This window comes from Paenibacillus sp. FSL M8-0212, assembly GCF_038004645.1.
Taxonomy (GTDB): Bacteria; Bacillota; Bacilli; order Paenibacillales; family Paenibacillaceae; genus Paenibacillus.
This window is the reverse complement of record NZ_JBBORP010000001.1, coordinates 1,960,447-2,075,789: the sequence shown is the minus strand read 5'-3', so window position 1 is coordinate 2,075,789 and position 115,343 is coordinate 1,960,447. Positions and strand designations below refer to the sequence as shown.

Genomic DNA, 115,343 nt, shown 5'->3' with positions numbered 1-115,343 from the left:
CACTCATTCCGTTGATGTTCCATGATGGTCGTGAACAGGCGGTGATTACCCACACGGATCATAGTGTGCGAACGGAGTATCGCGGGGCATATGTAGAATCTACAGCGCTGGATCAGGGAGCCATTATACATCTGGAGGAGCAGGCCGTGGCTTCACGTAATGGGTTGCTGAAGGAAGCACGGATTGAATTGGGCGGAGCACAAAGTCTGTCATTTACGATCCGATTGGGCGAGGTTACACATGAAGGTGTTCAGGTTGAGGATGAGCTGGAGCATCAAGCATAGATGTCTGGTATTGAATCGAGGAGGGATATGTTCATGAACACATCAACATCGGTAAAATGGCTCGAGGAAGCGTGGCAACAGGGTGCTGCCAAAACGATTCGGAACGCAAAGCGGATCAAGGATACATTTCCACACATTGCCCCTCAGGGGATGTATGATCGAAATGATCCGGAATGGTGGACAGCAGGTTTCTGGCCTGGATTGTTATGGCTGGTCTATGGGGATGCGCCGGAAAGTGAAGCGGTGGCTCCGCTACATCGCATTGCCGAAAGCTGTGAGCGGCAACTGGAAGGTTGTCTGCGTGATCCCGAATCGGTGGATCACGATCTGGGGTTCATCTGGCTGCTTAGTGGCGTAGCCAACTATCGCCAGACGGGCAGCATGGATGGACGGCGGCGCGGCATGCTTGCCGCCAACCTGCTCGCTGCCCGGTTCCACGTGCGCGGTGAGTTCATCCGCGCCTGGAACTTCAGCTCGTCAGCAATGGATACGCGCGGCGTAGCCATCATTGACAGCATGATGAACCTGCCGCTGCTCTACTGGGCATCTGAGCAGAGCGGCGACCCTCGCTTCCGCTGGCTGGCGGAAGCACATGCCGACACCGTGGCGCGCGAATTCATCCGCGCTGACGGGTCCATCTGCCACGTGGTGGAGTTTGATCCACACACGGGGCAGAAGTTGCGTGAGCATGGCGGACAGGGCCATGCTCCAGGTTCCGCCTGGGCGCGGGGGACCGCCTGGGCGTTGCACGGGTTTGCGCTGTCTTTCCGGTATACGGGCGAAGCCCGATATCTGGAGACAGCGGAGCGTGCGGCCGATTTCTTCCTCGCCATGCTTGGCGAAGAGATCGTGCCGGTGTGGGATTTCCGCGCACCTGCGGAGCATCAGGTGGCGTGGGACTCGTCCGCTTCGGCGATTGCCGCGAGCGGGTTGCTCGAGCTGGCGAAGCTGTCGCCACGCGGGGAAACCTATGCCGCCGCGGGAGAGCGTATCGTCCGCGGCTTGCATGAGCACTATAGCTCTGGCGACTCGGCAGCGGAAGAAGGTCTGATCATGCAGGGAACGGTGCATTACCCGGAAGGGCGAGGGCTGAATGTGCCGATTATATACGGCGATTATTTCTATATGGAAGCGCTGGCGAAGCTGCGTGGATATGCGGGGTTATTTTAAAAAAGAATTGAGTGCTATGAACAAGAGGAACTGAAGGTGAGAACGGATCAGTAGGGTTGTGTTCGTGTTATAAGCCTTCGAGTTATTTCATTAGATTCAACCAGTTAACCAGTTATATATTCAGTATGTAATTGTCAGTAGCATCATTAGCAAACCATCATCACCTGTCCGCGTGCGGTTGTCTCTAGGATTAGGAACGATATCCCTTCTATTGGAGACGGAGTATACCTAAGTTTGAGCTTTGAATAGAAAATCAAGGTGAGCGGACAGGCGGATGGCCCTACTGAAAGAATCGATTTTCACTTCGAAGGCGTACGTCTCAGGATGACAAAGTCGGCAGAAGATTGATCTGGATAACGCTGCGGAATAATCTCATGAACTTTGAAATCAGGGTAGTCGAAGAGATATTCGAACAGATTACGGTCCTGGATTGTATCAATCCCCGGGTTGCCGTTTTCTTTCAAACGGGTGTAAAGCACCACCCATGCTGTTGAGGAGTGCAGAATATCATAGAGGGTATTGCGAAAATCTGTTTCATCCGTGATGTGATATAACACATCCAGACAGACCGTCAGATCGGCTTGCAGGAAACCTCGGTTAATCCATAGGCCTGGTGTATACAGCATGAAACTCTTGGAAGAATCCTTGGCAAATTGGGAAGCACAACGCTTTACTGAAGAAGCCGCTACATCCATGCCCAGGTAGTCCTCATAATTCATGTATTGCAACTGGTTGCCATCCCCACATCCAAACTCAATGACACGATGAATACCTTCACGTTGAATCAGTCCATTCACGACCTCGGCCTTGAATTCAGCCAAAACCCCGTATGAACCCCTCCCAGAAGTTTCACCCGAACGATATGTTTCCTCCCAATACCCGATGTAATCAAAAGGCTGACGCATTATGTTTCCTCCAATCCTGTTAAAAGAAGTTTAAGACAGTCAATATACATAGGTATGCGTAATATACGCAGGTATGATCAGTTGAAACAGGAATAGAAGATAAATTAATTTCCATAGAATTCCCTGAAAATTTCCTGAAAGTCTAAACATCTGGAAAGGACTTGCCGACATAAAACATAAGGAAAAAAATGATGATAATCGGGGGGAAATGATGTTAAAGCCAAGATTGACCAAGTACATGGTGATGATGCTGGTGTTGATGCTGAGTATTTCCAACGTAGGCTTGGCCGCTGCGGCAGATAAAGAACTGTCCAAAATTGTGGTTTCCAAGAATGAGATGTCGCTCGAAGTTGGTGATTCCAGTTCCGTTACGGTGACAGGTGTATATTCTGATAATACGTCGGCAAACGTAACGATCAGTTCATCCTGGAGTACCAGTGATGCTTCGATAGCAACTGTATATAATGGCGCAATTACAGCCAAAAAAGAAGGTACAGCGACGATTACCGCAGCTTACCAGGGTCAGAGTCAGACCGTTCAAGTGAAAGTGACGAAGAAAGTCAAAGCCCTTTCGAAAAACGTGCAAAGTCTGGATTTGCGCACGGGAGATACAAAAGAAATTATTTTGACAGCAACGTATAGTGATAATGAAACAAATAATGCAGCAGCAAGTACCGCAGAATGGTCTACCAGTGATGAGAAGGTTGCTACCGTTGTGAATGGTAAAGTAACTGGACAAAGCGCAGGTACGGCAGTTATTACTGCGAAAGTTGGCAGCCAGAGCGTGACGGTGGATGTTAACGTTGAAGTGGTTAAACGTGTAGATGTAGATAAACAGCAGGTTAACCTGTTGTTGAACAAAAGTGAAAGTGTGAAAGTGACGGCTACGTATCCAGATGGCACAACCAAAGATGTAACGGATCTGGCGGAGTGGACATCCAGCAATGAGAAGGTCGCAGACGTTCTCAAAGGCGAAATTACAGGATACTCGGCAGGTTCTGCCAAGATCACAGCCAAATACGGTACGAAATCCGTTTCCGTTGACGTGGATGTAGATCTGACCAGCAAGCTGAGTGTGGAGAAACAAAGTATTTTCTTCCGTTTGAGTGAGACAACCAAAACGGCTAATGTCGTTGTAACGGCTTCTTATCCAAACAGTAGCGATGTGAATGTAACGGATCAGGCAACATGGACATCCAGCAACGAGAAAGTTGCAACGGTGTTCAAGGGACAGATCACAGCCATTAGTGCAGGTTCAACAACGATCAAAGCAACCTATAGTGGCAAAACTGTAGAAATTGCTGTGGATGTAGATACGGCAAGATATTTGGATATCAAAGATGTAAATGACAAACTCGCTATGAGTGTTACGGGTGATAACAAGTCCAAAACATTGGTAGCCAATGCAGAGTATATTGATGGAAGCACAGAAGTTGTAACTTCCAAAGCAACGTGGACTTCAAGCAATGCAGATGTTGTATATGTATCCAACGGTGATCTGATCGCATACAAATCCGGTACGGCTACGATCTCTGTAACTTATGGCGGTAAAACAGCTAAGTTTACCGTAAATGTTGACGTTCCGGACAAGTATGAAATGGATAAGAAAAAAGCATCCGTAGCTGTTGGTGGAACGACTTCTGCCAAAGTACTGGCGTTGTATGGTGAAACATCCAAAGATGTATCCGAAGATGCAACATGGAGCAGCAGCAGCGACAAAATCGCTGAGGTAGATAGCAAAGGGGTTATCACAGGTGTTGCTACAGGTAAGGTAACCATTACTGCGAAAATTGAAGGCAAAACGCTGACTCTGCCTGTTGAAGTAGGTATGGCTAGTGGACTGGAAGCAGATGTGAACTTCGTTGTTCTGTCTGCCAAAGAAACTCAGACGATCCTTCTAACAGGTACGGATGAGGACGGCAACACGTTGGATGTTACATCCGAAGCAACCTGGAAATCCAGCAATGCACGTGTAGCGGATGTGAAAAAAGGCGTGATCACGGGTAACAGCAGTGGTAAAGCCAACATCACAGCAGAATACGGCTCCAAAAAAGTGACGATCCAAGTTGAAGTGGATGTCATCTCACGTATTGAAGCTTCCGAGCCGGCTCTGTCCCTGAAATCAGGCGATACAGCTGATCTGACAGTAACTGCTATCTTGAGCGATGGTAGCGAGCGTGATGTTACGGACAAAGCTGAGTGGAAAACGAACAGTTACAAAGTAGCTCAAGTGACCAAAGGTAAAGTCAAAGCTACAGGTTCAGGTAAAGCCAAAATCACGGCCAAATACGGCAGCAAGTCTGTCACGATCGCTGTAGATGTGGATACACTGAAATATTTGCAGACGGATAAAGTAACGTTGACCATGAAACCTGGTGAAAAGGTAACTGTGGCGGCAACTGCAACGTATGCCGATGGCAGTGAAGCCAATGTATCCAAACCGGCTCTCTGGAAATCTTCCCGTATTGCAACAGCATCGGTGAAAGATGGAGTTATTCAGGCGAACGGCAAAGGTAAAGCAACGATTACGGTGACATTTGCAGGTATGAAAACCAAAGTCACGGTAGTGGTTGAAGCGAAGTAATTGCTTTTCCAAATGTGAGCGTGAAACACACAAATAAAAACGGTGATGCCAGCTAATAGCTGGTATCACCGTTTTTGGTCTATAAACTAGAACGTGTCTTCAAGCGCTAACGAATCTGAAACGTCTTATTCAGGGATCGTTCCCTGTATGTTCTATAACTACATCGTGTGAGACAGTACCAGCGCACCATAGGCAAAAGCGATCACGATTAGAATGGCTGGATGCAGCTTGGTCTTGGTCATGACCCAGAGCGAGATGCCTGCAATGATCAACGTCTGCCAGATGCCGATGGAATCGGTGGATAGCTGGCCGAATTCCCATGTGAGCAGAATCATGAGTACAGCGATAACCGGCTGCACGAGTAGGGTCATACCTTTGACTTTTGGTGACGTGCGATGTTTGTTCAACAGACGAAGTAATAAAATTAATGCCGTTGCGGAAGGTACGATCGTGGCAAAACTTGCGATAAATGCCCCAAACCAGCCTGCCACGTGATACCCGACAAATGCAGCGATTTTGGTTGCAATGGGGCCGGGAAGGGCATTACCAATCGCCAGTACATCCCCGAATTGCTCTGTGGTCATCCATTGGTAATGGTTCACAATCTCTTCCTGCATTAGTGGAATGGAAGCTGGACCGCCCCCATATCCCAAGATGTTCGCTACGAAAAATCCCCAAAATAATTCCCACCATGTCTGGAGCATCCTTAGGACACCCCCTTATCGGACTTGCCTTTGGATTTGAAGCGCTGGACTAGCTCCAGATGGAAGACACCATATCCAAGGAAAACAGCGATCACAATCCCCGGATGGATATCCAGAAGCTGCAACAATACAAAGGCAATCACGCCGAATAGGGCGGCAAAAACTTTACCGAGTCCCTTCCAGGCTTTCATGGCAAATTCATAAGCCATCATGCCCAGCATGACAAAAATGACCGGCCGCACGGCGGCTACCATGCCTGCTACCACTTTTGACTCGCGCAGCGCGTACATGGAACCGAGCAGAGCAATAATGGCAATGCTTGTCGGCAAAATATGAGCGAGTACGGACACAATCGCGCCCAGCACACCTTTGGTTTTATAACCGAGATATGCGGCCATCTTGGTTGCGATGGGACCCGGCAAGGCGTTGGCGATAGCCAAAATCTCGCCGAACTCCTCATCACTAACCCATTTATAACGCGTAACGGCTTCATAACGGATTAACGGAATAACCGAAGGGCCACCGCCATATCCGAGAATTCCGGTCCGTACCATTCCGATGACGAGACCGTTGTAATCTTTCCAACCCATGCTGATTTCCTCCTAGAGTCTCATGCCCATCCGGCTTTTATAACGTTTCAACAATAGCTGTGATTCCACTTTGACGATACCTGGCATCTTATAGAGCTTCTCCAGCAAGAACTGCTCCATCTCTTCCATATCCGCAAAAATACCGTGCATGTGCAGGGTACTCGGGCCTGTCATATGATAAAGGCTGGTGACGGCTGGCTCTTCGTCCAGTTTCTCAGCGACTTCATCCAGGAAGGGCGGTTCGACATCGACATTAAAAAAGGCGGAGACCTGAAGCCCAACCTTGCCAGGGTTGATCACCACGGTGAAACGTTCGATGATTCCTTTTTCGGATAACGCATTAATGCGCGCCTGAACAGCTACACGCGACAACCCAATCTGTGTACCCAGGTCCGTGTAGGATATCCGGCTGTTCTTGTGAAGCGCGGCGATGATTTTGCGATCCATCTCGTCGAGATTGTACATTTGTGGAATTTCTCCTCCTTTGGAGGAGCGTTTCTCTGACATGTTGACCATCCTTTTCTCTCGCTATATGAAATGAACAATGAAATTTTACTAAACATACAATGTGTATGTGGCATTCATAGTTTAATGACGAATCGTAACTGGAGTCAATCTATTTATCTTGATTATTGAATTTAACCGATTTTGAGCCTTCATTTTGTCATTTTGACCAATCGGAAATAAAAAAGACCACTCGCACAGTCCAATAGCGAGCAGCCGGTTAATAGGTAGCTAAAGTGAAGCGAAGAGCACGATACGAAGCATGTCCGCTTATACTTGGGCTGTCTTGGGCAGTAAAAGGGTAACTGTCGTGCCTTCGCCAGGCTCGGAAATAACTCTCAACGTTCCTCCTGCACCACGGGCACGCTCTTCCATACTGAACAATCCAACGCCATTGCCAGCAGTTGCTTCGCTGAATCCGGCACCCTGGTCTTCAATAATAACCATCGTCATGTCCTCAGCGTCTTCTATAGTAACACGTGCCTCGGCAACATCGGCATACTTCGCGACATTCGTTAAGGCTTCCTGAATAATTCGGTAGATGGCTATCTCCCGGTTCATCTCCAGTCGTTTGCGCAAATTACATTCCAGATCAACTTCGATCCCGTAGTGACGGGTGTAATTCTCGATATACGTACGAATCGCCGGAACAACACCCAGGTCATCCAGAACGGATGGTCTCAGCTCCCATGCCATACCGCGTACATCTTCCATAATACCCGTGACCTGTTTACGAAGTGCTTCAACCCCGGGGTGAGGCTGGTCTGCCAGCAGGCGATCCATCTGAATCACCAGAGAGAAGAGACTCTGTCCAATCCCGTCATGCAGTTCACGCGAGATTCGGCGTCGTTCCTCTTCCTGAATATTCATGACCTGGGACATCATCTTCTGCAATTCGGCTTCAACGGATTTCAGCTTGGTGACCTCACTACGTACAGCCAGGTATTGATATGGCTCGCCGTCGTTATCAAGGAAAGGCACGATGGTGGTGTTGACCCAATAATGACTGCCATCTCTGGCACGATTGCGAATTTCCCCGTTCCATACCTTACCTGAGGATATCGTGTCCCACAGGTTTTTCATAAAACTTTTGCCATGGTATCCGGAATTAATGATTCGATGATCCTTACCGATCAGTTCCTCACGCTCATACTGTGAGATTTCACAGAATTTATCATTAACATATTGGATTTTCCCTTTGCGGTCCGTGAGGGCAACAATGGAGGACTCATCCAGAGCAAACTTCAGATCACTCAGTTGATGCAGGGAACCCTTCAACCTGCTGCGAAATTCATTATCCGTAATGTGATTATCGATTTCGTTCAGCAGGAGGCGTACGGGCTGGTCTGCGAGTCCACTTAGTCTGTTCTTGCGTGCACTACTCAAAGTTCAGCAACCCCTTTTTCATGGCGAACTTCACCAGTTCCGGTCGTGTACGCAGGCCAAGTTTCTCCATCAGATTGCTTTTGTGGGATTCGACCGTTTTGACACTGATGATCAGATGTTCGGCGATTTCCTTGTTGGCGTAACCTTTGGCAATCCAGGACAAAATCTCTTTCTCCCGCTCGGATAACGTGTCATACGGTCCGGCGTTTTCCTGTTTGGCTTTGTCCAAGTATTCACTCATCAGCCGCTTGGTCGCACTGGGGTACAGATAGGCGCTACCCTCTGCTACGGAACGAATCGCAGCAAGCAATTCTTCATGCGGCGCACTTTTGAGTATGTATCCGGATGCTCCTGCATGGATGGCGCGGAACAGATATTCTTCATCGTCATGCATGGTCAGTATCAAAATGGATACATCTGGCATCAATTTCTTCAATTCAGCGGTAGCGGTCAGACCGTCTTTGCCTGGTGGCATGCTGAAATCCATCAAGACCACATCTGGCTTCAACTCTTGTGCCTTGGCAATGGCTTCATCGCCATCTGCGGCATCTCCAACGATATGTATATCATTCTTTCCTTCAAGTAAGGCGATCAGCCCGGAACGCACGACAACATGGTCGTCTACAACTAATAGTTGAATCACATGATTTCCCCCTGTCCGCTTCCTTAGTTCTATCTATATCATAACAAAAAAAGAAGCCATTCAGAGCTTTAATCTCCGAATAGCTTCTTTCTCTCAACTTGTGGGATAGAAACATTGAACCTTAATGTTCTGTTTGGCCGAAACGTTCCTGAATCATATTGGCAATCTCCTGGACCTGTGCCTCCACGGCAAGAGGATCATAAGGCCAGAACCGTTCCCCATCCAGCTTAAACACTCGATTGTTCTTCACAGCGTCCAGGGATGACCAGACGGGTGATGTTTCATCCAGCGAACCTCCATTGGATAAATCGAGGAAAATATAATCACCTGCATAATCCGCCAGTTTCTCCTCGGATACAGTTACAGTATCTTTATCCTGATCAATCAGTTCCTTTTGCACAATGTCTGGTGCTTTCAGTCCGAGCTGTTGGTAGATGGCTTGTCCACCGCGGTTGACACCATCTCCGTTGATGTACCAATCCTTACCAAAGAGACTGAAGTTGGAAAAGGTCGTACCTTCCTTGACCAGCCCTTGAATGGAGTCCTTGGCTGACTTCACTTTTACTTCGAATTGGGATAACCAGTCTGCAGCTTCCTTTTGTTTGTTTAGGATTTCCCCAAAGGCAGTGATTTCCTCATGCACATTGTCGTATGTACCATAAGGGATGATGAGGGTTGGTGCGATTTTGCGATATTGCTCATTCAGCTTCTCATCCCCACCTACAGTGACGATCAGGTCGGGCTCAAGCGAAAGAATTTTTTCGACTGAACCGCCGTCGATACGACCAATGTCTGCTACGCCTTCAATCAGATCAAGCACATAAGGGCTTTCCAGCTCATAATCCGGTGCGCCTACTGGCTTGACGCCAAGTGCGAGAAAATCAGCGAGGTAACCCTGCGTCACAATCCGCTGCGGGTTCGTGGGTATTTCAACGTCTCCATTAACGGTGGATATGATCTGCGTTTCTGCGGCGCTGTCTGCCGTTTGTTCTTCTGTAGTAACAGATGAGGAAGTTTTATTTTCTCTTGTATCATCCGCTTGGCTTGAGCAGCCAATAATTCCAATCACCAGTACCAGGAACATAAGCCCAGTCCACCATTTTGATTTAACCCCTGTCATTCTGCTTCTCCCCAATCAATAATGATTATCTTTCTCAATAAAACCTCCTTAGTATCGTAGCTTTTGGATACAAGTATCGTCCATCTCAAAATGTGACCTCTTGAGCATGGACAATGGTTACCTGTTCTTTTCACCATTCTCCCGAATCAGGATATCTACCATAAGCTGAAGCTGCTTTTCCAGAGCCAGCGCATCATTACACCAGAATTGTTCCAGCTTGAGCGGATATATCCGGCTATTTCCGTTATTCATAATCTTGTTCCAGTATGGTCGTTCCCTGAGTTTGACTTGTGCATCATGATACAGACCGCCTTCATGTGAGGGAAGCACGAGAAACATATGGTTTGCCGCATAATCCGTCAATTGATCTTCCTGGATAGACTGATGATTGTGGGATTCCAGAACGTCACGCAGGATATTGGGGGCAGGTGTAAGATTAAGTCCGTAGTATACGTTGTATGCCGCTCTGGCGGTTACATTCCAGATACAGATCGTGCCATCTTCCCAGAGTTCATATAACCCAACGGTTTCATCAGGCTGGATTGCAGCACCAAGTCGTTCAGCTTCACTGCTGACCAGTGCGGTGTAATGCTCTATCCAGTCTTCGGCAGCCTGCTCTCGACCTATAATTCGTCCGATGAGTTGAACGGTCTCCAGTCGATTTAACTGGTCCCATGGCAGGACCATAACCGGAGCAATCTGTTCCAGTTGTTCGAGCTTATGGGGCAAATAGTATAGATAATCTGGCGCAATGATCAGATCAGGTGGTTCAGTTCGGAGGATTTCTTCCACACCATGTTCATCCAAATCCAGCACATCATGCAACTCGTCTTGGATCAGCGGTGACATCGCCCAGGGTAGGAATGAGGCGGCAATGGGTTTAACGCCTAAGGCTAACAGATCTCCTGTGTACTGTACGGTAGCAATTCGTCTTGCGCGGGGCTGTAGTCGGTATTCACTTGGGCTAATCCCAGTAAACTGTTTGAATTTTCGACTTAAGTATAAACCATCGGAGTACCCCACAAGCAGCGCAATTTCATTCAAGGTGGCCTGCGTAGACAACAGATATTGCTTCGTCTTGTCCATACGAACTCGGGTCAAGTGAGCCTGGAAGCTGCGTCCAACCTGTTTTTGAAAGAACCTCGAGAAGTAACTCGCATTAAACCCGGTTAATCTGGCGAGTTCTTCACGGGTGAGATGGCTGTCATAGTGATGGTTAATATAGCGAAGTGCTTCACGAATTATACTGTCTACCATCTCTGTAGAAGGTTTAATCGCCAGCTTGAATAATTCGAGCAATTCACTCAGCAGATAATGGGATCTGGCTTCTTCGGTCTGGGCACTTCCTGTCCTCGTTTCGGAAAGCTCTTGGATGATTGCGAGCATTCGCAGAACCTGTGGACTTGCTCCGGTCTTCGAACCATGTGAGGGCAAGTTCATTGATGTAAGCTGATAAACACGCTTGTCAGGACTCTCTTCCGTTAATGCGTAATCCTGAAAACCGATATGATACAAGGTGAAGGCAGAAGGCGGGATATGTATAAGCTCCAGGGAGCACTGGGAATGTAGAAAAAGTAACTGCCCTTTATGTAAAACACCATGTTCATTACCATATCTATAGTTCACCGTCGCTGTGCAGGTAACCAACGAAGGCGTTTTTATGGAAATGGCACTGTTGTGCTGTGTGGATTCCCATGGAATAACACTGGCATTTGTCAGTACAAACATATCTGTGGCCTCCTTAGCTGTATATACTATCTATGAACATATGGATGTATGGACTCGATTATATCAATCTGTGTAAGAGACGTCGATGTATACAGATGAGTGAAGACAGGTGAACAGACTAAGGCTCGCTCCACTGTGAATAACTATAATAAAAAAAGTCTTGGTACTCCCCTAAGGAAATAACAAGACTTCTTCCATATTAAAGACAGATGTCGCTATCCATATACGTGCGGCTGAAGATGTAGAGCGACTTGCTCCGTCTGCCGGACCATGTCCGGTGAGAAGGTGCAAGGCAGTCTGCTGCCAACGAGCAGCACGGCGCCAGGCACGCTTCCTTCCTGGAACACAGGTACCGCTATGGCACTCACCAACCGCTCAGCAAGCATTAACGGGCAACGACCGGGTGTATGCTCCCCGGTGGATTGTGCATCAGATCGGGCTGTGCGTCCAGTCCGAAGGGCTGTGCCCACCAGATCTTGTCCGGGGCGCATTTCCATGCGTTTCACCCGTTCATTACTAGCCCCGGAGGTATACTTCCAGCGTAGCATCGTCCCGTTCAGACAGGCAAGTCCACAGAAGTCGCTGGATGTGTTCAGGCGCAGGCCGTCGATCATCTCCTGAATGCCGGATGGCAGTTCATCATGCATGAGAGGACACTTCCTTTTTCGGAATTATAACGTACGTAAACTGGAATCATTATCATTAACCTTTTAGGATCATCTTAAAGTAAGGGTATTACGATGTTAGTTCTATTGTAGACCCTTTCTCGTACATTGTAATTCAGGGAAAACCCCTATTTCCGTTCCATAATCTACTGAACCTGGGCAGTGAAGGACTCCTGAATCAGGTGCACCAAGGGATTGAAGAAATGCGAAGGATGAGGCATATAGGTGAAATGTGACTTTTCTCACAGCAAATTCAGGGAGTTTCTCGTCAAGGATCAGGTAATCCCCCGATAACCCTCGCGCTACTTTCGCGGTATGATGGATACATAAGGAAACACCGAGGGGGACGAAGGTTATGGGTACAGTATTTGTAGAAAGAACAACCCAAAGAGCAGAGCAGAAACAAGCGGAGGCGGGCAAAATGACACGGGAAACAGGCGGAATCCTTTCGTTCGTTACATCTGAGCAATGGGACCTGATTGAAGCAAAAATGCAACCCAAACGGGTGAAGTCGGGATATAGTCTCTTTCTCGAAGGCGATGAAGCCGGATATCTGTACTACATTCGTTCGGGACGAGTGAAAATGACCAAGTCGACGGAGGATGGCAAGGAAATTATTTTATCCATTCAACAAAGCGGCGATCTCATCGGTGAATTCGGCGGCATCGGCGGATTGAATCATAGCTACAGTGCAGAGATGGCGGAAAAAGGGGAACTGGCCATTATCTCGCTTAGCGATCTGGAAAGTATACTCAGCAAACATGGCGACCTTGCCTTGAAATTCTTGCAATGGATGGCACTGTCGCAGCGGATTACCCAGTCGAGATTCCGTGATTTGCTGCTCTATGGCAAGGCGGGTGCCCTCGCTTCGACACTGATCCGTGCCAGCAATTCGTATGGCAGGGTTACACCGGATGGTATTGTGCTGGACATGAAGCTGAACCATACCGATCTTGCCGAGATGATTGGAGCTACCCGGGAGAGCGTAACGCGGATGCTGGGGGCATGGAAGGAACAAGGTACGCTGGATATGATGGACGGCAAACTGATGATTCGGGATCTGGCAGCCTTGCGTTGTATGTGTGGATGTCCGACATTCCCGAGCTGTCCGGTAGAGCTGTGCCGACTGTAAATTAGTTTGTTCAGAGGCTTCACCTCCATTGGCGATTGGGGTCGTTACGGAGAAAAAGAAAAGAAAAGCTGGCGTCCCATATATGGGAGTCAGCTTTTTGAGTTTCCGTGAAATTGTTCATGTGCATATTCCTTTGCAAGAATCGAATATAGACACGAATCATGATATTCCCCTTTGTAAAACCAATGCTCTCGCATCAGACCTTCACGCTGCATACCGATCTTCTGCATAACGTTCTCTGAAGCCTCGTTGTTCGGGCGGCATTTCGCATAAATTCGGTGTACACCAAGTGTATTGAAGCCAAAGCCAAGCATGGCTCGGGCTGCTTCGGCAGCATACCCTTTTCCCTGATAAACGGGATTGAGCACATAACCGATCTCAGCGTTCGTGTTTTCGATGTGAAGGCCAACACCACCGATCAGTATGCCCTCCTTTTTCAAACATATCGCCAGTTCAAAGCCCGCTCGTGGTTGTGTTTGCTGCATGTCCAACACAAACTGCACGTATTCTCGAGTATCCTCTTCGGTATTTGGTCCCCATGCCGTGTGTTGAGTAACCTCTGTCATGGATGTGTAGTTATGTATACTTTTCCAGTCTGTCTCCAGAATATCCCTGATGATGAGTCGTTCAGTCTCCAATTGCATCGTTGTTCCCCTCCTTCACGTTTGAATAACTTTACTGTACATTGTACAACAAAAATAGCCCATAACAGATTCAACGAATGAATCGGTCATGAGCCATAATGTAGATCTATGATGTATGTGGAATGCTATTGTGGTTGTTTACATTGAACTGCGGGATAAGTATAAGCCAGCTTACGGATAATTTCCTTCTGCCATCTCGTATCACCCAGATTGGTTGCCAGGTTCAGAAGATCCAAATAATCGTCAAGCTGCAGATCAGCCTTTTGCAGAGTTGTATTCATTCGATGTTCGTTCCCCTTTATCTATAAAATCGTAAAATCATATGCAGTAGAAAGTTACAAAGAGACAAGTTCAAGAATGATAATCATTATCACATTTATATATTCATTATGCAATGAACGCTGGCAAAATGCAATCCCAAGTCCGCAACGAATTTAACTTTTTTCTGAAAATAGGCTCATCCACAGCACATAGGGAATGTATACACCGAGATATGCAGACGGATACAAGAACCAGCCATTCAGCAGGAAATGGTGAATCTCGGTGGTGAATGTGGTCATATGAGCATTCGTCGCATACACATCACCTGCGATGACCGTTGCCGCACTATAGAAGCAGAGCAGCGCAAGAATATGAAACAATCGTCTAACCATCCGGGAACGAAGAGCAACATAAGCCATAATCAGCGGAACAATCAACAAGATTATCAAAAATACCAATTTCATCATCGTTTTACTCCTTCGGTAAATGGAATTCTAATGATAATCAGTATGGGCCAATAGACTCAACTTCTAAACTTTTTCATAAACTTTACAAAAAGAAAGAGGAATTCAGCATATGAACAATTAAATTAAAGGAGGATAACCCATTATCAGGTAATTATGAGGAGGAGAAAGGGAATATGAAAAAGGCGTTATGGCAGCACTGGATCGGGGCATTCCTGGTCTTTATCATGATGGCAACCGCACTGCTGGGGCCGGGTTCGCAAAGTCCGGTACAAGCTGCAGCACCACTTACGGTATCTCAGGCCATCGCTGCCCAGAGCGGTGGAGGAACAGCGACGGTTGAAGGAATCATTGTTGGACATGCTACCGGGTCACTTACAGCCAAGTTTACATCTCCGTATGCCAATGATTTTAATGTTCTGATTGCCGATTCAGCGTCAGAGCGGACCAACGCCAGATTATTGGATGTGCAGATTCCCTCATCTTTCCGATCGCAATATGGATTGGCGTCCAACCCCAGTCTTGTAGGGAAAAAGATCATCGTAACCGGAACCCTCGGTGCCTACAACAGCTATGCAGGAGTCAAAAACCCAACGTCCATCGCGCTTTCCTCCGGAACAACCAATCCTGATCCAGAACCGAACCCGGGCACAACACTGCCGGATGGTACCGGTAAGAAAGTATTGTTCGATAATACCCACGCCCAGACAGCAGGTGCTGCCGACTGGATTATTGACGGGGCATTTTCGGATTTTGCCAATGGTTTGCGAAACGCAGGCTTTGCCGTGGATCAGCTGGAACGCAGCATCCCGTATACATTCGGTGAGCAAGCCATCACCTATAATAAATTGAAAGATTACGACGTCTTTGTCATTGGCGAAGCCAACGTACCGTTCAAAGCGACAGAGCAGGCTGCGCTTGTGCAGTACGTACAGAACGGAGGAAGTGTTTTCTTCATCTCCGATCACTATAATGCAGACCGCAACAAAAACCGCTGGGATTCTTCCGAAGTATTCAACGGCTATCGCCGCGGTGCCTTCCTGAATCCAGCCAAAGGCATGTCTTCGGCTGAAGCCGAATCACCAGCGATGCAGAGTGTGACGAGTTCAGACTGGCTCGCGACGAACTTTGGTGTCCGTTTCCGCTACAATGCTCTTGGAGATGTAAATGCATCGGATATCGTTGCACCTGCACAATCCTTCGGCATTACGGCTGGTGTTAATTCTGTAGCGATGCATGCGGGATCGACCATTGCGATTATAGACCCTAACAAGGCTAAAGGCTTGGTCTATGTACCAAGTGGTGTGTCCAAGTGGGGTAATGCCGTGGATCAGGGCGTATATAACGGTGGTGGACGAGCTGAAGGAGCCTATGCTGCCATTGCAAAGGTTGGTGCGGGCAAAGCCGCATTTATCGGTGACTCTTCACCTGTAGAAGACGCGACTCCGAAATATTTGCGTGAAGAGACCGGTGCTACCAAGAAGACCTATGATGGATTCAAAGAAGTGGATGATGCAACGTTCCTTGTGAATACTGTGAAATGGCTCGCGGTCAAAGAGAGCTACACCAGTCTGGCACAAGTGCCAGGACTGACATTGGATACGGCAACAAGCCTGCTTTCGATGGAAGCTCCAGCTGCATCAACCGAGCCGCAACTTGAGCCATGGGCTGCACCCGCGGCAGGGTACAAATGGTATGACCCAACTACATTTAAAGCAGGTTCATACGGAAAAGCACAATAAGTGAAGTAGACATCAACTCAACATGCGAATAGGGCCTGGCCGTGGAGTTTTGCGGACAGGCTCTTTTTTTGCTTGTTATATCAGTGGCATTCACGAACATGATTAGCTCATACCACCCTGCCATTGCATAAATATCTGCTACGGAGGGGAAGGTATGGGTACTAATGATGCGGCGTGAAGCCCAACCCAACCAGAGGAGGCGGCGAATGATGACTCACCAAGCAGACTGTGACAGTTCCTCGATGAGACAGAAGCTCAAGGCAGATCTGCATCGTGTGGCGGATCGAATGAACATGACGTTATCCCGTTTTGACAATGACAGTGTCTGTCTGTTGGGGCAGTTTGCAGAGATTCGAGCGGAAATTAAGCAGATTGAGGTGCTCGCCTCTTCGTTTTACCTGGATTGTTATCTGTCACCCTTTACCGAGAAGTTTGCCGAATTAACATCGAGCGTACAGCATCTATCTGACCGGAGATATGGGGCGTTGATTGTGATTGAACGGGAGATTCCGTTGGAGTCGATCATTCACTCAGGCGTGACTGTGGATGCAAGAGTGACACATGCGTTGCTGGAATCACTGTTTATCCCCGGTGCACCTCTGCATGATGGGGCTGTTCTGATTCGTGGCAATCAGATCGTATCCGCTGGTAATGTGCTGCCGTTGTCGCAAGCGGAAGTGCATGAACGAAAAATAGGCACTCGTCATCGGGCAGCACTGGGACTCAGTGAATTGACGGATGCGGTTGTATTGGTTGTTTCCGAAGAGACGGGGCAGGCTTCATTTGCTGTAGATGGCGATTTGCATCCAATCAATGTGGTTGAAACGCTTCCTTAATGTGAACGATCAAGTGGCCTAATTGGGGCGAATAGGTTGATGCAGTTGAGGGAATTGTACCTTTCTCCTGTAAGGGAGAGAGGTTTTTCTATGGATAGACGATAAAATTATAATCTGAAATTCGACCGCTTTGCTCTCGCCATATGAGAAACATCGATCGATGCTTCTCTGACATTGCGATGTAATTTTGCACAAACTGGGTATTCATGGGTACAATAGAGGATGGTCAATGAATAGAGAACAATGCGATTGGATCGCAAAAATGGTTGGAGGAGACGGTTAGCACATGAGTTGGTTTGAAGCAATGGAGCATCACGATTATGAGGAACTGGTTCTGTGCCAGGATCGAAATTCAGGGTTAAAAGCAATTATCGCCATACACGACACAACACTCGGCCCTGCGCTGGGAGGCACGCGGATGTGGACTTACGCTTCAGAAGAAGCAGCCATTGAAGACGCCCTGCGCCTTGCCCGTGGTATGACATATAAGAATGCGGTATCCGGCCTGAATCTGGGCGGCGGCAAAACCGTTATTATCGGAGATCCAAGGCGCGACAAAAACGAAGCGATGTTTCGGGCGTTTGGACGATATATTCAAGGGTTGAACGGACGTTATATCACAGCCGAAGATGTGGGAACAACGGAAGAGGACATGAACCTGATCTATCAGGAAACCGATTATGTGACAGGCATCTCGGCGAGCTATGGTTCATCCGGTAACCCATCACCTGCAACGGCTTGGGGTGTATATCGGGGGATCAAGGCAGCAGCGAAAGAAGCATTTGGTACCGACCTGCTGGAGGGTAAAACGATAGCGGTCCAAGGTGTCGGCAATGTGGCGATGCATCTGTGCAAATATCTGTATGAGGAAGGTGCACATCTGATCGTTACGGATATCCATAAGGACTCGGTGAAACAGGCTGTGGATCGCTTCGGCGCGACAGCTGTGGACCCCGCAGACATTACTAGTGTGGATTGCGATATCTATGCACCATGTGCACTGGGCGGCACGATTAATGACGATACGCTTAAGACACTTAAAGCGAAGGTTGTAGCGGGCTGTGCCAATAATCAGCTGCTGGAGACCCGTCATGGGGATCAACTGTATGATATGGGCATCGTTTACGCGCCTGACTATGTTATCAATGCAGGTGGTGTCATTAACATTGCGGATGAGCTGAACGGTTATAATGCGGATCGAGCGTGGAGCAAGATCGGAGAGATCTATTCCAATCTGGAGAAAATATTCGAAAGCTCACGTACCGAGGGCATCGCAACCTATGTTGCCGCAGATCGACTGGCTGAGCGACGGATCGAACAGATGAAGAATACGCGCAGTACATTCTTGCAGAATGGTCATCACGCATTGAGTTCCCGGAGATTGCGCAAGTAAACGTAATTGAATCATTACCAAATCTGTAATTGGTCTGTTAGATAACGGCAACATCCATTCCAAAGATGGATAGTCGATCTGACAGGCCATTTTTTTATGTTACTATCAGAAAAAAAGAAAACAGTGGCAATATCTCCCTAAATGATCAATTCTACTATAGATTTTTCCGATAATGTATGTACATCGTTCAGATGCATATGGTTCAGGGAAGTGGGGAGAAGTGGGAAATGGGGAAAAGAAAAGGGTTAGGGCATAGGATCAAAAATATGTCGCTTAAAATCAAACTGCCTTTCATGATCAGTGTATTGGTTGTTTTGGTTCTGCTTGGTGCAACGACCACAAGTTATATGATCTCATCTGATGTTGTGGTCAGGAAAAGCAAGGATGAAATTAATGTGATGGCTGACCGCCTTGGGGAAGGGCTTTGGACAGCGATGCAACTTCAGCAACAATTGAGTCATGCGATATCCGTACATAATACCTTCAAGGAACTCTTGGAGCTGCGTAATACAACTGACATGACGGATGAAGAATTTTTCTCGGATGAGAACCCGTATTTTAATAAGGCCAATACGATCTTGACCGACAGTATATCGGAAACGGAAGGAAGTAAGCCAGATCTGTTCGTGTTTGATAAGGAAGGAATCATGGTGGCGGGAACCATGCCGGAAGTGATTGGACAGTCACGGGGAGATCGGGAATATTTCCAGGAGTCCATACAGGGAAAATCCTTCATCAGTGATGCGATCGTTTCGAAGAATAGCAAGAAGCTCATTATTGCATTCTCGGAGCCCATCATCGATGAAGAGGGGAATATTCTGGGTGTGCTTGCTATGTCGGTGGACAGCAGCTTTTTCCTCGGCCAACTCGGGGACATCCAGATTAATGGTCAAGGCAGAGTTGAAGTGCTGAGCCGGAGCGGTATCATTATGTATGATTCATTGGATCCTTCCATTGTGGGACAAACGCTGGAAGAGGACAAGGAAGCCATGGAACTTATGGAGGCCAGAGCCACCGACAAAGTGAAAATCAATTCGATGGATCGAGATGATACCTACTATCGTATCAATCAGATTCCTGGTGCAGATCTCTCCGTGGTCATTATTGACGATTATGATGATATTAAGCGCCCGGTAGAGGATATACAGCGCCAGATGCTTATCGTGACCTTGATTGGAATTGCTCTGGCTATTGGCGTGGGATTGTTGATCTCTCGTAGTATAACGAGACCTATCATTCGTCTGATCGGGCTGTTCAAACAGCTTGCTCAAGGGGATCTGACCGTTAAGGCCAATGGCAGATATAACAGTGAATTCAAGGATCTGGCGGAGAGCTTCAATGTTATGGTGGAGCAGAACAGGAACCTTATTACCGATATGAATAATTCGATTCATGTTCTTCAGGCCAGCACTCAGGAATTGGAGGAGACATCCAGACAGACGGCAAGATCCATTGATGAGACCTCGGCGACGTCCATGGGGATTGCAAAGGCGATGGAGGCTCAATCGGAAGATACCGAGCAGATTGCAAGTAAATTCAACACCTTTGGCGATAAAGTGGCTGCCATGAACAGTAGTGCACAGGATGTGAAGGCAAGAGCGGATGAGATCGAAACGGTATTCCACAACGGGAATGAAGTCGTGAATGAACTGATGCGTATTAATGAAGTGAACGAACGGGAAGTGGAGAAAATCTCTGAGATTACCGTCAAACTTCAAACGAGTTCGGGCAGTATTAGTCAGATCACGGAAGCCATCAGCCAGATTGCGAAGCAGACCAACCTGCTTGCATTGAATGCTTCAATTGAAGCATCACGGGCGGGGGAGCATGGCAGAGGATTTGCAGTTGTAGCCGAGGAGATTCGCAATTTGGCAGAGCAGAGTTCCCGCCAGTCCAAGGAAATCTCCAGCATTATCGAGCAGAATCTGGCCGATGTCGCCGAGAACAACCAAAGTGTTGCAGAGATTCACACCATCTCGTCCAGACAGGATGAGCTTGTCTTGCAGACTCGTCAGGCGTTTGATGTGATTTTGGAGAAGGTATCGGTCATTAATCAACAGATCGCTACAATGGCAGGACAGATGCAAGAGATGTTGCAGAACAAGGATGTTGTATTGGAGTCAGCCCATAGTTTGTCCGCTTCAGGAGAGCAGGTATCCGCTTCGGTTGAAGAGGTAACAGCAACCATGATGGAGCAGTCTTCCACGGTGCAGCAGTTGGCAAACATGGTTGATACGATCGATCAATTGACGCAAAAGCTGGCCGAATCGGCTGCGCGATTCAAGGTGGAGTAAGCGTCTGTCTCAAAAGGAATTCCGCCTCGCTCCAAGCGCTAACGAACCTACCGCACCTTAAAAGGCGGATCATCAGAGCTTGCAAGATTTAAAGAATCTCAGTAACGCTATTTCGTCAAAAACGTTGTCAAAACCTAAAAAATCGAGCGAATCGACGAAATAACGTCTCTGTGATTCGTTAGATCTCAGATCGGGGCAAATGGGGGCGAATAGCGTGTCTCAGGTTCATTAAAACCAAATAACACAAACAAGGGATGTCCCCTGTCATATTCATGACTTATAGGACATCCCCTTCTTTTTTATGGTCCAGATCAATGTGCTCTAGTCCATTTAGTGATCAATGAGATGCAACAGCTCAGGGAGCGGGGTGCGAGGCTTGGGCAAAGGTTGATCTTCAGCGTTAAAATACCCCATGTGAAGTGTACCTACTATTTTTTCCTCTGATGTCACATCAATGGCTTCACAGAATAGAGGATTTTCGTTGAAAGGACTTGTCTTCCATACGACCCCGATGTGTTGTTCCCAGGCGAGCAACTGTATGTTCTGAATCAGTGCCGAGGTTGCAGCAAAAGCCTCTTCCCACGCTTTGGAGGGCAGGTTGGCTGTCATAACCACAACCAGATGCACAGGTGTCTGTTCACAATAGGCTGCTCTGATTTGTTGTCCGTACTTTGCTACAAATTCAGGATTGCGTGTACTCAATACAGCGCTCGCGAATTTCTCTCTGCCCTCATTCATAAACAGAATGAAGCGCCAAGGTTCCTTTTTGGAATGAAAAGGTGCCCATATCGCGGCCTCCAGAATCTCATGAATCGTTTCCAAGGGAATGGGTAGGCCATTAAATTCCTGAATCGTGCGTCGTTCGATCATGGTCTGCCTAAGGCTTGTTTTGGGTTTCATCATGTCCATCTATAACTCGAAGGAAGCAGCGATCTCATCAATAATTTTGCTAAGACCGATGGGACCGTATCCTGCAAACCACAGGTTGGCATCACCGATATATACATGATCGTTCTTGACTGCATTCAGATTGGACCAGATGGATGTATCCATGATGTTATTAAGCACAACCTTGTTTTCTTCCCCTGGACGAAGAATGATAAACAGTCGATCCGGGTTCAGCTCAGGCAGAATTTCCTCGGAGATTGCCACATTCCATGATCCCTGGAAGTCTACACTGTCTACTGAAGCAGGGGTTAATCCCAGAGCACCAAACAGAGTGAAGTTATCATCAGGTTTAATCAACTGAAGCTGTTTATCCTGTACGCGCATGTAGGCCACCGTTTCGTTTTTAGCTTTTACGGCAAGCTCATCATGGGTTGTGGTCACTTTGGCATCATAGGCATCTTTGACCGCTTGGGCTTCTTTTTCTTTGCCAAGAACGGTTGCCGTTTCCATGAATCGCTCCCAGTCTCCTTTTTCTTCATTATCAAAAAGGATCGTTGGAGCAATCTTGGAGAGTTGCTCATAGTTTGCTTCATTTAACGTTTTGGAGGCCAGAATGAGATCCGGCTCAGCCTGGAGCAATGCTTCAAAATTGGGAGGCTCGCCGGATCCTATGGCAGTGGTATCTTTCATCTGATCTGCCAGATATTCAGGGAATCCGAGATCGTTATACGTTACCATGGCTGTCGGTTCAATGCCGAGAGCGAGTAATTGGTCAGCAAAGACGTAGAGCATACCCGCAATTTTTTGGGGTTCAGCAGGAATTTCGATATCCCCTTTGATCGTGGAAATGGTACGTGTATTCTCACTTCCCTGTTCAGCCGTTGATGGTTCTGCCCCATTGGATTCGGGTGAAGCGGAGCTCCCGCTGTTCTGGGAAGTCCCACAGCCCGCAAGCATGCTGCATAGAAGAAGAACGGTTATAAGGAATCGTCCTGATTTGAAAAAGGTAGAGAAGCGTTGGTTGTTAGGTAAAGACACGTTGTACACACCCTTTAACTGATTTTGATTATCATTATCAAAATAATTATAGGTGCATTCCAAATCGTAATCCATGGATATTCCTGTTTAATGCATGGACGTTTGGCTCAGGAACAACTGACTAACCCGATTCAGAAACAGATTATGAGCCAAGGAAGTATAACAGGAGTAGGGGGAGGAATCGCCCAATTCATAGACTTGCTTCGTACGAACCGCCTTCCATTGCTGCCAGATTGAATTTTGCATAAGCAACGCTACAGTGTGCGCACGCTCGTCTGCTCGGCCACTTGTAAACAGAATGAAGTGTTCAATATCGGACTGGACCAGCTGTTCCAGTGACATTAAACGGGAATGGGATACGTGGTGTAGAGCTTGGGGTACGTATAACTGCAAATCATCATAGAGTACCGTCCCCAGATTGCGGTTGCCGTATACCCGGAACTGTCCATTTTCGTATTGCGCCACAGCCACAGGACGGTCATCCAGGGCATGTTGTATTCCGGATATGTTTCGGTTGACCGATAACTCATAACGTTCCAGCCATTCTTCACCAGCTGTTATTTTACCCACGGATTGTGCAATGGAGTACAACTGTTTACGCCAATCTCCTGCAAAAGGTATGGTACAAGTGGAGGCAATATGCCGAAATAATTCGGCTTTTTTGGGCTCTTCATAATCGGTTCCTTCATAACCAATGATTAGTTCCGGGTGTGCGTTCATTAATAGTTCCAGATCAGGCTGATCTCTGCCCACTTGAATCACATTTTTGAATTCATATGAGGTTCTATGGACTGGATTAATCAGTGCCGCATATGGCTCAATACCAAGGGCAAGCAGATGCCCCGTATATGGATGGGCAAGTGAAGCGATACGTGTTACGGAGCGATGCTTTTTAATATAGACCATGGGAGACAATCCGGTGGTTGCTTTGAATTTTCGGCTAAAATAGAATTCATCTTCATACCCGACCTGGCGTGCTGTTTGTTTGATCGTGTTGTCTGAGGCCAGTAGCAGATCACCGGCTTCCCGGATACGTACGGCGTTCAAATATTCGATGGGGCCTTGTCCAATCATTTTTTTGAACAATCTGGAATAACGGTTGACACTCAGTCCAGCCATTTCAGCCAGTTTTTCGCGTGTGAAGTTCTCCTGATAATGTGTATGGATATATTTTTGGCTCTGCCTTACCGCTTCAATTGCTGTATCTTCCTGGAATTTCTGCTTCTTCTGCTTCAATAGGACAAGACACAGTTCCTGAAAGAGGATCTGACGTGCCATTCCAGCCCATGGATCTTCCTTCTGCCCACCTTCATGGATTTGAATGGCGAGTACGGGAGCTGAGGGAACAACAGTGGCAATGCATTCAAGATGTGGATCAATAACTTGCTGCATGTTGCCATCCAGTTCTTCGTTGTAGACATTGTAGGTTAAGGTGACACATTCAAAATCAGGCTGTACCTCGGTAGCTGCGTTACAGGTGTGAGAAGGCGGGACGGAAAGGACTTGAGGAGAGCATAGGGAGATGACTTTGTCTTCGACTTTGACGGTTAAGTTCCCTTTGATCACAATAAGCAGCGTATGATGTGGACGGGATGGAAAGGACATTTGTTCAGCATTGTTGTCGACACGCCGGGCATCAATGAGCCTATATAAAAGATTCATGAGTTTCATCTGATCTTCTCCTGACTGCTGTGAATGTACATACTATACTGCTGCTTATAAAAGTTCTCTATATCAAAACGTAATGCACTTCTGGTTCAGCAGCTTCATGAATTGATCCAGCGCACTGCTGACATACCGATCCTCACCGCGGACAAAGGTTGTCGTGGTATGAGTAAAGCGATCTGCGAGATCAAATACGGAGAATTCATCCGGTTTCTTGTGAATAACGTTGCACGGCATAATGGTAAAAGCAATTCCAGACTCCACACAGCTAAGCAGGTTTTCCATCGTACTCACTTCGATAATATTGCGAGCGGACAACCCTTCTTCCTGCAAAAATTCTTCGGTCATTTCACGATACGGGCAGCCCTCGGGGAAAACAACCCACGATACTTGGCACAGGCTTTCGGGTGGTGTATCCATCCGCTTGGAGATGATATGAACCGTGTCCTGCATCTCATATTCCACCTTCAGACCCTCCTTCACACAAGCCCCGCTGATAAAAGCACCATCAATCTCATAGTTCTGTATTTTCTTGCGCAGTACTTTGGGTGAAGTGGCGTTAACAAGTGAAATGGACACCTTCGGGTAGGTTATTTGATATTCATTCAGAATCTCCATAAAGCGGCTGGATGCCGCCGTTTCTACAATGCCGATTTTCAGCGTACCGGAAGGTTCACCGGGATCGGTCATATCCTGCTTCAGATCGTGTAAAAGGTTGTGAATGCGTGTGGCGTACTCAACAAACTGCTCACCTTTGGAGGTCAGGACAACACCTTTGGGAAATCGGTTGAACAGCTGGATTTGATATTCCTGCTCCAGTTTTTTGATGCGTGTAGTGACATTGGATTGTGCGTAATTCAGTTCTTTGGCAGCCTGTGAGATTTTGCCTGAACGTGCCACCGCGAGAACAATATCGATATCGGAAAGTTCCATGCTGTATCCTCCTGAACGTGGATTAACTTACATTGCTTCCGCAGATGTTGATGTTAGGTATCTCTCTGAGAGATACAAGTATATATTTCAATCATTTTACGATATATCAGAGCCGCCGTACAATATCCCTAATGACAAAGAGAGTAGGGATATGAGATGGATAACATGAATACACGTTCAACACTATTAAGCCCGGTGACGATTCATCAGTGGCAATTAAGGAACCGAGTGGTGATGGCACCGTTGACCCGGGGATTTGCTGATGATCAGGAGGGGACCGTGACGGATGAGATGGTGGCATATTATGAGCAGCGTGCGCGGGATGGTGTGGGACTGATCATTACCGAGGGTATTAACCCGAATCTGGCAGGCAAAGGCACTTACGGCATCCCCGGCTTATATACAGATGAACAGACGACTTCTTGGAAAAGGGTAACGGATGCTGTTCACAGACATGGCGGCACCATTATTGCTCAACTGTGGCATGTCGGCAGGTTGTCCCATTCCGATCTGATCGGAACCGCTCCACTGGCACCCTCCAGCCTTGCAGCAGAAGGAAGAGTGCATAAGCTGCATAAGCCGTATCAGGTGCCCCAAGCGATGAGTACACAGGATATAGCGGATACGATTCAGCATTTTCAGACGGCCGCCCGCAATGCGGTGCTGGCAGGGTTCGACGGGATCGAGCTGCATGCTGCGCATGGGTATCTGATCGACCAGTTTATTAATGAGAAGACCAACCACAGAACAGATGAATATGGAGGAGACACTGAGGGTAGATTACGGTTCCTGCGGGATATTATTGTGGCTGTGAAAAAAGAGATCCCTGTAGATCGCATATCGGTACGATTTTCCGAGAAAAAGGATGATGATTCATCCTATGCATGGGCAGATAAAGCTGGAATGATCGATGCATATCTGAACTTGTTCCGCGAGACGGGAATTACGATCTTGCATCCCTCAACAGATCATTATGCGAAAGCGTGGGATGGTGAGCAGTCCTTTCACGAGCGGATTCGAAGTCAGTGGGATGGAATCATCATTGGTGTGGGGGATCTGGATGTTCATGCTGCAGAGCACGCTATTGGCAAGGGAAGTATAGATCTGGCTGCGTTCGGAAGACCGTTTATCGCAAACCCTGATCTGGTGCGTAAATTGAATGCGGGTGAGCAATTGGTCGAGTATGATGCGACTACGCATCTGCCCGTGTTGGTGTAAAAGAGAAAATCGAGTAAGAGAAGAAATCGAAAAAATCGAAAAAAGTAGAAAACACTACTGACATACTGTTGGCAAGAGCGGTCTTGTATGATCAAGATAACCTAAACAACCAACCCCATATATAAAGGAGATCATTACATTATGTCAGTAATTGGACCGGATTTCATTTCACTTCAAGTGAGCAATCTTGAAGGCTCTGCCGAATTTTATCAAAACTATCTTGGCCTGGTACGCTCACAGGCGGGACCACCTCATGCGGTGGTCTTTGACACCAAGCCGATTGCATTTGCTCTACGTGACCTATTGCCAGGAACAGAACTCGGTTCAAGTGCGCAGCCAGGACTTGGTGTTGCTCTGTGGCTTCATGCCCCGGATACGCAAGAAATTCACGACAAGCTTGTTGCAGCAGGCGTGAAAATTACATCTGCACCAATAGATGGACCATTCGGACGAACCTTTACATTTGCCGACCCAGACGGGTACCAAGTTACCCTTCACAGTAAAGCCTAATAAGTAGACGTATCCATCATAATAATAGTGATAACTTCCTGTCACAGGGAGACAAGTGATGATTACAACATGAAGGGCAGAACTGATCTTTAGGATCAGTCTGCCCTTTTTCCGCCGTTCGGATTGAACGATCTATTCATTTTATTCATTGCTGACAACTACCGCTTTCTTTTCCGTAAAGTAATACACCAAAGCGAGCAGCGGCATGATCAGGCCAATCAGCGTTGTGAGACTCCAGCCTCCGTGAGCATAAGACCAGCTTCCAAGAGATGAACCAATCGCACCGCCTACAAAAAAGATCGACATGAATATGCCATTCACACGCCCTCTCGCTTCACTTCCTAAGGAGTAGATGATGCGTTGACCCAGCACCAGATTTCCTGAGACAGCCATATCCAGTGTGATTGCCACGATAACAAGCAGGATCAATGCAAACGTGGAGTGGCTCTGGAGCACATAGGCAAGACCGAATGAAGCAGCAGCGATCACCATGGCAGCACCCGTCAGAATACGCGTTAGTCCTCTATCAGCCAGTCTTCCGGCAATGGGAGCGGCAATAGCACCTCCGACACCAGCCAGAGCGAACCAGGCAATACCTTGCTGTGACATGCCAAAATCGTTAGCCAGTCTCAGCGGAACCGTGGTCCAGAACAAGCTGAAAGCACCAAACAGACTGGCCTGATAGAACGCCCGGCGGCGCAGCAGCGGCATCGTTCTGAACAGTGTGCCCAAGGACACGATTAATTGCCCGTATTTCAAGGTGGGTTCAGGTTGGCGAGCAGGAAGAGCACGTGATAGGAGCAGCATGAGAAGTGTTATGACAATGGCGGAGAATACAAAGACTGTCTGCCATCCGAAGAGACTGGTGATAAAGCTTGCGACAGGACGAGCCAGCATAATGCCCAGCAGCAGACCACTCATTACATTGCCCACAACACGCCCGCGCTGCTCTTCGGAAGTAAGATATGTCGCATAGGGCACCAGAATCTGAGCGACAACAGAACCTATACCAATGAATAGAGAGGCAGTCAGAAATATAACAGCAGTGGGCGAGAAAGCCGCAGCAATCAGGGCAACAACCAGTACGATAAGGAAAAGAACGACCAGACGCCGATTCTCGGTAATGTCACTGAGCGGTACGATGAATAACAAACCAATAACATAACCAATCTGAGTCAATGTTACGATCAATCCGGCAGCGGCAGAAGACAGACCCGTTGTCATGCTGATCGGACCGATAACGGTCTGAGCGTAATACAGGTTTGCCACGATCAATCCACAAGCTGATGCCAGCAAAAAAATAATCCAGGTGGGCACAGGTGCCTTCTTCACTTGTTGTCTCATATCCATCATAATCATCCTCCACAATTCTAAATTGGTATTCCCAATAAACAGTTAATATTAAAATCGTTAATTACTAAACGTTGTGTTCACTAATTACAATATATAATAAACTAAACGTATAGTATTGTAAATAGGCTCGAAATATTTTAATGATAATATTAATTAGAATGAAAAGGTGAACCGAGGATGGAATTATTGTGTGTACTCATGGCATTTTAGTATAATGAACGTATCGTTTTTATGAATATTACTGATGATTAAATATACTTTATACATCCAGGAGGGCTCAAGATGACTGCCAAAAGAGGACGTCCACGTAACATGGAAACCCAGAATGCCATTCTTACAGCATCGTATGAGTTGTTGTTGGAGCACGGATTCGGAGCAGTTACAATCGAGAAGATTGCTGAACGTGCACAGGTGAGCAAAGCCACCATCTACAAATGGTGGCCGAACAAAGGTGCTGTCATCATGGACGGATATATGTCTGCGGCAACGGCAAGATTGCCAGTGCCAGATACAGGCTCGGTATTGGAGGATATACGCATACATGCGAGTAATCTGGTTCGTTTTTTGACCAGTCGGGAAGGAAAAGTGATTACGCAGATTATTGGGGAAGGGCAGTCGGATGAAGGGCTTGCCGAAGAATACCGCACAAGATATATCCAACCACGTCGGCGTGAAGCTCGGGGAATTCTGGAGAAGGGTGTGGAGCGTGGCGAATTGAAAAGTGGGATAGACATTGGACTGTACATTGATCTGATCTACGGGCCGGTGTTCTATCGCATGTTAGTGACGGGGGAAGCGATGGATGATGCGTTTGTAGATGTGATGCTCCGTTCCTTGTTTGAAGGGATTCAGGCCAAATAGGTACAGAGAGAGCGGAGATACAAGTGGGAGGAAGAGGGAAGAGGGCGATTCGTAGGAATCACCCTGGAAGGAACACGAGTGTATTGTCGGGGAGAACTAGACCTGGAATATAGGTGAGATGGCTGTGGGCCATGAATCTGTAGCATTAGAAGAAAGGAAGGATGAGTGCTGGGTTAACACCGGGGGTTCATTCCATACCGAACTTGGCAGTTCACGGCGTAAGACAGGGGCAACTTCCTTGGCAAAACGCTCCACTTGCTCCAACTGCTCGCTATGCGTCAGTCCATCTACGCTGATACTCAGCACCTGATGTCCGTAAGCGGCATGATAGTCCAGAATTTTCTCAATGACCTGCTCCGGACTGCCGATTAACGCAGGACCTCGTGCAATGTTATCCTCCAGATCGGTAAAGGGCGACTGATTATGCTGTGCGGCGGCGGTGGCATGGAACGCTTCATAATATGGCTTATAGCGGCGAATGGCTTCCTCACCTGTATCCGCCAGATAGAGACTGCCGGCACCAGAGCCAATTACGGCTTGCTGCGGATCATGACCATAATAATCGAGGCGCTCCCGATAATGATCAATTAACGCTTTGTATTTGGCCTGAGGGTGAAAAGAATTCGACGTAAAGAGCGGCTCGCCATATTTGGCAGCGAGTTCGGTCGAGATCGTGCTGGACGCGCTACCATGCCAGATCGGGATGGATTGCTGAAGCGGCCTTGGCCAGGTGGTTACTCCCTCAAGAGGAGGGCGATACGTTCCCTGCCAGGTTACATTTTCTTCAGACCACAGCCGTCTTAGCAAATGATAGCGTTCATCTAGTGAATCCCATTGCTCCTCTTCGCTTATGCCAAACAGCGGATAGTGCCGAGGGTCATTGCCTTTCCCGATGATCATCTCCAGCCGTCCGCCCGATAATTGATCCAACGTGGCATAATCCTCGGCAACCCGGACTGGATCAAGTATACTAAGAACAGTGACGGTGGTTAGTAACCGAATGCGTGTGGTTGCTGCGGCTATTGCGGTTAATACGACAGGTGGCGAGGAAGATAGAAAAGGCGCACCGTGTCGTTCACCGATTCCATAGGCATCGAATCCCAGTCGTTCAGCCAGCTTTGCTTGCTCTAATATATTGTGGAATTTCTGCTGAGTCGTCAGAGCTTCCCCGGTTACGGCATTAGGCAGATTCATCATGAGACTAAACAAGGCAAATTTCATCTGACCTTCTCCTCGAACTGAATTGATAATTCCTGTGTGGTATAATCCTATTGAAATACTAGGATATGTAAGTTGGATTAAATGTATCACGTTCTCACGGATTCTTCTAATGGATTTTTTCTATAAGCAGGAACAATCAGGCATAATTGCGTACATGTGAAGGAAATTGCCACGATTTTTATTGACCGCTGTAAAATTTAGGATTAAAATTGTGCTTATCATATAAATTCAAAATTATGGATTTTCATTGTGGAGGTGGGATACATGGAACCTACAACTACGATACGCTCATATATTGAGGACTACATCAGGAAACAGGGGTACACCCTGCAGTATTTTGCCGATATATCGGGAGTTAACGCTGGAACGCTTAGTGCAATTATTAAGGGGACTCGGCCCATCGCTATGGCGCAACTGGATCTGATTACCCAAGGCATGAAGCTGGAAGAGGGGTATTTCTACGAGATTTATGGGGCTGAATGTTTCGTGGAATCGGCACCTCATTGGAGGAGACTGGAACCATTCCTGCAACGCTGTGCTGAATTGGACAAGCTGGAATGTATTCATAAGGTTATCCAGGAAGTGACGGATGATCGCTCGTATATCTCGGAGTTATTCGAGATGGCGGAAGGCATGCTTGAACGTGGACAGACGAAGGCTGCACGGATGTTGTACGAATGTGTGGCGGAGTGTGAGAAATACCAACATTCGGAACGTCTGGCTTTGTGCCAGTATCGCATCTTCACGTTATCTCTAGGTCAGGACCAACATGAGAATCTGCGTGCGGCCGTCCATTTTGAACCATATATTAATCGGCTGGATGAGGAACGGCAACTGGATGCGATAAAAGACCTGGCGAATACGTATGCTTCACTTCGATATTGGGATAAGTCATTTTCCCTTGCTGATGATCTGGGACGGAAAGCTGAAATTATCCAATCATATACTAAGAAAAAAGTGGATAAAGAAGATAGGGTCACAGCTTATCCGTTATTTGTATATCAGGCATATTCAAACTTGCTTAAGGCTAATGCATGCGAAAGAATGGGGAAATACGAAGAGGCTTTAAGATACACTAAACAGTATAAAAGTATAGTTAATATAATAGATCCAAATGACGAAGAACTTTTGTTTATTAACAAGTTCAAAGGTTGGGGAGAAGTAAACACATATCTATATTACTTATTCATGGGCGACAAGAGTATGTTGTCAACATACGTTCAATATATAGAAAATAATCAGTCAGAGTTATTGCCAGCGTTGGTAAATATTATGGAGGCGGCTAACAAAAATAACATGAACGTGGATGAAATCCTTCACAAATTTGAACCTCAAATTAGTTCTGAGGAAAGCCTTATTCATGGTTATAGCAGGCAGATTAAACAAGATTTATTTACTACCCTTTTGCTAGAAATATCAATCTACTACCTTAATCGGGGCAGATATGAAAAAGGTTTGAAGAGACTTATGGAGTGTTTCTCATCTGCAGTAAGAACTAATAATCAGATGGATACTATTCATTGCATGACACTATTTGAGGAATACAGGAATTTGGCCAGTAAAGAAATTTATAATCAATATAAACTATTAGTAGCGGAGGTGCGTAGTTATTATGAAAAAGCAGAAAATACTTTATATAATCTTGCTTAGTATGATTGTTGTTAATGTTGTACAATTGAGCTCGTCTTATGACACCACTGTTATTTATTCGTTGTTGTCCTCACACGGGTTAGGAGACATATAATTCTATGTCTCTTATACAGTTACGTATGGAATAATTATATAATAGATTGCTTAGTACAAATGATATTGATATTTTGCATTACATGAGAGGTTTATTTCCGGATACGGAAGTAAGCTTTTTTTGTATTTTCATAGATTGACCAATGTAAAATACAGGATTAAAATAACATTTATTATATGTTATTGAATTATAAGTGTTTTTGGTGATGGAGGTGTGACAGTGGAATTGGTACCTAAAATAAGAGTACATATTGAGAAATATATGAGAGAGCAGAATCTCAAGTTGCAGCATTTTTCCGATATTACTGGAATTAATGTTGGAACTTTAAGTGCCATTCTTAAAGGTAACAGGCCAATGTCTATGAACCAACTGAATCAGATTACTTCTGTTATGGGATTAGAGAAAGGGTATTTTTATGAGAGTTATGGGGTTGAATCCTTCATAGAATCTTCGCCCCACTGGAGACGTTTGGAGCCATATCTATATGAGTGTGCTGAGCTTTGTAAGCTGGATTGTATACAACAAGTCATCACTCATGTAACGGACGATCGATCATATATAGAAGAATTATTTGATGTAGCTGAAAGCTTTTTTGCTAGAGGATTAAAAGAAGTAGCTCTTATTTTGTATGAATGTGTGGCAGACAGTGAAAAATATCAACACTCCGAGCGGTTGGCCTTATGCCAGTACCGTATTTTTCTGCTTCATAAAACACTGAATAAATTCAATAACTTAAATGCCGCAGTAAAATTTGAACCTTTTATCGAAAAATTGAATGAGGAAGTACAACTGGATGCGATTAAAGATTTAGCTAATTTGTATGGCGCGATAAATCTATGGGATAAGGTTTTTGAACTGGCTAATGAATTGATTCAAAGAACTGAATTCCAAGTTCAACTTCAATCTATGAGACGGAACAGAAAACCAAGAATAGCCTCTTATCCTCTATTTACTTATAAAGCTTATGCTAATCTGCTCATGGCAAATGTATCTGAAGAACGTAAGCAATATATGAAAGCTTTGGAGTACACAGATGTTTATGAGGATATTATGGATGGGATTAAAAATCCAACAGAGGAAGAGCAAGAATTGATAGATAGATTCAAGGGCTGGGCTGAGGGCAATCGATATTTGTACAAAATACTATCAGGTGACTTCGAAGGCTTAAACCGTTATTTAAATTACCTAGATGTTAATCATGCCGAAATTTTAACAGCACTCGCCTATATTATACAGGCGGCAAATCAGTACTCTTTTAATATTGACCATGCATTAAATAGATTCCAAAATCACATTGATCAAATTAAAGCGGCAAGACATGTAAAAGGAATATATAACGAACAGGCATCAAATTTTAGATATATACGCTTATTCTACGAACTAGCAAAATACAGATTGAATCAGAACCAAATTGAACAGGGAATAGAACATCTAATTACTAGTTTGGAACGTTCTTCTTCATGTAATGAAGATCTAATGTGTATCAAATGTATTGATTTATACGGAAAATATAGAGATCGCGCCAGTAAGACTCAGGAAGAGCAGTATACAAAACTAATAGATAAGTTAAGTGTACCGACTTTTCGATAGTAAAACATCTGGGGAAGGACGATGAAGACAATGTCCAATATACGTTCCTATATTGAAAGTCACTTGAAAAATAAGGGATATAAGCTACAGCAATTTTCAGAAATGGCTGACATTAATGTTGGTACATTAAGTGCGATCATCAAAGGAACCAGACTTATGTCAATGAATCAACTAGACCAAATCACATCAACAATGGGTTTAGAGCGGGGATACTTTTATGATATGTATGGTGTGGAATGTTTTATTGATTCTGCACCTCATTGGAGACGTTTAGAACCGTTTATATATCGTTGTGCTGAGCTTGGCAAGCTGGATATTATCGAACAAGTCATTACTCATGTGACAGATGATCAATCCTATATTGATGAGTTATTTGATGTGGCAGAGAGTCTCTATAGTAAAAGCATGAATGAAGCGGCACTCATTTTATATGAATGTGTGGCCGACAGTGAGAAGTATCAACACTCGGAGCGGTTGGCTCTTTGCCAGTACCGCATTTTCCTGCTTCAGAAAACACTGAGTAAATATGATAATCTCAATGCAGCAGTAAAGTTCGAATCGTATATTGATAAATTAAATGAAGAAGTGCAATTGGATGCAATTAAAGATTTGGCAAACGTATATAATACGATACATTTGTGGGACAAGGTTGATGCATGGGCAAGGGAACTGGAACGGAAAGCAGAATTCCAATTGAAAATTCAATCTCGTAGGCGAAAAAGTAATAAAAGAAGGCTAACAGCCTATCCTCTTTTTACATATGTAGCCTATGCAAACTTGTTATTATCAAGCGTCTATGATGCTCGTAAGGAATATGAAAATGTCCTAAAGTATATAGAAAAATACTTGGAAATAGTTGAGGTTGAGAATCCTACACAAGAGGATCAACAAATAATAGATTTGTTCCTAATATGGGGAGAAGGAAATCAATATGCTTCCCAATTAATGCTTGGTCAAGAAAATGTAATCAATTCTTATTTGGATTATATCGAAAACAACCCGTCAGAAATATTAGCTGGACTCATTAATATTTTGCAAGCAGCTAACCAGTATTCTTTTAACATTGACTATGCTTTAGACAGATTTAAAGATCAGATCAATTTGTTTAATACTGACATGTATATTAAAGGTAGTTATAACGATCAAATGTTAAACCACGCGTATCAAGATTTTTACTATGAATTGGCAAATTATCAAATGAAACAACGTAATTATTCACTTGGAATGGATGCCTTACTTATGTGTTTAGATCTCTCTTCTTCAAGTAAAGATGACCTGATGTGTATTAAATGTGTAGATTTGTACGGGGAGTATAGAAGCGAGGCCAATGAAACACAGATCAGAAATTACAAAAATGTAATAGAAAAGTTAAGTTTACCGACTTTTTGATAATGAAATATCTGCGAAGGGACGATGAAGAAGATGCACAATGTACGTTCCATATATGTTGTTTAATTATGAACTTGTAAAGTATAAATGCAGACTAAAAGTTTATCAAACCGGTATAGATACTTAATACACTTACCTCTTTCAACGTTTAACCATAACGATCATATGACAGTAAAATGTTTTGATTTTAAGGGGACTTATAAACAACACGCAAACTTGTCTCAGCAAAGACGTATTCTCAATTATCTAAGTCAATAAATATATAATAAAACAAACAGCCTAACTGATTCTGAGTTAGGCTGTTTTGTGTTTTAGAAAAGCACTAGGTCTTTTCTAAAGAAATTTTTTTACAAAATTATGCAAAATATATTATGTTTTTCAAAGTACTTGTCGTCATTAGCGAAACTAAATAGCCTACTCATATTAAATGTTTTTTAAGAATGTCCTAGAGGGGGTCTTGCCATGAGAGAACTGAGTAACTTAAAAGACCAAATCGAGCAAGGTCGGCAAGAGTTGAGTCGCTTGGTAGATCTATATGAAATCCCAAATATAAAAGTTATTGAACAGTCTATGGCACTGGATGAGCTAATTAATGAATATAATCGAGTTACTTTAGGAGTGAGCATAAAGAGGTGTAAAGTATTGTGAAATTAACTTGAAATCATAGTCATACTAAAAAAAGTGTTTTTATGATGATTATCAATATTAATAACAATAGGGCTATATTATGGATTATTATTCATAAAAAGTTTATTTAAGTTTCTTTTGAAAATGATTATATGATTAATCTGAGCACGTTCTTAATTACAAAGAAAGAAAAGAGGTGATTGCAACGTTAGGATATGGATAAAACTTGATTTAAGTCGATGAAGAGAGAATTCTAGATTCAAAGATAACACAGTCATATGATCTTAGTTTCTTTATTAAGTTAGTTAGGTTATTAACGTGACTATTTTAAAACTTATGAGGAGGTTCTATCTATGAAAAAAATTGGGAAAATTCTATTAACAGCAATTATGATTTCTTCTGTATTTTCAACGGTGGCATCTGCTTCATCTGAGGGACCAGTTATAAGTACGGATACGCCTGAAATAGTGAGTAATAATGATATTTCTCAGACAAGTGCAATAGGTATTTTTGATCCTAATTTTAAAGAAAAAGCTAGTTCACAAGGACTTGATCCTGAAACAATTATTGCAGGGTATTATGTTCCTTTTGATAAGACCCGTTCCAATCTATCAACCGATCAGGTGCTTCCTTCTGCGATAGGAGACTACTATCTGAAAAACATTGACATGACCCAAATTACTGGAAATGTTATTGAGCGTGCGATTGGAAAAGGTCCAGCGCCCTTGTCCTTGTCTGTTATTGATGGTGTAGCTACTACGTTCTCTGCTGAGGTTTCTTCGAAAGCTGGATGGGGAGGCGCAGAGATTGCTGCAAAGCTAGGCACGACTTATCAGGCAACTCGTAACTTTAACAAAACATACGGACCAATCCAAATTCCTGCAAATAAAACATATACCATTTACTGCGCACCAACATACAACTACTATTCGTTTCAGATATGGAAACAAGGTTTCTTTTCTGATTCTTATATTGGTACTTATGAGTATAAAGAACCGACGGGTTTATACTTTTACTGGCAAGATACTACTGGTTGGTAACTAGACATAATTTCACAATTTTGGTAATATGGTAGCGCATACAACAGCAATACTATATTATCAAAGGAGAATTTAAATTTGAAAAGTAAAATGATTTCCTTAGTAGCCCTTATCTGTTCACTTATATTATTTGTTATTGGATTTCAGTTTATTGCTCAGAGTACTGATTGGGGTATGGACAAAGCTATGTTGGTTCTTGCAGAATACCAAAATGTAAAGTCTGATACCTCTGATATCTTTGGTAGTTTTATAAACTCAGAGATTTGGTCGTATAAAATTGAAGGAATATTATTGATATTTGTAGGGATGTTAATGTTGTATTTAGCAAATTCATTACGAAGTAAATAAGAAAAAAGTATTCGGGTCCCGAATACTTTTTTCTTATTTACAATTTAATCTTTAGTTCAACATATAAGTATGAAAAAGGCTGAATTTCTTTGAAAACTTATGTAAATAAACATTTTATTCTGCAAAGGAATATAATATGAATTTTTTGGCAATCTATCCTAAAATGTTATACAAAGAGGGGGTGCATGCTATGAATGAACCGAGGCAGATCAAAGATAAAATCGAACGGAACAGGCAAGAGTTGAGTCGTTTGGCGGAGAATCATGGCATGCAGGACAACCAAGTCCTCCGACAGTCCATGGTACTGGACGAGCTTATTAATGAATATAATCGATTCAAATATAAAAGCCATCTCAGGAACAGACAACCGATTGCATAATGCAGTCGGTTTTTTGGTCTAATTAGTGTTCTATAGAAATAGCGTAGTCGACTGTAGCGATACAGTCGGCTTTTTGGCGTTCACCTGATACCTATGGCGGATAACTTGAAATTCCGTACCAATTCCAGGGTTGGCAGGATAGCGAATGATCCTTAAAACTGGATATGATGACCCCAGTTATATCCAGATTGATCTGTGAAGGGGGCTCATACAATGATCGGGAGAGGGAGGGATGAACGGAAATGATGGACAAGGTACGCATGCTTTTCGGAAAAAACGTAAACCTGCGCACCAAGTTGCTCCTGTTGTTCCTGGCGCTGACGTTGCTGCCGCTAAGTTTGCAGGGAGTGATGAACTACAAGCATTTCTCGCAGACGATGGATCGCAAGACCGAGCAGTTCACCATTGATATGGTTCGCCAGATTAACGCCAATCTGAATCGGCTGCTGAAGGACTTTGAGCGGTTGTCGCTCTTGCCGCTTTACGATCAGATGGTGCTTGGCATTCTAGGGAAATACAACGCTCCAATGGGGTCGGGTACATGGGCGAGGTCTGAGGATTATCTGAAAATGAAGCTCTACACATCTGGTCAAGCTTATGACCGGCCCGAGATTCGGGGGATTCACCTGATCAGCAACAGCGGTATTTTGTTCTCCAATCTCGATTCACTGGCGGTCAAGCCGGTATGGGACAGCAGACAGGATGACTGGTTTGCAGAACTTAACGACTCCGAAGGGACATGGCGCCTGCTTCCTCCGCATGACCCCGGCTATTACACGGGCGGTCAGCAAGAATCGTATATATCGGTGGGCAGAGTGCTTCGAGATCCGGGAACGCTCCAACGATTGGGTTACATTCTGATTGATATCCGTCTGGAGGCCTTCGGCCAACTGTTATCCAATCTGAATTATGAGCAAGATGCAAGCCTGATGATTGTAGACAGCAAGCAGCGTCTTCTGTTCGAGCGGACCTCAACCGGAGGAATGTCTGCATACGACCAGTTGCTATTGCATGGACAGCTTCAAAGCTATGCAGGAAACCAAAAAGTTGTTCTGGATGGGCAGTCCTATCTCTACGTACAACACCACTCCAGCTATTCTGGGCTTTCGGTGATCAGTCTTACACCTATTGCCGTGATTCAAAAGGAGTCGGGTGAGATGCTCACCTTCACAATATGGTTCGCAGTATTGTGTATGGCCGCCATAGCAATTCTGGCGGTTCTGTTATCCTATCGCATCACCCGGCCACTGATTCGACTGAAGCACCACATGATTCGGGTTGAGCAGGGAGATTTTAGCCAGCGTGTAGCACACTTCAGCAGTGATGAATTCGGACAGATGAGCCGGGGCTTTAACCGAATGATGGAAGAGATTCATCGACTGTTTAATGAGGTGTTTCTGCTGGGCATTCAAGAGCGGGAGGCAGAGTTGTCAGCGTTACAAAGCCAGATGAATCCCCATTTTATATACAACACGCTGGAGTCCATTAACATGATGGCCATTCGCCAGAAGCATGCTGAGGTGTCGGACATGGTGACGGCGCTTGGCAAGCTGCTGCGCTATACGATTGATAAGGTGGACCGGATGGTTCCACTTGGAGAAGAACTTGCTTTTGTACAATCCTATGTACGCATTCAGCAGGTACGTTACGACGGCAAGTTGGAGATTATCTATGACATCGAAGAAGGGATAACCGAGTATTTGATTCCTAAGCTGGTACTGCAACCGCTGGTGGAAAATGCCGTCTACCATGGCATTGAAGGGCAGGAAAATGGAGGATTAATCTGGGTATCTGCCTTAAAATTCGACCATGAATTGCTGATTAGTGTGCGAGACAACGGTAAGGGGATGGCTCAGACAAAGATTGACGAGTTAAACAAATCCATATCAAAACAGCCTTCCAATGAGGCATTACGTTGCCATGCCGGGGACAGTCTGGGGCTTAACAATATCGCTCAGAGGATTCGCCTCATGTATGGAGAAGGCGGCAGCCTAAGCATTGATGGAAGTCCCGGGCAGGGCCTGGTGGTCACGATATCCATTCAACTTCTACCGAAAGGGGATTGAAGCGCATGTATAAAGTATTGCTTGTAGAGGATGAGACGGTCATCCGTCAGGGACTAAGGGAGCTGATCGTACAAGTGTCTTCTCAGTTTCAGGTAACGGGCGAAGCGTCGAGCGGTATCGAGGCACTGGATTTTCTGAGATGTGAGGTGCCGGACGTGTTAATCACGGATATCCGCATGCGTGAAATGGACGGATTAACTTTGGTAAGCAAAGCCAGAGACATGTACCCTGAATTGTTAATGCTCATCATTAGCGGCTATGGCGAGTTTGAATATGCACGCAGAGCGATGGAGTTTGGGGTGTTGAACTACCTGTTGAAGCCAATCGATCGTTATGAATTGGCATTATGCATACAAAAGATTCAGTTGCTGCTGGATCGCAGATACGGTATAACAACTCTTTCTATCCCTGAGCCATCTGGGAAAACAGAACATGCTGGTGGAGATACACGGAAGATCATCCGAGATGTGAAGGAGCACATCAAGCAACATCCCGATGGAGATCTGCGACTTCAGACGATAGCAGATCTCGTTAACTTGAACCCTACTTATTTAAGCCAATTGTTCAAGAACGAAATAGGTATCAATTATTCCGAATACATCACTGAGGCACGTATGGAGCGGGCCAAGTGGTTGCTGATCAACACGGGTCTCAAAATCTATGATGTGGCACGGTTATCCGGGCATCAGAGCCCGAAACACTTCATGCTGGTGTTCAAGCAGCAGGTGGGATGGACCGCAGGAGAATATCGAGACCGATTCAGTATCTCTTGAAAAACCATACCATTTCTGTAGTTGACGTGATTTAAGGGGGAACGTTGCTTTCGTTATACTTTGGTTGCACCTGTATACCACGATGTCCATAAGGGGGATTTCCATGAAAAAAGCAGGACTGATACTGATGCTTGTACTTATGATGATGGCTTCAATCGCGTGCACAAGCTCCAATTCCGGCAGTGAACCTGGCAGTGCAGGCGGGGAGAATGGAGAGGTGGAGCTGAAGTTCATGATGTGGGGCAACCAGGCACATATGGATGTATACAATAAGCTGATCGCTGACTTCACGCAGGAAAATCCAGGCATCAAAGTAACGATGGAATCCGTACCTTTCGCAGAATACCAGCAAAAAATTTCGGTGCTTGCCGCCGGAGGCTCCCTTCCCGATCTCGCCTGGGTATCGGAGCGAATGGTGCCTCAATTCAAGTCCAATCACATTCTGGCCGATGTATCCGAGTTCAAGGATGATGCACAGTTTAAACTGGATGATTATATTCCAAGTACATTGGATTTGTTCCGTGATGGCGATCAGCTGCTGGGGCTACCTTTTTCTACACCTCCGGTGGTCATGTTTTACAATAAAACGCTGTTCGACAAGGCCGGCCTGACTGATCCAAACACACTTGCCACCCAAGGACAATGGACATGGGAACAGTTCGAAGAGTCCGCCAAAGTTATTGCCAGTAAGGATGCGACCAACCGAGTCTATGGTGCCAACTTTTTTCGCGACTGGAAGACCTGGGCGGTGCTTTCCTCCTACTCTTGGTCCAATGGAAGTGGTCCATTCGATGAAGGCATGACAACGTTCACCTGGAACGATGACTATGGCGTACAGACCTTTGAATTGCTGGAACGCATGATGTTCACCGATGAATCACACCCGAAGGCGGGCGAACAAGTTAGCTTCGATGCGGGCAATGTGGGCATGTTCTTTGATAATTACAGCTATGTTTCCAAAGCAAGAGAAATTACGGATTTTGAATGGAGCATCGCTCCTATGCCTTCCGGTTCACAAGGCAGTGTACCGATGCTGGGGCAGGCCGGATATGCCATGTTCAACGACAGCAAACATCCAGAGGAAACGAAGAAACTGTTGAAGTATTTTGCCAGTGAGCAGGGGATTCAGGCGACAGCCACCTACTTTGTGCCTCCGCGTACCTCTGTTCTGAACTCAGATGCATTCATTCTTCAGCCGAATAACCCAAGCAAAGATCATATCGTGCAGGCCGTCATTGATGAAATGCCCAAAGCGCGCTTAATTCCCGGTCATATCCGTTGGCAGGATATCGACAATGCGGTATTGCAGGGATTTGACCGACTATTTGCAAAAACAGCGACAGCTGAGGATAACCTGAAACAAATGCAGGAAGAGATCCAAAGTGTGTTGCAACCCTAAATCATTCGATCGAAACCGGAGGTGAGAACGATGGGCAAATTCAAAGAATTACTTGAACGGAAACCGCTGTCGCTGGTGGTCAGTCTGCCTGAGAATGATATTGGTTTGGCTCGGGCAGCCATGGAAGAGGGCGCTGATGCACTGAAGGTGCATTATAATGTCGGTCATCGCGCCAGCGGGAATCATTTTGGTCCATTAGACATGTATGCCGAGGTGTTTCGGGCGATCCGCAGTGAGTTTGGTGGTCCGCTTGGGGTCGTACCTTCTGGCAGTATTGATGGAGCACAAAGGGAGGATGTGGAGGGGCTTTCCGGGCTGGGTTTTGATTTCTATTCCATCTATGCACATCACTTGCCATCCTTCATGTTGAATGACTTGGGGCTGGACCCAACGTTTGCGATCAATGAAGAATATGATGCTTCCCTCGTAACATCGGCAGCGTACTTCGGCTTCACTGCTCTGGAGGCATCCATTGTACCTGGAAAAGAATATGGTACACCGCTCAGCTTCGCGGATGTGCTTAAGTATCGCCGTCTGGTCCTGCAAGCCCAGATACCGGTATTGGTTCCTTCCCAGCGAAGGCTGGTGCCGGAGGATGTTCGGGTACTGCGCGATACAGGGGTAAAGGCGATCATGCTTGGGGCGGTCGTGACTGGCAATACGGAGGAACAGTTGCGAAGGGCTGTGAATGAGTTACGCAATGCGGTGGATCGTCTGAACCGTCCGAATTAATCAGTTGAAAGTCACGTGAATCACGGGGGGCACCCCATGTTAGCATTCATTTGTTCTAACGAATCGAGGACATGTTATTCACGTCCATTTGTACGGATCTGAAATTTAAGGAATCAGAGAGACGTTATTTTGTCCATTTGGTCGATTTTAAAGGTTCTGGCGACATTTTATGGAGAAATAACATGACTGAGATTCGTTACCCGGTGCATTCTTTAAAAATCTGCCTTATAAGATGTGGTAGATTCGTCAGCGCTTGGAGCGAGGGAGATCAATCCTTTTGATACAGCACCTTATATAGAATCGTCGCAGAGTTCAGCTTCGGAGGAAATTTGATTAAAAGGGGGAGGCCTGATTGTGACCCATTCACGCAAGCGCAAAAGAGGGGGGCCGCTCGCCAGAGAGGCCCAGATCGCGGGTTGGCTGTTTGTATCGCCGATGGTGCTTGGGTTTACACTGCTGCTGTTATTTCCCATGGGTCTCGCGTTATACATGAGTCTAACCGATTGGCCGCTGCTGGGGGATCATCATTTTATTGGATTGGAGAATTACCGGAATATTATGACAGACGCGATGTTCTGGAAAGTGCTTGCCAATACGGTTTATTTCACAGCGGGGCTGGTACCGCTTAATATTGTGCTCGCCCTGCTGCTCGCATTGCTGCTATCCAGAAATCTGCGGGGCATCGGAATTTTTCGAACAGCGATCTTTGTTCCGGTCATGACTTCGCTGATCGTATGGGCCATCGTGTGGAAGCTGATGTATGCGACAGAGTCGGGATTGATTAATCAGCTTCTGTTGATGCTGGGCATCAAAGGTCCGGCCTGGCTATACAATCCGGATTTGGCAATGCCGGCGGTGATTGTGACAAGTGTGCTGAAAAATGTCGGTCTGAATATGGTGCTGTTCATTGCAGCGATTCAGCAGGTACCACGTTCACTGTACGAAGCAGCAACATTAGACGGGGCGGGCAAAAGGGGAACCTTTTTTCACGTCACGCTGCCCATGATCACGCCAACCGTGTTCTTGACCGTAGTCATGACCGTGATTGGTTCACTCAAAGTATTTGGGCAGATCTATGTGATGACACAGGGCGGGCCGAGCAACAGCACCAAGGTATTGGTTTATTATATCTGGGAAAAAGCATTCAAACTATTTCAGTTCGGCTATGCTTCTGCTCTTGCGTATGTACTGTTCTTTATCGTGCTAATTCTGACGCTGCTGCAATGGCAGCTCCGAAAGAGGTGGGTATTCAATGAAGGCGATGCCTAGTCCTTCGGGGCGGAAGATAGGAAGTACTCTGGGGACGTATTTGTTGCTGACTCTGACTTCCCTCATTATGATTGTGCCATTTATCTGGATGATATCGACATCATTCAAGGAACCCCAGAGCATATTCACCTATCCACCGCAGTGGATACCGGAAACATTCCGATTTCAGAACTATATCGATGTCTTTCAATTGATACCGTTTCACCGTTTTTATTGGAACAGTATCTACATTTCTGCGTTGGTTGTGCTGGGAACGGTATTTTTTGCTTCCCTCGCCGGTTACTCATTCGCCAAAATTCCGTTTAAAGGACGTAATGTGGTATTTCTCATCCTGCTAAGTGCGATGATGATTCCCCATGAGGTGACGGCGATTCCGATGTTTCTATTCATGCGACAACTGGGGTGGATTGATACCCATCTTCCGCTGATATTATTGCCGATCTTTGGTGCGGGGGGCGTATTTGGGATCTTTGTGATGCGGCAGTTCTTCATTACGGTGCCAACGGAGCTGGAGGAAGCGGCGATGATTGACGGCTGCAATCGCTTCCGAATATATGCACGAATTATGCTGCCGATTGCCAAGCCCGGTATGGCTACGCTGACGATCTTCACGTTTGTGACGATCTGGAATGAGTTTTTTGATCCGTTGATCTTCATTAACTCGCGTGATCTAATGACGCTGCCGCTTGGATTATCTCTGTTTACAGATGAAGTGGGTACAGCTTGGCAATATCTGATGAGCGCCACCGTCATGGCAACCTTGCCACTGTTAATTGTTTTTTTCCTGGCACAACGGCGCTTCATTGAGGGAGTTGCCATGACGGGACTGAAAGAGTGAGCTGTGCAACATGTGCAATAGAACGGAAGGAGGGACAACATTTGCGTGAACGGATGAGCATGAAAAAGGAAGAAGCAGATGTCGTTATTGTGGGAGGAGGCCCTGCGGGTATAGCGGCAGCCATTGCGGCTGGACGGCAGGGTATACGAACAGTGCTGGTGGAGCGATACGGATTCGTGGGCGGGATGTCAACTGCTGCTATGGTCTATCCGTGGATGACTTTCCATACGGAGCGTGGAGAGCAGGTTATTAAAGGCATTGCGCAGGAGATCGTTGAACGGTTGCAGAAGCTTGGCGGCTCCCCGGGGCATTTGCGTGATACGGTTGGATTCGTACATACCGTAACGCCGTACCATCCAGCCATCTTTCAGGTAGTTGCGGCAGAGATGTTACAGGAGGCCGGCGTCCGGCTATTATTGCACAGTTTTGTGGATGAAGTGGTCGTTGCAGATGATCGGGTGGAAGCGGTGCGAGTGACCAACAAGTCTGGACGAAAGGAGTTCCAGGCGAACGTATTCGTGGATGCCAGCGGTGATGCGGATCTGGCTTATCTTGCGGGTGCTTCTGTGGCAAAGGGACGAGACGGCGACCATCAGTCACAGCCGATGACCATGAAATTCCGCATGCGTGGTGTGGATCTTGGACGAGTGAAACAATATATGCTGGAGCACCCGGAGGATTTCTATGTGAAAACTCCCTTTGCTGAACTGGACAGCATTCCGTTAACCGGGGTGAGTGGATTCTATTCCCAATGGAAAAAAGCGGGTGTACCGATTAATCGCGATCAGGTGTTGTTTTTTACTGGACCGGCAGAGGATGAAGTGCTGATTAATTGTACCCGAGTGCAGGGACTCGATGCGACAGATGCCGAGGATCTGACCTCTGCGGAACAGGAAGGCCGGAAGCAGGTGCTGATGATTGCTGAGTTTTTGCAGCGTGATGTGCCTGGATTCGAACGGGCTTCGATTTCGGCAGTAGCGCCGCAGATTGGTATCCGTGAATCCAGGCGGATTATAGGTCATTACGCTTTGACCCAGGTGGATGTGGTTGCAGGACGGAAATTTGACGATGTGATTGCCAGAAGTGGTTATCCGATTGATATCCATGACCCTTCGGGTCAAGGTGTTGTGGCTGCCTTTATAGAGGGGGATGGGGCGTACGATATTCCATATCGCTGTCTGATCTCTCACAATATCCGCAATCTGCTGGCGGCAGGACGCTGCATCTCCACCACACATGAGGCGCATGCAACGACAAGGCTGACTCCAAGCTGCATGGCTACCGGGGAGGCCGCGGGGACAGCGGCTGCACTAACAGTGAAGATGAAGCTGGACCCGGTGGAACTGCCGATCGAGCTGTTACAGGCGGAATTACGTCGTAAGGGAGCGGCGATCTAGCGGATGAGCTGATTGTAGATGAATTGGGCGAATCGGGTGAATCATTAATAGTGGGAGTGGGTGTTTATTTAATTCGCGGTGGCGTACGTTTTAACGAACCTGAGACGTCTAATTCCGGGCTATAAGCTGAAATAAAAAATGTAACGAATCTCAGTGAAGTTATTTTACTCAAAACCTTGAAATAGGGGGTAAAAGCCGGGTGAATCGGAAGATTAGAGTGTCTACGATTCGTTAGATTAGGAAATGTCCGGAAAATGGCTAAATAAGCTTCCCTCAGTTCGTTAGAAATTGGTGGGAAGCTTGTGAATTGATGAGCGTAACTGTAGCCCCAAAGACTCCAAATCCACTACATAGGAGGGTTTAGAGTCTTTGGGGCGTTCTCATTCTTTTCATCTATTAGGTTCTTTCCTTCATCTCTATTCCTTCATATCTAATCAATCACGAGGTCTCGGTTCCTTGATGTTCCTTGATGTTCATTCATGCATCGTATTCTTTCATGCCTTATTCCTTCCGATTATCAATTCATCCGTGCCTCAAGTCGTCTTGCAACAATGGACAACGCGTAATTGATGACAAAATACAATACGGCTGCGAGCAGCAGGGCCGGGATAATGTAATCGAAACTTTGACCGCCAAGGATCTGCACGTTGTGCATCAGCTCCGGCAGAGAGATGATGATCGCCAGTGAAGTATCCTTCAGGAGTGAGATGAACTGGCTGACCATCGGCGGGGACATGCGACGTAGCGCCTGTGGCATGATGATGCCACCGAGTGTCTGCATGTAGCTGAGGCCCGAGGAGCGGGCGGCTTCTACTTGACCGCGCTCAACGGACTTCAGACCGCTACGGACGATCTCGGCGATCATCGCGCCTTCAAACAGACTCAGTCCAACGACCGTGGACCAGAAGACGGACATTTTAATCCCGAGCTGTGGTAGTACCATGTGGATGAAGAAAATGATAAGCAACAGCGGCAGATTCCGGATCGTATCCACAATCACTGCCACGATCTGTGACAGAACAGGGATACGGGTAAACCGGATCGTACCCAGCACAGTACCAAGCACAAAGCTGAATATAATGGATAGCCCTGCTACCTGCAGGGTGATCAGGAATCCGTGGAGCAGGAAACGAAGGTTGGGCCACGCATAGGCCCCGCTAAAGTCCATATTTTATTAGCCTCCTTCTGTATGCAGGAATGGAATATTGAAGATCAATAGATGAGGCATGGACAAGCCAATATATCTCCCTAAAAATCTGCGCAGGTACAAGTCAATCTGTTACATGGTGACCTGACCTGCCGGTTTGTTCTTTTTCGGTTTGCCCTTGGTGCTGCGCGCCTCTGCATCGCTCTGTCCAAACCTGCGCTCCATATAATGCACCAGGAAGCTGAGTGGTAGTGTCAGCACCAGATAGAACAGCGCAACAATGGTGTACACACTTAGCGGTTGGAACGTATCCGAGTTAACCAAGTCGGCAAAATACATAAGATCCATACCGGCGACAACGGCAAGAATGGATGAGTTTTTGACCAGATTGATGAACTGGTTGCCGATGGATGGCAATACAATCTTGATGGCCTGGGGCAGAATGATCAGGTTCATGGCCTGTACATAGGACAAGCCGGAAGACCTTGCTGCTTCCAGTTGTCCACGCGGCACGGTCTGAATGCCCGCTCGGATCGCTTCGGCAATGAAAGCGGCGGTGTAGATGGTCAGACCCAGAGTACCGGAGACAAACCCATCCAGCGAGATGCCTAGTGCAGGCAGTCCAAGATAGAAGAAAAACACAACCAACAGCAATGGGATGTTTCGGATAAATTCCACAAAAGCCGTGCCGATCCAGTTCAGCGGTTTCACAGGGGATATCCGAAAGATAGCCAGGATTGCGCCAAGGATAAAGCTGCCAATGAGAGCCATAATGCTCACTTGAATCGTATTCAGGAACCCTTCCAGAAAACGATCCGAGTGTCGCATTAGTACGCTGAAATCCAATGTGCCCATATAGGCGAAGCCTCCGTTCTCCAGATGTAGAAACGGCGATTACGTCTGCTCATGCTTCGCATCCAGCAGACGAATTCGCCGCTTACCTATCTTAATTCGGGTTACTCGGGCTTCGCGCCCAGCCATTTCTCATGTAAAGTGTCATATTCCCCGCTGTCTTTCATGCTTTTGAGCAGCGTGTTGACTTCCTCCACGAAGGCAGTGTCGCCTTTGCGAATGGCCATACCATAAGGTTCGCTTGTGAAATTGCCACCAACCAATTGGAAGCTGTTATCCGTCTGTTGCATGCCGATGAGGATGATGTTATCTGTGGTCAGCGCCTCGCCTTTACCTGCTTTGAGAGCAGTGAATGCATCCTGATAGTTATCGAATTCAAGCACCTCAGCATCCGGGGCTTTCTCGCGAATATTCTGAGCGGATGTGGAGCCTTTCACCGCGAGTACTTTCACCCCGCTGAGGCTTTCCAGGCCGGTAATCGCACTGTCGTTTTTCACCAGCAGGGATTGGCCTGCTTCAAAATAAACATCACTGAAATCTACCTGTTCCTTACGCTCATCCGTAATTGTCATTGTGGCGATGATGATGTCGATGTCTCCATTTTGCAGCATGGGAATACGTGTCTTGGAAGTGACCTCTTTCAGTTCAACCTTGGTCTCATCTCCAAGGATCTGTTTGGCGAGTGCCTTGGCGATATCAATATCGAATCCTTCAACGTTGCCACTTGCAGGATCTTTCAAGCCAAACAGCTTCGTATCGTATTTTACACCGGCGATGAGCTTGCCACGTTCCTTAATCCGCTCAATCGTGCCTTTCGCCTCGGCGTCACCACCACCGCTCGCTGAAGGTGTATCTGTACCTGTACTACAACCTGACAATACAAGGGAGAGAATGAGGACAAGCATAAATGATGGCCATTTCAATAATTTCTTCATGAATAAAGACCCCTTTCAAAATGGAATAGTGGATTATTCTCAATGATGAATCAGACGGCTCAGGAATTGCTGTGCTCGTTCTTCTCTGGGGTTGTCAAAAAATTCGGCAGCGTTGGCCTCTTCTACAATTCGGCCTTCGTCCATGAAGATGACCCGGTCCGCAACTTCGCGGGCGAATCCCATCTCATGGGTAACGACGACCATGGTCATGCCATTATGGGCAAGGGAACGCATAACATCGAGGACTTCCCCGATCATCTCGGGATCGAGAGCAGAGGTAGGTTCGTCAAAAAGCATGATTTTGGGCTCCATGGCGAGTCCTCTGGCGATGGCTACCCGTTGTTGCTGTCCACCGGACAATTGGGAGGGATAACTGTCTGCTTTGTCAGCAATGCCCACCCGGGTCAGATACTTCATTGCTGTTGCGGCTGCCTGTTCTTTGGGTTGTTTGCGCACCTTCATGGGTGCAAGGGTAATGTTATCGATGACTTTTTTGTGAGGATAAAGATTGAAGTGTTGAAATACCATGCCGATGTCACGGCGGAAGAGGTTAATGTCCACCTTTTTCTGATGTAGAGGAATCCCACTGACGACAAGTTCACCTTCGGTAATGGTCTCCAGGCGGTTAATACAGCGGAGTAACGTACTTTTACCGGAGCCGGAAGGTCCGATAATGACAACGACTTCTCCTTCTTCAATGTGAAGATGGATATCCTTGAGGACATGAAAATGACCGAAATGCTTCTGGACACCCCTAAATTCAATCAAGAGTACACCCCATCCTTTCTGCAACGTCTGTGTGTAAAAGGAATAATAAGGAATAAATTGAAACTAGTTATTTAATCATACATAGTCATCCTGCTTATGGCAATTGGTTTGTGATAAAACATGACATAAGTAATGGGTTTTCTAGGGCTATAGCCAGTAAATGTGTTATGTATCTGTCATGTTATTAAATGTCTTGTGACGAATCCTGACAGAAAAATGAATCTATTCTCCTAGTTGTTTACCAACCTTTGGAATAGTTGTATAGAGTATACTGAAAGTGATGTCTGATTTATGACTTTGAATTATAAAAACAAATAGCATCAAGTTCCACGTGTACATGGCAAAAAAGCTTAACCTTGCACTTCTTGCCATTGATATGATGGAGCGAGAGAGTACCCGTCTGAGAATAAACGAAGTAGATCGTAGCAAAATGTTGATCTCATAACAATTCCAATACATGTAGAGAGGATGATTCTGCACGATGAATACATATCACTCCCCAATGTCGACAGGAGCAAGTACCCAGTCCGATGTTCGAGCTTATGAAGCCAATTTGCCTGTCATTCCTGCTCAGGATTTTCAGCTTACAGACTATGGAGCTGTTGGAGACGGCGTAACAGATAATACGGAGATGTTCCGACTTGCCATCGCTTCATGTGCTGAAGCAGGAGGTGGGAGAATCGTAATTCCTGCCGGGGTATGGCTCACAGGCCCGATTGTAATGCGCAGCCGTATCGAACTACATGTGGAAGCAGGGGCACTGGTTACATTTAGCCGAGATTTTGATCAATACCCATTAATTGCATCAAGCTTCGAAGGCTGGCAGGTGGTACGTTGCCAATCCCCGATCGATGGTGATCAACTGGAGGATATTGCGATTACTGGTGAGGGGATATGGGATGGGGGCGGGGAGGCATGGCGTCCGGTGAAACGCTCCAAAATGACCACATCACAATGGAACCAATTGGTCGCTTCCGGTGGTGTTGTAGAGCAATCCGGCGGAGATGAAGAAATTTGGTGGCCTACCACAGCTGCACTTGAGGGCGGCACCATCGCAAATCGATTGCATCAGGAGCAGGTACGTGATGTCTCTGCCTATGAAGAAGTCAGAGACTTTTTACGCCCCAACATGGTCAGCTTGCGCAGATGCAAACGGGTATTGCTGGACGGTCCAACGTTCCAAAACTCGCCTGCATGGAATCTGCACCCCTGGGCATCCGAGCATGTCACCATTCGTAACGTGAGTGTGCGGAATCCGTGGTTTTCTCAGAATGGAGATGGGCTGGACATTGAATCCTGTCGTCATGTGGTGGTCGAGAAGAGTGTATTCGATGTCGGTGATGATGCGATCTGTCTGAAATCAGGCAAGGATGCCGAAGGTCGTGAACTGGCTCTGCCATCGGAGTACATTACCATTCGGGATTGCATGGTGTATCACGGTCATGGCGGGTTTGTAATTGGCAGTGAAATGTCCGGTGGTGTGCGGCATGTGCGTGTGTCGGATTGTACGTTCATCGGCACGGACATCGGACTTCGCTTCAAAAGCGCACGTGGGCGCGGCGGAGTGGTTGAGGACATTCAGATTGAGCGCATATATATGAAAGATATCATTATGGAAGCGATCTCGTTTTCCTTTTTCTATGCAAATCAGGAAGGGTCTGCCCGGGGCAGTGATCTATCTCAGGAGATTAGCGAAGAGACGCCAGTGTTCCGGGATATTCGAATATCGGATGTGGTCTGTGCCGGTGCCGACACTGCGTTGCTTGTGAGTGGATTGCCGGAACTGCCTTTGGATGGGGTGATCATCCAGCGTTACAACGTGCAAGCTCGCAGTGGTATCCAATGTGCTCATGCAAAACATCTGCATATCGCTGAATTGCAGGCGCAGATCACCGAAGGTCCGCTGGTTCATTTGCACCAGTGTAAAGGAGCAGAGTTAGAGAGCATTCAGGGCAAGGGTGCAGATGGGCGACTTCTGATGGTGACCGGACACGAGTCCGCAGGCATTGTATGTCGTGAAGGCGATGCTGACACAGATGGTCGTCAGATCTCTGTGGGTCCTGAAGTACGAAGTGGCGTGATCATTCGCAGGTAAAAAGTATGTAGTAGGGTTTAGACAAGTTGGTCCAATTCAGCCGTAGTGGCGTAGCCATAGATCCAGTAATCGTGATGCCTTTTGATATCAGGAGTACGTAATCTCTGGAGCAAGGCTACCCACTCGGCTTTTATATGAAGTTATCTGAAGATCTACCGGTGTTCCTTGCGATAGCGCAGCGGTGTTGTACCGGTAACCTGTTTGAATGTTTTGTTAAAATGAGCCGTATGCTCAAATCCTACCTTCTCTGCGATCATCTGGACACGCTCTTGTGTGGACAGCAATCTTCGTTGTGCTTCCCGGACACGAACAACTCGCAAATATTCGCTAAATCGAAACCCGGTAAACCGGCTGAACATTCTGCTCAGATAAGATGGACTGATATAAAAACGATTGGCTGCACCCTCCAGCGTAAGTGGTTCGGTATAGTTTTTATTCACATAAGTGACGATTTCACTGATTTTGTCCTGCATTGGATGCAAGGGACCGGGGCATGACTGCCGGATGTTCTCCTCTACCCGATGAATACGGATCAAAAGTTGGGCAAGCAGACTTCTTACGGCGATCTCATAGTGAGGGCGTCGCTCTTTGCATTCTTGCAGCATCTGCCACAATATACGCTCCATCTCGGGCTGTTCCGCTTCAGGCAAGCGAAGGAGTCTTGAACAATTAAAAGGCAGCAGACCACATATGCCAAGTTCCATCCCCGTTGCAAAAGCAGGCGAAAAACCGATTAGAATTCGTTCGAAGCCGGGAATGCTTCCTTTGGAGGTGGTATGTACATCGTGTGGATTAATCAGAATGAAATCACCCTTGCGGGCGGACAGAATCTGACCATTCATGGAATACACTCGTTCGCCTTCAAGTAAGTAATACAGTTCGTAGAATGGATGAGCGTGAGGTTGTGGCATACCGTTCCCATCATGTCTTCTCATATGTTCAATGGTAAATGAGTGTTCACCGATTCGATATTTGGGTCCAATCCGATCCTCTATGAGACTCATGGTACAGCTCCCCTCTGCTTCACGGATTAACAACGATATCCATATCATAACGGAAAATCCATCTTTTTGTAAACGCTATCATTGGAAATGAAATATTTCTTTAATCCTATCGTTAAATACCCAGAGAACGAATCTGGCATGACCCATATGTGCTGTCAAGGTGACAAAACTTGAATGATGTTTTACAGTAGGGGGAGAGAGGCGAAACTCTGGTTAAGGAGTGTCTCCAATATGATTTGGAAGGAAGGAAACAGGTTATGACGACACATGAATTATCGCCATTGGTTGCTGCGCTCAATATGCAGCCTCACGTTGAAGGCGGTTGGTATAAGGAAGAATGGAAGGCATCTTATCAGATTCCACAGTCCGTTCTGCCGGATACATACTCCGGCCCACGATTCTCGGCAAGTTCCACGTATTTCCTGCTGCACGCACATGAAATCTCCGAGTGGCATACGGTTCTGTCCGATGAACTTTGGCTGTGGCACAGCGGCAGTCCAGTTGAACTGAAGCTGGGTGGCAACGGGGAGAACCCGGAGAACGAGGAAGTTCTTGTTCTGGGGATGGATATTGCTGCGGGGCAATCACCACAGGTGCTCGTTCCTGCCGGCGTATGGCAGACAGCACGTCCGCTGGGCGATGAGCCTGTACTGGTAACTTGCGTAGTAGCGCCAGGTTTCCACTTTGATGATTTCAAGCTGGTATCCAAAAGCGAATAGGTTTTGATATTTTGAAAATCCCGATTGGAGATGCTCAGTGCATCCGAATCGGGATTTTTTTGGATCGAGCGTATTAAGTATGCTGAGGTCTATGCCCAGTTCAGGGATGTAGGATTCCCTTTTGAATCAGCATCACTTTTGGCAATGACTAATCACTTCGGATTCTCGTTACTCATCCAGCTGTCCACATAAAACTCCTCATGATAATCCGGTTGCTGAGCGAGTTCTTTGAGCTTCTGTTCAGCTTCTTCAGCGGTAAGATATTCTCCAATAACTGCTGTGAACTCACCAGTGGACGTTTTGAGGAAAGAGATGTCCTCATCCGGATAGGATTCTTTCATTATACCCATCGATTCTCCAAAAGGCATTGATTCTGTGCGGAGAGAGTATACCTTCCGAGGTGTGACCGGTTTGCCGTCGGAAGTCAGTTTCACTTCCAGGTATCCAGGGTTCTTGAATTCCGTTACGGCATACTGTACCCCTTCTTTTAAAACAACTACGAATCCGACGGAAGAGTCGTCTAAAATCATGGAACCATAAACATCTTTCACTAAAGGCTGGGTCATGAAGTCGGCTTTGACTTTCTCTATATCCATGTAACGTGCACCGCTAAAAGTGAAGAGGATACGATTCGGTGCTTCTTTGTGTATTACATTATAATGGGGTGCATCATTAGTCTGATCTTGCTCGTCGGTGCTAAAATTGATTTTAAGCGTATTTTCGGTTGCTTCCGATCCCACAGTTACTCCATCGGTAATCTTGCCGCCATCGCCGAATTGAAGTACCTGAACAATCGTTCCGACCACAGGTATTTTGACCATGGCGTTTGCGACAGTAGGAATGTTGACTACGAACAGAAAAGCGGCACATGCTGCCAGAATGGAAGTAGAGCGAATGATACGGGAGGAGCTTTTGCGAGCGGCAGCCTTTTGCTGGGCTTGATTAATAACATCTGTAAGTTGAGCTGGAATTTCAATGTTTTCATAACGTTCTTTTCCTGTCATAGATCTCCAACCTCACCTTCAATTAAATCCATTTTTAATTTGTTGATAATCCGATAGAATTTTGACTTAACGGTATTCTCCGACAGGGAGAGCACTTCAGCGATCTCCCGGAAACGCAGATTACCAAAGAACTTTAATATAATATAGGCTCTATCTTCGGGCACGAGTCGATCCAGTGCATCATACAGATCCATTTTCTCTTCCACGGATGCCCCTCGCTCTGGAGCCACAAACTCCTGCGTATGATCCTCCATATAGGTCACTCGCTGGTTGCGTCGAATATGATCGATCGCTGTGTTAATTACAATTCGTGACATCCAGGAATCAAAATAAGTCATGGACTCCATCTTTCCATAAGCGATGTACCCTTTATAGACCGCTTCGGATACGATATCCAGCGCTTCTTGTTCATTTTTAACATAGCAGTATGCCAGTCGATATAATTTATTTTGAATCTCTGTTATTTTTTCGCTGAACTGTTCTTCTTTTGTCTTTCTATGGTTCAGTCTAATCACTCCTGATCCCCCCTGATAAACCTAAATATTCAAGTCACCGCTCGTTCCAGGCCTGGATTCCATATAAGTGCTTGAGTTCGCTTGACACTCGTTAGACAGATGAGGAGATAAAATAGTTCTAAACGGTCAAAAAACTTTTATTCTTTCGGCCCTGAATAGGATAACGAACCTCGCCTCCATTCTTAACAACGAATAGTTTGCCTATAACATCACATACCAAAACACCCGCGCTTCTAAGATCGAAGGCGGGTGTAATCGAATTAATCTGCTTATATTAGAAGTTAAAGTTGTCTGGATCAGAACCAAAGCGTTTGTTCTCGTTCAGGCCGTTAATCTGCTCTAATTCTTCCGAAGTTAACTCAAAATCGTAGAGATCGGCATTCGCGCGAATACGCTCAGGCGTGACGGATTTGGGTATGGTCACGATGCCATTCTGCAGATCCCAGCGCAGAATCACTTGTGCGGGGGACTTGCTGTATTTGGCGGCAATATCCTTCAGCAACGGATGATCCATCAGATGACCTTGTCCGAGCGGAGACCAGGCTTCGATCTGAATCTGATGTTTGTTGCAGTACTCACGAAGCTCTGACTGAATCAATAGTGGGTGAAGCTCCACCTGATTAACTGCTGGTTTGATCGTGGCATCGATCATCAAGTCTTCCAGATGGTGAATCTGGAAGTTGCTCACACCGATCGCCCGGATGCGTCCTTCTTTATGGAGTTTCTCCAGCGCTCGCCATGTATCTTTGTACTTGCCCTTAACCGGCCAGTGGATAAGATAGAGATCCAGATACTCCAGTTCGAGTCGTTCCATGCTTGCTTCGAAGGCAGCCAGCGTGGATTCATATCCCTGATCGCTATTCCATACTTTAGTGGTAATGAACAGATCCTCACGAGCTACTCCAGATTCACGAATACCCTGAGCGACACCTGTTTCGTTGTTATACGCTTTGGCTGTGTCGATGCTGCGATAACCAGCTTGAATGGCTGTTTTGACAGCATGAACGACTTCGTCTCCGTCTTTAACTTTGAATACCCCAAAACCCAGCCATGGCATTTTGACTCCGTTATATAGCGTGGTTGTGTCCTGCACGTGTTTCATGGTCCGAAATTCCTCCTCTTAATTGATTCATTGTTCCACTATGTAATTACCCTGCTGTTCAGCAGCCAATCGATATCGAAGGGCCGTCTTAATTGATTATACTAAAATCTTCCTGGTCTTGGAAAAGGGAGCGATCCATTTTACGAAGTAAACGCCGTTATTATCCTTTTTCTTCAACCAGAGGTTTGGTTTTGACGCTTGTGGGTGATAAGATGAAGTATACGATATATGGAAGTCAAGACTTTGCTATGGAGAGTTTACATAAGAAACGAAGAAGTGCGGAATCGGACTATTCCGGACCGTACGATTTAATCATAAAGGAGAAAGAATACAATGGCTAAACCTAAACAAACCAAAAAAGCAGCTGCTTGGTCTCTCGTAGTAATGGGAGCGGGATTTGCTGCATCCTTGCCGTTCCAGGGCGTTCCCGTGGGCAAGTTGCTGGTAGGATCATTTGAAGCGGGACTCGTGGGTGGACTTGCCGACTGGTTCGCCGTTACCGCACTATTCCGTCACCCGCTGGGTATTCCAATTCCGCATACAGCTTTGTTGCCAAAAAATCGGGATAAAATGACGGAAGGTCTGGTCTCCGCGGTAGAGAATAACTTGCTCAACAAAGACAGCATTACCGAGAAAATTGCAGATTTCAAAGCAGCGGAGACGGTGCTCGATACATTGACACGTGAGCTTCACAGTGACGGGATCAAGATCATGATTGATACGCTCTGCAAACGAATTCTGGCTGGTCTGCCGTTAGAGCAGATTGCTCCTCTCGTAGCACGTGAGATCAAGTCACAGGCGGGCGTCTTTGATCTGGGTCCGATTCTGGAACGAGCTGCCCACCAGATGACAGAGCGGGGTTACGACGCCAAAGCGCTGGACTACGGACTGAAGCAAGCCGAGGAGTGGCTGGTTAAGCCCGAGACAATCATGTTTTTAGGTGAAAGCGGCATGAAAGCCATCAGCGGCATTCAGATGAACGGATTGATGCAGTTTGCGATGAATGCGTTCTTGGGTTATATGAACGAGGAGCGTCTGGGTGGCATTTTACAAGGATATCTCTTCGATCGGGTAGAGGATATGAAACGTGAAGGCAGCGCTCTAAGGTACAAGGTGCTTGATATGGTACGTACCCAGACGGTGCGTCTGGCAATGAGCGAGGCTATGCAAGATGGAATCAACAGTTGGAAGAACAATATGCTGGAGGGCTGGAACGCAGAGGAAACGGTGCTGAACAAACTCACCGAACTGAGAGACAAGGCGCTCGCCGCGATGGAAGATGGACAGTATGTAGATACGTATGCATTGCCTGCCATTGAGCGGGTATTGGTTGATCTGCGGGCAGATGACGAGTTGATGACAGGCATGAATGCCAAGATCGTAAATGGCGTCACAACACTGCTGGAGAAAAATCATTCCAAAATCGGTAAACTGGTACGCGAAAATGTGGACAAAATGGACAATGCCACTTTGGTTTCAATGATTGAGGATAAGGTTGGACAGGATTTGCAATGGATTCGGATCAACGGAGCTGTTACCGGATTTGTTATCGGGATTGCGCTGACTGCGCTGCAAATGGCATTGGCATAACAGTTCAACATGGCAGAAATGAGGGCCGCTCTTTACGAGAGCAGGCTCTTTTTGCCGTGGATGGGAAATACGAAATACTTTAAACATTCATGATGCAAAATTCAGGAAATCGGGTAATATACACGCGAACACGCGTATGAATCATATAGGAAGAAAGATACATAAAAACGATGCTCTCAGCCGATGTGGTCATGTTGATTTTGTACTATGATTCAGTTAACAGAAGCAGAAGGCATGGGTGAATGATCCTGATTCATTGGGTGCACATATACATTGAAATCATAAGAAGAAGGTGATTGGTATGAGGCCAATACAAAAAAAGGTATGTGTATTCTTACTAATTGTGCTATCTATCTTTATTTTGGGAGGCTGTCAGAACATGAAAGAAAGTGAGAAACAGGCACTTTTTCAGGAAGCAGAAGCGAAAGCGGTCAAATATTTCAAAGACAAGTATGAGATGAATGTTGTTATTACCAGCAAGGAGTTGCTACCCGAAATGGCACTGGACTCGATTGCAATGGAAGGGCATGTGGTAGAGCAGGAGGATCAGGAGTTCACTATTTCCTATGACTATAATGATAAAAAAATCAAAAATTTTGGAATGAGCCCTGCAATCAAGGCAGCCATCATTGAGAAAGGCTACGATCCTTTTGCCAAGTAGATTGTATTGAATTTTGGGAGGTGAACATAACATGGGAGATACACCACGAATTGATGATGAAACATACCGTCTGATGTCGGAACTGGCTTACGAAAATGCCAAAGCAGGCACCGAATATGCGAATCTACCAGGATGGCAAGTGCTTGAGGATACCCATGGCAACGGTTATTCCGGGTTTGACGCAGTGACTTTTTACAATCAGGAAACGGGGCAGGCGGTCATTTCTTACCGAGGAACAGAAGGAAGTGCCGGATGGGATCGTAAAGGGCTTGATTTTCTGGCGGATGGTCAGATTGCGATCCCCGAACTGGGCAGAAAAATTGAACAGTCTACCGATTTCACACCCGATTGGTTATCAGGTGGAATCCAAAAGGTAAAAGACGTCACTGGACTGACCCATTTGGATAATGCTGTGGGTGAGCTGGATAGGCAGATTGATAAAAAGCTGAATCCTTTTCCGAATCAAATGTACGAAGCAGAAGACTATGCGAAGGATATGCAGAACAAATACAAGAATTTGGACTTCTCTCTGACAGGGCATTCACTAGGCGGCGGAAATGCTCAGTATGCAGCAGCCCATACGGGAATGACGGCAGTGACCTTTAGTGCGCCATCTGTAATATCCAGCTTGACACCATCACTGAAACGCAAGGCAGAAGAGGGTGGATTCGATAATCAGATCGTAAACTTCGGTCACCCGGGTGACTTTGTTGCCAGTGGATTCTTTGGTGGCTATGATCGTCATGTGGGTTCCATGTATTACATCAACTCTAATTACAAGGACATGAATGACAACATGAGCATGGGGGATAAGATTGGTAACACCTTTGGTGGGAAGGAATACCACGACCTGAAGCAGTATCAGTTCGAGAATGGTTATATTTCCAATGATCTATACGACCCTACCACTGGTGAGAAAATCAATAAAACTCCCCGTGAACCTTCCAATATCATGACGGAGCTTGCGGATATTATGCGTAGCTTTGGTGTGCAGACCAGCAAGATGGTTGCAGGTGTCGGTTCAGTGGGGGGAGCTTCTGGACTAATTCAGGTAACGCCGGAAGAACTGAAAAGTGTCGCTTCACGGTGGAAGCAAAATGCACAACAGTGCAATGCGGAGCTGAATCAGGTGCGAACCCGCATGGCCCAATATCTGCATACAAGCCGCAGTCGCAGACTGGAGCCAATTGTCACCCAATTGGACGCATCCATTCATGAGCTTGGCACATGGCATATGAAACACACCAGCCAGTTCCTGAACTTTATTGATGAGAAGGCGGATGCCTTCCGGCAGGCTGACGAGAGTCCGGTTCATTTATAATTCGGATTTCTGGGTGGCTAGCGTTGATATCACGTACATAGGGGAGGGGAACACGAGTGGGTGGACAATTGCTGGTGGAATTGAATGATCTTCGGATTGCGGAAAAAGAACTGACACAGCTTCTTGCCCGTCTGCAAGCCGATGAGCAAGAAGCGCGGGCGCTATACAGTCGGCTGAACGATTGGAAAGGCCGGTCCGCAGATCATACAAGACAGCAGATTGAAGAGTTTTTTGCGGGCCTGTCCAAACGTATTCAATCCATCGAAATGCAGAAGAAAAGCTTGTTGCAATATATTGAGATTATGATCCAGACGGATCAGGAACGCTAGCTAAAGAGTAGTATGGCTGATGCCATATTGCGGATGGTAATCAGCGTGGATAAGGGTGTGACCGTGGAGCGGCATGATCAGTGCCTTAACCACGGATTGTAAAGAACATGGGTAGCCAATCAAAATGATGATAGCTAAAAAGCCTATGGCACATCGGGTTTGATCCCGTATGCCATAGGCTTCTTTGTTATCTGAATTTTTCTCAAGTTATCGTGAACTGTAAGTTAGTTCTTAACGTTTTTTGCGACGTGTAGCCAACGCAATCCCCAAGAAGGACAAGATCAGGGCCAGAATGGATACAATCAATGTTGCTTGTTGAAGCTTCAGTGTACCCGGATCTGTATCCGTGTTGTTTGGCTCACCTGTAACGGTGTCATTAAGTGCATCGCCCAGCGTGGTGTCATCATTTGCTTTGCTATCGTCGGTAGCTGCATTATCCCCAGTGGTTCCTTCTGTACCTGCACTATCATGTCCGCCACCTGCCGCAGCATTATCAGCAGCAGCCGGATCTTCGCTAATCGTCGTGATACTGTGCGGGTTGGCGTCACTTGGTTGGCCTGTCCATTCTACGATGCTACCATCACTGTAATATTGGAAGGCATCCCAAGCTACTTCAGCTTCCGCCTTAGGGTTCTGTGCAACGAAGTTGAACTGCTGGAATTGTCCTGCCAGAATCCCTTCGTTATCGCCGTCAATCTCCCACGTAATCGATGTAACTTCATTGGAATCGTTCTTCTCGGTGGTGATTTTCCAACCTGCCAGTGGTTGATATTGCTTGAATGCAACACCTTCCGGAACTTTCATGGTGATTTTGGTTGTAGGCAGTTCTTTCTCGGATGGAATCTTAATCGTGTACGTCTGCCATGCGCTTGTCTGTGCAACGGATGGGCTAACGGTAACGTGAGCGCTCGCGAATCCGGCGAATAACATGAATGCTGCGGTACCTGTTGCGATAGTGGATGTTAGTTTGGAAATCCATGATGTTTTCTTCAAAATAAATAACCCCTCTCAGTTCTTATCATATATGATGCGGCCCATTTTCTTAAATGAGTGTCTACGTTCTGCAAAGGCACCGTTCGGTTACGAATGGTCTTTCGAGTGATTAAAAGCAGGTTACACTTGCTACTTCGATGACAGAATAACCTTCCGATCGCTGTTATCCCCAGATTTTTTGATTCCCTTTTCTTAAAAGGTAAAATCCGGGGATAAAGGCGAACGCTTCGCTTCATCACGCTATTTCTGCCCTCTCCGTTCTCGTGTAGATCAGAAAGCTTTTAGCTTCGCTTCTCCAGAATCAATTTCGTTCCCTTCACTACATTTGCAGTTTGTAGAAACACTAATTTTAGATTGGGTCACTTTTCAATTTGATCTTTGTGTAACTATGGCTTGGCGGTGTCGATCTCAAATTCGGCATCCAGTGCATCCAACGTTTTGGTCAGAAGATGTACCTTGATATTCCAACGTCCAGGCATGGAGATGTAATCTTCAGCCTTGTACACACCGGTGTCGTTTTTCGGAATGGTAATCTCATAGATCCCCATATCCATGTCCAGATGTGTGAGTGACAGTGTGATCTGTTCCAGATCGTTAACGATACTTCCATCTGCTCGTTTCACATCGACTTCAAATTGGTTCTCTCCCGTTACATTGGGACTCACCTGAAGTGTGATCGCCGAGCCATCTTCTGTAGTCTTTGTCTCCTGATACGGTCCGACCGCAGCCGGTTGTCCTGGAGACAGGTGTGTCAGTACGGCAGCAAGAGCGAGAATCACAGCACCAGTAGCAAGCTCGGCTTTCAGGCTGCCGGATAATCTGCTCCCCGTTGCTGCTCTTGCTAATCTGGCATGACGCCATGCAAAGAGAACCATCACAATCAGCAGAACGATCTTGCCGATCAGGACAAGGCCATAGGCTGTAGTGAACAAGGAGGTCAGCACAGGTGCTGGTAGAATAATCAGACTGCTGTATATTCCTGTAGCGACCAGAGCGGCTACGGCGCCAATCCCCCAGGCGGTAAACCTGCGAATGGCAGTCCAGTAGACTTCTCCTCGTACCTTCGAAGGTAGCTTGTCGGCGAGTGGAGGCAGACATATCGCCATGGCGGTTAGTGCACCAATCCAGAAGGCTGCCCCGATCAGATGCACGAAGTCCATGGCAATCGCGAGAGCTCGTTGATCCGCCGCAGCTGGATGTCCCGTCATGGCATGAGTGAACAGCCATCCAAGCACGAGCACGAGTGACCCGTAAGAAGACCAGATGCGAGCACGGATGGATCGATCGCGATCATATCCGGAGAGAATCGTGACGGCCAGCAGCATTACAATGAGTATCTGTAACATCCAGATCTGACCAAAGGATGTCAGCTTGAGCGCACTTCCGATTAGTCCCCAGCTTAGCTCACCCAGAGCCACACCAGATTCATATAACGTATTTAGTGGCAGGCTGACCAGAGCGGCAAAGGAAGCAGCAGCATAGCTGATCCATAACAATCTGTAGCTGCCCGGAACGTCCATAGGTTCTCTTGTCATGGATGTCGGTGCAATTCGTAGCAGCAAGAATGCCAGTGTCCCCAGAATAACAGACAGCCCGAGATACTGAATCCAGTCTGTCAGGGATACGATCCATTTCAGCGGCCCGCCTGTTGAACCGGAACCGGATGTTAGATCACTTAGCCCAGCAGGCGATCCGGAAGGTTCACCGATATGAAAAACATATGCCCCTTGAATTGGGTGCCCATCGGCAGACACAGCTTTCCAGTTAACGGCATAAGTCCCGTTCCCGAGTCCAGCCCGCAGGCCAGTCTCCAGAATATGAGGGCGATCCACATCAATCTGAACTTTTCCATCGTCTGCTTGAGTACCGTCAGGACCGGTAATTTTGATATCATAAAAAGCCGTCTGCAAGGATTCGTTGAACTCCAGCGTCAGCCGTTCCGGAGCAGCTACGAGGATCTCATTTTCTCCTGGCGAAGCCTTAACAATATAAGCATGGGCAGATGCCCACTGTGGCATAACAAGGCAGCACACGAGCAACAGACAGGTGACCAATGCCCAGTGCCGTTTGCCCCAATTCAGGGTAAAGCGTGTAAAAATCAAAAAATCATCACCCTCAGGTTATAGATTTGTAGTCATTCATGGTCATTTAAACACAATCTAACCCATTATAACTTTGTCCAAAATGACTGCGTATGACTACATTGGGCTATAAAAAAACGATTTGGTCTACATAATTGTGACAAAAGCATGAATGCTATGTCATTTCTCACCTATGTCTGAGGCATCTGTGAATCCGAAGCAACAATGTTTATTTGCGAAGTTTACGTCCTGCAAGCCCGCTCTCTAGCGCATAGCGGGTGAGTTGTACCCGGTTTTCAAGCTGGAGCTTCTGCAAAATGTTTTTGAGATGATTCTTCACCGTCTGGTCTGAAATACCGAGTTGATCGGCGATCTCTCGATTGGTATATCCCGCGGATACCCATTGCAGAATCTCAAGTTCCCGCGCTGTTAGCGGGTTATCTTGCACATCTTCACTGCGTGGTGCGGGAAACTCCTGCAAAATCCGGTAGGCCAGTTCCTTACTGAGCGGTGCATCGTCACTGACGATGGCGCGCAGGTATTCAAGCCAGGTGGAAGGCGTTAGATTTTTGAGCAAATAGCCTTGAGCGCCTTGTTTCAATGCTTCGAACAGAAAGGTCACATCATCCGATACAGTCACCATAACAACAATAACATAAGGGAATCGCAGCTTGATCTGACGGGTGGCTTCCAGCCCATCCATGTCCGGCATCTGCACGTCCATCAGGATTAGGTCAGGCATCCATTGCCCGGTGAGCTCCAGCGCTTCCTGTCCATTCGAAGCTGTACCAATCACTTCAAACAGGCTGTCCTCGGATAAAATGCTACAGATCGCTTCACGCGCATGCGCATGATCATCAACCACCAGTACACGTACATGTTCCATATTAAGCATGCTCCTTTCCTATCGTCATTCGTGTATGCCCCGGTCTTGAATCGAGGGTAAAAGACCATCCCATCTCGGCAGCACGCTCCTTTGTAATTCGCAGTCCGTACCGATCCTTCAGATGAATAGGATCTCCACTTAGTCCATTCCCATTATCCTGAATATAAATGAACCAAGCAATTGGGTTACCTTCCGCATGAACCTGAACGCGGGTAGCCTGCGCATGTTTGCGTACATTCAGTAGTCCCTCCCGGATACAGGCGAGCAGTTCCACTTGTTCCTTGGCAGAGAACGTTACACCCCTGAGGTCCCAATGAATCTGTGCACCAGGTACCGTTTCCTTGACGAGCACTTCGACCTGCGCATGCAGTGAAATAATCTCGGGTGCCACCGTAGAGGAGGGAACAAAACGCAACTGGGCAATAGCTTGCCTTACATATGTATTGACTTCATGCACGGTTTTTTGAATCTCCTGGATCTCATGCTCATGTCCGCTCCCTGCCAGACTACGGCCTGCTTTATCGGTCTTCACTGACAGCAGGAAAAGAGACTGAGATATGCCGTCGTGAAGTTCCCGTGCCAATTGGTCACGAGCTTCCAGCGCTGCTTTCGCCGCACGTTCCTGCTCCAGAGCAGCCCTGGCACCTTCGAGCATGTGGAACAATCGGCTGAGCAGTGTCACGCTGACGAGGTAAACGATAAGGGGTGTTAACCAGTTTCCTGCATCCATCGATAGGTATGGCATCAGAAACTGATGGCGAATGTATTCCCAAATGCCAACCGTGAATGTGGGGATCAGCAGAATCATCCATTTGATTTGTTTATAGGACATGAATGCAGAACTCCTTTGATCTAGGATTAGCTTAATTAGGTACTTTATTTATACAGGGATGGGACCATTATAACGCAAGGTTGTCCAAGACCCTAGTCTGTGTCTTTGGGGAATGCTGGGGAGGATCAGGGAGTATTTAGAAGGATATCTAAGAACGATAAGGGGTGAAATGTTGTCACGCTAGGTGAGGGTTGGTGTGACCAGCTGAGGAAGGCTGAGTCCGTTTTCCCTATCGGAGAAGGTCCTCTATACTTAATATAGAACGTGAATTCATTACAAAACATGTTAAGGAGTGACGCAACAACATGAGTCAAGAAGTATTGGAACGTCGCAGTGAATTGCTCAAAAAGAACATTCATCAGATGCTTGTTCAAGACAATCAGCACGGTATCAGTCGCCAAGACAACATGTTTTTGCAGCAGATGATTAAAGAGCTGCATCAGACCTCACATGAGCTGAATACCAAATCTTAATGTAGAATCTGCACGAGAATGAAGTTGTCTGGTGTACGATTCATTCCATGAAAATGAAAATGGCGCTATCTCCGATCAGACCGGGGATAGCGCTTTTACTTTTTCTGGGCTTATAGAAGAAGCTCTGTTTATTTTACTGCAACTGTTGCTGAGCGGTTCTTTTCTCAATATATTGAATGAACAACTCGGCAAGCTCCGGATCGAACTGTGAACCCGAACATGAGCGTAGCTCCCGAATCGCTTCTTCCACGTTCTTGGTTTCCTGATACGGCCGCTCTGTCGTCATGGCGTCAAAGGAGTCAATCACGGTCAGCATGCGGCAGAGCCGGGGAATCTCGTTACCCTTCAGTCCGTAAGGATAGCCCTTGCCATCATAACGCTCGTGGTGAAGTTCAATGTACGGAATCAGATCGGCGAAGCGATCGTTTGTGATCACCATTTTTTTGCCCCAGGTGACATGTCCTTTGATCGTTTCCCATTCTTCTGCGGTGAGCTTGTCCTTTTTGTTCAGAATGGACCAGGGAATCTCCAGTTTTCCGATGTCATGAATCAGTGCTCCCAGCACGAAACGACGCTTTTCCGCATTGTCCAGTGCGAGCAATTCACTGATATCCAGTGCATATTTGTAGACCCGTTTGGAATGTTTAAACGTATCCATATCCTTGTATCTGAACAGATTAAGCTGCTGCTCGATGTCTCGAACGTCCTGTACCAGATCAATCTCGTGTTCCATGCCATCATTGCTTCCGTGACGGTGCACATTGTTTTTGCCCTGTTTCTTCGCATAATACAGTGCTTTATCCGCCTGATCTACGAGCTGGGATTTGTTATACATGTCCACCTGATAGGGGGCGACGCCACCCGAGAAGGAGAGACAACCGTGTGGAAACACTTCAACGCCTTCAAACGGCGTGTCGTTTAGTTGTTTGCGCAGCTTATTCATAAACTTGTAGGATTCGTCCAATTCCATGCCTGGCATGAGCAGAGTGAACTCTTCCCCTCCATAACGAAAGGCGGTAACGGGTGTGCCTTCCGTCTTTCGCATCAGAAAATCCCCCAGCAGGGCCAGCAGACTGTCGCCTTGAAGGTGGCCAAACCGATCGTTATACTTTTTGAAATCATCGATATCAATAAGTCCCAGACAGAGTGGTGTTCCTTGCGTACGAGCGGTAGTGAGTTCATTTTCCAGCATACTTTCAAAATAACTATGGTTGAACAGACCTGTACGTTGATCCGTGTTAGCTTTCTCCTCAATAGTCTGATACATGACAAACAACTGCTTGAATGCATGAGAGAGCAGAATACTGAGGCTTAGATACAACAACAGACCGAGTACGCCATTGTGTACAACCAGAATCGTCAGGACAAGCGCCAGAATCAGCGTACATAAATAAACCAGCAGGGATTCGGTAACGAATGCCCGCTTCATCTGCTGTAATGCATCCTTCGTTGAGAAATGAAAGAATAAGCCAAGCGTGATCGTGTTGATGATGAAGTAGGCTGCGAGTGCTGCAAAATAAGGAATCAGATTATAGCCGTCCAAAGTTCCCGATTGCCCGCCAGTCCAATCAAACACAGCAGCTGCTCCCGTAATCATGAGACTGTAGATGCTGAAATTGACAATGTGTTTCCACCAGGTGAGCTTGCGGTCTTTAATTAACAGGATGATGGAGACAGGAAGCAGGACAGATAAACTGAAAGCTCCGCCAAACATGAATATACAGGCAAGGTATACCGATGAATCCATGGATTGCTGATTGCCTTTGGGTGGAATCTGGAACGTGAAATAATCCAGAATTAACGCCGCACCCAGCATGGTGTAGACCATGACCCAATCCGCCGTGGTTAGATGAAGGTAAGACCACTTGTTCATGTACAGAAAAACACCGATCCCGGTACAACTAAGCAAAATAACATACAGACTGCTTCGATCTGCCTTATGGATAAGGTTACGAATAAAGTTCATAAAAAATCTCCTGCTTGGGTTTAGTCTACTCTTGATGTGTATATAAATTGAACTGATAGGTATTAACACTTACACTTCGATGACAGAACAACCTTCCGATCGCTGTTATCCCCAGATTTTTTGATTTCTTTTCCAAAAGGGAAAATCCCGGGATAAAGGCGAACGCTTCGCTTCTTCAGGTTATTTCTGTCCTCTCCGTTTTCGTGTAAATGTTCAGTTCAATATATAATTGGTGTTCTTGTATAGGGGTATACTATATAGATGTATAACATAACAAGTTGCCTGGCAAAAATCCAGAAAGAAAAAACAGGCCGCTGGCAGCCTGTTTGTCTTGTTTGGCGGTATGGATACTAGCCGCCCAGCTTGTATCCCGAAGTTAATGCTACAACGACAGAAGCCACGATGATTGCGTTGATGACAATGCGGGAATATTTCACACCTTCAAATTTTTTCATGGAGAAGACCTCCCTTCCTTGGAGTCTACCTGGTTCTCATTAAGCCTGATGAGTTTTAGCAGGTTGCACAGCCTTTTTGTCCCGATTCACCATCATGTACTGGATAAAAAGGAATATGCCCACGTTCATGACTACGTCACCGATGCTGATGACTTGAGTCCGTGGATAAGGGCTGGAGAGTGGGATGATATCACCGAGAAAAGGCAAACGTGTAGACGCATCCATCATAAAATGCTTTGATACGGCGCCGCCTTCCCGGAGCATGTCTACATAGTAGGGTCCCAGTACAGCAGAAGCTACTACAGAAACTGGCATTCGCCCACCATTTACAGCCATAACGGCAAAATTGAGAAATACCCCAATCCAGATGAGCATGAAACCGGTGTGGTGTCTGTTAAGCCACAGGAAAGCGAGCCCTGTAATGTAGACGGCAGCAAAGAGATATCCATTAATGGACGCCACCCATTCGAATCGTTCCTGGAGGTAGAAAATAAAGAACTGGATTAGCAACAATACAGGGAAAATCCAGCCACTTCGCAGCTTGAGTGCTGCAAACTGGTTGAGCCCATGCCGCAACCCGCCCCGAAAAAATCCAACGATCAATCCTAGTAGAATACCGTCATATACCATGGAGTAACTCCTGTTCGTGCGGAGATATGCAATATGATTGCGTGTTTGTGTACATAAAGGATTCGACCTTATATTGGTAATTCCTGCATGAGAAAAATGATTTTTTAGAAGAAATTTGCAAAATGCTGAACAAAAAACCGCCTTTACGAATCCAGGGGTCGAAATCCCTTTAAAATTCGGTAAAGACGGAGGTTTATAATGGCAAAATACGAGCTTTAATTCGGTTGGAGTTGGAACTTATCTTATTCGGAACCACCGTTCAGATAATTGAAGAAAGGCTGGTCCACCCAGAAGTCATATGTCGTGATATCCGCATCAGGTGCCAGTTTCAGGAAACCTTCCCGAATGGCTTTGGCATTTTCTTTCAGCGAGAAGGACTGAGCATAGTAATTGCCAAGCGCGATCTTATTATTGGAAATGACCGGATAGTTGGCTAATGCAGTTGGTGAGTAATAAAGTGGTTGCCACCAGGAACTGAGAATCAATGGCGATGTACTGTCACTGTTCTTCTTGGCATATTTCAGCACAATGTCGTTGAAGCGAACTTTGTCTGCCACATTGTTGAACTCGAACTGAATATCATATTCCTTCGCAGAAGCAATATAGTTGCCGTTCTCGATCTGTGTCACTTTATAGTCTGGCGTTTCCTTCGGCTCGCCCCATTCCTTCAAATAAATGAAGGCAGATGTCTTCGGCTGGAATTGTACATCGGCGTCAATGCCTTCGCTACGCAGCAAACCAACCAACTGTACAGCATGTTGGATATTATCGTGGCCGTAGGTAAGTGTCAGTTCATCGATAAAGTTGGAATCAAAGCGGCTATCCTTCAGGTTGTAACCTGTTACGAGATCATCTCGCAGGGCCTGATCCACAATCTTTCTCAGCTCAGGTGATTCGATCAGATCCGCTGTGCGATATGCAGCATACAGTTTGGAATAGATGTCCGCATCGCCAGAACGCCCAATCTCATGTTTGTATTTCCCTTGGCTGACTAGCACGCGTCCAAGCAAAGTATTAGCAAAATCTTTACTTGCCACGCCACCCTTAAGGAGAGCAGGGTAAAGGCTCTCGGGAATCAGGCCTGTATCAATCGCTGCAGCCAGTTCCTGTGCGGCTTGTCCCTGAACACGGTTCGGGCTAATGCCAACTTTGGCAAGTGCTTTGGCCGTTTTCTCTGTGGGATATGTATAAGCGAGTTCCTTGAATCCGGCTGCTTTCACCGCGATGAAGACGGCGGCATAAGTGCTCAGTTGATCCTTGGCACGTACTTCTGTACCCGTAAGAACCCCATTATTGTATAAGGATACGGCAGCATCATAGGAAGAATCACCAGAAGACAGATCGGTAAAGACAGGAGTTTTGGCTTCACTGTCACTTGTTTGAGTTGCTTCCGTGATGGCTGCAATGGCTTGAATGAAATCACCTTTGGTAATCTGTTGCGGCAATTGAACGTTGTATTTCGCTTGCAAGAATTGAGCAAAATCCGCTGCGCTTTCCGTGTAAGCAACTGGAGCCTGAGCTACCGGTCCTTTGACACTTTGTGAGGTGGTTGGTTTAGCCGGAGTTGCAGATACTGCAGAAGCAGAAGCGGGCAAGCTAAGGCTGCCGAGTGTTACCGGAGCGGCGAGTAGGGCCGCCAACGTGATCTGGGTGATCTTTTTCAAATGAATAGCCTCCTTAAGATGGGTTGGAAAATGATCAGCTTTGGGTTATAATTCTGACAATTCCTATCAGAATAGAATAATTGGATTGACTTTAGCACGGAGACGCGCTGGATGTCAACGAAAAAAAGCTTGATACAGAGCGGTTTCCAAAGCTTGGTAGAAAGCGAGTTGTCAATTATATTCTATTTGAGTGTATACGCTCAAAGATTTATTGACAAGGATCGACAGTATCCGCTAGGATAAGAAAAAAGAATGTTGAAAAGGGGTATTTTCAAAATGAAAAGAGGTTTATCGTTCGTCTTATCGATCATCATGTTGGCTATTTTGTTGGCAGCTTGTGGGAATTCGGCTTCCAAAGACGAACAATCCGCCCAAGGCAGTGATTCGGAGAAATCTCTTCGGATGGCCCTCGTACTTCCCGAAAAAATAGGGGTTAACCCTTTCTTTGTACAGATGGATGAAGGCTTCAAAAAAGCAGGCGAAGAATTCAAAGTAGACACCAAGACGATTGAATCGACAGATCCGGCAGCATTTGAACAAAATCTGCGTGCTGCGGTTGCCGAGAATTATGATCTGATTATTACAGCCACTTTCCAGGCAGAAGATGCATTGAAGAAAGTTGCTGCAGAAAATCCGGACAAGTCCTTTGCAATTGTAGATACAACAGTGGATCTGCCTAACGTACGTAGCGTTGGTTTCCGTGAATATGAAGGGGCGTATCTGCTTGGTGCAGCTGCTGGATTGTCCACCAAAACAGACAAAGTCGGCATGATCGCAGCAATGGATGTACCATTGATCAAGAAATATACGGAAGGTTTCAAAGCAGGATTGGAATCCGTGAATCCGGACGCAGAATTCCTCGTGAACTATGTAGGTGGATTTAATGACCCGGCCAAAGCAAAAGAATTGGCGCTGGTACAATTCGGCAAAGGCGCTGACTTTATCGCTGGCGCATCCGCTGTAGGTGACCTTGGTGTGTTCGAAGCAGCAAAAGAAAAAGGCTTCTACACTTCCGGTCAGGATACGGACCGTACCGTTGAAGATCCGGAACATATCGTATTGTCTCAATTGAAATCAACCGATACGGTTGCTTATGAGACTGTGAAAGATTTTGTAGAAGGCAACTTCAAAGCAGGCGCTGTTAACTACGGTTTGAAAGAAGACGGTGTGGGCCTGACTTACGTTACACGTGATAGCGAATCTCCGCTGAATGCTTTTGTTGGACAAGAAGTGATCGACAAGGTTAAAGCAATCAAAGATGATATCGTATCCGGCAAAATCGTAGTCAAAGATCCATTGCAACAATAATTTTGATTGTTCTTTTCAATGAATGAGTGATGGAATTGATCAGCCGGCTGCCCGATCAGGCAGCCGGTTTTGCTGCTATTAAATGACCGAGACCGAGAGGAGCGAACGCGAGATATGCTGTTGGAGATGGAGCAGATTACGAAGAAATACGGCGGCTTCACCGCTAACCGTGACATCCGTTTTAATTTGCGTGAGGGAGAGATTCATGCCCTTGTCGGTGAGAACGGAGCCGGTAAAACAACCTTGATGCGTATGCTGTACGGTATGGAACAGCCTACGTCAGGCACAATCAAAGTCCGTGGACGTGAGGTAAGCTTTGCTACGCCTTCCCAGGCGATGGCAAGTGGTATCGGCATGGTGCACCAGCATTTCATGCTGTTCCCTTCCTTTACGGTGGCGGAGAACATCGTGATCGGACGTGAACCGGCTAAGGCAGGCGCATTTGACCGCAAAAAAGCAGCGGCTCAGGTAAATGAGCTGGGCAGACAATATGGCATGCCGGTTGACCCGTGGAAAAAAGTGTCTGAGTGCCCGCTTGGCATGCAGCAGCGTGTTGAAATTCTCAAGGTGCTGCATCAGGGCGCAGACATCATTATATTGGATGAACCTTCGGCGGTACTGACACCGCTTGAAGTGAAGGAACTGCTGGCGAATATGAAATCTCTCGCCAAGCTGGGCAAAACCTTTGTACTGATCACGCACAAGCTGCAAGAAGTCATGGATGTAGCCGACCGGATCACGGTACTTCGGGATGGTCAGGTGACAGGTACGTTGGAAGCGAAGGATACACATGTGGAGGAATTGTCGCGTCTGATGGTTGGTCGTGAACTTGTGCGTATGGACAAGCAGCCATCGGTTCCAGCGGAAGCTGTTCTTCAGGTGGAAGGGGTCAATCTGTCCGGGGCCAAGGATCGTTCGGCGCTCAAGGAAATCCATATGGAGGTTCGAAAAGGTGAGGTTGTTGGTATAGCCGGTATCTCTGGTAACGGCCAGTCTGAATTGATACAAGTGATTGCGGGACTCCGTAAGGCTGACAGTGGTCGTGTCTTGCTCTCCGGGCAGGATACAACGAACTGGCCTGTACGGCGCATAAGGGAGCATGGACTTGCTCATATCCCGGAAGATCGTTATATGTGGGGAGCGGCCAAGGATGCGAGTGTTCGCGAGAACGGGCTGATGGGACATCATCATCGTTTGCAGTCACGGGGCATTATCAAAGCTAAAGCAGCAAAAACGATGGTAGAGAGTTGGATCAAACAGTTCAGCATCAAGACGGGTTCTGCGGAGACCAAGGCACAGTTTCTGTCCGGAGGAAACTTGCAGAAGTTGATTGCTGCCCGTGAATTTGCACAAGATACACCGTTTCTGATTGCAGCCGAACCGACCCGTGGTGTGGATATCGGAGCGATGGAGACGATCCATGCCGAATTGCTGCGCAAACGCAGTGAGGGTGCGGGTATTCTGCTCGTTTCATCAGAGTTGTCCGAAATTTTGCAATTATCTGATCGCATTATTGTCATGTATGAAGGAGAAATTGCCGGAGAATTGAGAGCAGAGGAAGCAACTGAGGAACAGATCAGCTTGTTAATGGCAGGAGGGAAAGAGCGGATATGAATCGGGTAAAAGAAACACTTCGCGGACTCGTACAGCCGCTGCTTGCCGTATTCATCGGTCTGCTTGCAGGGGCTGTGGCGATTCTGATCGTTGGCGGTAATGTGGTGGATACGTATGCGGAGATGTGGAAAGGGGCCTTCGGCAACTTCTACTTCTTCACCAATACGTTGGCTCGTTCCACACCAATCATCTTGGCGGGACTTGGCGTAGCATTGGCATTCCGTGCCGGATTTTTCAATATGGGAGCCGAAGGCCAGATGATTCTTGGCGGGCTCAGTGCGGCGCTCACGGCGCTTTATCTGCCAGGCCCAGGCTGGTTTGTGTGTATTGCTGCGATTGTGGCTGGTATTGTTGCCGGTGGAATCTGGTCCCTGTTTGCAGGTTGGCTGGATGCTCGGTTTGGCATGAACTTGTTGATCACAACCTTACTACTTAACTATATTGCCATTTATTTTGGTGGCTACATGGTCTCCTATCCATTTAAGGATCGGACTGGATCAGCAGCGATGGCGCAGACACCCATGATTGATCAGAGTATCTGGTTGCCGAAGTTGTTCCAAGGTATGGGGCTACATGCTGGCTTCATTATTGCCATCGTAGCGGCTATTCTGATCTACTGGTTCACCCACAAAACGGTGACTGGTTACGAGATCCGCATGCTCGGAAGTAACCCGTCCTTTGCAACCTACGGTGGTGTTCGCCGCATTCGCATGATGATGTTGTCCATGGTCATTAGTGGTGGACTTGCTGGACTGGCAGGTGCGGGAGAAGTGCTCGGTACACAGTACCGTTTCCTTGATGGCTCATTGTCATCGGCAAGTTACGCATGGAGCGGTATTATGGCAACGCTGCTTGCCCGCTCGCATCCACTCGGTACAGCTGTGGCAGCTATTTTGCTGGCTGCGTTACAGACAGGTGCCATGGGGATGGAACGGAATACGGATGTGCCGCTGGAAGTTGGCAGTGTCATTCAGGCTGTATTGACGTTATTTGTATCAGCTCAGATCGGTTATTCATTCCTGAAGCGGAGAAAGGAGAAAAAGTCCAATGCAACAACTGTTTGATGCAGCCATGTTTGGCTCAACCTTGCGGATTATGACTCCAATCCTGCTTGCAGCGCTCGGTGGGGCTTTATGTTCCCGTGTCGGTCTGTTCAACGTGGGTCTCGAGGGACTGGTTTTGATCGGTGCGTTCTCCGCCATTGTTGGTAATTATCTGTTTGGCAATGTGCTGTTGGCTGTACTCTTTTCCATTATTATTGTGATGTTATTCTCGGCGCTCTTTGCCTTTATAAGTATTAATCTCAAGGCTAACGCCATCGTGGTCGGGATCTCGCTCAACTTCCTGGCTGCGGGGGTGACGACCTTTGCACTGCGTGCGATTTTTGATGTAAAAGGTGCATACTACGACAAAGACATGGTGGGACTTCCCAAATGGGATATTCCGCTAATCAAGGACATCCCGTGGGTGGGCGATGTATTATCGGGACATAGTCCCCTGGTCTACCTCGGCATTGTGCTCGTGATTGGACTGCAATTTTATCTGTTCAAAAGTGTATCCGGCTTCCGCCTGCGCTCCGTTGGTGAGAACCCGATTGCAGCACAGAGCATTGGGATCAAGGTGCGTGGCATCCAGTATGGTGCCGTTCTGATGTGCGGCGTATTGTGTGCCCTGGCTGGAGCACAGTTGTCGCTTGGTCAGGTGACGATGTTTACCGAAGGTATGACCGCGGGTCGTGGTTTTATCGCACTGGTCGCAACGATGCTGGGACAAGCGAACCCGCTGGGCGTCATGGGCTCCAGTGTGCTATTCGGCTTCATGGAAGCATTGAGTATTCGTCTGCAAGGATTCTCCTTGCCAACCCATTTCACGTTGATGCTGCCGTATATTGTGACGCTAGTCGCGATGTTCTTTTTCAAAGACCGTACCTATGCACAGGATGCACTGAAAGCGGGCGGAAGCTCGCGTTAATTCCTGAATGTCTATGTTAGAGGCAGAAGAAGAAGGAGGAAACTCACTTGCATAACAAGGCTGAACGTTTGAAAAAAGGAAAAACCCCGGCACCCAAAGCAGGCATTGATCATGGAGATCGCTTGCCACCGGGACAGATGCTGACGGAGAAATTCCCGATTCTGCATGAAGGGGAAGTGCCGGAATATGACTTGTCCACATGGGACCTGAAAGTATTCGGCGAAGTGGAAGAGGAGAAGGTGTTCTCTCTAGCTGAGTTGCAGGCAATGCCTCAGGTGAACACAGTGAGTGATATTCACTGTGTCACACGCTGGTCGAAATTCGATACGCCGTGGGAAGGTATTCGCTTCTCCGATTTTGTAAAACTTCTGGGGGTTAAACCGGAAGCAAAATACGTCATGATCCATGCAGATCATGATTATGAGACAAATGTACCGCTTGAAGAATTGATGCATGATGATGTGCTGCTTGCATTCAAATATAACGGCGAGCCACTAACACCCAAGCATGGTTTTCCACTGCGTATGGTTGTGCCACAACTTTACTTCTGGAAGAGTGCCAAGTGGATACGTGGGCTGGAGTTTATGACAGAAGACCGTAACGGCTTCTGGGAAGTGAACGGTTTCCACCATTTTGCCGATCCGTTCAAGGAGCAACGCTTCTCGGGTGAAGATCTGCCGATTCCGGAAGACGAGTGGACGAAGAAGGAGTTTGATTGATATGTTGATGCCTATTTTGCAGATTCATTCGGAAGACATGCCGGCATACGCCATCGTCTGTGGTGATCCGGCACGTGCGGAGAAGATTTCCCGTAAGCTGGAGCAGGCGAGAGAACTGGCGTTCAGTCGGGAGTATCGTACATTTGTTGGATTGTATGAAGGGGTACAGATCGCTGTGGTCAGCCATGGTGTAGGTTCACCTGGAGCAGCTGTCTGTTTCGAGGAATTGATTCGCGCGGGTGTAACAACTCTGATTCGTGTAGGTACAGCGGGATCGTATACAGCCGATTATCCAGCAGGCAGTGTGATTGTGAGTACAGCCGCTGTTCGTACGGACGGGTTAACTCGCCAACTGGTACCGGATGGTTTCCCAGCGGTAGCGGACATTGGGGTGACACAAGCGTTGATCGAGGCTGCTCGTGAGCAGGGTAGCGCGGATGCTGCGACGTTTGCAGGCAAAGTGGGCGTTGGTATCACCGTAACGCTGGATGCATTCTTTGCAGGCGTGGAAGAGATCCCACACCGCAAGTACAAGCAGGCTGGAGCACTTGCAGCTGAGATGGAAATTGCGGCGCTCTACATCGTCAGCACCTTGCGTGGCGCTCGCGCCGGAGCGATTGTCGCGATCGATGGATTCGCGGACAGCGATCTGGCTGCCGAGTATGATCCGCATACGGATGCGGTTGGACAAGCGGTGGAGCGCGAGATTAATGCAGCGCTACGTGCGCTAGTCGCGCTTGCTCGTAAGGATCAGGCGTAATACGAAACCAGAAATAAATCGAAATCGGTTAAGCGTCCACCTGAGTTGGACTATAAGGAAAAAGGGCATCCTGTAAGGTCATGAATTTGACCAGCGGGATGCCCTTTTTTTTGCGCCTAAAAGAGTTGGGGAATTGTATCGACGATAAGTGTTTCCAGGGATTGTGGGCTTGCTCTGGAAAGGGGGATGTATCCACTTAACGAACTCAGCACGTCTTATTTGTGCGGAAATCGCAAATGTGAAATTCTAACGAATCGTAGGCACGCTAATGCCTGAAAAGGCTCCTTTTTTCCACCCATTTCGATGAATTACCGTGATATAACGTGTCTGTGATTCATTACATTTTCATTCAGCCTATATTTGCCCATATAAGGTGTGTACGATTCGTTAGCTCTGACGCTTGATCCTCGAAGAGAATGATAATGCAGAAAGTGGGCACGTTATATAAAGGAACATCAACCATGAATACGAAAAAGGGAGGACTCTATGATGACACAGAACAATCAACCTCAGGACGAGGCGGAAATTCGCAACAAGCTGGATGAAGACGGGGATTCCTTGATGGAGAAAAAGAAGATTTTGAGCGGAGTAGACATTGAGCCACAGGCGGACGAATGGGCAGCGAAGCCATCACCTGTTGCATTTAATGAAGGAAATGCTTCTTCGAAAAAATAAACAACATGAGCATCACATTCGCTTTGTGGAATGAAAATAAATTTAGCGAAGCAGGTACCCTTATGGTATCTGCTTTTTGGTTGTATAATAATGTAAAATTCAGTAGATGAAAGAGTGATGGGGATGAGTACGGGTACGATTAACATCAGAAAGGCAGAAATGAGGGACTACTCTGGCGTGTCATTATTGATGGACGAACTACACCAGATGCATGTCGAGGGGCGGCCCGATCTATACAGAGCGTTGGAGACGAGAATGGAGGAAAAGGAGTTCACCGAACTGCTGGAAACGGACAAGCGTTATCTGTATGTTGCCGAGTCCTCGGAAACGGGTTTGATTCTGGGTTACGGGAGCGCGCAGTTAAGTGTAATTCAGGATAACCAATTGATGGTGGATCGCAAGATGTTGTACATCCATGAACTTGTAGTGGATACCAAACATCGGGGCCAAGGAACAGGCAAACGGTTACTACAAGCATTCATCGAGCTAGGGAGAGAGCTTCAGGCAGACAGTGTGGAATTATCCGTGTCGACGTTTAACTCTGGCGCACAGGCTTTCTATGAACAGATGGGTCTGGTCGTTCGCAGCAGCAGAATGGAGTATATCTTGTAAGTCGGGACCAGTGGAGCGAAAGGAACGGTGGTATGGAGGGGAGGGAACAAAGGATATGGGAAGTATTAATGAAAAAGAACAACTTAGCGAGAATAGTATTCTGCAATCTTCTGAGGATGTGGAATATCTTGTTCGCAGTGTGCAGAAACTGTTGGAAGAGCCTCACGCAGTAATACAATCTTGGGAAGTTGAACCCATCAATCCGGGACGTCTTAATTTCACCACATCAGGTATTTATCGAATCCGTGGAACAGCTACCGCAGCTGGAACATTACTGTCATGGTCACTTATCTTGAAATGTATTAAACCGGACTCAGCAGAGAAGGAAGATGTTACATACCTTAACTATTGGAAAAGAGAAGCTGAGATATTCTCATCAGGAATACTTGATCATTTGCCGGGACGTATCATAGCTCCGCGTTGTTTCTCTGTACAGCACAGATTGGAGCACACCATTGGGTTATGGATGGAAGATGTGTCTCGTCGTTCGAAGAGTGAGCATGTCTGGCCTCTGGATGATTGGGGATGGATTGCGGAACGCCTTGGTGAGTTTCACGGAGCCTATCTTACGGGAGCCCCATTACCTCAACAAGAATGGATCTGCCCGAGTTGGCTCAAATCATGGGTTAGGGGTTGTCGTCAGTATGCTCCTGCAATCCAAAAGCAAGCCCATTCAATCTGGCAGTGGTTCAACCAATATAACGAGCAGATGGACAAGGTTTTAAATACACTGGACCAATTGCCACGAGTATTGTCACATCAGGATTTGGGGCAAGGCAATATATTTATGCCAACAGAACGTCTGGGTGATAGCGTACTTACTCTTATTGATTGGCAATTCATGAGTATTTCTGGTGTTGGTGAAGAATTAGGAAAGTTATTTGGGGTTAACGCAAGTATGGGTCATATTGCAGCAGAGGACATATTTACAGCTAAAGAGGAAATGTTTGATCGCTACATGCATGGACTTCGGACAGCGGGGTGGATGGGCGATGAAAGACTTGCAAGGTACGGCTACTGTGTCGCCTTTGCAGCTCGAAGTATGTGGGAAGTCCCAGAGTGGTTGAAATGGGTGGAACAGTTCCAGACTGCTTCAGATATTAATGATGAGTTTAATCGGAAAATGAGTGTCCGTAGTCAAATCATTACTCTTCAGATAGAGATGTCATTCGAGGCAGCTAAACTATCTCATGCTCTGTTTAATTAGGAAGTAAATCATCCATTTTTATTAAAATATCAAAACACTCTTGAATACCCCCATGGGGTATGTTACTCTTAGAAAAGAACGAAAGAAAAGGGGTGTTCATGATGGATCATCAGAGCCATCCCGAGGAACCTTTGCAATCCTCCATGTCAGATTCAACGGAAGCTTCGGCTACAGTTCAAGAAGCGGTATCCTGTCATGCCGAGGGCAGTGATGGGAAGCATGTGCGCAAGAGTCACCATTCGCAGGAGATGAAGAGTAACCTGGTTTCTCGTTTGAACCGTGTGGAAGGTCAGATTCGCGGGATCAAGGGATTGATCGAGAAGGATACGTATTGTGATGATGTGCTGACGCAGATCGCGGCGGCTCAGTCTGCTCTTAATTCAGTAGGCAAACTTTTGCTTGAAGGCCATATGAAGAGCTGTATCGTTGAGCGTATTCAGGCTGGTGAACATGAAGTTGTGGATGAACTGCTGGTTACGATGCGGAAGTTAATGAAGTAAGCTGAATCAATTCACCTATTTAATTTATCATTTTAATATACCCCAAGGAGGAATTTAGAATGTCTAATGTTACATTGAACGTTACGGGAATGTCTTGCAATCACTGCGTGAAATCAGTTGAAGAAGCTGTGAAGAATACCGGTGCGAGTGGTAAGGTTGATCTGGCAGCGGGGACAGTAGCGGTGGAATATGATGAGCAGACGGTGAACGTGGATCAGATCAAAGCTGCGATTGAAGATCAGGGATACGATGTAGTCTAACGGGATCACAGGCTTAAACCGAACATGCTCATGGGCGAAAAAGAGGTCAGAGTACCTTTTTCCAAGAGTCAGGTTTAAGCCTAATTTTCTGTCTGATATATACCCCTTGGGGGTATAATGGAATGCAACATACAAAAATTGAATTGACATGAAAGGAGCTGACATGATGGATAACTCAACGAATAAACCAATGGATAGATCATCCGAACCCACACCAATGCCACCTATGGCAGAAGCACCAGGACTAAAGGCAACACTGCACATCACGGGAATGACCTGTGCTGCATGTTCGACGCGAGTGGAGAAGGGATTGACCCGCATGGAAGGGGTACATGAGGCCAATGTGAACCTTGCCATCGAACAGGCAACCGTATCTTATGATCCGAAGACAACCAACGTGAATGCGTTGCGGGATAAAGTAGAGGCGCTTGGCTACGGTACGGTGTCCGAATCAGTTGATTTGAACATCACCGGTATGACGTGTGCTGCCTGTTCTGCCCGGATTGAAAAAGGTCTTTCCCGACTACCGGGGGTATCTCAGGCGAATGTGAATCTGGCGCTGGAAACAGGGCATATCGAATATGCCGCTGGTGCATTGAAACCTTCGGATATTACCGCCAAGATCAAGCAGATGGGATACGGTGCTGAACTGCAATTGACACAAGAAGAGACCACATCGGTTCGTGAACGTGAGCTGCAGCGCAAAAAGTGGAAATGGATGATATCTGCGTTGTTATCGATTCCTTTGCTGTGGGCAATGGTCGGGCATTTCTCGTTCACATCCGGAATCTATGTCCCAGAGCTGTTCATGAACCCTTGGTTCCAGCTGATTCTGGCAACGCCAGTACAGTTCGTGATTGGATGGCAATTCTATGTGGGGGCATACAAAGCCTTACGTAACCGCAGTGCCAATATGGACGTTCTCGTCGCACTGGGTACCAGTGCAGCGTTTTTCTACAGTCTCTATCTGACGTTATCCAGTGGGTACTTACCTTCTACGACGACGATGGATCACGGCGCAATGGGAACGAGCACAGCCGCCATGCCTTCGGTAGAACTCTATTATGAGACAAGTGCAATTCTGATTACGTTAATTTTACTGGGAAAATGGTTCGAAGCTGTGGCGAAAGGTCGCTCTTCACAGGCGATCAAAAGCCTGATTGAACTGGCTCCACGTGAAGCCCGTGTCATCCGTGACGGACAGGAAGTTATGGTTCCTGCCGCATATGTTGCGGTGGGTGACTTGGTTCTGGTGAAGCCGGGTGATAGCATCCCGGTGGATGGTATTGTTGAAGAAGGCCAATCCTCAGTCGATGAATCCATGCTTAGTGGAGAGAGCCTTCCCGTGGATAAAAAACCGGGAGATGCCGTTACAGGTGCTACGCTGAACAAAAATGGGGTATTACGACTTCGTGCGACCCGAGTGGGATCGGACACGGCTTTGTCCCAGATTATTAAAGTAGTCGAGCAAGCTCAGGGCTCCAAAGCACCGATCCAGCGGATTGCAGATGTCATTTCAGGCATATTTGTTCCCATTGTCGTGGGTATTGCCGCGCTGACATTCCTGATCTGGTATCTGTTTGCAAGTCCGGGTGACTTCGCTGGTTCCCTGGAGAAAGCCATTGCCGTGCTTGTTATTGCCTGTCCATGTGCATTGGGACTGGCAACGCCAACCTCCGTCATGGCTGGATCAGGACGTGCGGCTGAATATGGCATTCTGTTCAAGGGGGGCGAACATCTGGAGTCGGCACAACAGATTCAGACCGTGGTGCTCGACAAAACAGGTACAGTAACCCAAGGTAAACCCGTCCTTACTGATGTTGTTACGGCTCCGAATTGGACGGAATCCGATCTGCTTGAGCGAGTGGGAGCGGCAGAACAGAGTTCCGAGCATCCGCTGGCAGAGGCGATTGTTGCGGGTATACGTGCCAAGGGTCTGGAGTTAACCCCAACAGAGAAGTTTGAGAACATACCGGGATACGGCGTGCGAGCTTCATTAAAAGGGCAGGAAATTCTGGTCGGCACACGGCGGTTGCTTGCGGATGAACAGGTGAATGTCTCAGAGGAAACCGTTCAGCAGATGAACCGACTGGAAGAGCAGGGACGTACAGCGATGTTGGTTGCGGTGGATGGTCAGTGGGCAGGGATTGTGGCTGTGGCTGATACCATCAAGGATACTTCTCGTGAAGCCATCGGTCGTCTTCAGGCGATGGGGATCGATGTCATTATGATCACGGGAGACAATGAGCGGACTGCTCGCGCTGTAGCAGAACAGGCAGGGATCGGTAAAGTTCTGGCTGAGGTGCTGCCGGAAGGCAAAGCCGCGGAAGTGAAGAAACTTCAGGAGAGTGGCCTGAAAGTCGCGATGGTAGGTGACGGCATTAATGATGCTCCGGCACTCGCTACTGCTGATATTGGGATGGCCATCGGAACAGGAACGGATGTAGCGATGGAAGCAGCGGATATTACATTGATGCGTGGTGATCTGAACAGCATTGCAGATGCGATTGAGATGAGTCGGCGCACGATGGGTAACATCAAACAAAACCTGTTCTGGGCACTCGGATACAATGTTATTGGTATTCCCATTGCGGCAGTTGGCTTCTTGGCTCCATGGCTGGCAGGGGCGGCGATGGCGTTCAGCTCCGTGTCGGTTGTCCTGAATGCGCTGCGTCTGCAACGCATGAAGCTAAATAGAAACGGCTGACCAACTTTTGTTTGGAGATATATCCAACGCCTCATTGTAATAAAGTGAGGATAATAAATGCACGGTTCGCTGCAGCGGGCCGTGTTTTTTGTTAAGAAAACAGAGTTTGAATCGCCAGACAAGAGCGGCCTCAATTGTTGGTATAGATTTTCTTTTCTACAGAGAAATGATAGCATAATACTCTTTTGTGAAAACGAATCAATTGCATTCATGAATAAAGCTTATATTTTCTGAATTTTTCAAAAAATGAGTTGACAATATGGACATATTCACATAAAATTTAAACGATCGTTTGATTCAAACAACTGTTTAAATCAAATTAGAACTATTTGAGTAATGGAGGACACCTTTTATGTTACAGGCTTTACGTACATTGTTTAAAAAACCGCCAGTGATTGTAGGGATCGTAACAGCACTTATGTTTCAAGTGATCTTTAGCGTGATCTGGATGACCGCATATTCTGGAGTAAATGACCGTACGAAAGAATTGACGGTTGCGATTGTGAATGAGGACGGCGAAATGTCCAAAGGAATTGCAGACTCGCTCACAGGAACACTGCCTTTCCACACCGTATCCAATCTGAGTGCGGCTGAAGCGTTGGATCAGCTGAATCATCACAAAGTACACATGGTGCTGGATATCCCGGCTGGGTTTAACGAATTGCTTCAGACGGCTGGCTCCACCGCGGAGATTAAATACACCATTAATGAAGCGAACCCGGTTACGATTAAAAGCATGATGCAAGGTGTATCACAAAGTGTGACAAACACGATTAACAAACAAGCTACAGCACAAGGGGTACAGACGGTGTTGACTGCTTCAGGCGCTCCTGCCGAACAGGCTGCTGAAGCCGCGACAAACCTGACTACCCGAGTAGAAGGAACGACAACGTCCATCAACCCGGTTAACGGGATGAATAATCAGATGGTGCCGATGATGATGGTACTGGCTTCCTATGTAGGTGCCATGATCATGGGGATGAACCTCCAGACAGCCATGGGTATGCTGTCATCTACCTATTCCCGATTGACTTTGTTTGGCGCGAGAGTAGTCATTAACGCGGGTTCTGCATTGGTCGTTTCCTTGCTGGGATCTTCACTGATTGTGGCACTGGGAGGACAGATTGCACAAGGATTCGTTGCATTCTGGTTGTTCCAGGCGCTCTTCCTGTGCACGTTCATGTTCTTCTCCCAGTTCTTCCTGATCTGCTTCGGACCTGCAGGAAGTCTGTTCAACATCATCTCACTGTCCTTGCAACTGGTATCTTCCGGTGCAATGGTACCGCGTGAATTGCTGAACAGCTTCTATAGCGGCATTGGGCAGTACCTGCCTGCAACATACGCCGTACAGGGTATTCTGAGCGTGCAGTTGGGAGGCCCGGGGGTTCAGTCTGCTGCGGGATCTATCGTGATTGTACTGTTGGTTGCCGTTGCGTTGTCTCTGGTCGTGACGTTGTTGAAAAAACAACGCATGCCAGCTATGGCTCCAAGCCCTGCTCAAGCAAACAACTAATACAACAGATGCATACCATTGCATCATAGGATAGGACAAGCACCCCGATGATTTTCATCGGGGTGCTTGGTGTAATATAATAGACAGATGAGTCGCTGGCTGCAGTCCTTGAGCTGGAGCGAATGAGATGAACGGACAAGAGGGAGCGGGACGGAATGACGGAACCGGAGTTGGATATCAAAACGAGGATATTGCTTGCAGCCAAGAAGCTTTTTGCACGGCAGGGGTATGACGGGACGAGTGTTCGTCAAATATGTGATGAGGCAGGTGCCAATGTGTCGTTGGTGTCTTATCATTTTGGCGGCAAAGAAAAGGTGTTCGAAGCGTTATTTGAGCATTTTTTCCCTGGGCATATGATGAACGCGCTGGCTGAAGAGTCCGTGTCCTCGCCTGTGGAAGGTATCCGCCGAATTATTGGTGAAGTTGTGAAGTTCACGATGACGGATCGGGAGATGAGCGATATTGTGCAGCTTGAAATTACACTGCGTACACATCGCACAGCTACCGTATTTCGTTTTTTGGACCCCGTCTGGACCCGAGTTAGGGAACTGCTGCAAGAGGGTAAGGATCAGGGATTGTTCCAGGTCGAGTCCGTATCTTATGCGATGCTTCAGGTTATGGGCGTGGCTTTGGCGCACAAACGGGCCAAGAATTCACGATTTGGCTTTGATTATCAGGATATGAATACAGACGAGCTCGCTGAGCAGACGATTGAGTTCGTACTTCGAGGATTGGGAGTGAACCAACATGAATGAAACCATTGAGTTGATGATGAAACACCGTTCTGTACGCAAATTCAAGCCAGACCCGGTAAGTGAAGAGCAGCTTGCAGCCATCGTAGCGGCTGGGCAGATGGCTTCCTCTTCAAGTAGTGTGCAAGCATATACTGTAATTGCTGTGACTGACTTAGAGCAAAAAGCCAAGCTGGCTGAATTGGCAGGCAATCAGGCCTACGTCAATGAATGCCCGGTGTTTCTCGTATGGTGTGCTGATCTGTATCGACTGAGTGATGCTGCGAAACGTCATCTTCCTGAAAAGGAATCGTACGCCGATTCAACCGAGAATTTCATGGTAGCCACGATTGATGCTGCATTGGCTTCCCAGAATGCTGCTCTTGCAGCAGAGTCGCTTGGTTTTGGAATCGTATATATCGGCGGGCTTCGGACTCGGATTGAGGAAGTCGCTGAGCTGTTGGGATTGCCGGAGGGCGTATATCCGGTGTATGGCATGTGTATTGGTGTTGCAGATCAGGAAACGGGAATTCGACCACGTCTGCCACTGGATGCAGTCTTGCATCGTAATCGTTATAATGCCGAGCAGAGCATCAAAGGTGTTGAGCAGTATGATGTGACAACGACGGCGTACATGAAAGCACGGACTAACGGTGAACGAACGACTCCATGGTCCGAACTGATGGCGAAGCGCCTGACTGAGCCGACAAGGTTGCAAGTGAGACCGTTCCTGGAAGGCAAAGGATTTTTGAAGCGTTAAGTTGAACTGAAGGTAGTTACACTTGCCACTCCGATGACAGAACAACCTTCCGATCGCTGTTATCCCCAGATTTTTTGATCCAATTTTTGTGAAGGTGAAAATCTAGCGATAGCGTATGCTTCCGAAGTAGCTTTCTTTCAGAAAGCTTTTAGGCGACCGCTCTTGCTTCCTCAGGTTATTTCTGTCCTCTACGTTCCTGTGTAAAAATTCAGTTCAACTGATATATATAGTAAATTAGAAGTCAGTCGGAGCGAAACCGACTGGCTTCTTTGTGCTGTGTTTGCTGCTACCTGATTGTACTTAAGTTAAGCCATAGAAACGCTTTGTGTTCTGATAAAAGAGACGGGCGGCCCGCTCGGTTCCCATGCCAGTGATCTCACTCCATGCCTGGATGACCTGTCTGGTCATGGCAGGGTGTGTCATTCGTCCCTGAAATGGCCCTTCGAAGGGCCAAGGTCCGTCGGTCTCGGCCATCACTTGTTCTGATGGATATTGCCGGGCGAGTTCACGAATCTCTTCTTCATACCGAATATCCGGCGTGAAGGAAATGAAATAACCGTTGTCCGCCATGCGCCTCACGGTTTCGCGAGATCCTTTGAACCAGTGGAAATGAGCACGTCGGAACTGATACTGCTCCAGCAGATCACAGACGATATCCGCATCTTCGTATACCGCATGAAGGACAAGTGGTTTGTTGTGCTTTTTGGCGAGCTGGATGAAACGTTCAAGCAGCTTGATATACCCGCTCTGATCTAAGCGCTGCCCTGCCTGTTCCGCTTCCAGACGGTTGTAATAGGGAAGGCCGACTTCTCCTATTGCTATGGCTTGTCCCATATGCTTCTCGATCCATTGGAAGAACAGGTCCATTTCTTCAGCGGACGGCAGTTCCTGTTCCGGATGGAAACCGAAGGCTGGATAGATGGTGCGTGGATGTTGTTTTGCAATCTCCAGATTGGCCTGGGCAGAAGCGAGATTCATGGACACGGCAATGACTGCTTCGACCTGCTGAGACGGGAAAGATAGCAGCATCTCGCTTTGTTCGTCAGGGGTATACTGATCGAAGTGAATATGAGCATCAATTAATGGTGCAAAAGCTTGAGAATGCACGAGGGAATTCCTCCTTGTGTTCATTTATATTCTAACTATGTTACGCAGAATTCCTTGTAGTGGATCACCCATTAAAGGAAAATAATAACTTAAAAACCCGCGCTATCAAGATAGGCGGGCTTTCTGCTGTTCTTCTCTCATCCACTGTGAAATCTGCCGTTTACGCTCCAGAAAAGCGGATTCCTCCGTAATTTCTTCTCGTCTTGGGCGATCAAAAGGAACATGTACCTCGTGCAACACTGTTGCAGGTCGGTTGGATAACACATAGACCCGATCCGCAAGCAGCAGTGCTTCTTCGATATTATGGGTGATGAACAGCACCGAGCGGCGGTTCTGTTCCCAGATATCGAGCAGCCAGCGTTGCATGTCGCTACGTGTCAGTGCATCCAGCGCGCTGAAAGGTTCATCCAGCAGCATGAGTTCCTGCGGACTGAGCAGGGCACGCAGAAATGCAGCACGCTGCTGCATTCCGCCAGACAGCATATGAGGGTATGCTTGCTCAAACCCGGCAAGACCCACGCTGCTTAACCACTTACGAGCTTCCGCAAGAGCTTCAGCCCGAGGAGGAGCGCTTGAAGCTACTTCACCAGCAAGTAGTACATTATCTTCAATGGTACGCCAAGGGAAAAGAGCAGGCTGTTGTGGCATATAACTAATCTTGCCACGTTGGCCCGTCACATCGAGACCATTCATCAGCACTTGCCCTTCCTGAGGCTTCAGCAGACCGCCGATGATATGGAACAGGGTGCTTTTGCCGCAGCCAGAAGGCCCAACGATAGCGACAAACTCGCCTTGCTCCACAGTCAGGGACAGGCCGTTCAGAACCGGTAACCTGCTCCGCCGTTCACGGAATGATGCATGAACATTAACAACGTCCAGTGCAGGTGGAACCGGAGCAGGAGCAGTATTGGCAGGTCGATTAGGGGTAGCCAGGTGAAGCTTTTCACCATGCTTTGGCTCCATTGTGTGTGCTCCTCGTCCAGGCTGGAATTGTTCGTCCTGTTGCCGATTCATATGGTCATCACTTCCTAATATACAGATTACTTGCTTACTACCGCTTCTGTGGCCGCCAGCGCACGAGCAGCTTCTCCAGAAGGGCAATGAACAGGAAGAGCAGCAAGCTGAGCGCGACAATAATCATGATCGCCACGAATAGACGATCGGTGCGATAAGCCGACTTTTGCAGCATCATATAATAACCAATACCCTTGTCTGCACCAATCCATTCGGCGATGATGGCACCCATCACGCTATAGGTAGCGGCAATTTTGACACCGGAGAACACGGATGGCAGCGCATGGGGGAGCTCCAGCTTCCAGAAGATATGGTGACGTTTCGCACCAGCCATGCGCATATAGTTCATCATCGCGGCGTCAGTACGGGTCAAGCCATCCATGGCCGCCACTGCAACGGGGAAGAAGCAGACCAGGATGATCGTAATCAGCTTGGGCAACAGCCCGAATCCAAACCAGATTAACAGGAGCGGCGCGAGCGCGATGGTTGGGATATTTTGACTAAGGATAAGTAAAGGATACAGGGCCGACTTGAGAAAAGGGACTAAATGTAGCACCATCGCAATCAGTAATCCAACCGCTGTTCCAGCGGCGAATCCGATCAGCGTTAACTGAATGGTTGCGGAGGCGTGCATGCCAAGCCGCTCGGCCTGGGTTGCCGCTTCGCGGGCGATGTCGGACGGTGCAGGCAGCATCCATTTCTCAATATGGAAGAGGGAGACGGCTCCCTGCCATATCGCTATAAAGAGAATAACCGCCACAAAGGGCGGCCATACACTTTTGAAATAGGCAGGCATTAGCGATACTTCTCCGTCAGGGTATCCATGCTGAAGCCAGCAGGGCTATGGGCGATTTTGATCTGGGAGATGATGCTTGGGCTGCCAGCCTCCACGAGTACCTCGTGCATTTTACGGACAACCTCCAGCAGTTCCTCCAGTTCCCCCTCCATCGTGGTGTCGAGCGCGTTCACCTGATATTTCAGGCCGGATTGCTGAATAACTTCAATGGCGCGATCAACGTAAGGATAAGAATTCTCGCCATTTGGCGTTTTCGGGATAACCTGAATACTAAGTAGTGTGCTTGCCATGAGAGATCACGGCTCCTTTCGTGATAAATTGCATGAATTGAACCAGGTTTACACTTATCACTCCGATTGCAGTACCCTCTTCCGATCGCTGTTATCCCCAGATTTCTTGAATCCATTTTCAATGGGGAAATCCGGGGATAAAGGCGAACGCTTCGCTTCTTCAGATGGGTTCTGCACTCTTCGTTCTTGTGTAAAAAAGTTAAACTTAAGCAATTTTTATTGGGGTAAAAACTCGTTTGTATATGCTTTGCTCACATCGATCTGTTCATCCAGCAGTTTTTTGCTAAACATCCAGTCGGTGTAGTTCTGCCATACTTCCTGCTTTTGCTCACCCCAACGCGGGGCGTCATCTGTGTACTTGGGACTAAGCCATTTCTGGCTTGCCAGTACGAGGTCTTTATCTAGGTCCGGGACGGCCTTGATCAGAATATTCGCTGCGTCTTCGGGATGATCGATCGCATATTGATATCCTTCTGAAGTGGCTTTCAGGAATGCTTTCACCAGCTCAGGGTCGTTTTGGATCGTCTGCTCGTTTGTTACGAGGACAGGCGTGTAATAATCCAGTGCATCTGAATAATCCTTCACATATAACATGTCGATCGGTTCCCCGCGTAGTTCGGCTTCAATCCCCGTCCAAGCGTAGAAAATCCACGCGAAATCAATATCCCGTTTCACTGCGGTGAAAAAGTCGGCATCACCCATGTTAATGTTTTTCACTTTGGATACATCGGCTCCGTCGCCTTCCATAATGGATTGCATCACGGCTTCTTCCACTGGGGAACCCCAACCGCCATAGGTTTTGCCTTCAAAATCTTTCGGTGATTTGATATTCCGATCCGCCGGAGCAGCGAACCCGGATGTATTATGCTGAATAACTGCTGCGATGGAGACGAGAGGAACATCCTGTGTGCGGGCTTGAGTTACACTCTCCTGATAACTTACGCCAAAAGGCACTTCGTTCGATGCAACCATCGTATCTGCGCCACCGGCACCTGGTTGTACAATCTCCACGTTTAAGCCTTCGGCCTTGTAAAAACCTTGATCTACAGCCGCATACAGGCCGGTATGATTCGTATTTGGTGTCCAGTCGAGCACCACTTTAATATCTTTCAGGGCGGCAGTGTCACCTTCGTTGCTGCTTTCCGTATTTGTGTTGCCGTTCTGCCCAGCTGGGGCAGCTTCTTTGCCACCACATGCGGCTACAGTCACCATAAGCACGCATAAGAGCAACAATCCCATCGTTTTACGCCATTTCATCTTTGATTCTCTCCTTCGGTATGTCCGGCCGAGTGGCACGGGGTACTCCTTGGCTTCATATCCAATCATCTTGCATAAATCAAAAGATTTATACCAGTTGAGATCCGGATGACGTTATTTTTGAACGAAAATAAAACGTCCATCGATGTCATTCAAGGAAGCCAGACCGCGTTTAGCGGCAGTTTTTCTTGCAATATCAGAAAGGTGATGCTTCCAAACTTTTACTTTCTGATATAACAAAAAAAGCGTCCCGTAATCCGGGACGCGTGCAGGCGTTAGAGAGGTGGCGTTCAGCCATAGGGCTGTGCCATTTCGATATACTCCGATTCCTACGCTGGCATGATCCAGATCAGGTCTAAGGGTTAGTATCTTGGTGGGATACACTCTCAGCCGGCCAATTCCGACTCCCCTGGGAAACTATGAAGTTACGGGCATTACTAGGTGTAATTATAGGCCAGCAGGTGGAACGTGTCCAGTCAGGAACTGGATGGGGACACGTATGAACTTATCAAACAGACCGTTATACATATGTATAACGGTCTGTTTGGATGTGTTATTTTCATTAATTATCGTGGCGAATCATATAAGGAAATCTGACTGAGTGCAAAAGCATCGGATTTTGGGTCATAGCCTACCTGTTTCTGAGTGGTTTCCAGATTCAATCGTTTAAACCGATTATTCGAGATCCCATGCAGTATGGTGAAGGGTTCCAGATCAGTAGTTGTAATTGCTTTGAACATCAAATCACACAAGTCAGCCGGACTAATATACGCGCTCACATCCCTTGCCTCCAGCACGGGTCCGTCCGGTTGAAAATCATCATATGCACCTATACGTATTGCTACACTTTGTAAACCTTCGGTATACGCAAAATAGGAAGCGAGTGATTCTCCAAAACATTTGCTAACCCCGTACAAATTCCGTGGGCGTGTTGGCATGTCCGGATAGACTTGAGCATCAATGGGATACCCCTCAATCGTCTGTGCACTGCTTGCAAGAATGACTCTTCGTACACCTTGGTCTTTAGCTGCACGGAATACATTAAATGTACCTTTGATATTGATATCCAACAACGATTCATAGAATCCGGCATGCGGGGAAGGGTCTCCCGCCAGATGTACAACCACATCCATGCCTTCGCATGCATGCTGACAGGCTTCGGGGTCTGTCACATCCAGTGTCATGATCTCATGACGGGTTTCTTGATACGTTTGCAGTCTGTCGGTATTCAAATCCGTTAGTCGCAGGTGATATGCTTCTGACAAGTATTGGGACAAATCACGTCCAATTTTCCCGGCTGCGCCCGTAATTAAAATGTTCATGAAATCAACTCCAATTCTTAGCGCTGGAAGAACTCAATCCATTCCTTTTCAGGTCCATAGATGAAGAAGTAGCGGTAACCGTTAGGCAGTGTGATAATCTCTCCATCGATAAATTCGGCTTCGGTGGCTTGGATGCGTTTGTACTCAGAATCAAGATCATCCACGTGGATCGCAAAATGGTGCACCGTACCTTCGGAAGGCAGCTTGTCGCTGTATCCTTGAATTAACTCAATCTCAGTCTCGTTACTTCCATTGAAGCCGAGGAAGGCAAGCTGAATAACGCCGTTGGTATGCGTCACCCGGTCTTTCAGTTCCAATCCAACAACCTCTGTGTAGAAACGCAGCGTGGTCTCCAGATCACGAACGGCAATGCCAACGTGGTCAATGCGCTTTTGAAAACTCATAATTATATTCCTCCAAATGTAGTAAATTCTCTACCATTTTAAGGGATATCATAGGGCTGTACTACGAGGTTGTCAAATCGGATTTTAATTTGGAAAAACCATAAATGTTCACATAATGTTCACTTATGTGGAGGGTTTCCTCATCTCTATAATTACGAAGGTAAACAGAGAGGATGAGAGAATTGCCAGCAAGCAAGAAGGAACAAATTATTTTCGGATTAATGATGTGTACAGGAATGGTCTTGGTCATGATGTTCTTCAATCTATGGCACAGTGGGTTACTCGGCAAGATGTCCCCGCTTGAGATACTGCTTCAATTCATATTATGTTTTGTCATCGCGTTTCTGGTGGAGTCTTTCATTGTTGGCCCTGTGGCGAGAAAGATTGCATTCTCCTTGCCCTTCGACAAGTCCAACAAGATTTTGGGTGTGCTTGCTATGTCATTTTTTATGGTGATTGGCATGGTACTGATCATGTCCATGTATGGAATGATCTCGGCATATCTCGCGGATCAATTAAGTGGGTCATTCGTACTCCGTACGTACCTTCATACAATCGCTCGTAACTTCAGCCTGGCGCTTCCATATCAATTGATCATTTTGGGGCCACTCGTCCGATATGTATTTGGTAAATTCATCAAGGACAACGGGCCCGTAATGCCTGTCGTTAACAAAAGTGTGTGATTCACCCAGACCCAAAGTATTTCCTGGGCAATCTTGTGCAAAAGAATAGGTCGCATGATCACCTTTCATGAAAGGTGATCAGAGAGGCAAAGATAGGGCACTTCCCACCATGATAACAGTGCTAACGAATCGAGGACGCCTTATTAGGCGAGTTTTTAGGGAATGAAAAATCTAACGAATCTCAGCGGCGTTATTATGCAAAAAACCTCCAACGAGACCTTGAATTTTAGATAATTACCTATAATAACGTCTCTAGGATTCGTTAGATTTCAAATATCCTGAAATGCAGATAAATAGCGTGTGCTAGGTTCGCTAGAACAGAGTAACGCTACAAAAAAATGTCCATCGCCAATTCATGGCGGTGGACATCTCAATCTCTATAATAGGTATTCTATTTCTGATTCTAATTCTCAGGTTCAGGCCTGCATCGACACATAACTGTTAAGTCGCTGTATCTACCACATATTTGTTCTGCCATTGATACGTGATCACGCTAATAACAAGCAGGCCAACTGCAAATATCGCAAGCATCCATGCAGATTGATTAACCGCCAGATGATCCAGACTCCATCCCGTGGTCAAAGGCAGAATGGCACCGCCAACCCCACCTGAGGCAATCAAAATACTGGGTGTGGATTCTTCGGTTCCGGGCAGCAGTTTACTGGCGAAGACAAGGGCAATAGAGAAAATGCCTGACATCGCAAGTCCAAGCAGCAAGATGATGAGAAATGCAGACCAGATTTGGTTTGTAAATGGAAATACCATTAACAAAAGAACAGATGCGAGACAACTGTACAGAACGTAGACGCGGTATTGGAATTTCTCTGCGACATACCCGGCGAAGAGTCGTCCTACGGACATGGCAATCCAGAAACAGGTGACACTAAGCGCTGCTCCGGCTTCTTTCATGTTCATTTTCTCAATCAGAATCGCTGGCATGAAGTTCGCAAGACTCATCTCGGTGCCAACATATAGGAAGAAGAACAGGACGAATAACACCAGAAGAGTTCTGTTACGGCCACGATAGGTTGGACTGGGTGTACTTGCAGATGCGGGATGCATCTCACCCGATGTCCCAGCGGTGTGGGCATGTACTGAACTTTTATTTGAACTCTGTCGCTCCAGAAACTTATCGAGTTCACCGAATGATCCTTTTGCCCAGAAAACAAAGGTCAGCGCTGCGCAGATCGCAACAACGAGAAAGGAAAGGCGCCAGTATCCGGCAGCAATCAGACCGCTGGCAATGAGCGGCATGACCATCGCCCCGATCCCGAATAACACCTCCAGTCGACTCATGGCAACGGCTGTATTGTCTTTGATTGCAGCAATGATAATGGTTCCAATAACAGCTTCAACCATTCCGAATCCAAAGCCGGCTGCGGGTGCAATGACGTACATCCAACCCCATGGTGGCAGCAGCATATAGGATAATTCTGCAATACAGAGCAACGCTGTGGCGATTAACAGGCCTCCCCGTTTACCAAAGCGTCTGTTCAGCCATGGAGATAACAATACACCACCGAGGAATCCGGCAAATTGAGCAAAGATCAGCGTCCCGCCCTGACTATAATCTTTGCCGTAATGTTCAAGTGCAACCGGCAGAATGGAACCGAGCACAACGTGGGCAAGTCCAATCAGGAAATAGGACAGACATCCGATCCAAAGTAATTTTTTCATAAAGAACTCCTTCTACTTATATACATAATTGACGATCACAATAAAGCGCAATCTTGAAGACAAAGTCTATCATAACAGGACGTGTTAAGTTGTGCCATGAATTCCTGGTCGATACAAAAGGTTGCAATTTGGTCCGGCGTTCATATATACTGAGACACAACAATTACAGATCGGACCATGCCGTTGAAGAGAATCCAACTCGGAGGCGTTTTCGCCAGGGGAGCGATATTTCCCCAAGTTAACCGGAACCGCCCGTTATCGCGGACCAAGAGGCTGGAAGCAGGATATCCTGATTCAGCAAGTTGGGTGGCACCGCGAGCAGAGCGCTCCTCGTCCCAAGGGATGAGGGCGTTCTTTGCATTTTTACAGCCAAAGGAGACGGTGACCATGTTGGAAATGAAGTGGATTCGTGCACATGAAGAAGAGGTTCAGGCGGCAGCAGACGGGAAAAAAATTAATATCAGCATTCGCACATTGCTGGAGCGGGATGAGGAACGCAGAGCACTTTTGCAGGAATCGGAAGAAGGGCGCAGGTTGCGCAATACGTTATCTGCAGACATTGGCAGACTCATGCAAGCTGGGGATCGGGAACAGGCCGAGGGTTTGCGGGCTCAGGTGAAACAGATCAATGAACAGTTGGAACAGGTGGAAGCGAAGCTCGCCCCTGTGCAGGAGGAAGTAACCAAGCTGCAATGGCTGGTACCCAATATCGTATCTCCGGATACCCCGAAAGGCACGTCGGATGCGGATAATGTGGAGCTGCGACGTGTGGGAGAGGTGCCAACGTTCGAGTATAACACCAAAGATCACGTGGAACTTGGGGAATTGCATGATCTGATCGATATTCCCCGTGGAGTTAAGATTGGTGGTACGCGAAGTTATGTATTAAAGGGCGCAGGTCTGTTATTACATCGGGCAGTACAACAACTTGCGCTGGATCTGTTGCTGAAGTATGGCTTTACACCAATGGAGGTTCCGCTGATGGTCAGGGAGGATGCGCTGGTGAACACCGGATTCTTCCCAACTGGTCGAGATCAGGTCTATGAACTCGAAGGGGAGAACAAGTGGCTGGTGGGAACTTCTGAAGTGCCGCTGGTATCGTATTATGCAGATGAGATTGTTGATGTTAAGGATCCGGTGAAGCTGGCTGCGGTATCGACGTGTTTCCGCAGTGAGGTTGGCTCCGGCGGACGTGATGTGCGCGGATTGTACCGTGTGCATCAGTTTGCCAAAGTCGAGCAGGTCATCCTCTGTGCCCCTGATGCGGCAGAATCGGAGCGCATGCTGCAAGAGATTACGGGACACGCCGAGGAATTGCTGCAATTACTTGAACTGCCTTATCGTGTTGTCGCTGTGTGTACCGGGGATATGTCGCAGAAAACGTACAAACAGTATGACATCGAGACCTGGATGCCGAGCCGCGGTGCATATGGAGAAACGCATTCGTCGTCGAATTTGCATGATTTTCAGGCTCGCCGTTCGAATATTCGTTGCCTGGATGCCGAAGGTAAGTTGGCCTATTGTCACACGCTGAATAATACGGCGGTAGCGTCGCCGCGTATCCTGATACCTTTGCTTGAGAATCATCAGCAGGAGGATGGAAGCATTCGCATTCCGGCAGCCCTGCGGCCCTATATGGGCGGGGCCGAGAGCTTGATTTTGCCAGAGCAGGATGAAGTGAATTAGAAAGGTTAGTTAACGCTCTAGTAATTCAAAAAGGGGATGTTCCAAACGTCATATTGCATGTGACGATGGACATCCCCTTTTCAACGATAACACTATTTAACGAACCGATCTCCTACTATGTTGTGCCAAATATAACTGATGGTTAGTGCTCGGACCTAAGATATAGCTTTCTTAATCAGAATTTTCTTCGTTTATGTAAATAAATAAAATTATTTTTTACATGTTAATGCAGCTTCCATTCACGCTCGTTAATGATTTCAATTTGTCCAGATTCAAGGGCTTTTTTGAAACGATTGCGGGCTGTTTTCATCAATAGAACCATTTCGTCTTCAGGACGAATCTTGGTGGATGTCGAAGTGACTATAGCTTTCATACGTTTACGGTTATTTTTAGGTGAAACCATATCAAGCAAATTCTTTTCGATCATACATACCCCACCCCCATCTTTTAGGTTTATTAAAACAGTATTACGCGGCCTTCCCATATTATGAAAATCATGAATTGTTCCAAGACTCTCACTTACGACATTCAACTTTATGCAATTCATATCCGATATAATATAATAGAAGTAAAATATTGGATTATGGGAGTTGGGAATTAAAAATGAATAGAATCAAACTGGCGCTTCGAGGCACGCTTGCTCTAATTACGGCATTGACCGTACTAGTCCCTTCGTTGGCCTTGGCGGCTACCGGTGACGTGAAATCGATTGAAATAACCAATAACAGCCCGCAGAAGATGAGTGTTTCCGAAACAGCTGCGCTTCAGGTGATGGCAACGGTAGAAGGTTTTGATAACAAGCAGGATGTTACCGAAGGCGTGACTTGGTCCACCAGTAATGCAGCAGTCGCGACGATGGTGAAAGGTAAAGTCAAGGCTGTGGCCGCGGGCGAAGCAACGATTTTTGCAGAGGTAGACGGGGCAAAAGCCCAGTTGGTTGTGCAGGTGCAGGAGAAGATCAAAAGCATCAAAGCTTCACCGAACTCCTATAATTTTGTTAAAGGCAGTGAGAGTACCCTTCCCAAAGTAAGCATTACCCGTGCAAATGGTAAGGAAGAGGATGTAACGTCTGAGATCGTATGGTCGGTATCAAGTGCTTCGGCTGTGTTGGAAAACGGTAAAATCAAAGGTGTTACGCCTGGCAGAGTATTGCTTCAAGGCAAATACGGAACAACGATTGTGAAAGTCCCCGTTGCTGTGACGGATGAGATTACCAAAGTTGAAGTCACTCCTGCCACAATGCAGTTGAACATCAAGAAGTCCAAAGCGTTGAAGGTGATTGGCACCTACGCAAACGGCAAAACGATTAACCTTTCGAAACAAATCATATGGACCTCCTCCAATACAAATGTAGCTATCGTGAAAAATGGAGCAGTTAAAACGCTGACAGAAGGACAAGCCACCTTGACAGGAACTTATCAAAATCAGACAATAAAGGCAGAGGTTACCGTTGTACCTTTGCTCAAAAAGTTGATTACTGGCCAGAAAAAACTGGTTTTGTCCCCGCAGGGAAGTACAACGCTGAGTGTGATGGCCCAGTATGATACGGGCAAGACCACTGTTGTGACCAACAGCGCGGTATGGAGTAGCACAAAGCCGGGCGTAGCGACAGTAACAAATGGCAAGATCGTGGCTGTAGGCAAAGGTAAAACGTCTATCACGGCCAAGTGGGGCAACAAAAAAGTGACGATCCCTGTTACGGTAAAATAAATCTTCATATAATAAAGCATCTTGCATGATCCAAAATTTAGTTTCAGTACATGACATCGTTAAAATCATCAATATCATCAAGGTAACAGACAACCAAGGGGCGTAAACATACGCTCCTTTTTTGGATATATAGAAATATGTATCTGGGATGCCTTCCGCTAGAACAACATTATAACGGGATGGGATGAATATGAAAGCTTCGATTATAAGCTCAGGCGCTAACTCTAGTGATCTGGCTTACCTGAAATATCTTCTTTTATCCCTAAGTTCCACACTTACATTTCAACGGAGTACTACGATTGAGCGCATGAAGCAACGCACCTATGAAAAATACAGAGAAGGTTACCATTTAAAATGTCATGGTGAAGAGGAGGTGCCTGAATGAAAGATCCAATGCAACCGGAAAATTGGCCTGCCTGGGCGACAGAGTCGGTAGAGATTGCTCCGGCCAACCCCAATTGGGATGCGCAGGCTCAGGATGAAATCCGGCAACTCAAACACTTTTTACAGCAGTTTAATATCCATCAATTCGAACATATCGGAAGCACATCCATTCCAGGGTTGCCCGCCAAACCCATTATTGATCTGATGGCAGAGGTACAGTCCTGGGATGACATGGATCTGATTGCCGATCAGCTGAATCCGTTGGGCTGGAACTATGTTCCGCCTGAACTGGATGGCCGGGATTATCGACGATTCTGGGTGAGAGTTAAGGATGGCAAGAGAGCTGTACACCTTCATCTGATGCGCCCGGGAGAGGACCGTTGGGATCGTCAAATTCGGTTTCGGGATGTGCTGAGAAAACGCCCAGATCTGGTGGAAGCTTACGCCGTCCTAAAGACGAAGCTTGCTGATGAGAATAAGGAAGACAGGGAATCGTATACCGCTGCCAAAACGCAATTTATTTTACAAGTGCTTGATGAAGGCTTGTGATCAATTGAAAAGCGTACATATCAGAGAAAGGCTGATCTATTTCCTCGCAGTCATGATGACCATGGCGGCAGGACTCGCATCCAGACACTTTGGTGATCGATTGCCGGATTGGGTGCATGAACATTCCGGAGATGCATTATGGGCGGGCATGATTTATTTCGGAGTGCGCATGGTGTGGCCTCGTCGCAGCTTGGTATGGGCGATGAGTTTGAGCTGTGTATTCAGCTGGATGATTGAGTTCTCACAGTTGATTCAGACGCCTTGGCTGATTGAGATACGCTCAACCGTATGGGGTGCTCTTGTTCTGGGACATGGGTTTCTGGTGATTGATCTGATTCGATATACGGTCGGTATTCTGTGCATGGTTATGATAGATCGTTATTTCCTGAGAAATAAGATGGCTGGATCCTGAATTCAAGTGAATCATGGAGGTGCGCTGATGAATGTAGAAAAACTTTTTGCCGAATCGCCCGAATTCGAAACACAGCGGTTAAAGCTTAGACGCCTTGCGATGGATGATCTTGAAGATTATTATGCATTTGCCTCTGATCCGCTAGTGAGTCAGCAAAGCTTGTGGAACTGCCATGAGTCAGTGGAGGATTCAATTCAATATATTCAGCGAGTACTGGATAATTATGAACGAAAAACGGTACATATCTGGGCTTTTGTTTTAAAGGAAACAGAGACCTTGATCGGGAGGGGTGGCATTTTTCATCTCAACGAACCCATGCAGAGTGCTGAACTGGGGTACGCGATAGCCAGCAGTCAATGGGGTAAGGGGCTTGCAGCAGAAGCGATGCAACCTATCGTGGATTATTGCTTTCGGGAATTGGACTGCAATCGGCTGGAGGGCAAATGTAATGCAGGCAACATAGGCTCTGCACGTGTCATGGAGAAGCTGGGCATGTCGTACGAAGGTTTGTTACGCAAACAGTTGAAGATCAAAGGTGTATTTACGGATCAAAAAGTGTACTCCCGTATCCGGGATGATCTATAATACTTCCAATGACACATAGGGTACATCGCAGAAATTGAAGGAGGCGGAACCATGATCTATAGTATTATTTCCCGTTCGTTGTGGGAGCAAGTGTCAAAAGGGACTGAGTATGCACCAGATAGTCTGGAGACGGACGGATTCATTCATTGTTCCACCAAGGAACAGATTCCATGGGTAGCCGGACAATATTATGCAGGCCGCACGGATCTGTTATTACTCAGTATCGATGAGAAGGCGTTAAAGCCAGAACTGGTGTATGAGGATCTCTACGAATTGAATGAACTATATCCACATATCTATGGAGAGCTCAATCTGGATGCGGTGCGTAAAGTCATTTCATTTGAACCGAATGCAGACGGCACATTCTCATTTCCTGAATAATGTAACATGTGACGTATCTGTCAAAAGATGATCAGGGGACAATATACTTTTCCGAAGGGTGGTTAACGGATGGATATGAATCAGGTTTTTCTGGAGACAGCCGAGAAACAATTCCTGTATTACAAGCAGCTCGGGGAAAAAGCCATGGCGCAACTGGAGTCCGAGCAATTGTTTCAATCCTGGAATGAAGACGCGAACAGCATTGCGGTTATCGTAAAACATCTATGGGGCAATATGCTGTCCCGTTGGACTGATGTACTGACAACAGATGGTGAGAAACCGTGGCGTGAACGAGATGCCGAATTCGTGAATGATATTGCTTCCCGGGAAGAGTTGCTCTCTAAATGGGAGGAAGGCTGGAATTGTCTACTTGAAGCCATTCGTTCGTTTACCCCAGAACAATTGTCTCACATCATATACATTCGCAATGAAGGACACACCGTCATGGAGGCAATAATTCGGCAATTGGCGCATTATCCGTATCATGTAGGGCAGATTGTATTTGCCGCGAAAATGCTTAAAGAAACAGCTTGGGACAGTCTCTCGATTCCGAGAAACGGTTCAGATCAATATAATGGCGGCAAATTTGCCAAGCCGAAGGCACGCAAACATTTTACAGAAGATGAACTTCATATAGAAAAAGGTGAGGACCAACAATGACTCAAATTGCATTGATTCGCCATGGAAGCACAGCGTGGAATAAGGAAAAACGTTCGCAGGGACAGACGGATAATCCGTTGGATCAAGATGGCAGGGAACAGGCGGTATTACTTGCTGCGAGACTAGCCGAGGAATCCTGGGATGCCATCTATGCAAGTGACTTGGAGCGGGCAAGTGAGACGGCTCGCATCATTGGTGATCGCTTGGGCATTCAGGAGATTCATCTGGACCCTAGACTTCGCGAGATGGGCGGAGGACAGGTCGAAGGAACGACGGAAGAGGAACGGTTAGCCAAGTGGGGAGCGGACTGGAGTACCCTGGATCTGGGACGGGAGCTTGCAGATGCAGGGACTGTTCGAGGTAGTGCGGTGCTTGAGGATATTGTACAGCAGCACCCGAATGGAAAAGTGATCGTTGTCAGTCATGGGGCCGTCCTGCGGAATACACTGCGAGGTCTGGTGCCTGAACTGGATATTAGCGTGAAGCTGTCCAACACATCCATTACCCGGATCGCCAAGAAAGAGAATGTCTGGCAATGCGAACTGTACAATTGCAGCGTGCATTTGGATTCTTCGAGAGAGTCTCAATAGATGGATGCCCTGACGTTAAAACAAAAATTACAGCATATTCAGTCGTCTAATCATGCCATTGATCACGAGGAACAGCCTTACGAATTGGCACTGCATATGATGAAACATATTGGTAGTACTGACCCTGTCCTGCGGGATGAATTGATCTATGTTACGTTTGCAACATGGATTGGACAGGGTGTATTTTCGGAAGATCAGCTAAGGCATGTGTTGCAGTTGGCGCTGGACGATCGGCACCTTTTCTATGGGATCGGAGAGCAGGGAACGGATAGTGTGTTTACGCGGACGTTCTCCGTGTTGTTACTGCCTCCCATTCTGAATGTGGATCGTCAGCGACCTTTCTTGGACAAAGAGGATATCGCAGGGATTCATCATCGGTTGACTACATATCTGGAACTTGAAAAAGATGTTCGCGGCTACGCCGATAATAAAGGCTGGGCGCATGCCTCTGCACACGCGGCGGATGCGGTTGAAGACTTGGCACAATCGCCATATCTGGAGCGAGCGGATCTGCTGGAACTTCTGCATGCAATCGCTGTAAAAATAACGGAATCAAGTGTGGTTTACATCCATGATGAAGATCAGCGAATAGCGCATGCTGTAATTACCATTTTGCGTCGCAATCTGCTGGAGCAAAAAGATATTACGTTGTGGATGGATTCCCTTCATCAAGGGGATATGGCAGTGAACAGATCATTTCTGGAAACCAGTCATAGGAGCCTGAATGTGCGTCTGTTTTTGCAGACACTGTATCTTGCGATACGTACAGAAGAAGATGAGCCGTTTTCGTTGGTTCGTTCACTGGTACTGCAGGCACTGGAGAGAGATAAATAACGATACGCTAAACGTGTGGACAAAGGGGGAGGTGGCGTATGACCGAATTGACGTATGCATGGACAGAGGAGATTTTATCTCCGCTGGGTGAGGCAGCGGTTATCATCAAGTGTGGAGATCAATTGTCTGACGCTGTGCAGCGCAGAGTGATGTCTGTGTGTGCTTTGCTGGAAAAAAGCACTTTGCCAGCCATGATCGAATGGGTGCCTTCATATACGTCCGTTACAGTATTTTATGATCTGTTCATCTCCCCTTACCCCGAGTTATGCCGCACTCTGCTTCAGCAGTTGAATCAATTGAAGGAATCCGTACAAAACAAGCCCAGAACAGTCACGATTCCCGTATGTTACGGTGGAGAGTGGGGGCCTGATCTGGACTATGTTGCCAGTGAGCATGGACTGACCGCAGAGGACGTTATTGCGATTCATACATCCGGGGATTATCTCGTACATATGATTGGATTTGCACCGGGTTTTCCGTATCTCGGCGGGTTGTCTGAACAGATTGCTACGCCCAGACGGGCAACGCCAAGGCTTCGGGTTGAGGCGGGCACAGTAGGTATCGGTGGCAAACAGACGGGAATCTATCCGGTGGATACACCCGGGGGATGGCAATGTATTGGACGAACGCCACTCCGGTTGTTTCGGCCGGATGAGAACGTACCGAGTTTGCTGGCAGCAGGTGATCGGGTTCGATTCGAACAGATTACGATGCAGGACTATCTGGCGTTGAAGCGGAAGGAGGGCGAACGATGAGTATTGAAGTGATTCGCCCTGGTCTGTTATCTACCGTTCAGGATGAAGGCAGAACCGGCTATCGCCGGTATGGTATTCATCCTGGCGGGGTCATGGACACCTTTGCAGCCAGAGCAGCCAATATGCTTGTGGGCAACTCCCGACATGCGGCAGTGCTGGAGTTGACGATGACGGGGCCGGAGCTTCTATTTCAGGAGAGCCAGCTCATCTCATTATGTGGGGCCGATCTGACGGCAACGGTGGATCATCTGCCCGTACCTTTGTGGCGTCCGGTGCTGGTGCGGGCTGGAAGTGTACTGAAATTTGGCCCATGTCGTCATGGCTTGCGTGGATATCTGGCGATTGCGGGTGGAATAGCTGTGCCTGAAGTGATGGGCAGTCGAAGTACAGATCTCAAGACAGGTCTTGGCGGTATGGATGGGCGAGCCTTACGCGTGGGCGATCTGTTATCCATAGGTGAACCTTCAGGTGAAGCGCAAGGTTGGATGAAGCGTCTTGAGCAGCAGGTAGAGGAGAGTGAGCGGGATCAACGATTTTTGGCCCCTGCGTGGTTTTTATCTGAACGTGAGAGACCTGACTATTATGGGAGATCTGTTATTCGTGTGTTGGAGAGCAAGGATAGTTCGCTGTTCAGTGAGGCAAGTCTGGGACAATTCTATGCCGAAAAATACGTGATCTCTCTGCAATCCGATCGGATGGGCTACCGCTTGCAGGGCTCCAGACTGCAGCTGGATCAGCCGCTGGATCGGCTGTCTGAAGCGGTTACCTATGGCACGGTGCAGGTGCCACCGGATGGTCAGCCCATCATCTTGATGGCAGACCATCAGACGATTGGAGGTTATCCTGTCATTGCCCAGGTAGCTCGGGTGGATATGCCAATCTTGGCTCAGGCTAGGCCAGGAACCCGAATTTCTTTTGAACAGATTACGCATGATCAAGCCCGGCAGTTGTATATGGAACAGGAAATCAATATGCAGCTCATGGATAAGTTGATACGCAGAAGAATGGCAGGAATGGGGGGCACTTAATGAATACCTCAAAAACTTTGGATATCAATTGTGATCTGGGCGAAAGTTATGGTATATATCGCACGCTGTCGGACGAAGCCATTCTACCCTTGATTACATCAGCCAATATTGCCTGCGGATTTCATGCAGGAGACCCGGCTACGATGCGGCTAACGGTGGAGAGGGCATTAGAGCATCAGGTGGCAATTGGAGCCCACCCCGGGTTGCCGGATTTGCAAGGGTTTGGCAGAAGGCGTATGGACATAACGCCACGGGAAGCTTATGACATGGTGGTGTATCAGATTGGTGCGCTGGATGCCTTTGTACGGGCAAGTGGGGGGCGAATGCATCATGTGAAACCGCACGGTGCCTTATACAATATGGCTGCAGAAGATACGAAGCTTGCTGAAGCCATCGTGGAGGCGATCTATCAAGTACAGCCTGATCTGTATTTGTATGGTCTGGCGGGCAGTGAGCTGATTCACGCCGCGGATCGCATCGGTATGCGCAGTGTGAGCGAGGTGTTTGCGGATCGAACCTATGGGGCGGACGGAAAGTTAACTCCTCGAAGCCAAGCTGGAGCCCTCATTGAAGAATCAGGACAAGCGATTGCTCAAGTGCTCCAGATGGTGAAAGACGGCGTGGTTGTATCCACGGATGGTACGCTGGTTTCCATTAAGGCAGAGACGGTCTGTATCCACGGTGACGGAGCAAACGCTTTTGCATTTGCTCAAGAGATTCGTCGTGTGCTGGAATCTGAAGGTATTAAGTTATCCGCGCATACAACAGGATGATACGCCTTTTCAGCAGAACGATAGTAGTATCAGGTTGTTCGGATTGAACTTTGAAATTTTAGAATGACAAGGAGTGGATCAACAGAATGAAACCCATACGCAACTCCGCGAAGGCTGTCATTGTGCAGGATGGACGATTGCTGGTCATCCGGCTGGAAGACCAATATGGTACGGCTTATGTGTTCCCAGGTGGAGGACAGGAGAAAGGTGAAGAACTCAAGGATGCGGTCGCGCGTGAATGTCTGGAGGAGATTGGTCAGGCTGTGAACGTGGGAGAGCTGTTACATATTCGAGAGTATATCGGAAAAAATCATGAATTCGCCGAGTGGGATGCAGACATCCACCAGGTTGAATTTTATTTTGCGTGCAGCCTGATCGATCCGGGGGCAACTATTTTCGAAGGCTCCAATCCAGACGACCATCAAGTCGCCGTGGAATGGATTGCACTTGAAGAGCTGTCTCAGATTCGTTTATATCCAAAAACCATAGGTGAGTTGCTTCTTCAATCGGGCTCTTCATCAATCTATCTTGGAGATCTGAATTAAATCAGCGATGAAGAATTTAAGCGATAACCCCTTTATGTAAACAATTTTATAAAGAACTTTTCCAATTTTGTCACGTTAGCGTATCGGTTCATGGATTCACCATAGGTGAGGTGGGTACACTATAAGTACAGGCTTATTACAAAAGCATTTGCATTAAGCTGTCTATAGTAATACGAGAATAATGAACTGTCATTAAACACAAAGAGGTAGTAACAACTACACTACTCTTTGTACTTTTATTATTCACACTTAATTGGAAGAACGGTAGACGTAGTGGAGGGGACGGAATCGATTCTGAGGAAGCGAAGCGTTCGCCTTTATCACCGGATTTTCCCTTTGAGAAAAGGGAATCAAAAAAATCTGGGGATAACAGCGATCCAAAGAACGATCCGTACCCGCAACGGCCGCCTACAACGGTCTTCAAATACCCCCAAACCGAAAGGAGCACTTCCCATGAACCAGACTGAATTGGAACAAAACATTGTAAAAGCATTGGAAAACAACCCTTTTTGCAGCTTCTCAACTGTGGAGAATGGTAAACCGAAATCCCGCTATATGGCGCTTTTCAACGATGGACTGAACATTCATCTGGCAACGAACCGCCGTACACACAAAGTAGAGGAACTGGAGAATAATCCGAATGTTAGCCTGCTACTTGGTTACGAGGCTGGTGGTTCCAAGGAAGTAGTTGAGATTGAAGGAACCTGTGAAGTGACAAAGAACGAAGGTTTGCGTGAGCAAGTGTGGAACGATGAACTGAAGGCGTGGTTCGATGGACCTAATGATCCGAACTATGTCATTCTGGACATCACCCCGACTCGTATTGAATACACAGGGAAAGATCATGAGCATCATGTGTGGGAACAATAATCCGAATATGAAAATAACCTCTGCAAAGTAGCGTCCTTATGCGAAAATACGCGCAGAGTTTAATCCAACCGTGAAAGCCCTTAAGGTTTCACGGTTTTTGGTATGGATGAATAACGCTTAATTGGATTTACATGTAAGACACGTGTAATATACGTATTTTAAAGATAATAAGCACTATATACCTACTAAAATGTTGAAAAAAATGTCGAAATCACGCATGATAATGTAAACTCGCCTATGTATGTGCGGGTAATGTAAAAAATAATGCTTTTCAATGTCTGAACATTGCGTTATGATTTGGAATGTAAACGACAAGCACAGACATAAATAGATGTTCATGTGAGATAAACTTACCTGAAATTCCGATGCATGTCATCAGAGCGTCAGTACGCACAACCCATGAAATCTATCTTTTTTCTGCGCTCTTCGTTTGCCCATTAATGCATGATTCAATGTACATAACCGGGAGGGGTTATTTTGAAGACGAGTAAAAAAGTATTATCAAGCCTGACTGCCGCTTTGGTTGCATTAAACGTGCTTGCGGTGTTTCCAGTACCTGTATCGGCTGCGGATGCTGCCAAGGTAAAACTGCGGATCATGGAAACCACAGACATTCATACCAACCTGGTTAACTATGACTACTATTCCGACAAAGAGACAGACCAGTATGGACTCGCCAAAACAGCTACACTGATTAAGAAAGCCCGTGACGAGGCGAAGAACAGCCTGCTGTTTGATAACGGGGATCTGATTCAGGGGAATCCGCTGGGAGACTACTCTGCGAAAATTGATCCACTGAAAAAGGGTGAGACTCACCCTGTATATAAAGCGATGAATCTGCTCGATTATGATGCAGGTAACATCGGTAACCATGAGTTCAACTATGGTCTGGACTTCCTGGACATGACGCTGGAGGGAGCGAACTTCCCTTACATTAATGCCAATGTTTATGTAGACGATGGTGATGATGATGAGACAAATGACAAGAACTATTTCACACCGTATGAGATTTTGGATAAAAAAGTAACGGATGAGACTGGCAAAGAACATACGATCAAAGTAGGTGTGATCGGATTTGTACCGCCACAAATTATGCAGTGGGACAGCGCTAACCTTGAAGGCAAAGTAATCGCCAAGGATATTATTGCTACCGCGAAAAAATTCATTCCGAAAATGAAGGCCGAAGGTGCCGACATTATTGTAGCTATTCCTCACTCCGGATTTGAGGAAATTCCTCAAACGGATCTGATGGAGAACTCCGTACTGTATCTGAGCCAAGTTGAAGGCATTAATGCCATTCTATTTGGACATGCCCACAAAGTGTTCCCAAGTGCTGATTTTGCCGGCAAAAAAGGGGTTGACCTGGAAAAGGGCACCATTAACGGCGTTCCTGCTGTAGAGCCAGGATTCTGGGGTGATCACCTGGGGATTATTGATCTGGATCTAGAACAAGTGGATGGCAAATGGAAAGTGGTCGATTCCAAAACGGAAGCACGCCCAATCTATGACACAGCGGGCAAAAAACCATTAGTAGAGGCTGATCAGGACATCATTGATGCGGTTCATGAAGAGCATGAAGGTACATTGGAGTATGTTCGTGGTCCGGTGGGCGAAACGACTGCACCTATCAACAGCTTCTTCGCTCTGGTTCAGGATGATCCATCCATTCAGATCGTAACGAATGCACAGAAATGGTATGTCGAAAAACATATGCAAGGTACGGAATATGAGAAAATCCCTGTATTGTCCGCAGGTGCACCATTCAAAGCCGGTGGACGTTCAGGCGCTTCGTATTACACGAATATCCCTAAAGGCACCATTGCGATCAAAAACGTTGCTGACCTGTACGTATATCCAAATACGGTACATGCTGTAATGGTTAACGGCGCAGAACTGAAAGAATGGCTGGAATGGTCTGCAGGCCAGTTCAACCAGATCGACCCGGCTAAAGGTGGACAACAACAACTGATCAACAACGACTTCCCAACGTATAACTTCGATGTTATCGATGGTGTAACGTATCAGATTGATGTGACCCAACCAGCCAAATACGATAGCAAAGCTACGATTGTTAATGCATCTGCAAGCCGGATCAAGGATCTGAGCTTTAACGGCAAACCGGTTGACCCAGCACAAAAATTCATTGTAGCGACAAATAACTACCGTGCTTCTTCATCCAAACTTGCTAACCCGGACGGCAAACGGATCGTTCTGGCTGCACCGGATGAGAACCGTCAAGTGATCATCGACTACATTCGTGAAAATAAAACGATTAATCCAGCAGCGGACGGCAACTGGTCCCTGGCACCAATCAAACCATCTGCTGGTGTAACTGCAGCAGCGCTGAACGATCTTGAAGTTGTGTTTGCTTCTTCTCCGGATGCGAAAGATCTGGTTGAAGCGAACCCGGCGATGTCATTCATCGGTACAAACAATGAAGGTTTTGCAGAGTATGGCTTGAAACTGACAGGTGAAGCAACGACAACACCTGAAACAGGTGCGGAGCCAGCTCCAACGCCTAAACCAACGCCAACACCGACGCCTAAGCCACAACCTGAGAAACCGGCAACCAACAACAAAGTGGTATATGTGGTGAAAAAAGGGGATAACCTGTACCGTATCGGTTTGAAATATGGTGTGGACTGGCGCAAACTTGCGACAGCTAACAAGATCTCAAATGTGCATAACCTGAAAGTTGGACAGAAAATCGTGATTCCCGCTTCTTAAAGTTTAATAAGCTGAGGAGGAGACCGACAGTCATCAGACTGTCGGTCTTTTTTTCTGCAAATTTGAATATATTTGTTCCAAGAACCGTCATACAGGAAGTCATCAAAACAGTAGAGATTAATTTTAAGACCCATGATATAATATTTACAAACTTTGGGTATATACAAGTGAACATTAATGGACATGGAATCTAAATTGGCAAGGGGGGTCCTACATGAATTGCAGTGGCTGCAGTCCAATCTATCCTATAGAGGGCCAAGGTACCTTGTACTTGCGTCCCATTTCCCCCGCTTTGCTGGAAGCGCTACAAACGCTACAAACGCCGGGAAGACTTATCGAGACGTCGGATGACATGATGTGGATGCATTTTTCGAATCTTGAGACAGTTCAGAACTTAATAGAAGAGATCGGCGAAATTGATCCGACATTACGTGATTCCCTAACTGTTCAGATTATGCCTATTTACGAACAGGCTAATGAAGAAAGTTGGATTAGTCTAACCATGCAGGAGTCCCGTTTCAAACATGCGGAGCTTGTTTCCATTATTCTCGAGCATCAATTCAGCAGTCATATGCAACCCATCGTTGATGCATCGGAGCAGATTATCGGATATGAGTTTTTGCTTCGTCCTGCTGAGAATGGAAAATCCTTCAGTTCCTATGAATTATTTGAAGTTGCGCGTGAGACTGGACTACATTCTTTTCTGGATCGATTGGCGCGTATTACTGCTATTGAGACCAGTGCCCTTTTTCTGCCGCATGGTGTCAAACGCTTCGTAAATTTTCTGCCTTCCTCCATATATAATCCCGAATATTGTCTGACACATACGTTTGAAGCGATTGAACGTCTTTCGCTGGACCCTAAAGATTTTGTGTTTGAAGTCGTGGAAACAGAGCAGATTCAGCATATGCCCATCTTGCAGCAAATATTTGAGGTATATCGTTCTCGTGGAATGTCGGTTGCACTGGATGATGTGGGTGCCGGATATTCGACAATAGAGTTGATGAATCGGTTAGAACCGGATTTTGTCAAAATAGATCGAAGTCTTATTGACCGTTGTGATCAGGATTCGACCAAACAGCAGAAAATTCTTCATATTGTTGAGATGTCGAGTCGATTTGGAGGGCAAGTCCTTGCCGAGGGGATCGAACGAATGGAAGAGTTTGAATTCTGTCGTTCCATAGGTATTGAGCTTGCACAGGGCTACTATTTTGGTAAACCCTCGGCAAAACCCCCAGGCGGTCCATACTCCAATACTTCATCTAATTCATGGAATAATTAGTAACCTGTACCTTGTACAAGTCGCTTCTGATCAGAGGTGGCTTGTTTGGCGTGCCTGCACATTTTTCTCTCAAATAAATACCCTCATTTAGCCGATATATAAGATAAGCCTTTGAGATTAATCCATACATACAAAGAAAGAGGGCATTTTTACATTTTGAGGGGGAGAAAGACATGAGTGAAACTCAGGATAATAAACCAATGAAAGCAGCGAAACCTGCCAAACCAAAACATAATCAAAATAAAAAGAAGAAAAAGAAAGGTTTCGTCTGGAATATAAGGAACAAACTATTGGTCTCCTTCCTGGCCGTTCTACTCCTGCCAAGCTTGGCAGTCGGTTTGATCACACTAACGATGGCTGAAGATGGCGTACAAGGACAATTAGTAGATAGTGCCATGCAAAGTGTGAGCACTGCCAATACCATTGTAGAAAGCCAAGTGAATTACAAGATTCATGACATTAACTATTTCGCGGATGCCCTTGATCCGAGCCTGATCAAAGGGGAGAACGATAGTCCGGAGCTTCAGGTGAAGCTGGAGCAATACCTGGGCTTGCATCCCGATGCCATGAATATTTTTGTGGGAACAACAGACGGAGTCATGGTTCGAGGTAAACCAACAGCGAGCAGTACGCGGGGAGATGCTTATGATCCTAGGGAGCGGGAGTGGTACAAACTAGCGATGGAAAAGCCAGGTACAGCTGTTGTATCAGCTGTGTCTGTTAATACCGATGGTGTTGCAGTTGTATTTATTTCCAAAACATTAAAGGATCAATCCGGTGTTATCGGTTTATCTCTGGATCTGACAGACCTGCGAGAACAGGCATCCATTAAGGTGGGCAAAGAAGGCTACGTCATTATTATGGATGCAAACAAAAACTATGTCGTTTCCCCTATAGCAGATGCAGGTACACAGGAAACTAGCGGCACCCTTGATGAGATGTATCAGAGTCAAGAAGGCCAATTCGATTACGTGTATAACAATCAGCCGAAAATGATGATTTTCTCAACAAATGAAGCAACGGGCTGGAAAATTGCCGGCACGATGTTCAAGAGTGAAATAACCAATGCGAGTAAGGATATTCGCATGGCCACATTTATTGTTATTCTGGCAGCTACGTTCCTTACACTCATCTTTATTATCTGGTTTACACGCTCCATGCTGCGTCCAATTAAACGACTGCAGGAATCTGCCAGAGCCGTGAGTAAAGGTGACTTGACCGTGAAAATGGAAACAGGGCGTAAAGATGAAGTCGGAGAACTTGCGAAGTATTTTGAACGTATGGTCGATAACCTTCGAATGATGATTCTGGGCGTACAGGAAACGACAGAGCAGGTATCTGCTTCTTCTCAAGAGTTGTCTGCCAGTGCAGAACAAACCACCAAAGCGATTGAACATTCAACACAGGCCATTCAGGAACTGGCTGAAGGTGCAGAGCAGCAGGTAAACAGCGTGAAAGACGGATCGGGACAGATGAGCCGAATGGCAGAAGATGTTCGAATGATGTCGGAGCGTGTGCAATCGATTACGGCGAATATGCGGAATACGTCCGGAGCAGCTACTTCTGGTAATGAGGCAGCAGGACAGGCTGTGGTGCAGATGAACAGTATCCAGGAAACGGTGGAGCAGCTGGGGACTGTGGTTCAATCTCTGAATGCTCGTTCCGTTGAGATTGGTAGTATGGTTGATGTCATTGCATCCATCTCCAAACAAACGAACTTGCTCGCATTAAATGCTTCTATTGAAGCGGCAAGAGCGGGAGATGCGGGTCGTGGGTTTGCAGTTGTAGCCGGTGAGGTACGCAAACTGGCAGAAGAATCCGGAAGTTCGGCAGCGCAGATCGGTGAGGTGGTTCATAATATCCGTCAGGACATGGATGCCGCTCTAATCGCTATGAATGCGGCTCAGACTCGGGTAGGAGAAGGAATTCAGGCCGTGAATACATCAGGACAATCCTTTGCTCAGATTCGGGAGGCGGTGGAAGATGCGGTTCATACATTGGATGACTTGTCCGCAACAACGAAACAACTGGAGAGTGGAGCTTCCCACGTTGCCAAGGCGATGAGTGATATTTCGAATGTGACCCAGGAATCGGCTGCGAATACAGAATCCGTGTCTGCATCTTCGCAAGAACAACTGGCATCGGTAGAAGAGATTGCATCATCGTCGGCACATCTGAACAGTATGGCAGAACAATTGCAAGGATTGCTTGGCATGTTCAAGATGGTAGAGGATACACCGAAGGATAAGGGCAAAGAATAAATCCTAGCATTTTACCACCACAATTTACCATGCATTTTATAATAGAAGAAAATAAAGATAGACATTGCTCCTGTAGCCCTGTATAAATATATCGTCTGGTTATTCTGCGCATATAGCGGTGTAATCTTACAAAACAAGATCGAATTAACGAAATAATATATGGATACAGGGTACAGCAGGAGGCTCTATGGTATACGTAGCAATACTGATTTTTGTAGTGACAATCACCTTGGTAATCTGGCAACCTCGTGGGTTGGGTATCGGTTGGACTGCCTCGGGCGGGGCATTGCTTGCCCTGCTATGTGGAGTTGTCAGCTTAAACGATGCCTCGGATGTGGCATCTATTGTATGGAATGCAACGCTGGCCTTTGTCGGCATTATTATGATTTCTCTCATTCTCGACGAGACGGGTTTCTTCGAATGGGCTGCCCTTCATATGGCAAGGCTGGCTGGAGGAGACGGTCGCAGACTGTTCTTCTACTCCATTCTGCTGGGGGCCGCTGTGTCTGCTCTGTTCGCGAATGATGGTGCGGCGCTCATTCTGACGCCAATTGTGCTGGCAATGGTGCGTGCATTGAAGTTTGATGAGCGCATGGTGCTGGCTTTTGTGATGGCGAGTGGATTTATCGCCGATACCACATCGTTACCGCTGGTCGTCAGCAATCTAGTTAACATTGTATCGGCCGATTTCTTTGGTATTACCTTTGTGGAGTATGCGGTACGCATGGTTGTACCCAATCTATTCTCGATCGTAGCGAGTACGGGGATGTTGTTCTTGTTCTATCGCAAAAGCATACCCCTTCGCTACGACATCTCCGCGGCACGTGACCCGAAGGAAGCGATACGTGATCCACGGATGTTCCGAATCGCCTGGTTCATGCTTGGGCTGTTATTGGTTGCCTATGCATCCAGTGAGTTTCTGCCGATTCCCGTGTCAGTTATCGTTGGCTCCGTTGCGTTGCTGTTCGCTTTATTGGCACGCAAGAGCGAGGCTGTTGATCTGAAACGGGTCATCAAGGAAGCGCCATGGTCGATTGTGGTGTTCTCGGTGGGCATGTATATCGTCGTATATGGACTGCGTAATGCAGGGTTAACGGATCATCTGAGCCGCTGGCTGGATGCCATAGCAGAGCATGGTCTGCTGGCTGCTTCGCTCGGGATGGGCATCATCGCTGCTGTATTATCATCAGTGATGAACAACCTGCCAACCGTGTTGATTAACCTTCTAGCCATCCAGGGCGCGCATACCGAAGGTATTATTCAGGAAGCATTGATCTATGCCAATGTCATTGGTTCTGACCTGGGTCCCAAAATGACCCCGATTGGATCACTTGCCACATTGCTGTGGCTGCACGTGTTATCCCGTAAAGGTGTGAAGATCACATGGGGGTATTATTTCAAAGCAGGCATCATCCTGACGATTCCAACATTGTTAATTACCCTAGCCGGGTTGGCATTGTGGTTATGGATCCTAGGTTAGTAAAATTAGATTTTACATTAAGTATCAATAAGGTAATTCTGTTGTAATGTAAAAGCTGCTCTCACAGCTGGTGCTACGCACTGGCAGCGAGGCAGTTTTTTGTTCCTCTTTCATTTCTTCTATAGAAGAAATGAAGTTTCTATTTCAATTAAGCGCCTAAGCATTGAAAGAAGGCCAGCCCATTGTAGGGCTGGCCTTCTTTGCCTACTCCCCAGGCAGGAGATTGAAATGCCTGAGATCCAACAAGCGCTGACACAGCGCAGGGAGCGGAACGATTGTGGAAAAGCGAAGCGTTCGCCTTTATCCCCGGATGTATTCTATATAAAAAGTAAATCATATAAATCCGGGGATAACAGCGATTGAAGCAACGTCCACTCCCGAAGCGGCCACCTCAGCGCCAAATAAATCCCAAATGTTTCAATATACAGCCGATATTTTTAACATTGCGTTTACAAAACATTGATTTTAAGATGACATACCGAAACTACAATGAGTAAAGAGTTGATGGTGAACAAACAAATTCACAAAACGCCATCACTACATTGGGGGAGGAAAACAAAACATGTTTAAAAAGTTGCCGTTTATTTTGATGACCTTAACGTTCGTACTGGTACTCGCAGCATGCGGATCGAAAAATGACGCTGGTACAGAGGGTGCCGCAAGCAATGGATCAGGAGAAGCTGCTACTGAGCTTAGCGGTAACATTCTGGCAGTCGGATCGACAGCATTGCTACCTCTGGTAGAACAAGCTGGACAGAAATTTATGGCAGTTGATGAATATAAGAACGTAACGGTTCAAGTTCAAGGTGGCGGTAGTGGTACTGGTTTGACACAAGTATCTGACGGACAAGCTACAATCGGTAACTCTGATGTATTTGCAGAAGAGAAACTGGAGGACGAAGCCAAAGTAAAAGAACTGGTTGACCATCAAGTAGCAGTAGTAGCTATGGCGCCAGTTAGCAACAAAGATGCAGGTGTAGAAGATTTGACGAAGCAACAACTGGTCGACATCTTCTCCGGTAAAGTAACAAACTGGAAAGACGTTGGCGGCGCGGATAAAGCAATTGTTATTGTAAACCGTCCGAGCAGTTCCGGTACTCGTGCAACTTTCGAGAAGTATGCATTGGGTGCAAAAATGGGTGATATCCAAGGTTCGATTCAAGAAGATTCTTCTGGTAACGTAAAAAAATTGGTATCTGAAACGCCAGGTGCTATTGGTTACCTTGCCTTGTCTTATTTGGATGACAGCTTGCAAGTGTTGAAATACGAAGGTGTAGAAGCAACAGTTGAGAACGTAGAAGCAGGAACTTATCCAGTATGGGCTTACGAGCACATGTACACGAAAGGTACGCCAGATGCAGCAACACAAGCATTCCTGGACTACATCTTGAGTGACGAAATTCAACAAAATGACGTGACAGAACTTGGATACATTCCAATGTCAGGTATGAAAGTAAAACGCGATGCAGCAGGTAATGTGGTTCAATAATCTTTGAACTTGCGCATACAGCGAAAGAGGCGGACTTAGGTCCCGCCTCTTTACGCGGTTTGCTCTAAAATAATCCCATATTTTGCATTAATTCTACTATAGAAGG

General features: G+C 46.8%; 109 protein-coding genes and 1 riboswitch (1 of these 110 running past the window's edge). Of the genes, 67 read left to right on the top strand and 42 right to left on the bottom strand.

Going from position 1 to position 115,343, the window contains the following annotated elements; genetic code table 11:
* On the top strand, positions 1–284 hold the 3' end of the coding sequence (locus MKX68_RS09155; protein WP_340910990.1) for a glycosyl hydrolase. It extends 1,711 nt beyond the left edge of the window; only the last 284 of its 1,995 coding nucleotides appear in the window; its start codon lies beyond the left edge, outside the window; the stop codon is at positions 282–284.
* Between the two features lie 33 nt (positions 285–317).
* Positions 318–1,454: a glycoside hydrolase family 88 protein gene (locus MKX68_RS09150; RefSeq protein WP_340910988.1), complete on the top strand. Its 1,137-nt coding sequence runs from the start codon at positions 318–320 to the stop codon at positions 1,452–1,454.
* A 299-nt stretch (positions 1,455–1,753) separates the two neighbouring features.
* Here MKX68_RS09150 and MKX68_RS09145 read toward each other — a convergent pair whose 3' ends face one another.
* Positions 1,754–2,359 carry a class I SAM-dependent methyltransferase gene (locus MKX68_RS09145; protein ID WP_340910985.1) on the bottom strand — a complete coding sequence of 202 codons (606 nt, stop codon included), beginning with the start codon at positions 2,357–2,359 and terminating at the stop codon, positions 1,754–1,756.
* 211 nt (positions 2,360–2,570) lie between these two features.
* Between MKX68_RS09145 and MKX68_RS09140 the strand changes: the two genes are divergently transcribed.
* The gene (locus MKX68_RS09140) at positions 2,571–4,943 is read left to right on the top strand and encodes an Ig-like domain-containing protein (protein WP_340910983.1); all 2,373 of its coding nucleotides are present in this window, start codon (positions 2,571–2,573) and stop codon (positions 4,941–4,943) included.
* A 158-nt stretch (positions 4,944–5,101) separates the two neighbouring features.
* Here the strand turns inward: MKX68_RS09140 and MKX68_RS09135 are convergent, their stop codons facing one another.
* The 8 genes from MKX68_RS09135 to MKX68_RS09100 all read right to left on the bottom strand — a co-directional run bounded on the left by MKX68_RS09135 (position 5,102) and on the right by MKX68_RS09100 (position 12,265).
* A complete protein-coding gene (locus tag MKX68_RS09135; protein WP_145152194.1) occupies positions 5,102–5,647 on the bottom strand; it encodes a chromate transporter in 546 nt (181 codons plus the stop codon).
* Positions 5,648–5,649: 2 nt separating this feature from the next.
* Positions 5,650–6,237: a chromate transporter gene (locus tag MKX68_RS09130; protein WP_074093159.1), complete on the bottom strand. Its 588-nt coding sequence runs from the start codon at positions 6,235–6,237 to the stop codon at positions 5,650–5,652.
* A gap of 12 nt (positions 6,238–6,249) precedes the next feature.
* Positions 6,250–6,744, bottom strand: a complete 495-nt coding sequence (locus MKX68_RS09125; RefSeq protein ID WP_062837151.1) for an Lrp/AsnC family transcriptional regulator — start codon at positions 6,742–6,744, stop codon at positions 6,250–6,252.
* Positions 6,745–7,011: 267 nt separating this feature from the next.
* Positions 7,012–8,127: a PAS domain-containing sensor histidine kinase gene (locus MKX68_RS09120; RefSeq protein ID WP_340910975.1), complete on the bottom strand. Its 1,116-nt coding sequence runs from the start codon at positions 8,125–8,127 to the stop codon at positions 7,012–7,014.
* On the bottom strand, positions 8,120–8,770 hold the full coding sequence (locus tag MKX68_RS09115; RefSeq protein WP_017691068.1) for a response regulator: 651 nt from the start codon (positions 8,768–8,770) through the stop codon (positions 8,120–8,122). Before MKX68_RS09115 ends, MKX68_RS09120 begins: the two co-directional genes overlap by 8 nt.
* 121 nt (positions 8,771–8,891) lie before the next feature.
* The gene (locus MKX68_RS09110) at positions 8,892–9,890 is read right to left on the bottom strand and encodes an ABC transporter substrate-binding protein (protein ID WP_091038061.1); all 999 of its coding nucleotides are present in this window, start codon (positions 9,888–9,890) and stop codon (positions 8,892–8,894) included.
* A 117-nt stretch (positions 9,891–10,007) separates the two neighbouring features.
* Positions 10,008–11,618, bottom strand: a complete 1,611-nt coding sequence (locus MKX68_RS09105; RefSeq protein WP_340910972.1) for an AraC family transcriptional regulator — start codon at positions 11,616–11,618, stop codon at positions 10,008–10,010.
* Between the two features lie 215 nt (positions 11,619–11,833).
* Positions 11,834–12,265: a GAF domain-containing protein gene (locus MKX68_RS09100; protein ID WP_340910970.1), complete on the bottom strand. Its 432-nt coding sequence runs from the start codon at positions 12,263–12,265 to the stop codon at positions 11,834–11,836.
* A gap of 373 nt (positions 12,266–12,638) precedes the next feature.
* Here MKX68_RS09100 and MKX68_RS09095 point away from each other — a divergent pair, with 373 nt between their 5' ends.
* Positions 12,639–13,415 (top strand): Crp/Fnr family transcriptional regulator, encoded by a 777-nt coding sequence (locus MKX68_RS09095; protein WP_240768291.1) that lies wholly within the window; start codon positions 12,639–12,641, stop codon positions 13,413–13,415.
* Between the two features lie 89 nt (positions 13,416–13,504).
* Here MKX68_RS09095 and MKX68_RS09090 read toward each other — a convergent pair whose 3' ends face one another.
* The 3 genes from MKX68_RS09090 to MKX68_RS09080 form a co-directional block, all read right to left on the bottom strand.
* Positions 13,505–14,059: a GNAT family N-acetyltransferase gene (locus MKX68_RS09090; RefSeq protein ID WP_339786954.1), complete on the bottom strand. Its 555-nt coding sequence runs from the start codon at positions 14,057–14,059 to the stop codon at positions 13,505–13,507.
* Positions 14,060–14,184: 125 nt separating this feature from the next.
* Positions 14,185–14,340, bottom strand: a complete 156-nt coding sequence (locus MKX68_RS09085) for a hypothetical protein (RefSeq protein WP_017691064.1) — start codon at positions 14,338–14,340, stop codon at positions 14,185–14,187.
* A gap of 153 nt (positions 14,341–14,493) precedes the next feature.
* The gene (locus MKX68_RS09080; protein WP_340910965.1) at positions 14,494–14,784 is read right to left on the bottom strand and encodes a hypothetical protein; all 291 of its coding nucleotides are present in this window, start codon (positions 14,782–14,784) and stop codon (positions 14,494–14,496) included.
* 227 nt (positions 14,785–15,011) lie between these two features.
* On the opposite strand from MKX68_RS09080, the gene MKX68_RS09075 reads away from it, so the two are divergent.
* The 4 genes from MKX68_RS09075 (at position 15,012) to MKX68_RS09060 (ending at position 21,049) form a co-directional block, all read left to right on the top strand.
* Positions 15,012–16,526 carry a DUF6359 domain-containing protein gene (locus tag MKX68_RS09075; protein WP_339790378.1) on the top strand — a complete coding sequence of 505 codons (1,515 nt, stop codon included), beginning with the start codon at positions 15,012–15,014 and terminating at the stop codon, positions 16,524–16,526.
* A gap of 206 nt (positions 16,527–16,732) precedes the next feature.
* A complete protein-coding gene (gene cdaS, locus MKX68_RS09070) occupies positions 16,733–17,362 on the top strand; it encodes a sporulation-specific diadenylate cyclase CdaS (protein ID WP_338590224.1) in 630 nt (209 codons plus the stop codon).
* A gap of 286 nt (positions 17,363–17,648) precedes the next feature.
* Entirely contained in the window at positions 17,649–18,755 is a 1,107-nt protein-coding gene (locus MKX68_RS09065; protein WP_017691060.1) for a Glu/Leu/Phe/Val family dehydrogenase, read from the top strand.
* A 266-nt stretch (positions 18,756–19,021) separates the two neighbouring features.
* Entirely contained in the window at positions 19,022–21,049 is a 2,028-nt protein-coding gene (locus MKX68_RS09060) for a methyl-accepting chemotaxis protein (RefSeq protein ID WP_340910963.1), read from the top strand.
* Between the two features lie 330 nt (positions 21,050–21,379).
* Here MKX68_RS09060 and MKX68_RS09055 read toward each other — a convergent pair whose 3' ends face one another.
* The 4 genes from MKX68_RS09055 to MKX68_RS09040 form a co-directional block, all read right to left on the bottom strand.
* Positions 21,380–21,952 carry a nitroreductase family protein gene (locus tag MKX68_RS09055; protein ID WP_340910961.1) on the bottom strand — a complete coding sequence of 191 codons (573 nt, stop codon included), beginning with the start codon at positions 21,950–21,952 and terminating at the stop codon, positions 21,380–21,382.
* 6 nt (positions 21,953–21,958) lie between these two features.
* Complete coding sequence (locus tag MKX68_RS09050; RefSeq protein WP_340910959.1) at positions 21,959–22,975, bottom strand: ABC transporter substrate-binding protein; 1,017 nt, start codon at positions 22,973–22,975, stop codon at positions 21,959–21,961.
* Between the two features lie 87 nt (positions 22,976–23,062).
* Positions 23,063–24,646 carry an AraC family transcriptional regulator gene (locus MKX68_RS09045; RefSeq protein WP_340910957.1) on the bottom strand — a complete coding sequence of 528 codons (1,584 nt, stop codon included), beginning with the start codon at positions 24,644–24,646 and terminating at the stop codon, positions 23,063–23,065.
* A gap of 63 nt (positions 24,647–24,709) precedes the next feature.
* Positions 24,710–25,573, bottom strand: a complete 864-nt coding sequence (locus MKX68_RS09040) for a LysR family transcriptional regulator (RefSeq protein WP_338590235.1) — start codon at positions 25,571–25,573, stop codon at positions 24,710–24,712.
* Between the two features lie 165 nt (positions 25,574–25,738).
* Here MKX68_RS09040 and MKX68_RS09035 point away from each other — a divergent pair, with 165 nt between their 5' ends.
* Both MKX68_RS09035 and MKX68_RS09030 read left to right on the top strand, forming a co-directional pair.
* Entirely contained in the window at positions 25,739–26,791 is a 1,053-nt protein-coding gene (locus MKX68_RS09035; RefSeq protein ID WP_340910953.1) for an oxidoreductase, read from the top strand.
* A gap of 141 nt (positions 26,792–26,932) precedes the next feature.
* Positions 26,933–27,301, top strand: a complete 369-nt coding sequence (locus MKX68_RS09030; RefSeq protein WP_340910951.1) for a VOC family protein — start codon at positions 26,933–26,935, stop codon at positions 27,299–27,301.
* A 141-nt stretch (positions 27,302–27,442) separates the two neighbouring features.
* On the opposite strand, the gene MKX68_RS09025 is transcribed toward MKX68_RS09030, so the two are convergent.
* Positions 27,443–28,654: an MFS transporter gene (locus MKX68_RS09025; protein ID WP_340910948.1), complete on the bottom strand. Its 1,212-nt coding sequence runs from the start codon at positions 28,652–28,654 to the stop codon at positions 27,443–27,445.
* A 282-nt stretch (positions 28,655–28,936) separates the two neighbouring features.
* Here MKX68_RS09025 and MKX68_RS09020 point away from each other — a divergent pair, with 282 nt between their 5' ends.
* Positions 28,937–29,515 carry a TetR/AcrR family transcriptional regulator gene (locus MKX68_RS09020; RefSeq protein WP_340910946.1) on the top strand — a complete coding sequence of 193 codons (579 nt, stop codon included), beginning with the start codon at positions 28,937–28,939 and terminating at the stop codon, positions 29,513–29,515.
* A 96-nt stretch (positions 29,516–29,611) separates the two neighbouring features.
* Here the strand turns inward: MKX68_RS09020 and MKX68_RS09015 are convergent, their stop codons facing one another.
* Positions 29,612–30,736 carry an LLM class flavin-dependent oxidoreductase gene (locus tag MKX68_RS09015; RefSeq protein ID WP_340910944.1) on the bottom strand — a complete coding sequence of 375 codons (1,125 nt, stop codon included), beginning with the start codon at positions 30,734–30,736 and terminating at the stop codon, positions 29,612–29,614.
* A gap of 264 nt (positions 30,737–31,000) precedes the next feature.
* Here MKX68_RS09015 and MKX68_RS09010 point away from each other — a divergent pair, with 264 nt between their 5' ends.
* The 14 genes from MKX68_RS09010 (at position 31,001) to MKX68_RS08945 (ending at position 46,327) form a co-directional block, all read left to right on the top strand.
* Positions 31,001–32,386: a transcriptional regulator gene (locus tag MKX68_RS09010; protein ID WP_340910942.1), complete on the top strand. Its 1,386-nt coding sequence runs from the start codon at positions 31,001–31,003 to the stop codon at positions 32,384–32,386.
* Positions 32,387–32,699: 313 nt separating this feature from the next.
* The gene (locus MKX68_RS09005) at positions 32,700–34,070 is read left to right on the top strand and encodes a helix-turn-helix domain-containing protein (protein ID WP_340910940.1); all 1,371 of its coding nucleotides are present in this window, start codon (positions 32,700–32,702) and stop codon (positions 34,068–34,070) included.
* 30 nt (positions 34,071–34,100) lie between these two features.
* Positions 34,101–35,459, top strand: coding sequence for a helix-turn-helix domain-containing protein (locus tag MKX68_RS09000; protein WP_340910938.1), 1,359 nt, complete (start codon positions 34,101–34,103; stop codon positions 35,457–35,459).
* A 462-nt stretch (positions 35,460–35,921) separates the two neighbouring features.
* The gene (locus MKX68_RS08995) at positions 35,922–36,107 is read left to right on the top strand and encodes an aspartyl-phosphate phosphatase Spo0E family protein (RefSeq protein WP_340910935.1); all 186 of its coding nucleotides are present in this window, start codon (positions 35,922–35,924) and stop codon (positions 36,105–36,107) included.
* A gap of 332 nt (positions 36,108–36,439) precedes the next feature.
* Positions 36,440–37,126, top strand: a complete 687-nt coding sequence (locus MKX68_RS08990; RefSeq protein WP_340910932.1) for a hypothetical protein — start codon at positions 36,440–36,442, stop codon at positions 37,124–37,126.
* A gap of 78 nt (positions 37,127–37,204) precedes the next feature.
* Entirely contained in the window at positions 37,205–37,474 is a 270-nt protein-coding gene (locus MKX68_RS08985) for a hypothetical protein (RefSeq protein WP_340910929.1), read from the top strand.
* A gap of 190 nt (positions 37,475–37,664) precedes the next feature.
* Positions 37,665–37,853, top strand: a complete 189-nt coding sequence (locus MKX68_RS08980; RefSeq protein WP_091018370.1) for an aspartyl-phosphate phosphatase Spo0E family protein — start codon at positions 37,665–37,667, stop codon at positions 37,851–37,853.
* Positions 37,854–38,095: 242 nt separating this feature from the next.
* The gene (locus tag MKX68_RS08975) at positions 38,096–39,919 is read left to right on the top strand and encodes a sensor histidine kinase (protein WP_340910927.1); all 1,824 of its coding nucleotides are present in this window, start codon (positions 38,096–38,098) and stop codon (positions 39,917–39,919) included.
* Between the two features lie 5 nt (positions 39,920–39,924).
* Positions 39,925–40,692 carry a response regulator transcription factor gene (locus tag MKX68_RS08970; RefSeq protein ID WP_340910925.1) on the top strand — a complete coding sequence of 256 codons (768 nt, stop codon included), beginning with the start codon at positions 39,925–39,927 and terminating at the stop codon, positions 40,690–40,692.
* 103 nt (positions 40,693–40,795) lie between these two features.
* Complete coding sequence (locus MKX68_RS08965; protein ID WP_340910923.1) at positions 40,796–42,091, top strand: ABC transporter substrate-binding protein; 1,296 nt, start codon at positions 40,796–40,798, stop codon at positions 42,089–42,091.
* Positions 42,092–42,121: 30 nt separating this feature from the next.
* Positions 42,122–42,823: a hypothetical protein gene (locus MKX68_RS08960; protein WP_340910920.1), complete on the top strand. Its 702-nt coding sequence runs from the start codon at positions 42,122–42,124 to the stop codon at positions 42,821–42,823.
* A gap of 354 nt (positions 42,824–43,177) precedes the next feature.
* On the top strand, positions 43,178–44,092 hold the full coding sequence (locus MKX68_RS08955) for a carbohydrate ABC transporter permease (protein WP_237177555.1): 915 nt from the start codon (positions 43,178–43,180) through the stop codon (positions 44,090–44,092).
* Positions 44,076–44,930 carry a carbohydrate ABC transporter permease gene (locus MKX68_RS08950; protein ID WP_340910917.1) on the top strand — a complete coding sequence of 285 codons (855 nt, stop codon included), beginning with the start codon at positions 44,076–44,078 and terminating at the stop codon, positions 44,928–44,930. Before MKX68_RS08955 ends, MKX68_RS08950 begins: the two co-directional genes overlap by 17 nt.
* 59 nt (positions 44,931–44,989) lie before the next feature.
* Positions 44,990–46,327, top strand: a complete 1,338-nt coding sequence (locus MKX68_RS08945; RefSeq protein WP_340915344.1) for an FAD-dependent oxidoreductase — start codon at positions 44,990–44,992, stop codon at positions 46,325–46,327.
* Between the two features lie 517 nt (positions 46,328–46,844).
* Here the strand turns inward: MKX68_RS08945 and MKX68_RS08940 are convergent.
* The 4 genes from MKX68_RS08940 to MKX68_RS08925 form a co-directional block, all read right to left on the bottom strand.
* Positions 46,845–47,495 carry an amino acid ABC transporter permease gene (locus MKX68_RS08940; protein WP_036673117.1) on the bottom strand — a complete coding sequence of 217 codons (651 nt, stop codon included), beginning with the start codon at positions 47,493–47,495 and terminating at the stop codon, positions 46,845–46,847.
* 111 nt (positions 47,496–47,606) lie between these two features.
* The gene (locus tag MKX68_RS08935) at positions 47,607–48,329 is read right to left on the bottom strand and encodes an amino acid ABC transporter permease (RefSeq protein WP_036616642.1); all 723 of its coding nucleotides are present in this window, start codon (positions 48,327–48,329) and stop codon (positions 47,607–47,609) included.
* Positions 48,330–48,430: 101 nt separating this feature from the next.
* Positions 48,431–49,261 carry a transporter substrate-binding domain-containing protein gene (locus MKX68_RS08930; protein WP_047840395.1) on the bottom strand — a complete coding sequence of 277 codons (831 nt, stop codon included), beginning with the start codon at positions 49,259–49,261 and terminating at the stop codon, positions 48,431–48,433.
* Positions 49,262–49,300: 39 nt separating this feature from the next.
* A complete protein-coding gene (locus tag MKX68_RS08925; protein WP_051449904.1) occupies positions 49,301–50,029 on the bottom strand; it encodes an amino acid ABC transporter ATP-binding protein in 729 nt (242 codons plus the stop codon).
* A gap of 481 nt (positions 50,030–50,510) precedes the next feature.
* On the opposite strand from MKX68_RS08925, the gene MKX68_RS08920 reads away from it, so the two are divergent.
* Positions 50,511–52,124 (top strand): glycoside hydrolase family 28 protein, encoded by a 1,614-nt coding sequence (locus tag MKX68_RS08920; protein WP_340910913.1) that lies wholly within the window; start codon positions 50,511–50,513, stop codon positions 52,122–52,124.
* Between the two features lie 152 nt (positions 52,125–52,276).
* Here the strand turns inward: MKX68_RS08920 and MKX68_RS08915 are convergent, their stop codons facing one another.
* Positions 52,277–53,128: an AraC family transcriptional regulator gene (locus MKX68_RS08915; protein ID WP_017691033.1), complete on the bottom strand. Its 852-nt coding sequence runs from the start codon at positions 53,126–53,128 to the stop codon at positions 52,277–52,279.
* A gap of 257 nt (positions 53,129–53,385) precedes the next feature.
* Between MKX68_RS08915 and MKX68_RS08910 the strand changes: the two genes are divergently transcribed.
* Positions 53,386–53,847, top strand: a complete 462-nt coding sequence (locus tag MKX68_RS08910; RefSeq protein ID WP_017691032.1) for a cupin domain-containing protein — start codon at positions 53,386–53,388, stop codon at positions 53,845–53,847.
* A gap of 152 nt (positions 53,848–53,999) precedes the next feature.
* Here MKX68_RS08910 and MKX68_RS08905 read toward each other — a convergent pair whose 3' ends face one another.
* From MKX68_RS08905 to MKX68_RS08895, 3 genes are all read right to left on the bottom strand, one after another.
* Positions 54,000–54,851: a hypothetical protein gene (locus tag MKX68_RS08905; RefSeq protein ID WP_340910910.1), complete on the bottom strand. Its 852-nt coding sequence runs from the start codon at positions 54,849–54,851 to the stop codon at positions 54,000–54,002.
* Positions 54,848–55,366, bottom strand: coding sequence for a sigma-70 family RNA polymerase sigma factor (locus tag MKX68_RS08900; protein WP_340910908.1), 519 nt, complete (start codon positions 55,364–55,366; stop codon positions 54,848–54,850). Before MKX68_RS08900 ends, MKX68_RS08905 begins: the two co-directional genes overlap by 4 nt.
* A gap of 274 nt (positions 55,367–55,640) precedes the next feature.
* Positions 55,641–56,468: an aldo/keto reductase gene (locus MKX68_RS08895; protein WP_249912974.1), complete on the bottom strand. Its 828-nt coding sequence runs from the start codon at positions 56,466–56,468 to the stop codon at positions 55,641–55,643.
* Between the two features lie 333 nt (positions 56,469–56,801).
* On the opposite strand from MKX68_RS08895, the gene MKX68_RS08890 reads away from it, so the two are divergent.
* From MKX68_RS08890 to MKX68_RS08875, 4 genes are all read left to right on the top strand, one after another.
* Positions 56,802–58,058: a DUF445 domain-containing protein gene (locus MKX68_RS08890; protein WP_340910905.1), complete on the top strand. Its 1,257-nt coding sequence runs from the start codon at positions 56,802–56,804 to the stop codon at positions 58,056–58,058.
* Between the two features lie 379 nt (positions 58,059–58,437).
* Positions 58,438–58,719, top strand: a complete 282-nt coding sequence (locus MKX68_RS08885) for a hypothetical protein (protein ID WP_017691026.1) — start codon at positions 58,438–58,440, stop codon at positions 58,717–58,719.
* A 31-nt stretch (positions 58,720–58,750) separates the two neighbouring features.
* Positions 58,751–60,040 carry a lipase family protein gene (locus tag MKX68_RS08880; RefSeq protein ID WP_340910901.1) on the top strand — a complete coding sequence of 430 codons (1,290 nt, stop codon included), beginning with the start codon at positions 58,751–58,753 and terminating at the stop codon, positions 60,038–60,040.
* 56 nt (positions 60,041–60,096) lie between these two features.
* Positions 60,097–60,369 (top strand): hypothetical protein, encoded by a 273-nt coding sequence (locus tag MKX68_RS08875; RefSeq protein ID WP_340910899.1) that lies wholly within the window; start codon positions 60,097–60,099, stop codon positions 60,367–60,369.
* Between the two features lie 231 nt (positions 60,370–60,600).
* Here MKX68_RS08875 and MKX68_RS08870 read toward each other — a convergent pair whose 3' ends face one another.
* The 4 genes from MKX68_RS08870 to MKX68_RS08855 all read right to left on the bottom strand — a co-directional run bounded on the left by MKX68_RS08870 (position 60,601) and on the right by MKX68_RS08855 (position 65,161).
* Positions 60,601–61,362, bottom strand: a complete 762-nt coding sequence (locus MKX68_RS08870; protein WP_340910897.1) for a YcnI family copper-binding membrane protein — start codon at positions 61,360–61,362, stop codon at positions 60,601–60,603.
* A 386-nt stretch (positions 61,363–61,748) separates the two neighbouring features.
* Positions 61,749–63,464, bottom strand: coding sequence for a copper resistance CopC/CopD family protein (locus MKX68_RS08865; RefSeq protein ID WP_340910895.1), 1,716 nt, complete (start codon positions 63,462–63,464; stop codon positions 61,749–61,751).
* 208 nt (positions 63,465–63,672) lie between these two features.
* On the bottom strand, positions 63,673–64,329 hold the full coding sequence (locus MKX68_RS08860; RefSeq protein WP_017691021.1) for a response regulator: 657 nt from the start codon (positions 64,327–64,329) through the stop codon (positions 63,673–63,675).
* A 1-nt stretch (position 64,330) separates the two neighbouring features.
* Positions 64,331–65,161, bottom strand: a complete 831-nt coding sequence (locus MKX68_RS08855; protein ID WP_133386954.1) for a sensor histidine kinase — start codon at positions 65,159–65,161, stop codon at positions 64,331–64,333.
* A gap of 305 nt (positions 65,162–65,466) precedes the next feature.
* On the opposite strand from MKX68_RS08855, the gene MKX68_RS08850 reads away from it, so the two are divergent.
* Entirely contained in the window at positions 65,467–65,634 is a 168-nt protein-coding gene (locus tag MKX68_RS08850) for a hypothetical protein (RefSeq protein ID WP_017691019.1), read from the top strand.
* Between the two features lie 133 nt (positions 65,635–65,767).
* Here the strand turns inward: MKX68_RS08850 and MKX68_RS08845 are convergent, their stop codons facing one another.
* The 3 genes from MKX68_RS08845 to MKX68_RS08835 form a co-directional block, all read right to left on the bottom strand.
* Positions 65,768–67,600 (bottom strand): bifunctional diguanylate cyclase/phosphohydrolase, encoded by a 1,833-nt coding sequence (locus tag MKX68_RS08845; protein ID WP_340910890.1) that lies wholly within the window; start codon positions 67,598–67,600, stop codon positions 65,768–65,770.
* 494 nt (positions 67,601–68,094) lie between these two features.
* A complete protein-coding gene (locus MKX68_RS08840) occupies positions 68,095–68,685 on the bottom strand; it encodes a DUF5317 domain-containing protein (protein WP_340910887.1) in 591 nt (196 codons plus the stop codon).
* A gap of 242 nt (positions 68,686–68,927) precedes the next feature.
* A complete protein-coding gene (locus MKX68_RS08835; RefSeq protein ID WP_340910885.1) occupies positions 68,928–70,349 on the bottom strand; it encodes a hypothetical protein in 1,422 nt (473 codons plus the stop codon).
* Between the two features lie 276 nt (positions 70,350–70,625).
* Here MKX68_RS08835 and MKX68_RS08830 point away from each other — a divergent pair, with 276 nt between their 5' ends.
* From MKX68_RS08830 to nfsA, 15 genes are all read left to right on the top strand, one after another.
* On the top strand, positions 70,626–71,657 hold the full coding sequence (locus MKX68_RS08830; RefSeq protein WP_017691014.1) for a BMP family lipoprotein: 1,032 nt from the start codon (positions 70,626–70,628) through the stop codon (positions 71,655–71,657).
* 114 nt (positions 71,658–71,771) lie between these two features.
* Positions 71,772–73,271 (top strand): ABC transporter ATP-binding protein, encoded by a 1,500-nt coding sequence (locus tag MKX68_RS08825; RefSeq protein ID WP_340910883.1) that lies wholly within the window; start codon positions 71,772–71,774, stop codon positions 73,269–73,271.
* Positions 73,268–74,335, top strand: a complete 1,068-nt coding sequence (locus MKX68_RS08820) for an ABC transporter permease (RefSeq protein ID WP_062837193.1) — start codon at positions 73,268–73,270, stop codon at positions 74,333–74,335. Before MKX68_RS08825 ends, MKX68_RS08820 begins: the two co-directional genes overlap by 4 nt.
* A complete protein-coding gene (locus MKX68_RS08815) occupies positions 74,319–75,242 on the top strand; it encodes an ABC transporter permease (protein WP_076332630.1) in 924 nt (307 codons plus the stop codon). Before MKX68_RS08820 ends, MKX68_RS08815 begins: the two co-directional genes overlap by 17 nt.
* 47 nt (positions 75,243–75,289) lie before the next feature.
* Positions 75,290–75,961: a sulfite oxidase-like oxidoreductase gene (locus MKX68_RS08810; protein ID WP_340910878.1), complete on the top strand. Its 672-nt coding sequence runs from the start codon at positions 75,290–75,292 to the stop codon at positions 75,959–75,961.
* A 1-nt stretch (position 75,962) separates the two neighbouring features.
* On the top strand, positions 75,963–76,721 hold the full coding sequence (locus tag MKX68_RS08805; RefSeq protein WP_340910876.1) for a nucleoside phosphorylase: 759 nt from the start codon (positions 75,963–75,965) through the stop codon (positions 76,719–76,721).
* A 489-nt stretch (positions 76,722–77,210) separates the two neighbouring features.
* Complete coding sequence (locus MKX68_RS08800; protein WP_017691007.1) at positions 77,211–77,396, top strand: hypothetical protein; 186 nt, start codon at positions 77,211–77,213, stop codon at positions 77,394–77,396.
* A 123-nt stretch (positions 77,397–77,519) separates the two neighbouring features.
* Complete coding sequence (locus MKX68_RS08795; protein WP_339190130.1) at positions 77,520–78,008, top strand: GNAT family N-acetyltransferase; 489 nt, start codon at positions 77,520–77,522, stop codon at positions 78,006–78,008.
* 55 nt (positions 78,009–78,063) lie between these two features.
* Positions 78,064–79,215 (top strand): phosphotransferase, encoded by a 1,152-nt coding sequence (locus MKX68_RS08790; RefSeq protein ID WP_340910872.1) that lies wholly within the window; start codon positions 78,064–78,066, stop codon positions 79,213–79,215.
* A 143-nt stretch (positions 79,216–79,358) separates the two neighbouring features.
* Complete coding sequence (locus MKX68_RS08785; protein ID WP_074096703.1) at positions 79,359–79,715, top strand: metal-sensitive transcriptional regulator; 357 nt, start codon at positions 79,359–79,361, stop codon at positions 79,713–79,715.
* Positions 79,716–79,774: 59 nt separating this feature from the next.
* Positions 79,775–79,975: a copper ion binding protein gene (locus MKX68_RS08780; protein ID WP_017691004.1), complete on the top strand. Its 201-nt coding sequence runs from the start codon at positions 79,775–79,777 to the stop codon at positions 79,973–79,975.
* A 217-nt stretch (positions 79,976–80,192) separates the two neighbouring features.
* Positions 80,193–82,682, top strand: coding sequence for a heavy metal translocating P-type ATPase (locus MKX68_RS08775; RefSeq protein WP_340915341.1), 2,490 nt, complete (start codon positions 80,193–80,195; stop codon positions 82,680–82,682).
* A gap of 352 nt (positions 82,683–83,034) precedes the next feature.
* On the top strand, positions 83,035–84,195 hold the full coding sequence (locus tag MKX68_RS08770; protein ID WP_340910868.1) for a YhgE/Pip domain-containing protein: 1,161 nt from the start codon (positions 83,035–83,037) through the stop codon (positions 84,193–84,195).
* 155 nt (positions 84,196–84,350) lie between these two features.
* The gene (locus MKX68_RS08765; protein ID WP_340910866.1) at positions 84,351–84,950 is read left to right on the top strand and encodes a TetR family transcriptional regulator; all 600 of its coding nucleotides are present in this window, start codon (positions 84,351–84,353) and stop codon (positions 84,948–84,950) included.
* Positions 84,943–85,686, top strand: coding sequence for an oxygen-insensitive NADPH nitroreductase (gene nfsA, locus MKX68_RS08760; RefSeq protein ID WP_340910864.1), 744 nt, complete (start codon positions 84,943–84,945; stop codon positions 85,684–85,686). The genes MKX68_RS08765 and nfsA overlap by 8 nt, the downstream gene beginning before the upstream one ends.
* 300 nt (positions 85,687–85,986) lie before the next feature.
* On the opposite strand, the gene MKX68_RS08755 is transcribed toward nfsA, so the two are convergent.
* From MKX68_RS08755 to MKX68_RS08725, 7 genes are all read right to left on the bottom strand, one after another.
* Complete coding sequence (locus tag MKX68_RS08755; protein ID WP_340910862.1) at positions 85,987–86,817, bottom strand: TatD family hydrolase; 831 nt, start codon at positions 86,815–86,817, stop codon at positions 85,987–85,989.
* An 81-nt stretch (positions 86,818–86,898) separates the two neighbouring features.
* On the bottom strand, positions 86,899–87,807 hold the full coding sequence (locus MKX68_RS08750) for an ABC transporter ATP-binding protein (RefSeq protein ID WP_340910859.1): 909 nt from the start codon (positions 87,805–87,807) through the stop codon (positions 86,899–86,901).
* Between the two features lie 37 nt (positions 87,808–87,844).
* Complete coding sequence (locus MKX68_RS08745; RefSeq protein WP_340027796.1) at positions 87,845–88,603, bottom strand: ABC transporter permease; 759 nt, start codon at positions 88,601–88,603, stop codon at positions 87,845–87,847.
* Entirely contained in the window at positions 88,603–88,893 is a 291-nt protein-coding gene (locus MKX68_RS08740) for a thiamine-binding protein (RefSeq protein WP_127551654.1), read from the bottom strand. The genes MKX68_RS08745 and MKX68_RS08740 overlap by 1 nt, the downstream gene beginning before the upstream one ends.
* A 216-nt stretch (positions 88,894–89,109) precedes the next feature.
* On the bottom strand, positions 89,110–90,150 hold the full coding sequence (locus MKX68_RS08735; RefSeq protein ID WP_340910856.1) for an ABC transporter substrate-binding protein: 1,041 nt from the start codon (positions 90,148–90,150) through the stop codon (positions 89,110–89,112).
* Positions 90,151–90,458: 308 nt separating this feature from the next.
* Positions 90,459–90,571, bottom strand: a riboswitch (TPP riboswitch).
* Between the two features lie 145 nt (positions 90,572–90,716).
* Positions 90,717–91,472, bottom strand: coding sequence for an NAD-dependent epimerase/dehydratase family protein (locus MKX68_RS08730; protein WP_340910853.1), 756 nt, complete (start codon positions 91,470–91,472; stop codon positions 90,717–90,719).
* A 17-nt stretch (positions 91,473–91,489) separates the two neighbouring features.
* Complete coding sequence (locus MKX68_RS08725) at positions 91,490–91,876, bottom strand: VOC family protein (RefSeq protein ID WP_338590338.1); 387 nt, start codon at positions 91,874–91,876, stop codon at positions 91,490–91,492.
* Positions 91,877–92,049: 173 nt separating this feature from the next.
* On the opposite strand from MKX68_RS08725, the gene MKX68_RS08720 reads away from it, so the two are divergent.
* Positions 92,050–92,559: a hypothetical protein gene (locus tag MKX68_RS08720; RefSeq protein WP_338590340.1), complete on the top strand. Its 510-nt coding sequence runs from the start codon at positions 92,050–92,052 to the stop codon at positions 92,557–92,559.
* Between the two features lie 441 nt (positions 92,560–93,000).
* Here MKX68_RS08720 and MKX68_RS08715 read toward each other — a convergent pair whose 3' ends face one another.
* Entirely contained in the window at positions 93,001–94,236 is a 1,236-nt protein-coding gene (locus tag MKX68_RS08715) for an MFS transporter (protein ID WP_340910847.1), read from the bottom strand.
* Positions 94,237–94,623: 387 nt separating this feature from the next.
* Between MKX68_RS08715 and serS the strand changes: the two genes are divergently transcribed.
* Complete coding sequence (gene serS / locus MKX68_RS08710) at positions 94,624–95,922, top strand: serine--tRNA ligase (RefSeq protein ID WP_340910844.1); 1,299 nt, start codon at positions 94,624–94,626, stop codon at positions 95,920–95,922.
* Positions 95,923–96,145: 223 nt separating this feature from the next.
* Here serS and MKX68_RS08705 read toward each other — a convergent pair whose 3' ends face one another.
* The gene (locus MKX68_RS08705) at positions 96,146–96,349 is read right to left on the bottom strand and encodes a hypothetical protein (protein ID WP_062837211.1); all 204 of its coding nucleotides are present in this window, start codon (positions 96,347–96,349) and stop codon (positions 96,146–96,148) included.
* 176 nt (positions 96,350–96,525) lie between these two features.
* Between MKX68_RS08705 and MKX68_RS08700 the strand changes: the two genes are divergently transcribed.
* The 18 genes from MKX68_RS08700 to MKX68_RS08615 all read left to right on the top strand — a co-directional run bounded on the left by MKX68_RS08700 (position 96,526) and on the right by MKX68_RS08615 (position 115,237).
* Positions 96,526–97,632: an Ig-like domain-containing protein gene (locus MKX68_RS08700; RefSeq protein ID WP_340910841.1), complete on the top strand. Its 1,107-nt coding sequence runs from the start codon at positions 96,526–96,528 to the stop codon at positions 97,630–97,632.
* A 381-nt stretch (positions 97,633–98,013) separates the two neighbouring features.
* Positions 98,014–98,565: a GrpB family protein gene (locus MKX68_RS08695; protein ID WP_340910840.1), complete on the top strand. Its 552-nt coding sequence runs from the start codon at positions 98,014–98,016 to the stop codon at positions 98,563–98,565.
* 52 nt (positions 98,566–98,617) lie between these two features.
* On the top strand, positions 98,618–98,977 hold the full coding sequence (locus tag MKX68_RS08690; protein WP_340910838.1) for a ribosomal maturation YjgA family protein: 360 nt from the start codon (positions 98,618–98,620) through the stop codon (positions 98,975–98,977).
* A 27-nt stretch (positions 98,978–99,004) separates the two neighbouring features.
* On the top strand, positions 99,005–99,562 hold the full coding sequence (locus MKX68_RS08685; RefSeq protein ID WP_036673183.1) for a GNAT family N-acetyltransferase: 558 nt from the start codon (positions 99,005–99,007) through the stop codon (positions 99,560–99,562).
* A 51-nt stretch (positions 99,563–99,613) separates the two neighbouring features.
* Positions 99,614–99,943 (top strand): DUF952 domain-containing protein, encoded by a 330-nt coding sequence (locus MKX68_RS08680; RefSeq protein ID WP_340910836.1) that lies wholly within the window; start codon positions 99,614–99,616, stop codon positions 99,941–99,943.
* 69 nt (positions 99,944–100,012) lie between these two features.
* The gene (locus MKX68_RS08675) at positions 100,013–100,603 is read left to right on the top strand and encodes a DUF1572 family protein (RefSeq protein ID WP_340910834.1); all 591 of its coding nucleotides are present in this window, start codon (positions 100,013–100,015) and stop codon (positions 100,601–100,603) included.
* A complete protein-coding gene (locus MKX68_RS08670) occupies positions 100,600–101,193 on the top strand; it encodes a histidine phosphatase family protein (RefSeq protein ID WP_340910832.1) in 594 nt (197 codons plus the stop codon). Before MKX68_RS08675 ends, MKX68_RS08670 begins: the two co-directional genes overlap by 4 nt.
* Positions 101,194–102,027, top strand: coding sequence for a DUF2785 domain-containing protein (locus MKX68_RS08665; protein WP_340910830.1), 834 nt, complete (start codon positions 101,194–101,196; stop codon positions 102,025–102,027).
* A 38-nt stretch (positions 102,028–102,065) separates the two neighbouring features.
* Positions 102,066–102,782, top strand: a complete 717-nt coding sequence (gene pxpB / locus MKX68_RS08660; protein ID WP_340910828.1) for a 5-oxoprolinase subunit PxpB — start codon at positions 102,066–102,068, stop codon at positions 102,780–102,782.
* Complete coding sequence (locus MKX68_RS08655) at positions 102,779–103,810, top strand: 5-oxoprolinase subunit C family protein (RefSeq protein ID WP_340910826.1); 1,032 nt, start codon at positions 102,779–102,781, stop codon at positions 103,808–103,810. The genes pxpB and MKX68_RS08655 overlap by 4 nt, the downstream gene beginning before the upstream one ends.
* On the top strand, positions 103,810–104,583 hold the full coding sequence (locus tag MKX68_RS08650; protein WP_340910823.1) for a LamB/YcsF family protein: 774 nt from the start codon (positions 103,810–103,812) through the stop codon (positions 104,581–104,583). The genes MKX68_RS08655 and MKX68_RS08650 overlap by 1 nt, the downstream gene beginning before the upstream one ends.
* An 86-nt stretch (positions 104,584–104,669) precedes the next feature.
* Positions 104,670–105,128, top strand: a complete 459-nt coding sequence (locus MKX68_RS08645) for an NUDIX domain-containing protein (protein WP_339786778.1) — start codon at positions 104,670–104,672, stop codon at positions 105,126–105,128.
* A gap of 453 nt (positions 105,129–105,581) precedes the next feature.
* A complete protein-coding gene (locus MKX68_RS08640; RefSeq protein WP_074093246.1) occupies positions 105,582–105,998 on the top strand; it encodes a pyridoxamine 5'-phosphate oxidase family protein in 417 nt (138 codons plus the stop codon).
* Positions 105,999–106,475: 477 nt separating this feature from the next.
* Positions 106,476–108,725 carry a bifunctional 2',3'-cyclic-nucleotide 2'-phosphodiesterase/3'-nucleotidase gene (locus MKX68_RS08635; RefSeq protein WP_036673194.1) on the top strand — a complete coding sequence of 750 codons (2,250 nt, stop codon included), beginning with the start codon at positions 106,476–106,478 and terminating at the stop codon, positions 108,723–108,725.
* 214 nt (positions 108,726–108,939) lie between these two features.
* The gene (locus MKX68_RS08630) at positions 108,940–110,007 is read left to right on the top strand and encodes an EAL domain-containing protein (protein ID WP_340910818.1); all 1,068 of its coding nucleotides are present in this window, start codon (positions 108,940–108,942) and stop codon (positions 110,005–110,007) included.
* Positions 110,008–110,180: 173 nt separating this feature from the next.
* Positions 110,181–112,268, top strand: a complete 2,088-nt coding sequence (locus MKX68_RS08625) for a methyl-accepting chemotaxis protein (RefSeq protein WP_339786770.1) — start codon at positions 110,181–110,183, stop codon at positions 112,266–112,268.
* Between the two features lie 187 nt (positions 112,269–112,455).
* A complete protein-coding gene (locus tag MKX68_RS08620; protein ID WP_047840355.1) occupies positions 112,456–113,748 on the top strand; it encodes an arsenic transporter in 1,293 nt (430 codons plus the stop codon).
* 562 nt (positions 113,749–114,310) lie between these two features.
* Entirely contained in the window at positions 114,311–115,237 is a 927-nt protein-coding gene (locus MKX68_RS08615; RefSeq protein ID WP_338590379.1) for a phosphate ABC transporter substrate-binding protein PstS family protein, read from the top strand.
* The last annotated feature ends 106 nt before the right edge of the window (positions 115,238–115,343 follow it).

Bases quoted from the DNA above. Each gene is read 5' to 3' on its own strand.
- MKX68_RS08980 (WP_091018370.1), top strand. From the start codon at position 37,665: ATGAATGAACCGAGGCAGATCAAAGATAAAATCGAACGGAACAGGCAA.
- MKX68_RS08680 (WP_340910836.1), top strand. From the start codon at position 99,614: ATGATCTATAGTATTATTTCCCGTTCGTTGTGGGAGCAAGTGTCAAAA.
- MKX68_RS08790 (WP_340910872.1), top strand. From the start codon at position 78,064: ATGGGAAGTATTAATGAAAAAGAACAACTTAGCGAGAATAGTATTCTG.
- MKX68_RS08640 (WP_074093246.1), top strand. From the start codon at position 105,582: ATGAACCAGACTGAATTGGAACAAAACATTGTAAAAGCATTGGAAAAC.
- MKX68_RS08755 (WP_340910862.1), bottom strand. From the start codon at position 86,817: ATGAACACAAGGAGGAATTCCCTCGTGCATTCTCAAGCTTTTGCACCA.
- MKX68_RS08920 (WP_340910913.1), top strand. From the start codon at position 50,511: ATGAATACATATCACTCCCCAATGTCGACAGGAGCAAGTACCCAGTCC.
- MKX68_RS08965 (WP_340910923.1), top strand. From the start codon at position 40,796: ATGAAAAAAGCAGGACTGATACTGATGCTTGTACTTATGATGATGGCT.
- MKX68_RS08775 (WP_340915341.1), top strand. From the start codon at position 80,193: ATGCCACCTATGGCAGAAGCACCAGGACTAAAGGCAACACTGCACATC.
- MKX68_RS08975 (WP_340910927.1), top strand. From the start codon at position 38,096: ATGATGGACAAGGTACGCATGCTTTTCGGAAAAAACGTAAACCTGCGC.
- MKX68_RS08895 (WP_249912974.1), bottom strand. From the start codon at position 56,468: ATGAAACACGTGCAGGACACAACCACGCTATATAACGGAGTCAAAATG.
- MKX68_RS08795 (WP_339190130.1), top strand. From the start codon at position 77,520: ATGAGTACGGGTACGATTAACATCAGAAAGGCAGAAATGAGGGACTAC.
- MKX68_RS08750 (WP_340910859.1), bottom strand. From the start codon at position 87,807: ATGAATCGGCAACAGGACGAACAATTCCAGCCTGGACGAGGAGCACAC.
- MKX68_RS08720 (WP_338590340.1), top strand. From the start codon at position 92,050: ATGAGAGAATTGCCAGCAAGCAAGAAGGAACAAATTATTTTCGGATTA.
- MKX68_RS08690 (WP_340910838.1), top strand. From the start codon at position 98,618: ATGATGACCATGGCGGCAGGACTCGCATCCAGACACTTTGGTGATCGA.
- MKX68_RS09055 (WP_340910961.1), bottom strand. From the start codon at position 21,952: ATGATGAAACCCAAAACAAGCCTTAGGCAGACCATGATCGAACGACGC.
- MKX68_RS09075 (WP_339790378.1), top strand. From the start codon at position 15,012: ATGATGGCAACCGCACTGCTGGGGCCGGGTTCGCAAAGTCCGGTACAA.
- MKX68_RS08685 (WP_036673183.1), top strand. From the start codon at position 99,005: ATGAATGTAGAAAAACTTTTTGCCGAATCGCCCGAATTCGAAACACAG.
- MKX68_RS08915 (WP_017691033.1), bottom strand. From the start codon at position 53,128: ATGAGTCTCATAGAGGATCGGATTGGACCCAAATATCGAATCGGTGAA.
- MKX68_RS09095 (WP_240768291.1), top strand. From the start codon at position 12,639: ATGGGTACAGTATTTGTAGAAAGAACAACCCAAAGAGCAGAGCAGAAA.
- MKX68_RS08695 (WP_340910840.1), top strand. From the start codon at position 98,014: ATGAAAGATCCAATGCAACCGGAAAATTGGCCTGCCTGGGCGACAGAG.
- MKX68_RS08970 (WP_340910925.1), top strand. From the start codon at position 39,925: ATGTATAAAGTATTGCTTGTAGAGGATGAGACGGTCATCCGTCAGGGA.
- MKX68_RS08945 (WP_340915344.1), top strand. From the start codon at position 44,990: ATGAAAAAGGAAGAAGCAGATGTCGTTATTGTGGGAGGAGGCCCTGCG.
- MKX68_RS08725 (WP_338590338.1), bottom strand. From the start codon at position 91,876: ATGAGTTTTCAAAAGCGCATTGACCACGTTGGCATTGCCGTTCGTGAT.
- MKX68_RS09020 (WP_340910946.1), top strand. From the start codon at position 28,937: ATGACTGCCAAAAGAGGACGTCCACGTAACATGGAAACCCAGAATGCC.
- MKX68_RS09110 (WP_091038061.1), bottom strand. From the start codon at position 9,890: ATGACAGGGGTTAAATCAAAATGGTGGACTGGGCTTATGTTCCTGGTA.
- MKX68_RS09040 (WP_338590235.1), bottom strand. From the start codon at position 25,573: ATGGAACTTTCCGATATCGATATTGTTCTCGCGGTGGCACGTTCAGGC.
- MKX68_RS08990 (WP_340910932.1), top strand. From the start codon at position 36,440: ATGAAAAAAATTGGGAAAATTCTATTAACAGCAATTATGATTTCTTCT.
- MKX68_RS09065 (WP_017691060.1), top strand. From the start codon at position 17,649: ATGAGTTGGTTTGAAGCAATGGAGCATCACGATTATGAGGAACTGGTT.
- MKX68_RS08765 (WP_340910866.1), top strand. From the start codon at position 84,351: ATGACGGAACCGGAGTTGGATATCAAAACGAGGATATTGCTTGCAGCC.
- MKX68_RS08960 (WP_340910920.1), top strand. From the start codon at position 42,122: ATGGGCAAATTCAAAGAATTACTTGAACGGAAACCGCTGTCGCTGGTG.
- MKX68_RS08670 (WP_340910832.1), top strand. From the start codon at position 100,600: ATGACTCAAATTGCATTGATTCGCCATGGAAGCACAGCGTGGAATAAG.
- MKX68_RS09125 (WP_062837151.1), bottom strand. From the start codon at position 6,744: ATGTCAGAGAAACGCTCCTCCAAAGGAGGAGAAATTCCACAAATGTAC.
- MKX68_RS08615 (WP_338590379.1), top strand. From the start codon at position 114,311: ATGTTTAAAAAGTTGCCGTTTATTTTGATGACCTTAACGTTCGTACTG.
- MKX68_RS08740 (WP_127551654.1), bottom strand. From the start codon at position 88,893: ATGGCAAGCACACTACTTAGTATTCAGGTTATCCCGAAAACGCCAAAT.
- MKX68_RS08825 (WP_340910883.1), top strand. From the start codon at position 71,772: ATGCTGTTGGAGATGGAGCAGATTACGAAGAAATACGGCGGCTTCACC.
- MKX68_RS09135 (WP_145152194.1), bottom strand. From the start codon at position 5,647: ATGCTCCAGACATGGTGGGAATTATTTTGGGGATTTTTCGTAGCGAAC.
- MKX68_RS08700 (WP_340910841.1), top strand. From the start codon at position 96,526: ATGAATAGAATCAAACTGGCGCTTCGAGGCACGCTTGCTCTAATTACG.
- MKX68_RS08935 (WP_036616642.1), bottom strand. From the start codon at position 48,329: ATGGGCACATTGGATTTCAGCGTACTAATGCGACACTCGGATCGTTTT.
- MKX68_RS08630 (WP_340910818.1), top strand. From the start codon at position 108,940: ATGAATTGCAGTGGCTGCAGTCCAATCTATCCTATAGAGGGCCAAGGT.
- MKX68_RS08885 (WP_017691026.1), top strand. From the start codon at position 58,438: ATGAAAGAAAGTGAGAAACAGGCACTTTTTCAGGAAGCAGAAGCGAAA.
- MKX68_RS09140 (WP_340910983.1), top strand. From the start codon at position 2,571: ATGTTAAAGCCAAGATTGACCAAGTACATGGTGATGATGCTGGTGTTG.
- MKX68_RS09035 (WP_340910953.1), top strand. From the start codon at position 25,739: ATGAATACACGTTCAACACTATTAAGCCCGGTGACGATTCATCAGTGG.
- MKX68_RS09030 (WP_340910951.1), top strand. From the start codon at position 26,933: ATGTCAGTAATTGGACCGGATTTCATTTCACTTCAAGTGAGCAATCTT.
- MKX68_RS08705 (WP_062837211.1), bottom strand. From the start codon at position 96,349: ATGATCGAAAAGAATTTGCTTGATATGGTTTCACCTAAAAATAACCGT.
- MKX68_RS08905 (WP_340910910.1), bottom strand. From the start codon at position 54,851: ATGACAGGAAAAGAACGTTATGAAAACATTGAAATTCCAGCTCAACTT.
- MKX68_RS08645 (WP_339786778.1), top strand. From the start codon at position 104,670: ATGAAACCCATACGCAACTCCGCGAAGGCTGTCATTGTGCAGGATGGA.
- nfsA (WP_340910864.1), top strand. From the start codon at position 84,943: ATGAATGAAACCATTGAGTTGATGATGAAACACCGTTCTGTACGCAAA.
- MKX68_RS08830 (WP_017691014.1), top strand. From the start codon at position 70,626: ATGAAAAGAGGTTTATCGTTCGTCTTATCGATCATCATGTTGGCTATT.
- MKX68_RS08745 (WP_340027796.1), bottom strand. From the start codon at position 88,603: ATGCCTGCCTATTTCAAAAGTGTATGGCCGCCCTTTGTGGCGGTTATT.
- MKX68_RS08805 (WP_340910876.1), top strand. From the start codon at position 75,963: ATGTTGATGCCTATTTTGCAGATTCATTCGGAAGACATGCCGGCATAC.
- MKX68_RS09000 (WP_340910938.1), top strand. From the start codon at position 34,101: ATGTCCAATATACGTTCCTATATTGAAAGTCACTTGAAAAATAAGGGA.
- MKX68_RS08845 (WP_340910890.1), bottom strand. From the start codon at position 67,600: ATGAACTTTATTCGTAACCTTATCCATAAGGCAGATCGAAGCAGTCTG.
- MKX68_RS09060 (WP_340910963.1), top strand. From the start codon at position 19,022: ATGTCGCTTAAAATCAAACTGCCTTTCATGATCAGTGTATTGGTTGTT.
- MKX68_RS08730 (WP_340910853.1), bottom strand. From the start codon at position 91,472: ATGAACATTTTAATTACGGGCGCAGCCGGGAAAATTGGACGTGATTTG.
- MKX68_RS09080 (WP_340910965.1), bottom strand. From the start codon at position 14,784: ATGAAATTGGTATTTTTGATAATCTTGTTGATTGTTCCGCTGATTATG.
- MKX68_RS09025 (WP_340910948.1), bottom strand. From the start codon at position 28,654: ATGATGGATATGAGACAACAAGTGAAGAAGGCACCTGTGCCCACCTGG.
- MKX68_RS09100 (WP_340910970.1), bottom strand. From the start codon at position 12,265: ATGCATGATGAACTGCCATCCGGCATTCAGGAGATGATCGACGGCCTG.
- MKX68_RS08620 (WP_047840355.1), top strand. From the start codon at position 112,456: ATGGTATACGTAGCAATACTGATTTTTGTAGTGACAATCACCTTGGTA.
- MKX68_RS08995 (WP_340910935.1), top strand. From the start codon at position 35,922: ATGAGAGAACTGAGTAACTTAAAAGACCAAATCGAGCAAGGTCGGCAA.
- MKX68_RS08675 (WP_340910834.1), top strand. From the start codon at position 100,013: ATGGATATGAATCAGGTTTTTCTGGAGACAGCCGAGAAACAATTCCTG.
- MKX68_RS09010 (WP_340910942.1), top strand. From the start codon at position 31,001: ATGGAACCTACAACTACGATACGCTCATATATTGAGGACTACATCAGG.
- MKX68_RS08940 (WP_036673117.1), bottom strand. From the start codon at position 47,495: ATGGACTTTAGCGGGGCCTATGCGTGGCCCAACCTTCGTTTCCTGCTC.
- serS (WP_340910844.1), top strand. From the start codon at position 94,624: ATGTTGGAAATGAAGTGGATTCGTGCACATGAAGAAGAGGTTCAGGCG.
- MKX68_RS08665 (WP_340910830.1), top strand. From the start codon at position 101,194: ATGGATGCCCTGACGTTAAAACAAAAATTACAGCATATTCAGTCGTCT.
- MKX68_RS08650 (WP_340910823.1), top strand. From the start codon at position 103,810: ATGAATACCTCAAAAACTTTGGATATCAATTGTGATCTGGGCGAAAGT.
- MKX68_RS08950 (WP_340910917.1), top strand. From the start codon at position 44,076: ATGAAGGCGATGCCTAGTCCTTCGGGGCGGAAGATAGGAAGTACTCTG.
- MKX68_RS09105 (WP_340910972.1), bottom strand. From the start codon at position 11,618: ATGTTTGTACTGACAAATGCCAGTGTTATTCCATGGGAATCCACACAG.
- MKX68_RS08910 (WP_017691032.1), top strand. From the start codon at position 53,386: ATGACGACACATGAATTATCGCCATTGGTTGCTGCGCTCAATATGCAG.
- MKX68_RS08860 (WP_017691021.1), bottom strand. From the start codon at position 64,329: ATGGAACATGTACGTGTACTGGTGGTTGATGATCATGCGCATGCGCGT.
- MKX68_RS08770 (WP_340910868.1), top strand. From the start codon at position 83,035: ATGTTACAGGCTTTACGTACATTGTTTAAAAAACCGCCAGTGATTGTA.
- MKX68_RS08785 (WP_074096703.1), top strand. From the start codon at position 79,359: ATGTCAGATTCAACGGAAGCTTCGGCTACAGTTCAAGAAGCGGTATCC.
- MKX68_RS09130 (WP_074093159.1), bottom strand. From the start codon at position 6,237: ATGGGTTGGAAAGATTACAACGGTCTCGTCATCGGAATGGTACGGACC.
- pxpB (WP_340910828.1), top strand. From the start codon at position 102,066: ATGACCGAATTGACGTATGCATGGACAGAGGAGATTTTATCTCCGCTG.
- MKX68_RS08800 (WP_017691007.1), top strand. From the start codon at position 77,211: ATGACACAGAACAATCAACCTCAGGACGAGGCGGAAATTCGCAACAAG.
- MKX68_RS09150 (WP_340910988.1), top strand. From the start codon at position 318: ATGAACACATCAACATCGGTAAAATGGCTCGAGGAAGCGTGGCAACAG.
- MKX68_RS09085 (WP_017691064.1), bottom strand. From the start codon at position 14,340: ATGAATACAACTCTGCAAAAGGCTGATCTGCAGCTTGACGATTATTTG.
- MKX68_RS09145 (WP_340910985.1), bottom strand. From the start codon at position 2,359: ATGCGTCAGCCTTTTGATTACATCGGGTATTGGGAGGAAACATATCGT.
- MKX68_RS08735 (WP_340910856.1), bottom strand. From the start codon at position 90,150: ATGAAATGGCGTAAAACGATGGGATTGTTGCTCTTATGCGTGCTTATG.
- MKX68_RS08840 (WP_340910887.1), bottom strand. From the start codon at position 68,685: ATGGTATATGACGGTATTCTACTAGGATTGATCGTTGGATTTTTTCGG.
- MKX68_RS09015 (WP_340910944.1), bottom strand. From the start codon at position 30,736: ATGAAATTTGCCTTGTTTAGTCTCATGATGAATCTGCCTAATGCCGTA.
- MKX68_RS08930 (WP_047840395.1), bottom strand. From the start codon at position 49,261: ATGAAGAAATTATTGAAATGGCCATCATTTATGCTTGTCCTCATTCTC.
- MKX68_RS08820 (WP_062837193.1), top strand. From the start codon at position 73,268: ATGAATCGGGTAAAAGAAACACTTCGCGGACTCGTACAGCCGCTGCTT.
- MKX68_RS08715 (WP_340910847.1), bottom strand. From the start codon at position 94,236: ATGAAAAAATTACTTTGGATCGGATGTCTGTCCTATTTCCTGATTGGA.
- MKX68_RS08880 (WP_340910901.1), top strand. From the start codon at position 58,751: ATGGGAGATACACCACGAATTGATGATGAAACATACCGTCTGATGTCG.
- MKX68_RS08625 (WP_339786770.1), top strand. From the start codon at position 110,181: ATGAGTGAAACTCAGGATAATAAACCAATGAAAGCAGCGAAACCTGCC.
- MKX68_RS08815 (WP_076332630.1), top strand. From the start codon at position 74,319: ATGCAACAACTGTTTGATGCAGCCATGTTTGGCTCAACCTTGCGGATT.
- MKX68_RS08850 (WP_017691019.1), top strand. From the start codon at position 65,467: ATGAGTCAAGAAGTATTGGAACGTCGCAGTGAATTGCTCAAAAAGAAC.
- MKX68_RS08855 (WP_133386954.1), bottom strand. From the start codon at position 65,161: ATGTCCTATAAACAAATCAAATGGATGATTCTGCTGATCCCCACATTC.
- MKX68_RS08890 (WP_340910905.1), top strand. From the start codon at position 56,802: ATGGCTAAACCTAAACAAACCAAAAAAGCAGCTGCTTGGTCTCTCGTA.
- MKX68_RS09045 (WP_340910957.1), bottom strand. From the start codon at position 24,646: ATGAAACTCATGAATCTTTTATATAGGCTCATTGATGCCCGGCGTGTC.
- cdaS (WP_338590224.1), top strand. From the start codon at position 16,733: ATGATGACTCACCAAGCAGACTGTGACAGTTCCTCGATGAGACAGAAG.
- MKX68_RS08780 (WP_017691004.1), top strand. From the start codon at position 79,775: ATGTCTAATGTTACATTGAACGTTACGGGAATGTCTTGCAATCACTGC.
- MKX68_RS08655 (WP_340910826.1), top strand. From the start codon at position 102,779: ATGAGTATTGAAGTGATTCGCCCTGGTCTGTTATCTACCGTTCAGGAT.
- MKX68_RS09090 (WP_339786954.1), bottom strand. From the start codon at position 14,059: ATGCAATTGGAGACTGAACGACTCATCATCAGGGATATTCTGGAGACA.